The organism is bacterium, from assembly GCA_024742285.1.
Taxonomy (GTDB): Bacteria; Myxococcota_A; UBA9160; order UBA9160; family UBA4427; genus UBA4427.
The window spans coordinates 572,997-688,339 of record JANSYR010000001.1; the positions used below are offsets into that span (position 1 = coordinate 572,997).

Genomic DNA, 115,343 nt, shown 5'->3' on the forward strand with positions numbered 1-115,343 from the left:
TCCGAGCACTGCCGCGGCAATACCCAGACCTCTCTCGGCCGCCTGACGGATGACTTCGTCTTCGAGCTCAGGCCAGACCTGCCTCTGGCTCATGGGACGCTTCCGCGTCGCCCAAGCTAGCCCTTCAGGTGTTCCCAGTTTCGGGGCAAGTCCTGGCGTCGCGGACAACCCGGATTCCCCGAAGGGCTCCCGATACGAGTCGGCAGGTCATTTTGACTGAATTTATCGAGTTTATCCGAATTCGATAAACTCCCTAATTTCGCTATAAACATCCCTGTCATGGACCCTGTCTCGAATCCGTTCGCCCCTGGCGCAGGCACGCCGCCGCCCGAACTCGCGGGTCGGGACGACGTTCGCGAGGCGGTTCGAATCGCGCTGGAGCGGGTCCGTCGCGGACGCTCGACGAAGAGCGTCTTGATGGTTGGACTCCGAGGAGTCGGGAAGACCGTCCTGCTCGACCGGATGCGCGACGACGCCGAGGCGGACGGCATCCACACGGTCCGGCTCGAAGCGCCGGAATCCCGCTCGCTCCCCGCCCTCCTCGCCCCGGAGCTCCGGCAAGCCCTCCTGCGACTCTCCAGGCTGGAACGTGCCAAGACTCTCGCAGAGCGGGCGCTTCGCGCGCTCGCCGGCTTCGCCAAGGCGCTCAAGGTCAAGTACGACGACATCGAGGTGGGCCTCGACTTCGAGCCCGAGCCGGGCCTCGCCGACAACGGCGACCTCGAACGCGACCTTCAGGTCCTGATCGAGGCCGCCGGCGAGGCCGCGAAATCCGGCGACACGGCGCTGGCCATCTTCATCGACGAGCTCCAGTACGTCGAGGAGGAGCAGCTCGCCGCCCTGATCACGGCACTCCATCGCGCCGCCCAGCGACGACTCCCCATCGTGCTCGTCGGCGCGGGCCTCCCACAGCTTCGGGGTCGCATGGGTCGGGCGAAGTCCTACGCGGAACGACTCTTCGACTTCCCCGAGATCGGACCGCTCGACGAAGAAGCCGCGAGCGCAGCACTCTCTAGGCCGGCCGAAGCCGAGGGCGCCGCGTTCGAGCCGGAAGCGCTCGACGCGGTTCTGGGGAAGACGCGGGGCTACCCGTACTTCCTCCAGGAGTGGGGGAAGCATTCCTGGGATGCCGCGGACGAGTCCCCCATCACCGCAACGGACGTGGAGCAGGCATCGACGACCACGATCGCGGCACTCGACGAGAGCTTCTTTCGCGTGCGCTTCGATCGCCTCACGCCGAGCGAGAAGAGGTACCTCCGTGCCATGGCGGAGCTCGGCCCCGGCCCGCACCGCTCGGGCGACATCGCAAACGAGCTCGGACGACAGGTCACGTCGCTCGGCCCTACTCGGGGCAAGCTGATCTCGAAGGGCATGATCTGGAGCCCGAGCCACGGAGATACGGCCTTCACCGTCCCCCTCTTCGACGAGTTCATGCGGCGCATCATGCCGGGCGACGATTGGCGGGAATGAGCGGCGGGCCGCGGCGCAACGATCCCTGCCCCTGCGGCAGCGGACGCAAGTACAAGCGGTGTCACCTCGCCGAGGACGAGGCCGGACGAGGCGCGCGCACCCGGGCCGAGCGGTTGGGCACGCTCGGAGCCGACCTCACCAACGCGATCTGCGCGTACGCGCACGAGCGATTCGGCGAGCGCTGGGACGACCCCGCGTTCGAGATCTTCTTCGAACCTGAAGATGCTTTCCAGCTCCTGGTGCCGTACTCCGCGCATCACGTTCCGATCGAGGGGCGCACGGCTGCCGAGTGGTTCCGCGAAGCGTTCGAGCCCGAGCTCTCGGCCGACGAGCGCGCCTGTCTCGACGCCGAGGCTGCGTCGTGGCTCTCGCTCTGGCAAGTCATCGACGGGCGGCCGGGCGACGGACTCACGTTGCGCGATCGACTGACCGGACAGGTTCGCGATGTCATCGAACGCACGGCGTCGCGGACCCTGAAGGAGGGCGAGAGCGTGCTCGCGCGGCTGGTCGAGCTCGGCGACTTCGTCTCGATCAACGGACTCTACCCCGTCGCCCTGCCCGAGACTGAGGCCGCGGAGATCGAGCGCCGCACCCGCGCGCACCTGCGGCGCAAGCGCGACGTCCGGGTCGAGCGCCTGCGCGAGCCCAAGACGATGCGCTACCTGATCCGCCGCGTCGACGAAGCGTGCGAGGCGCGGCTCGCGGGGCCAACGCTCGTCAACAACGATGGCGACCCGATCCTCTTCACTACGGACCACTTCGAGTTCGAGACGGGGGCAGACGGCGAGATCGCACGCCGGCTGGCGGCGCTCGGTGGCGCGCGCGACCACGAACCCGGCGACGATGAAGATGGCGCCGACGCCAGCGAAGTGTTCGACTTCGTCGGACGCGGCGAAGTACTCGTCGGACAGGCGCGCGTCGGCGACCGCCGTCTGCGCGTCGACACGAACTCCGTGGAGCGAGCTGACACTCTGCGCGGGCGGATCGAGCGTTCTTGTGGATCGCTGCTCCGCCACCTCGTCCGCGAGCACGGCGATCCACTCTCGGCGGCGGCGGTAGGAGGGGGCTCGGCGGAGGATCAGCGGGACGACGAGCCCAGCCCCGAAAGGCACGCGCTCGCGCGCGCCATCAAGGAGCAACACTACGCGGAATGGCTCGACGTGCCGGTTCCAGCGCTTCGGGGCGAGACGCCGCGAGGCGCGGTCTCGACGGAAGACGGCCGCGCGCGGGTCGAGGCCCTGCTCGCCGACGTCGAACGGGCCGAGATGTCGCTCCCTGCCAACGAGCGGTTCGACTTCGGGCGGCTGCGGCGCGAGTTGGGGCTTGGCGAATGAGGTGCTCCGACGGGCGATAGATTCGCGATCCAAAGGACACCCTGGTGCCGATCACGGGGGTCGAGAGGCACGCTCAAGAGAGCGGGCTCAGCGAAACGCGGGCAGAGGGCGCGAGCGCTCATCTCGGCTGGTCGAAATCAACGACCCGGCCATTCGAAACGTTTGACTGCGGCCATCTGAGAACGTCCGATTGGCCATGTGTGAGCCTCTCTGAGAAAGCGCGCAGGCAGCCGAGTCCGTCCCCTCGAGCGGAAGCCGCAGGCCCGAGATTCAGCATCAGTTTCGACTGACTGCTTTTCTTCGACGTAGTGTCTTTGACCAGGCGGGAAGCTCCGATCTGGCCGAAGCCGAGCACACGCACGAGTTCGGCGCCTGGCGGCAAGCACTCTCCGAAGTCGAGCAACAACGAGCATCAGGAAGAGAGCGCAGGCGAAGTAGACGACTGAACTGCCGCGGCTCAGAACGAGGCAACTCCGACATGGCAAAGTCCTTCAAGAAGCTACGCGACAAGATGAGCCCCGCGGCCCGCGAGCGCGTCGAACGACGCGTGCGTGGGACGCTTCTCGAAATGACGCTTCAGGAGCTTCGACAGAAAGTCTCGGGAAAGACGCAGGCCGAGCTCCTGGATGTGACCCAGGGCGCCATCTCCCAGCTCGAGGGTCGCCACGACATTCTTCTCAGTCGACTGGCGAAGTACGTACACGCCCTGGGCGGCGATCTCGACCTCGTCGCCCGCTATCCGGACGCCGACGTCCGGATCATCCAGTTCGACGAGAACGACGAGGAGACGGTGGCGACAGGGACCTGAGCGTCTCTACTGCCAGATCCCTCGGACGCCCGATCGAAGGCCCGGCCCAGGCTGATCGCGACGAGGCACAGAGGACACGCTCCGTCGGCGCGTTCCCCACGCAAGGCCCGCCGCCGAACTCCCTCAGGAGCAGGGCATGTTGGGATTTCGCATGCCGGTGAACCAGCCGCCGTCGGCGACGAACTCCGAGCCGGTCGAGTAGCTCGCTTCGTCGGTCGCGAGGAAGACGATGACCTGGGCCACCTCCTCGGGCTGGCCGACGCGAGGGATCGGGAAGTGGGCGTAGACCGACTCGTTCAGCTCTTCGACGGACCGGTCCTCCGAGCCTCCCATGGCCGTGTACATCCCGCCGGGATGGACGCTGTTCACGCGAATGCCGTACTGGCCGAGCTCGATCGCCGCGTTCTTCGTGAGTCCCCGCACGGCCCACTTCGTCGACGAGTATGCGGAGAGCCCGGCGGCCGAGTGCAGACCGTCGATCGACGAGACGTTGATGATCGACCCGGATCCGGCCGCCTTCATCGGCTCCACGACGGATCGGATGCCCAGGAAGGTCCCGAACTGGTTGATCTTGAACACACGGAGGTAGTCCTCGTCGGTCGTCTCCGTGATCGCCGCCATGTGGACGACCGCCGCGTTGTTGACGAGCACGTGCAAGGGACCGAGCGACTGCGCGCGTTCGATGGCCGCGTCCCAGTCGGCTTGCTCCGTCACGTCCATGCGAAGGAACACGGCGTCGTCCCCGAGCTCGTCGGCCAGAGCCTGGCCTTCGCCGTCGAGCACGTCGCCGAACACGACCTTCGCCCCCTCCGCGACCATCAGCCGAACGGTCGCCGCTCCGAGACCCCGGGCACCTCCCGTCACGAGGGCCACCTTGCCTTGCAGTCGATTCATCCCAGCCCCGAAGTTCGGACAGCGTGATCGCTGTGGGCTTTCAGGCTAGCAAGTCCACGCTCCGGGATTGAGCACGCGGATCGCGCGCGGACGGCCCTCGCGATCAGGACGCTTCGGGGACAGGCGATCGCAGGCTTCGCTCACGCGTAGGTTTCGTCTGGCCCGCACGAGTACCGTCGCGGCTCGCAGGGCGCTCAGCCACGCATGAGCGCGTATGCTCTCCCGAGGAGGGCTCTCCCATGCGGCTCGTCTCGCTCGTCCTGCTCGTCTGCGGCTCGTCCGCCCTGCTCGCCTGCGCACAGCACGGGCGCCCGGGGAGCGAGGTCCCCCAGACCGCCTGCCACCATCACGCTCACGGAGCTTCGTCGCGCGATTCGGACGCGCTGCTCGCCTTCTCGGCGGAGCGGCTTCCGCGCATCACCTCGGGGCTCGAGGGAGCCGTCGAGTCCGGTCGCGTCGCCGGCGCCGTGGCGCTCGTGTCCCGCCACGGCGAGATCGTGTCGCGGAGCGTCGTCGGGGAGCAGGACCTCGAGGCGGGGATCCCGATGCGGGAGGACACGATCTTTCGCATCTACTCCATGTCGAAGCCTGTGACGAGCGTGGCCGCGATGATCCTCGTCGAGGAAGGACGGCTCCGGCTGGCCGAGCCCGTCGATCGCTGGCTCCCCGAGCTCGCCAATCCCCGGGTGCTGCTCGATCCCGAGGGCCCCATCGACCGGACCCGAGCGGCGACGGGGCCGATCACCGTCCGCGATCTGCTGACCCATACGTCGGGCCTCGCCTACGACTTCACGAGTCGGGGCCCGATCTCCGAGGCGCTTCGCGCACGGGCTCTGCGCGGCAGTGGCTCGACGCTCGAACCCGACGAATTCATGAAACGACTCGGCGAGCTGCCATTGTTGATGGATCCTGGCACCCAGTGGCACTACGGGCTCTCGAGCGACGTGCTCGGCGTGCTGGTCGCCCGCGTGTCCGGACAGAGCCTGCCCGACTTCCTCGAGGAGCGGATCTTCGGCCCGCTCGAGATGGTCGACACGGGCTTCTTCGTGCCCGACGAGAAGCTCGAGCGCTTCGCCGTGAACTACGCCCTCGCGCCCGAGGGCGAGGTCCTCGTCGTCGCGGATCATCCGCGGGACAGTCGCTATCGGAAGCCGCCGAGCATGCCCTCCGGCGGAGGCGGATTGGTCTCGACGGCGGGCGACTACCTGCGCTTCGCGCGGATGATGACCGAGGGCGGCGCGCTCGACGGCGTCCGGATCCTCGCGCCGAAGAGCGTGGCCTTGATGACCGCGAACGCGCTTTGGCCTGAGGAACGACCCGCGTCACCGCCCTTCGGAAGCCGCTTCTTCTTCGCGGGATCGGGCTTCGGCCTGGGCGTCTCGGTCCTCGAGGATCCGGGGCAAGCCGCGCAGTACGGATCGGTCGGCATGCACGGCTGGGGCGGCGCGGCCGGGACCTGGTACTGGTCGGATCCAGCGGAGGACCTCTCCGCGGTCATGATGATCCAGGTCATGAATCAGGGCGCGAACTCACCCCTCAGCCGCGACTTCCAGAAGTCGGTCTACCAGGCGCTCGAAACTCAGAGCGCGGGGTGTCGCCGGGGGCGTGGGCACAGGCGGCGTTGATCGAAGGGGCGGACGCTCCGCGGGAAGGCGGGTCGCGGTGGGGGAGCGGAGAGAGAACTCGTCTCCGCCGTTCGTTCGCAGGTCCGTCGGGCGAGTGCAACGAATTGGCCGAGTCGAGCCGGACCGGCTCTCGGGCCGCAGAGCCCAGGTGACCGAGCTGATTGCCGCGACTCGTGGAGACAGAGCCGTGGGCCATCGATCGCCCACCCGAACTTGCCGTTTGACACCCGTATCGAGCGCCAACTAGCATGGGTTCTCCCTCGCTGAAAGGTTCGCCGTGTCTCGCACTCTGCTTCGCCTCGTGCTTCCCGCCGTCCTCGCTCTGGTCCTGCTCGAGGGCACCCCCGTGGCCGCCGCTCCGGACCGCGTCGCCGTCCAGGGCCAACTGCTCGACGACCTGGGAGAACCCATCGAAGGGGCCGTCGATCTCCAGGTCTTGATCTGGGACCAGCCGACGGGCGGCACACTCTACTACCAGGAGTCCTTCTCCGGACTGGTGACCGACGCGAGCGGCGTGTTCAACCTGGTGCTCGGGACCGGTGTCCTGCAGACGCCGGACGGGATCGGGACCGCCGTCGAGCTGGCCGGCGACACGGCCCACATCCAGCTCCAGATCGAAGGCGAGCTCCTGGAACCGCGCCAGCCGCTCGGCTCGGTGCCCTTCGCCTTCAACAGTCTCTCTGCGGAGAACGCGGAGAACCTGGGCGGTCTGAGCAGCACCGACATCCAGTCCCAGATCGACCTGGCCTCGAGCGACGTCAGCACGCTGAGCGACCGCGTCGACACCGACATCGCGACGCTGCAGGGCGTCGATCAGTCGCTGCAGAGTGGAGTCGACGCCAACTCCTCCTCCATCTCCTTTCTCGGATCCCAGATCCCTTTCAACCTTACGAACCGGTTGGCAGGCGCGGAAGCCCAGCTCTTCGGCGTCCAGACGGATCTCGGCACCGCTCAATCGGACATCGCCGGGTTGCAGTCCACCGTCGCCGGCCTGCCGCAGCTCTCGGCGGAGAACAATTGGACTGGAATTACCAACGGCTTCGACAACATCCAGGCCAGGTCGATCACGATCACGACGGGCCCGTCGACTTCGAGGATCGGCATCGCCTTCGGCAACATCACGAACGTCAACTACATCTTCTCGAACAGCATGGAAGCCGGCTCGATGACGGTCGCCAATCAGATGAGCGCCGCGTCGGTCCGCATTCGGGGCGGCGCCGACATCGCCGAGCCGTTCGACTTCGACGACGCGCAGGCGATCGTGCCCGGCATGGTCGTCGCCATCGACCCGGATTCGCCCGGTCGGCTCCGCCTCTCCACCGAGCCCTACGACTCGAAGGTCGCGGGGATCATCAGCGGCGCCGGCGGCGTGCAGCCGGGCCTCACGCTGAGTCAGGAGGGTTCGATCGCGGACGGAGACCACCCGGTCGCGCTCACGGGGCGTGTCTACACCTGGGTCGACGCCGACGAGAACGGACCGGTCCGCCCAGGCGACATGCTCACCACGTCGTCCCGCCCGGGCCACGCGATGCGCGCGAGCGAGCCGACGAAGAGCTTCGGCGCCGTGATCGGCAAGGCGATGGGTCGACTCGACGAGGGCCAGGGCCTCGTCCTCACGCTGGTCAACCTCCAGTGATCGGACACGCGCGCTCGAGCAACTGCCCGGGACACGCGATCGCGATCGCCGCGATGGCCCTGATTTTCTGTCTCGCGGCTGCGCCCGCGTCCAGTCAGGAGTGCGCCTGCGGCGACGGCAATACGCCCGTACTCGGTTGCTGCGGCGGCGACGGCCAGCGGCTGTGCTCGCTCAGCATCTTCTCGGATTGTCAGACCGCGTGCGTCGCGCCTGCGGAGATCTCGGACCTCGGCGTGAACTGCGCGATCCCGCGCAAGATCGGCGAGTCCTGCAGCGCTTTCCGCCCGTGCGATGGCGATACGGCCGCCTGCTACCCGACACCCGCGCAGGGCCTCGGATCCCAGACCTGTCTGCCGAACGAGGCGATCGGCAGCGAGCCGTGGAACGATGCGGTCTGCCTGTCGCTCTTCGACCCGTCTCGCCAGAACGCGGTGCTCGCGCAGCCCAATCTCGGAGCGCAGAGCTTCGGAACCGGGGTCGCCCTTGCCGCCGGAGTCGCCGGCTTCGTCGAGGTCGGCGTCGTCTACGGCACGGGGGGCGAATACGGCTGCTACCGAAGCGAATGCTTCGGCGGCCAGACGAACGTCTCGGTCGGCGTCTTCGGGTGCGAGGGGCGATTCGAGAGCTGGGAAGCCGTCGCCTCGACCACGCCGCCGGAAACGGGGAGTTCGTTCCTCGTCGTCGGCAGCGGGTCCGTCGGATTGGGGGCCTCCGTCGGGGTCGTCCTTGACAACGGCACACAGGTCGGGTCGGTGGGTTGTGCACTCCTCGAGATCGGCGTCCTCCCTGTCGATATCGGCACATACCAGTGCACGACCCAACGGATCACCTACCTCCCGGGCTTCGGCTCGCGCGACGAAGCCTACGTCGACTTCAGCTACGAGGGCGTCGAGCAGGGCTCCGAGTTCGCCCCGGCCAGTACGCTCATCCTGGGTTGGACGCTCGTCGAGGAGAACGGAGTCGTTCGGATCAGGCCGGGCACGTCGAGCGAAACGCTTCTGCTCACAGGCAAGAACGCGGTTCTGGCCGTCGAAGGACCGGGCGGCGACGTCGTGATCGGGGTGCCCGCGCCATGAAGCACGGAACGCCTCACGTCGCACGACCGAACGATCCGGGATCGCCGCGATGAGCGGACGTAACATCTCTCGGTGGGCACGAGGGCTGCTGGCGTCGATCATGCTCGCGACGGGTACGGCACAGGCAGCGGACGTCGAGAGTCCGAACTATCGGATTCCGAACCTCACGGTCACCGGGGCCGCTGGCGACGCGTCGGGCACCGGCGTGCGACTTCGATGGAGCGTGGGAGAGACGCTCAGCGCACAGAGTGACGGCGATCTCGGCGCTCGCCTCGGGTTCCTGCGGACCGTCATCGCCTACACGGATCGACCTCCGCTTCGGCCGCTGCCCGCCTTCGCTCGCGTCGAACGTTTCGAAGCGGATCGCTATCTGCCCGACCTCCCCCTCGACGGCCAGCAGGGATGGAGCGCCTTCGGACTCGGTTCGGCGGAGGTCGGGGACGGCTTCGCGGCGACGGGTGTGCAATCCGTCGAGATCGCGCAGGGCGATGCCGGCGAGGACGGCGTGCGATTCCCGATCGGGCTCGCCACCCGCAATCGCCAGCGCATCTCAGCACAGACCACCGTGTTCATTCCCAGCACGCCTCCCAGCGGCAATCTGGGCACCTGGACGGTCGGGCGGCTCGCCTTCGGTGTGGGCGGTTCGGAGGATCGAAACATCGAGCTCAACGTGATCGAAGAGCCGACGAGCGCCGTCGGAGAGCTCTCGGTGTTCGCCGGACTTGCGACGCGGAGCGCCGGCTTCGTCTCACTCGACCGATGGAACCGCTTCGAGCAGGTGCTCGACGTGCCCTCGCAGACCCTCGAAGTCTTCCTGAACGGACGCCTTGTCGAGGCGGGCCCCTACGAGCTCGACCCCACGCGGATCCTGGCGTCGTTCGAACTCCTGAAGGTCAAGGGCGACATGCCCGCAGTCTTCGACGACGTCGACGTACGAATCGACGAGACCACGCTCTTCGACACCTCGATGGAAGGTCCCGAGTACCAGCTCCTCGCGATCGCTGGCCAGAATGGTTGGGCCTCCTTTCTAGACGGCGGAAACGCGGACGTCGGCACCGCCGCGGCGGCGGGCGGCCAGGGGATCACGATCACCCGCGGAAGCGGCGAGGGCCCGGACGCCATCGCGCGGGTCTTCCGCGAGCCGACGCTCGGACGACGCGTCGAGATCGGCGTCAGCGCCTTTCTCGGCTTCGCGTCGACGTTCTCGGAATGGACCGTCCTGGACTCGGGATTCGATCGGGGCCGGATCGTAGTCCGCGTCTCGCCGTCCGGCAGGGTCCAGGTCGTCTACGACGGCGTCGTCCACGACCCGGGCTACTTCGTCGATCGCGAGCAGTGGAACCGCTTCGAGCAGATCATCTCCCCGATCGGCCCGTCCGCCGCGTGGATCGAAGTCCGCGTCAACGGCGAGCGTATCCATGCGGGCGAAGGACTGAACGTCGGCAACGTCGAACTCCGCGACGCCTTCTTCCGCGGAAGCCAGGTCGCGAACGACTTCCTCCACATCGACGATCTGCGCATCACGCTTCCCGAGCCGGGTCTGGTCATCCCGGTCGCTCTCGGCGGAACGTTGCTGGCAGGGGCAGCGCGGAGGAGAATCCGACGATCCCGCCCCTGACGCTTGGCACGTCGGCCATTCGTCCGAACGTGGCAGAACTGCTCTCTCGGAGACATGGGTCTGAAAAGCTGGCGGTGGGGGGAGTCGCGGGCGTACTGGTCTCAGCCGACGATTCCTTGCGATTCCTTGAAATGCACGGAAAGTACAGGGAATTCCTGTCGATTCGGGCCCTACGAATACGCTGGCGCGGGACTTTCCGGCGTCATTTCGGTTGGTTGGGGATCAATTCCCTAAGGCACGGAACAGGGAGTTTCCGAGCCCCGATCAGGGAATCGGCTCAGAAGCCAGGCTCGCGTCGATCGCGCGCGTGATCGAAGCCAGCTGACGAGCGACCGCGGCAGGCGCGTTGAGGCCCTCGCCGACACCCATCATCAGAACGACGAGTTCTTGCTCTCGGTACGTCGAAGACCGAGCCGACCGCCGACCCTGGACGAGGCCGCCCAAGAGCCGCTGATCTCCTTGCAGGACGCTTTCGATTCGTTCGAGGTAGGCATGAAATCGACGACGCGCGATGTCCTTCTCGTCGGCCTGTCCGTCGTGTCCCCAATATCGTCGGAGTGAAACGATCGGAACATCGTTCCTCGTATCGAAGCGCCAGAACAGCACCTCTGGTCGATCGGTTTTCGTATCGATGCCCAGACGCGTCTCGAAGAACTCGATCGTTCGCCAAGGACGGCCACGGCTCGTCCCGAAGTACTCGACCATGTGACGAGACGGCTGAGCACCGATCGCCGGGAACGAGGCCCTGGCGAACGCCTGCAGGCCCACGGGTGAAGAGAACGCACTTCCGACTCCTTCAGAGTCGAGCGCTTCTTCGCGCGCCTCCTCCTCGGCCACATCGATTTCTTCCAGCCACGCCAACCAGTCCGTCAGGTATGGATGAGAACCCCTGTGCGCGCGCATCGCGCTGAGGACGGCGTCACGTTCGACTAAGACGAACTCCTCCGGCCGACCTGTGTGATCACCCTCGTGGACCCATCCAGTCTTGAAGTAGATGCAGACTAGATCGGTCTCCTCGTCGGTCGCGAACTTCCTGCCTGCGTCGAGCGCCCGGTCCAGCTGATTCGAGTGGTGCGAAGTGTTTGTCTTGTCCTCGATCACGAGATGGACTGATTTACGACCTTCGAAATCGAAGTCGGCCAGGATATCCGCGTGTCCGGTCTGCCTCGAGAGGTCCCTGAGAACAGCCTGAACCGCCCCGGGAATCCCGGAGACTCGGTTAGTTGAGTCCGGCCTTCTCGGCCGGACTCAACTAACCGAGCCTCCGGCAAACCCGGGGCGGTTCACGTCTCTATGGGTTTGGCATTCCTGCCTCCGAAGAACTCGATCCCCGGCCCACCGATTGGCTTCCGAGTCGTTGACAGCAGTCAAGCCGACTCGATCGTCGTAGATGCGAAGTAGTGCGTCGGCTGCCTGCCGCGCATTCTCAGGCACGAAGTCAGCGCGAGGCTCCGCCCTCTGACGGTTAAGATTGAGTAGGACGAATTCGACACAAGCGACCTTCGCATCGATGCAGTCTATTAGGCGCTTGTCGTAGCGGGCACCCGGCAAACGCATTACCGAGACCCCTTTGCTCCGCTACTCCGAGTCAAAGGCTAGGGAGGTTTCCGCTGGCGCAGCTCGATTGAGACCTCTCCATACACGGTGATTTATTCCGACTTCGCTCAGGCGGAGTGGCCGGATCGAACGGACGAAACCGCGCGATTTTCCGCGAGTGGCCTCGCACCGTGGCGAGCAGTCTCTGCTCGAGCCACCTCAGTGGCGGTGGGGGGAGTCGGGAGCGAACTCGTCTCCAAGAGTGATTCCCTGATCGACAGGGAAAATACAGGGATTGTCGCCGATTCCGGCGGTCGCAGAGACCGAACCAGCAGAGATTCCACCGCGGATCCAGCCGGTTGGAAACGAATTCCCTATGGGCTCGAACAGGGAAGCCTTTCGTGCGAACAGGGAATCTCCACAGCGCAACAGGGAAAATCGCCTCCCTGTTCAGCACACCCATGGCTCCGATCGCTTCGGCTAGTCGCCAGTCGGATCGCGTCCGAAGAAGAACTCCACCTCGAGCAACTCGAGGTCCGGCGCGCCTTCATGGAAGCTTGCGGGGTAGACGAAACCCTTCGTGAGCTCCGTGATGGCGATCTCGTCCCACACGCCCTGCGGCTCCGATTTCTTGACCCAGATAGCGCTCGGCATTCCCTCCCGCGTGAGCGCGAAGCGAAGGAGGACGCGGCCGGCGGGCGCCCCACTCCGTTCGAGGGCGTTGCGCTCGAGGGAGAATGTCTCGGCGCGGATCGGCTGGGGATCCTCGGGGCGCGTGCGCGCGCGCTCGGGCTTCGCGGATGGCCGCTCCATCGCCGCGAGTTCCTCGAGACTCTCGACGCTGGCCTGCTCGAGCGCCTCTCTCGCCCGCGCGAGCCCCTCGTTGGCGGCGATCGCCAGGAAAGCGACTCGACCGGGGTCGACAACGCTTCGGCGCCGCAGATCGAAGGAATCGACGGCCAGGCCCCTGATACCAAAGGCGTACATCGCGTCGATCTGACCCTGTTCGGCGGCGGCGCGGATCCACCGTTGGCTCTCGGCCTCGAGCTCGTACTTCGGTCGCGTTCCGTGGCTGCTCATAGGCAGCATGAGGCCGTAGAGGTACTGGCCGGTCGCGAACCCGGCGTCGGCGGACCGAAATAGGTGGTTCATCGCCAGCTTCATCTGACGCAGCTTCTCCCCCGAGAGCGCGGAGCGCTCGGGGAACAGAATAGACTTCTGCAGGGCGTCGAAGCCGACGACCCCGTAGATGATCGCGTGACCGTACTGGGCGTGTCCGGCGGGCGTGGTGGGCCCCGCCTCGGCGCAAAGGGCCAGCACCTTCGAGTGACTTCCGGGCGCCAGGATCCGGTCGCAGTCGTTGGCGTGGGCGGCACACGGGAGGCCCAGAACCAAAGCGACCCATGCGGCAATGCCTCGTCGCGTCAACCTCGTCTCGCGTCTCTTCGTCATGCTCCGACCATTCCTCGCGCGCGGTGGCGCGTCGAGGTGTCAGCCTATCCGATCGTATCACAGCCCCGAGATACGGCGGGACCCAGCCGATCATTGCTGAGCTGAGTAGACAACAGAAAAGTTCCAGACACTTCGGACGCGTGAATCGAGTCGAGCGTCCGAAGGGGCTTCATCAATTCAACGAACCCCCACGCGCGAAGCGTCGCCCTCGAAAGGGATTCGAAACGTCGTTGCGTCTTCGCTCATCGGGCCGTCTCCGCGACCACCTGATCGACCGCCCGCGTGATCGCACGCTCGATGATTCCTGCCACGCGCTTGTCGCGAATGCCCTCGAAGCGTTCGAGCGGCTGTGCGTAGACTGCCCGGCTCACCAAGCGCTCTCCGTCGATGTTCATCTCGAGTGTCACCACCGCAGCCGGATCGTAGTTCGCGTTGTCGGACAAGCTGAACCCGCCGGGCATCGTCTCGTCCGCGACGCAGGAACTGCCGGAGAGCATCCCCGCGATCCAGTTCGGACCGTGCGTCGAATTCGCGCTGGTGACACCATGACGCATCACTGTCTGCAAATTGAGGAAGACATCGAAACGAACCAGCTCGACCCGATCGACTCCGATGGTCGCGTGATCGAGTCGGGATTCGAGGTAGCGCAAGCGGCTTGGAACCAGGTTGCCTTCTCCGATTCGATAGACGGCGTAGCCGCAGTTCATTCCACCAACGGAGAGCACCTCCGTCTCAGCGAGAACACCCTCCGAATTGCGGGAATCCGTAAGCGATGCTCCCGGCGTCGTGTCATCGATGGGATAGTTCATTTCGTACGCGACGTTGACGCACCCCAGAAGATCAACCGCCACGACGAAAGACGACACGATCACGAGCCATCGAGAGCCTCGCCGGACGCTTCCGCGCGGAACGCACCCTTCACGAATCACAACCGTTCTACCCGTACCAGTCCATCATTGCGTTGAGTCCCGGATTGAGCAGCTCCCTGTGGAGATTCGTCAGAATGGCTCCATGGCTGGCCGAGTGGAATACGATCTCGAATCCCACAGGGTCAACCATTTGCAGTTCGTATCCCCACCCGAAGCCGGACGAGTGTGCCAGGAATATCCGAAGCTCGAGGGCGTCATGGGCGCCACGAGGAGCGCGATGGCCGCGTAGAATTTGATCGAAGCAACCCAGGTCTGCCAGCACTTCGTCCATGTACGCGTCGACCCACGCTAGTACGCCTCGTGATGCATTGAAGACGAAGAGCCGCTCGCGCTTCGATAGAGCGACAGATTCCGCGCGCACGATGCGCACCTTCGCCCTCACGCCCGTCGGATAATGGAGCGTGTCCGGATGCCGTTCATACGGGATCACGCGCGGACCGCAGGCAATACCGACCGCGCCAACGACTAGCAGACAGGCGAATGCGCAAGCGGCGCGTTCCAGGCGCTGCGAAGTTCGCCGAGCTGCGAGCTCCGAAGACACATGCGACCTGTCGAATCCGCTCCCGAAGATCACGAGAAAACTCCGACGCGCAACGTGACTCTTCCCGCGAAGCGAGCCCCGCGTCACGCTTCATCCATAGGAAAGATAGTTCGCGGACTTGCGGCAGGCGGGCCTTGCCGCGACCAGAATAGTACCCATCCCGAGGAGCTGTTTGACGAATCGTCCCATCGACCGCCCCATCCAAGTCTTGGATCCGCCTGGGTTGAAGTGCCGACGCGTTCGCTCTGCATACGGCCGACCCACGGAGGTGCGGACTTTATGGAGCCTTCGCAAGTCTCCCTCCAAGACTAGATTGACGCGCGACATGTCGCCTATCTTCGAGGGGTTAGTTGCTCGGCGCATGATCTCGTGTCGCTCGATTCTCAGTGACCATGGTGCCGACCAAAGCATTCGAGGAGAACGTAATGAGCCAACGCTGGCAGCTCGCTCGGTCGGGCGTCGGTAGAGCTGCTCTGCTCGTAGTTGGATTCGTTGTCTTGTCTGGCTGCCCAGCGGCCCGCGGGCCGGCTTTCGCCGAGGTTCAGCCGAACGTTGGGGAGAACAAAGTACTTCTTTATGTATTCCGGACAGGCCCCTTCCTGTTCAACGTGGACCTCGAGATTGGAGACAAGAAGATTCTCCGATTCAAGAGGCGATCGTTTACATGGCTCGCGCTTGACCCGGGAGTTTATGAGATTCGAGTTCCTGGAGATCTGGGCGGTCGTGTGGGCTTCAAATGCGAACAGCGGCTGTCGCTGGAGTCGCGGGTCGTGTACCTCGAATTCGAGGTGCTCGGAAACGGGGCAGGGTGCGCACTCGTGTCTGCTTCAGTCGCGAGAGCGCTAATGTCGGATCATCGTTTCCTCGAGCCGCTGACACGAGATCATGCCCCGTCGATTCCGTTGCCCGCGGCAAGTGGGGGCCGATGATGGACAGCGTTCGCGTGCTCTTCGCTGTCGTCCTAGCGGCGGGGATGGCGGTGGGCTGTGCTGGCACTCCCGATTCCCTGACTCGAACCAGACGTTTCGAATGGCACGGTGCCGCCGGGCAGCCCCGTTCTGAGGTCGCAGTACTGCGAATTGAGGGAGGAGTGAAGCGAATCGAAAGCGTCGAGATTCCCGCCGATGTCGGCTACGTCGTTCTTCCTCCCGCCGTTTACGGGGTAAGGGTCGAAGAGAGTCTCGGTCAGGGCCACCTAAAGCACACGGTCTTTTTCGACGCGAGGCCAGGGCGGACGTACTCGATTCGTCGCAACTGGGACCGAGGCATTTTGGCTGGGCCCTCGGAGACGAAAGCCTACGACGATACGAGCGATCCGGAGCGACATATTACAGCAGAAGCACTCGTTGGAATTCCATTGTTCGTCCCCTTGGCGGCGACTGCGAACGATGCAGTGCTGGAGCCGATGTAACGCAAGGGCTTTTGGGCGGAGCTCTGGCCGTCCGGAGTGCAGGAGTAAAATGTGCGGCGTTTCCGTGCCCTCGTACAACCGAATCCGCTTGTCATTGTGGCCGCAGCTTTCTGCGCATTCGGATGTGCTGGAGCAACAATCGGACCCGCATCGTCGACGCTTTCCCCGATCGGCGAGGTGCCACAGGCGCGCCGGGATACGATTGGCGTTGCGATTCTGGGCCAACGTGAGTTTCGAACGAACGTCCTCGTGTTGATGTCGTCGGAAACTGATGCACGCGGCGCAGCTCTTCGTCTGCAGCGCTCGCTTACGGCATCGCACGCCACGCCGGTCGAATTTGACGAGGCAGGTGGCGGCAGAGTGTTCTTCTTCGATATCGATACGCCGCTGCAGACGTCGAGCGGCCTCCGCATCGTTCTCCAGTCGTTCTTCGTTGACGATTCGGCCCAGTCGCTGATCAGGCAAATCGCGCCCAGAATGCACGTTCTGCTTGCGGTCGGCGACGTCGAGCCCCTCGCCGCTCTCGAAGCGTCGAGCGCGCAACCCCACGCGTTCGCTGTGACACCCGACGCGCTCCGAGCAGCCATTCACGAAGTCGGGGCGTACGTCGCTGACGGTGCTGGATCCCTCTGACATTAGAGGGCTGCCGCCGAGCGTGCTGCGCGCATGCTGCTTCCCCCGTGGCAGGGCGAAACGGCATCCATCTGCTTCCAAGATTTTGTGGCTCGCGCTAGTAGTCGCTTCCGCGACTGGTTTGAGCAGACCATCGACGCGTTGAGCAGGTCGAGAACAGGGAACCGAGGCTCCCTGTACCTGACTTTGCGCGCGAACTCCGTCGAGATCGCCGTCGCGTGAAGGTTCAGGAATGGCCGCACCGTTGGAACAACCGCACGAGCCGCTCGCCTAGATTCTGAGCGCGGCAATCGTAGTCGCAAGGAGCGCCACGCGGGACCAGACGCGGAGCGTCGGTACTCCCGAGGCATGCCCTCGCCCGCGAGTCTCGTTGCGCCCAGGAACGCGGAGATTCTCCAACATGGCAATCATCGTCTTCTCGTCCGCGCGAGGCCGGCGAGGCCCAGCAGGACGAGCAGACCCGTTCCGGGCTCGGGAACGATCGTCGAGTGAATCTCAGTGATCTCACCGAGGTTCAAGAGGGTCAGGATGCCGGAATCCACCATTCGATACTCGAGCCTCGACCGATCGAACGCAATTTCGTCGAGGTCGGTGGGCATCGCACCAAGCTGGAGGAACGAAGCTGAGGTGTCGGCGAGGGAAACCGTCAACCCGTCCCAAACAAACTGAACTAGATCCTGGCGCGAGTACCCGCCCGTCTCCGGATCGAACTCGTAGAGCCCATCACCCGTCAGAAAGTCGGGTGTCCCATTGAGCAGAATCCGCCGACCGGCTGGACCCGGAATAGTCGGCGTCGCCGGTCGTTCGTAGCCATCGAACAGGGTTCCGTCGATCAGAATGCTGAAGTCGACGGGGGGCGTCACGAACTCGAACCCGAGTGTTGCGGGGTCTCGGGTGAAGGTCTCCAAGTACTGAGTTCGAATGGCATCCGGTCCGAGGATACCGCCAGGGGGAGGCAACGTACTTGCCCTCGGATCGAGGTCCGTCGAATGCTCGACGACAATCTCGAACTGTGAGCCAACGGCCGCGGCCAGAGGCGAGTCCGGCCCCGCATCGGCGACTGTGCCCAGGAACGAATGCCGCACGACTTGTGCAGTCGATGTCGCGGGGGCGAGTGCGGAGACGAGGAGCGGGATAAGCAGGAAGGTCAGTCGGGGCACTTGGGCTCAGCTCCCAATCAGGCAGGTGCTCTGTAGGCTTCCATCGGGATGGGCTTCTGCAAGACAAGTGGCTCTTCTCACCCGTATGTGGCGCAGCAAAGCGAACGATCGATCCACGCATCGAGATACTGCGCTATCGGGAGCCGCTGCTTGCTAGGCACGACTGACGTTCTGCCCGTTCATCCCTTCGGGTCGAGAACCGTCGAGCGGAAGTGGTCGATGCAGTACTCTGCCGCGACTGCGAGCTCTTGCTTGAGTCCTGCAGCACCGTTCTCTACGAGTTCCTCGTGAGTCGGCGCATCATCCGTGTACTCCGGAACTCGCGAACAGAACCCCTCGGCCAGTAGCTGCTGGGATCGGGTATCGACAAGACGAAGTTTCGCCGCGTATATCACGCGATAGCGTGCCCAGTTGGCGGGAAAGTAGATGTAGTTCCAGTTCGTCGTTTGAACATCGACGACGATATCGGCGGAAGAGTAGGTATCCGCAATCTCCTCGACACTTGCTCCGTCGACCCTGCGACCACCGTTCGGCGAGACGACCGCTCCGTACTCGCGTGACAATCGAACCGCAAGCGCGTCCGCGATCTCATGCGCTGGATCTTGAATATCGTTCTCCTCGACGAGTTGGTTTCCGGCTGCGATCATCGCGAACGCACCGACCATCGCGAAGGTTGCCTTGCCTGCAGTTTGCGCCGCGAAGTCAGGACGATCGCGAAGTGTCGTCGTCACCGTGCTGCCATTCACTCGGGCAGCGCTGTCCGGTTCGAGGGGAACCGTCCGTGTGCTCACGCATCCTGATAACAGCGACAGTCCCGCGACGAGTGCTACCGCTCTAGCGATCGTACTAGATACCCCTCCTCTGCTGGCAAGCCCGACACACTCCATCTCAGCCCCACAGACGCATTCAGCGCTTCCCCGCCTCCGAGACGGCTCACCTAGACATCGGCTCATTCGAACGCCCCACGTCTACTCGCGGCCAGCCCACACAATCCCGCTCCGAGGAGCAGGGCCGTGGTCGGCTCTGGAACTGTCGTCAGGTTGTAAGTGAATACGGTCGTCGTGTTGGGAATGACGGCCGATGCCTGAAAGGTCGTCTCCCCGCCCAGCGTGAGATCGAATACGATCGAAGAGGGAAGATCGGTCAGTGTCGTGAAGGGCGATGGGAATGTGCCGTTGGAGCTAACGAACGGACAGCCTTCGACGGCGCCACCATTCTCCACGCAGTCGATCGCCCGAAACTGACCGGCGGGTGCGCTCAACGTGCCGGCGCCGAAGCCTCCGGTGAAGATCGCTTCGGCGTTCTGTACGGTGTTCGTGAAAGACGTCACGGCATTGGCGCGGTATTGAATCGTGAGGATACCGGCGTCGTCTAGCGTGGCGGTTCCGCCGAGCCCGAAGCCACCCGGATCGTTGCCGGCGTCGGCATTCACTGTTCCAGGCGCGATGCCCGAGATATCGCCTGTGAGCACGACATCGAACTGGGCGATTGTTGCGCCCTGTGCAGCTCCGACGAAAACGAGCGCGAACGCGAAGGGCATGAGAGAATGAACACGAATGATCGAGAGCAGCATTGGACAGCATCCTTACAGCAATAGTCGTGGGCTATATCGCTCCGCTCCATCGTGGGCGATGAGCGAAATCGAGAATCCGTGCTTCGAGTTCCGAGCGAGGCTCGGCCCCGACGTTCCGGACTCACGACCAGAGCAGGCTACCGTCCGCGGCGGCTGAATGTTTTACCGATCATCCCATCGATGATCTCAGCGAAGCGCGAACTCCGACGAATCTGAAACGGGGCCGCAATCGCGACGCAACTCTCGTCCGCAGAGGTTCACCGATCGAGAGTCAGGTGGACCGGAGATCGATCCTCACTACTGTAGGCGTCTGGGCTCTGAATGACCGTCAGGGAGCCCAGCGAACGGGTCGTCGCTTTCGCTTGCGCCATGAAGCCTTCTCACCCTTCGAGACGACTGGCATCCAAAACTCGTCCGGCTCTCCGCGAGCCGCGCCCATTGACCTGAGCTGAACACCCTGCGCGTCGTACTCGAACTCCGAATACGGCAGCCAATCCTGGAACGCAAAGACGACCGTCTGGGTATACAGCGTTCGCGGTCCCGAATGCCGAAACACAGCGAACCGCGCCGGAGGAGTCCGTTTGACGGTCAGCCCATCGGGGACTTCTCGTGGCAGGGATTCGACGCGCACGCCGGCCAGAGTGAGCATCTCGTCACCCCGGCGCTGGTCCTCGCTTGCGGCCGGATAGGTCAGGCTAAACCTCGGTCCTCGGGCGAGCTCACCAGCGACAGAGTCGAATCGCTCCCACGCCGACGGAATCACTTCCTTCACGTTCGTGCCGTCGGACATCGCCCAGATGAAGGGGGCAACGACGCCAATGAACATCTCTTCGCCGCGGTGATCGAGGCGCGGCACTCGCGATTCCGGATTGAGGCGCATCTCGAGGCGCGCTCGCGTCAGCCGAGGCTCCATCAGATCCGAGAATCGATCTGCTTCTTCCCGGAAGGTCGCAGGGGCTACTCCAAAGTGTGCGCGAAAGGCGCGCGTGTAGGCCGCCTGCGACTTGAATCCGACGTCGATCGCGATCTCGAGCATCTTCTGATCGGTCGACAGCAGCCTGTCCATCGACAGGCAGAGCCGCCGTCGCTGGCAGTAGCTACCAACCGATTGGCCCACCAGGTTGGAGAAGAGTCGCTGAAGGTGGGTTCTTGACACGTCGCACGCATTGGCGATGTCGACGACGCGCGGTGAATCAAGGAGGTGATCTTCGATGTAGTCGAGCGCGCGCTCGATCAAGTCCAGCTGGTGTGAATTCGTTTCGTCACTCATCGTAACCTGGTTGGCCGAGTCTTCGCGGAAGCTCGGACCGACTCTCAACGGGGCGAAGATTCGCCCGATTGTCGACAGACGTTGCGAGCTCGTGGCAGTCAGCGGTCACCGCGGCCTCTGACCACCGCGGCGCGTCAATCATGACGTCAAGGACTCGCAATGCAACCCGCCTCGCCCAACCACCAGCCAAGGCTTGGTCACTCTCGGACCGCTAGATCCGTTGCGGGCGTGCGCCGAAACGCCAGGCGGCGAGGATGAAGACTGCAATCGGGGCCTGAAACATCTGGAACGCGATGCTCGGCATCATCGCTTCGAATCCGATCGAGGATCGAGCGATCGCGATTGCCAAGAGTCCATTCTTGGCTACCAGCTCGACTGCGATCGTCGCCGTGTCGATCCCGGAGACGCCGCTGGCTCGACAGACCACGACTCCCAGAAGACCAGCCACCGTGGCCAGCCAGAACGCCGGGACCACGCTGGCAGAGAAGCTACCGATCGGGAGTGGTCGACCCTGAAAGTCCATCATCATCGCGACGATGATGGCGACGAGACTCCATTTCGAGAGTCTCCGCGAGACTGCTTCGGGATCGCCTGCTCGTTCTCTCCATGCGATTCCGCAGCACATCGGTAAGATGGTGAGGAGTCCGAGCTCGAGCGCGGTCGATACGATGGGCAGATTGACTGCGGCCCCTTCGCCACCGTGTAGCCACGAGTAGGCCGAAACCCAGACGGGAACAGTGCCCAGCGTGAACAGGGTCGCAATGCCGGTCAGCGAGACCGACAGCGCGGTCGATCCACCCGCGAAGAAGACCAGCAGGTTCGAGATGAGCCCCCCTGGACAAGCCGCCAGAACGACCAGCCCCGCGCCGACGTCTGAAGTCAGCCCGAAGGCGAGCGCGAGTCCGATTCCCACCAACGGGGTGACCAAGAGCTGCATTGCGGTGCCAAGTACAATGGAGCGCCGCTCCGAGGCAATCCGTCGAAAGTCATCGATGGACAGCGTCAATCCGATCGCGAACATCATCACGAAGATGGAAACCGGGAGAAGAATCTCGCTCATCAGAGACAGCATCTCGGTGCCACTCCTAGCTGGCGGAGGCGCGGGCCGTGACCTGGCCGTCGCTTGTCTCCTCTAGAACCCCGTTGGGATGGACGGCCAGCGGATCGCCAACGCGAAATCTCTCACGCACCACATTAAGCGGAACGGGGAGCAGCTCTTCGTAGGGGGCGAGGATGAGGCTCGCCGCCCGACGACCTCGACGATACGCCGTCCAGAGGAACCGGCGGACGGGCCAGTTCCGGTGGAACAACATCAGGACCGTGAGAAGTCGAAGTCCAGGTCCCGCGACCCCCTGCCCCCGCGTGAACAGCAGGACCGCGTTCTCACCGATCGGATCGGTCCCGTACCCGGTGATGACGTGCCAGAGGTCGTGAGAGACCGATTGGCGTTTGGCGAACCAACTACGCAGCGGATCGAGAGAGCCCTGAATCTCCTGCCGCCTCTCCGCCATCTCCATCAAAGACTTCGCCGTGATTCCGTTCCGGTCGGCGTACGCCTGGAACTCGCGGCCGAGGCTGCCGGCGGGGAGCGATTCGAGGAGATCGCGATCGTCGAGCAGCCGTGGTAGGTCGGGACGCTCCCGCAGCAGGCGCATCCCTTCGGCGCTGGCAGAGAATTCCTGGAAGGGTCGGTCCCCATCGAAGTAGCCGCCGAGGGCCTCGACCATCTCCATCCCGAGCTCGGTCTTCGTGGGATCCTCTCGCATCTGCTTGAGCAGATCGAAGGCGTGACGCCAGTCGCGGGTGGCTTGGGGCGGAGGCACGGTCCCGACGATTTCGGCGATTTCGGTGCTAGAGAGTGATGATGCCTGGGGTGTCGTCGCGCTCATGGCTGCTCCTGTCTACCGATAGGTGACAGCAGGATTCGCCAGCTGGCGTCGAAAGTCTCTATGGTTTCCTTACGCTTTTATGGAGATTTGGAATCGCCGAAACCCATTGATTTATCGAGAGGTTTCGCGTGCCCACGGGAGTGCCGCCGAAACGACCGGCAGGCACTCGAGCGTCTCAGCCAGCCTCCAGGCAGAGTTCGCGGCGTCTACGGCTCTGCCCTCGTCTGACGTGGCGTGCCACACGTTTGCCAGTCTGATCCTCGACCTGAGCGCTGCGGGCCGCGCTCCGATCGCGTCCTCCCAAGCGACGGCCGCTTCGAGTCGATCCGCGGCTTCTCGGGACCGTCCGAGCACACCCACGAGTGCGCCGATCGCGGAGCCGACCGTGCCGTTGGTGGCCGGAATGAGGTCGTGGGTGAAGACGAGTGCCTCGTACGGCCGCAGCTGATCGATCAGGAGCTGCGCGACATCCACGTCGCGTAGCTCGACTGCAACTTCAGCGAGAAGCGAGAGTGTGATCAGCCAGTGCTCGTCGTGCTCGAGTTCCTCGATCCTCGAGGTGATCGCGCTCAGTCCCGCTCGCGCCTCGTCGACGCGTCCCGACCGAGCCAGGATCGATAGTGATCCGGCCTTGATGATCTGGGCACTCCCGTGAAGCGGCGTCTGCTCGATTAGCTCGCGAAACGATCGCTCGTATTCACCCGGCTCGCTCGGCTCACCCACGGCGGCACGTAGCCAGTAGCGCGCACCGTCAATCAGCGATTCGGCTCGTTGATTGCCAAGACGGCAGCGCTCTGCGCTCTTGTCGAGATACTCTCGCGCGAGCTTGAAGCGGCCGCAGTTCATCGCGAACGTGCTTTGCTGGAGGAAAGCGAGGAACTGAAAGACCGGCTGTCGCAGCTCATCGGCCAGACGCTCGAACGCCGATACATGAGATGCCATCTCTCCGAGCTGACCGATCATGAGATTGGCCCCGATCAGGACTTCGTGCCCGAGCAGAACGAGCTCTGAGCTTCCCAACCGTCTACCGCTCCGAATCGCTTCCTGCCCGAGATCGATTCGCTCCCTTGGCTGATCGGGTCCGAGTAGCGCCCAGTACCGCGCCGTGAGCACGTCGAAGAGCACGGTCGCGTCATCCTGGTCAAACGGCTCCGAGGTTGCGGCGTCGACCAATCGACGCCGTTCGCGCAGCGAGAAGCAGTGAGGTTCAGTGAAGACCAGTCGCGAGCACACACGGGCTTTCCACGACGGGAATCGGTCGCCAAGGCGATCGAGCGACTCCTCGAGCAGGTCTCCTAGGTCGGACTCGATTGCGAGCCCCAGATAGCGGTACCCGCGAATTCCGATCGCTGCGCGAGCGAAGAGATCATTTCGCTCGCACCGCCGCGCGATCTCGCATGCGGTCCGAAACCGCGCTCGCGCCGACTCGTGCTGACCCGAGACCCAGCGCGCCTCCGCCTCCCCAAGGAGCAACTCACAATGCCGGGCTTCGTCATCACGACCGAACAGCTCGAAGGCGCGAACAGCGCGAGCGTGATGGTCAACCGCTTCAGCATACGCGCATTGGTCGAGCGCCTGATGGGCTGCACGCAGGCTCACTTCAACGGATCGCTCGGCGCCCGCCTCAACGGCACACTCGAAGAGGTGGTAGGACAGTTCGCCCAGCTGGCGGGATGCGTTTTCGCCATATAGCCGCTCAATAGCTTCGGCGGCCGATCGGTGCGCCCGAACCTTCTCGGCGGCCGTGAGCTCTTCATAGAGTGTCTGCTGCACGAGCGCGTGAGAGAACCGGAATCGCTCCCGCTCGTCGAGCCCCTCGATGACGCCGAACTCGAGCCCCTCCTGGAGCCACTCGAGGTACGACCCGTGGCTCTCGGACCGGATCTCAGCAAGGAGGCGGGCGTCGAACTCACGGCCCAGAACGGAGGCATCCCGGAGAATCGCGACACTTTGCTCGGACATCGTCTCGAGTCGCCGACCGACGGCGTCCCGTACGCCTTGCGGCAGGATCAGACCGGCCTGCTCCGCGTCCTGCAGCGCCTCCGTGTCGTGCGCGAGGATGCGCGCGATCTCCTGCACGAAGAACGGGTTGCCTCGCGTCACATCCGCCACGGTCAGGGCGACGCCATCAGAGATGGGTCGATCCACGACTCGCTCGACGATCTGTCTAACCTCAGACTCCGCGAGGCCGCGCAAGGAGACACGATCGCAATGCGCGAGACGGGCCAGATCTCCCAGTACCGACCGAAGGGGATGGCCGCGCCGCACGTCCGTGTCCCTGTACGTCCCGACCAGACAGATTGCATGGTCTCGGATCTGTCGAGCGAGGAACCCGAAGAGCTCCACTGAATCTCGGTCCGCCCAGTGAAGATCATCAACGACGACAAGAAGCGGCGTCCGGCGTGAGATTCGTGCGAGAAGTCGCGACAGCGCATCGAAGAGCCGAAATCTCGACTGCTCTCCTGGAGCACGTTCCGTACGATCGGCAGGTCCCGATCGCGCTGCCATTTCGGGCATGAGCGACGCGAGATCCTCAACCTCGCTGGGCGACAACGTCGCGCCGTCCTCATTCGCGCGGTCGCCGGACACCGAACGGAGGATCTGCACGAAGGGCCAATACGGAGGCGAGCCTTCCCACTCGAAGCAGCGGCCGATATGGACGTCGGCGCGATTGGAGGAGCGTGCGATCTGATATTCGACCGTCGCCGTCTTTCCGATACCCGGCTCGCCGAGAAGCAAGACGACTCGCCCACGATTTGCGATCGCCTCCGACAAGGACTTGTCGAGCTGAGCAAGTGCGTCGTCGCGGCCCACGAGCGGCTCGGGCGCGGAATCAGCAGGCTGCGGGGCCACCGTGTCTTCGCGGTCGACCTCGACAACGTCCGCGACGAATCGGTAGCCGCGACCGTGGACCGTCTTGATGATTCGCTGTGCCGAGCGGTCATCGCCCAATGCCTGGCGAGCGAGAGTCACACATCGGGGCACGACTGACTCGTTGACGACCTCGCCCGACCAGACGGAATCGAGTAGCTCGACCTTCGACACGACGCGGTCCCGATGCTCGACGAGCACGCGCAGGACATCGAAGACCTTGGGTTCGACGGGACACCGCTCCCCATCTCTACGAAGCTCGAAGACGTCTGTGTCGATCGCGTATTCGCCGAAGGTCCAGATCACGGTCAGATCATAGCTGCAGAGGTTTTCTGCCCGCGGGGCGCGACAGACGGCGCTTACGCCGGTGGTGGCGCCAATACGGCCGACGCCACCCGACAAGGCAATCGTTGACGAGAGCTGCACGATGCCCGATGGTCCGCCGCTTTGTTGACTCCGACGGAGGGGCATCGATGCACTGTGAACCGAAGCGACTCTACGACTACCTGTTCTCGGGCAATGGATACAAGATCCGTCTCGCGCTCGCTCAGCTCGGGATCCCCTCCGAATACGAGTTTCTGGATATCCTCGCGGGTGACACGCGCACGGAGGAGTTCCTCGCCAAGAATCCGAGCGGTGAGATCCCCGTCCTCGAACTCAGCGACGGCACGACGTTGGTCGAGTCCAACTCGATCCTCTGCTGGCTGACCGAGTCCACTTTTCTGATGCCCGAAGATCGATTGGAGCGAGCCCATGTGCTTCGGTGGATGTTCTTCGAGCAGAGCAACATCGACCGCGTGATCGGCCGAGCCCGGTTCTGCCGCACGTTTCCGGATGCGGTGAAGGGCTTCGCGACGGAGCGCGATTTCGGGTTGTGGCTGGGCTTTGGTAGCCGGGCGCTCGGCGTGCTCGACCAGCATCTCGCGACCCGCGATTTTCTAGTGGGCGACAGCTACACTGCAGCGGACATCTGCCTATTCGGTTACGTCCATTGTGCGAACGAAGGCGGCTTCGACCTCAGCCGATTCGAGGCGGTATCGCACTGGATCGAGCGGGTACGCAGTCAGCCTGCGCACATCGCGATTACTGCCCGACCATCCTAGGGTCTAAGCGAGTGATGGCGCCGCCGCCCATTGGCTTCGTGCGTCCGCTTTTGACTGCCTGCGTCGCGTTGCTTCATCCCTCGATTGGATCCAAAACGGCAGAGACCATTGGTCCAATCGGCACGGCGCGCTGACGTTTCGAGCCATCGCGGGTCGCATAGATCGCTGCATGCCTTCGCCTGCCGGTCTTCGATTGCTTCATCCACGTCGCATCCCCTCAACCCTTCCATTCGTCGATCGTGATCGACGGGTCGAATCGAAAAAGGATCAGCTCGCGGCAGCGATCGACAAAGCCACGATCGCGGAACATCACTGTGAAAAAGTCGCCCTCGAAATCGAGCATGAGGAGGCGGCTGTCTGACCCAGCCTGCCGGAAGTTTGCATTGATTGAACGGACCGTGCTTAGGAGGTCCGAAAGCGCTCCGGGCTCTGGCGGGATGCCACTCAGTGTGGCGAGCGCCTGCTGTGCGATCTCCACATTCGCGCGCCAGTCGGACAACCAAATCCCGTCGCGCTCTCCCCTCCGCGACAGACCCTCTCCGTAGTATCCCAGTAGCAGATCCCCTAGATCACCTCGGAGCATCCTCCGCGGCACGGACCCATGCGTGTCCTTCTGATGTCGTCTCGCATCCGCGAGTGTCCATTCTGGTAGCAGTCCTTCGGACTGAACCTGCTTGAACCCGTCCGCGAAAGAGGGCGCACGGTCCTCCTCTAGCTCAAAGAGGACGAGGGTTGCTCGCGGCTTCCCGGTGACTCGACTCGTGCCCACTGTCACGCTGGCACGATCGCCAGGTCGAGGCTCACGCTTGTTGGAAGATGAGATGTCGAACGGCACCTCACGACCGTCATCCAGTTCGAGGACGCCAAATCCATTGACCGTATCGAAAGACTTCAGCGTCGCGTCAGACATGTTTCCCGCCATCTTAGATCGATCACATGAATATCAGCACGCCGCAGGCCCGGGCGGCGAGAAGCACTTCGCAGATCGTGCATGCGAACGCACATCAGCGAAGACGCGGTACTTGTGACACGCGACACGACTGTACAGCGACCTACAGCGTCGTCGAACAGAGAAGACTTTCCCGCTGAGGCGTCGTTGCGGTAGCAACGGGGATGACTCCATCCTTCGGCGTGCCTGCAGCACCAGACCGCGACTGAATGCGACGATCGACCAGCCAGACCCGCCCTTTCTCAGCCGGTCAAGTCCTCGAATCCCAACACGGCTGCTGAATCTTCATGGAACCCTAAGAAGTCCATCAAGACTGGCCTCACTGGAGCTGAGACGCTCAGCGATATCCACCAAGGAATCGCTATGCCGCTCCACATCGTCCACCGAACAGGTCGGTCCCGCCGCACGAGACATGCCTCTCACACCTTTTTCCAGGTCTCGCACGTATGACCGCGTCGTCGGCACACACGCGCGTCCAGAGATCATTCGAGTGGTATGGCGCTCTCGTCGTCCGCAGGCGGTGGAGCACACTCGTGCTCTCCATTTCGAGCGCGATCGCGCTCTCTTCCGGCCTGGGCAACCTGACGGCGGACTTTGACGACGACGGCTTCCTGCGAGCGGGTGACGACACCCTAGCCGTCTACGACGCGTTCCGCGCTCGCTACGGCCGCGACGACCGGATTCTTGTCGGAATCGAAGCGCCAGACATCTTCGACCTTCAGGCGCTAGTACGACTGCGCGATCTCCACGAAGCGATCGAGCAGGACGTTCCGCACGTCGCTGAGGTGATGAGCCTCGTCAATGCGCGGGACACACGAGGTGACGGAGACGAGCTCATCGTTGATGAGCTTCTCGACCCATGGCCGAACGACGCCCTGGAGCTGGCGATCGTCGAACGTAGAGCGATGCTGAATCCACTCTACCTCAATACGTACTTCTCCCATGACGGTCGCTTCGCAGCCATTGTTGTCGAGCTCGATACGTACACGTCCCTCGACAACTTCGATTCCGACGACGTCGAGCACTGGTTTCCAGACGACTCGGCGGCGAACAAGACCGAGGCCGAGTACCTCAGCGCAACGGAGACGCGCCAGACGATCCGCGGCCTACGCAAGCTCATCAAGAAGCATCAGTCGCCGGAATTTCGACTTGATCTGGTCGGAGGCGCGGTCCTTTCGCAATACATGCAGGAGATCTCGACGGAGGATGTACGCCTTCGAACGATGCTATCTGTGCTGCTGATCGCCGTTGTCCTCCTAGCGCTATTTCGGCGCATCAGCGGGGCTCTTCTTCCCCTGCTGGTGGTGTCTCTTTCCACGATTTCGACATTCGGGGCCATGGGATGGATCGGAGTTCCCTTCACGATAGTCACGCAGATCCTCCCTTCGTTCCTGATCGTGGTCGGAATCTGCGACGCGGTACACGTACTCGCGCTTGTCTACCAGCGGCTCTCAGCCGGCGACTCCCGCGACACGGCGGTCTCATCCGCCCTCGGGCGTGCCGGGCTGCCCATCGTCCTCACGAGCTTGACGACGGCCGCAGGCCTGTTTTCGTTCGTTGCCGCAGACATCACTCCGGTCGCCGAGTTCGGCGTGGCCGCGCCCGTTGGCGTTCTGCTGGCTCTCTTCTACAGCGTGACTCTTCTCCCGGCTTTGCTTGTGATCTCACCCTGGACGCGGGCATCGCATGGTCAACGCGTCTCTACCCCGAATGGAGTCTCCGGAATCCTCCTCCACGCCGGAAACATTGCCACTACGCATCCACGAGGGACGATCGCGGTTGTCGCGCTGCTTGTGGTAGCCGCCGTCCCCGGTGTTTCGGCGCTCCGTCTGAGCAATGACAACCTCGCATGGCTCTTCGAAGACGATCCGATGCGAATGAGCATCGAGCGAATCGATCGTGCGTTCGAAGGTACGGAACGACTGGAGATTCTCGTCAATACGAGAAGGGAGAATGGGCTGCACGAGCCCGATCACCTGCGACGGATCGACAGTGTCGTCGAGCACGTGATGGGAACGACTGTCGAGCGCGTCGAGATCGGGAGCGGACTATCAATCGTCGATATCGTGGAGGAGATCAATCAAGCCCTCCACGAGAACCAGATCGAGTCTCGCACGCTGCCGAACGACCGTCGATTGATCGCACAGGAGCTCCTGCTCTTTGAGAACAGCGGCACTGACGACCTCGAAGACGTCACTGACAGCCGGTTCCAGGAGGCTCGCCTCACGTTTCAGGCGCGCATCGTAGACAGCATGTATTACGTGCCGTTCATCCACTCGCTGGAGTCGGCTCTGCCAAAGATCCTCGGCCCGGACATCGCCGTCGAAATCACTGGAAAGATGGCGCTTCGCAGCCGCGCGTTTGCTGTTCTGCTCGGGAGCCTGCTTCGGTCCTATGGATTGGCTCTCTTGATCATCTCCCCGCTCATGATCCTAATGGTCGGAAGCGTTCGCCGCGGCGTCATCAGCATGATCCCCAATCTACTGCCGGTGTATTTCGTGCTCGCGCTGATGGGGTGGCTCGACATCCCGCTGAACATTTCGACCATGCTCGTCGGCAGCATCGTGATTGGGTTAGCGGTGGATGACACGATTCATTTCGTACACGGCTTCGACCGCCATCTCGCCGAGTGCGGCCATCCTGCGACCGCAGTTCGGCGCACGCTCGAGACCACCGGACGAGCGATGCTCGTAACGACGATTGTTCTCTGCGTCGGATTCTTCGTGCTCCTGTTCGGCAGCTTCAAGGGGACGATCCACCTCGGGATCCTGGCTGGAAGCGCGAGCCTTGTCGCGTTTCTCGCTGACGTGATCGTCGCGCCCGCGCTCATGATGCTTGCGCATCCGACGCGACAGGAAGCCTAGGAACGAGACGCACCGCGCGAGTCGGCCACCGCCGGCGGCGTGGGATGGGATGTCCGCTGACATCGCCTCGGAAGTTTGATCTTTTGGTAGAAGCCGCTTGAGGAGTGTGTGCGTATGTCCAGCGCCTCTTGGATATCGAAGCAAAGCGTGATCAGGTCAAGCAATTCCCAAGCCCGATCGGGCCGAACACATCGATCTCGATCGTCGCTTCTTCCGATGGTCTGGATGCTGTTCGCGAGCTTCATTTTGTGGCCGACAGCGACCGTTGCTGAGGGGTCAGTCGACGACTCCGATGCCCGGCGGATCATGGAACGTGTCGACGCGCGCGATGATGGAGATCGATCGATCCTCGACCTCGAGATGATATTGATCGACAGCCGTGATTCGCGCCGAGTGCGCAGGCTCCGCTCGTACGGCCGCGATGAGGGCCGGGACGAGTACTCAATCATGTTCTTCGTAAGTCCCGCGGACGTCGCCAGCACCGGATTCCTTACGTATGACTATGCCGATCCGGAACGTGACGACGACCAGTGGCTCTACCTCCCGGCGCTCGACCGAATCAAGCGCCTCGCGGCTTCGGATAAGAGCGGCAGCTTCATGGGCTCTGACTTCAGCTATTCGGACATGTCGCGGCGCCCGCTCGATCACAATGCCTATCGACTCATGCAGGAGACGGAGCTGCGTGGTCATCGTGTCTGGCAGATCGAAGCGGTCCCAACGACTGATCGGGAGCGTGACGAGACCGGCTACGAGCGGTCCATACTCTTCGTTCGTCAGGACAACCATGTCGTGGTGCGAAGCGTGCATTGGCTCGCAAAGGGAAGTCGAGCGAAGTACTTCGACGTGAAGTCGCTCGAGCTGATCGATGGCATCTGGGTTCCCACGGAAATGAGCATGACCACCCGCGAGGGCCGAGCAACGATTCACCGTACGATCCTTCTCGTTCGAGAGGCACGATTCGACCAGGACCTCGACGACGATCTCTTCTCATTGCGACGACTCGAGAAGGGTCTCTGAGCCGAGCATCACGGTGATGCTGGGTCGGAAGTTCGGGCGCGCACTCTCAGCGGCCATGGTGGCCCTCTCCGGGTCCGTGGCGATCGCTACGGAGCGAGAGGACTTCAACGAAGACTTCGAGGACTTCGATTGGGACGAGCCCGTCCCCATCAGCGAAGCCGGTGATCCCGAGACTGTCGGTCGCGCTTGGGGTCTGTCGGGGAGCGTCGAGATCTCGGGGTCGATCAACCCGATCCGCCACGAGTCGGCCGCAGGCAACGACTACACGGGCCTTCAGCGGTTGCGAAGCCGGCTCAATCTGGCGTTGGAGCTTGATCTTCCAGCCGATTGGGATCTTCGCGTCGAGGGCTGGGGGTTCTGGGATGCTGCCTATCTCGCCAATGGGCGCAGCAACTACACCGAGCAGGTGAGAAATCGCTACGAGCTCGACGCGGACGTGGGGGAAGCCTGGATTCGAGGTGAGATCGCTTCCGACGTCGAGCTGAAGCTTGGACGCCAAATCGTAATCTGGGGTCGATCTGACACGCTCCGCGTACTCGATGTTCTCAACCCAATCGACAGTCGTGAACCAGCGCGAGCCGATCTCGAAGACCTGCGGCTGCCCGTCGCGATGGCACGCGTGGATGTTTTCGCTTCCAGCTGGCGCCTCCAGGCGCTCTGGATACCGGAGATTCGATTCGATCGTAGCCCCGTCGCGGGTAGCGACTTCTTTCCCAGCTCCACTGGACTTGGTGAGGAGCGGCCGGACTCGGTGGCGGAGAGCGAGGTCGCGGCGAGCCTGGTCGGGACCTTCAGCGGTTGGGACCTTTCCCTGAATGGCGCGTGGTTCTGGAACGATCGACCTCGACTCCGACGAGACCAATCTCCGACGACCCTCGTTCACGATCGCCTCTGGCTTGTCGGCGGCAGCGGAAACCTGGTGCGTGGAGGGTGGCTCTTCAAGATGGAGGTGGCCCTCCTGGGGGGCCTTGAGTTCTTCAACGACAGGAGAGAGCGATTACGATTCGATGGGCTCGCTGGTGTCGAATATTTCGGATTGGAGAACACGACGCTCTCGCTCGACTTCGCCAATCGGCACATCTTTCGACACAGATCGGCCATCCGAGAGGCACCCGATTTCGCTCGGCAGGATTCCCAGGAAGTCGCGCTGCGGATTTCGCGAAGTTTCTTCGACGATCGACTTCACTGCTCGATCCTCGGTTTGCTGTTCGGGATCGACGCTCGGGATGGATCGATCATTCGAGTCGATCTCGACTACGACCTTCTCGACGGACTGGTTGTTGGAGCGGGCGTGCTGCTGTTTCAAGAGGGAGATCTGCCGCCGCTCGACCGCTGGGAGAAGAACGACCGCATCTTGTTTCGTGGGAAGTGGAGCTTCTAGGTCGACCCGGCGAAGCACGAATATTCGTGCGAACCGCTTGATCGCGTCGAGTTTGGTCGACGAGTCTCGTTTTCTGGAGTCCGACGACGTGCTCATTGTGGCCCACGCGCGCGACGCGTTCTACGCGTAGGGTCTTGTGTGCGGTCATGGGAAATGCGGTCTGCACATCGAGGTGGGCTGATCGAGGTATCCGCGAGCCCCGGCAAGAAATCGAGACATTCGGAGCGAGGCTTGTGGCGATGCTCCTTCAACGATGTTGGCACGCCTCCGTCCGTGCACGTGAACCCACTGCGAATCAATCCGACTATGGTTGCTTCTAGAATGGGTCGGTGCCCACCTCAAGAGCGGGCAAGGGCATTCGGCGACGTGCGAGAACGGGAGGAGTGTTATGCCACGCACGACTAGGTTGGCTTTGGGACAGAGTTGTTGACGTTTTCGGTCGACCATGTCATTCTGCTCGGATGGTCAGGGCATCACCCGATTCCGATACGCGCTCCCGACAGCGAGACCTGAGGCGAAATTCCCTTCTCGACGCCGCGGAGGGCGTGTTCGGTGCGAACGGCTTCAAGAAGGCGACGATCGGTGACATTGCAGAGGCCGCCGGCGCGTCCCGACCGCTGGTCTATCGGTACTTCTCCGACAAAGAGAAGCTCTTCGAAGCCGTCGTGGATCGCATCCTGCACGAGTGGAATGAGGTGCTCACTGCCGAGGCTTCGCGGACGACACCCGGGACCGCGCACACCCTTCGACTGGTGCTTACCGCGTCCCTCGACTTTGCGCGCGAGCGACACGTCCTCCGAGGTCTCTTGGCGCGCGACTCCCGGCGCGCCCTTGCCGACTACAGCGACGTGATCGAACAGGGGAGCGAGATGCTTCGGACGCTGCTCGCGAACGTCCTCCGTGCCGGGGTCCAACGCGGCGACGTTCGCGGCGACCTGAACGTCGAGGACGTTGCACACGTCGTGAGCGAGGTCTTCCTGGCCTATGCCGACCACATCGTTTCGGGCGACGACGCAGGGTTGGGCGAGCGACGCGTCGAGGCGATCCTCGAGACGCTGCTGCACGGCCTAATCGTCACGCCTATCCAGAGCCACTCGGGCGCCTGATCGACGCCGGCCCCGCACGCCCCCTCGGCTCTCCGAGATCGGGGCGCGCCTCGTCGAGGGCTCCGGCCCGGAGCGCGCAGATTCCCGTACACGGACACTGCGGCGCCCACCCAATCCTTCTGACATCGGCCGAGGGACGGTCGGCACCGGCAGCGCAGTCGTCCCACGATTCGACAGAGATGCCCTTCGCCTGCAGGTTGACATTCTTTGACAATTTCGTAACGTTATTGATCAAACAGGATCTGGTCCCGTTTTTGTCATTACGAAATTTGATCGCGAGTAATCAGAACGAATGGGTGTGGGGTGGGGTGGCGGAATGCCTTGCTCCAAAGGGCTGCGCATGCCAGCTGTCGCCGGGCCGGTCGAGAAGGAGTCCAATCCAATGCTCAAGGACAAGACGATCGTCATCGCTGGTGTGGGGCAGGGCTTGGGAAGCCAGATCGCACGGCTTGCGTTGCGTGAGGGCGCGAACGTCGTGCTCGCCGCTCGCAATCGGGTGAACCTCGAGTTGATAGCGGCCGAGCTATCTCCTGAGGGAGAGCGCGTCCTCACTGTCCCGACGGACATCACCGACCAGTCGCAGTGTCGGTCACTCGTGGAGGCGGCTGCGAAGCACTTCGGGCGCATCGATGGGGTCGTGCAGGTCGCCGCGCTCGACCGCGTCTTTGGCGGGCTTGCAGAGGTGACGCGAAACGATTGGATGGACGCCTATGAGCTCGCGGTCGTCGGATCCGCACAGATCGTCCTCGCCGCGGCACCTTACATGAAGGACGCCGGCGGTGGCTCTGTCGTCTTGATCGGCTCCCAGTCGAGCTTCGTTCCGATGATTCCGCAGGTCGCGTACGCATCGGCGAAGGGTGCGCTGATGACCACGATGTATTTCATGGCGAAGGAACTCGCACCCGACAATATTCGGGCGAACACAGTCGTCGCGACTTACATGTGGGGCCCAGCGCTCGAGGGCTACGTCTCGGAGACGGCCGAGGCCAGGGGGATCGCGCCGGAGGACGTCATCGCCGAGATCTCGAGCACGATGCCCTTGGGTCGGATTCCGACCGACGAGGACGTCGCCGAGGCCGTGATCTTCCTGGCCTCGGATCGCGCCTCGACGATCACCGGGCAGCACCTCATGGTCAATTCCGGGCTAGTAATGCGCTGACGCGATCGAGACAGATCTTCTCGAACGCGTCGCGGAACGAGATCTTGCAGGGCGCCGCAATCGAGTTCAGTAGCGTCGTGTCGAGTACGCCGCCGAGCGCGACGTTCGGCGTGGGAATCGCCGCAAACTTCGGTTCCACACCAAAGATCTCGCCCGCGCGCTTGGCCATCTCCTGCACCGTGACGACCTCGTCGGAGCCCCAATTGACGATCGTGGCGGGGACTGCCGCGGCGAACAGTAGGTCGCCGACTTGGCGGCACATGTCATCGATGTGGATCACCGAGTAGGGCTGTGGGTCGCTCGTCACGTAGACCGGCTGGCCCGCGGCGACCGAATCGACGACCGTCGTGACGACATCGAGGGACGTGCCGTAGGGACACGCAGGTCTCGCGATCGTCACCGGAAAATCGAAGGCCTCGGCGCTGAAGCGCACCACGGCCTCGAGCGTCACTTTCGAGGCGGGACTCGACGCTGCCCAGGGCGCAGCAACCAGACCAATGTCGTCGGTCTCGACGTATCGATGGTGCGGGTCCTCGTTCCGTGAATAGAGTGTCGCCGCGGACAGGACGAGCGCGGCCCGCGCGTTCTGGCAATGCTGCAGGACACGTCCCGCGGCGATCGCGTTGAGTTCGATTGCCTCGTGGAACTCGCCCGACCCCTTGCGCGTGTAGGCGTAGTGGAGGACGAGCGAGACGTCGTCGGGCAGAGCGCCGAGATCGCCCGAGGCCAGGTCGAGCGGAACCGTCCGCACGCCCGCCTCCTCGAGTTCCCGGCGGGCTGCTTCGTTCGTGAAGCGGGCAGTCCCCCAGACCTCATTGTCCTTCGCCAGGAAACGAGCGACGGGCAACGCGATCGCGCCCGTGACGCCGGTAATGAGGATCTTCTCGTTCTTAATCATTCAGGCCATCCTTCATCCAGGAACGCGCAGGCAACTCGACCCGCTCCTGGGTTCATGGGAGATCCGAAGACGCGGCGGGACGCACTCGACCGCCGTCTCAGAAGTCGTCGGGCAGCGCCTTCTTGAATTCCTCCAACGCCCGCAAGCGCGTTTCGATTCCGGCATAGAGATCCCGCTTCTCCGGCAGCCGCTGGCCCGTTTCGTCGGGTCCGAGGTCGGCCCACGGCGCGGTTACCCAGTACCGCGTCGCGCCGAGATCTTTCCACCATTTCGCGTACTCGACGCAGTCGTCGAGCTCAACCGGCGGCTTCCGCGCGCCCGGCGGGACCTCGAATCGTGGATCAGCGAAGTAGATCATCCCCTCGAGATCGATGTCCTCCGGTCGGCGACCCGCCTGTCGCGCAGCATCGTGAATCACGCCGAGATCCTCATGAATCTGATCTTCGCTGAAGTACGGATAGGTCGGGAACCACCCGTCCGCGAGTCGCCCGGTCCGGCGCAGAACGGGCTTCGATTGCCCGCCGATCCAAAGGGGGATCGGCTGCTGGACCGGAAGCGGATTGATCCCGGCGGCGGTGATCGTGTGGTGCTTTCCCTTGTAGGTCACCACCTCGTTCGTCCAGAGCTGTCGCAAGACTTCCATCTGTTCTTCGATGATCTCGCCTCGCTTCGAGAAATTGATACCGAGTGCTTCGTACTCGACGTCGTTCCAGCCGACCGCAATCACGAAGCGCACGCGACCACCCGTCAGGTTGTCGACCGTCGCCGCCTGCTTGGCGAGAAGCGCCGTCTGGCGTTGGGCGCTGATGAGGATCCCTGTGCATAGCTCGAGCGTTCGGGTCAGACCGGCGAGGTAGCCGAACATGACAAGAGGCTCGTTCCACTTGTGATGCCGTGTGTAGAGCGGCGGCTTACCGAAGTAGGGACGCCAGTCTGGCCGCGCATCCGTGTCGGCACCGAGCACATGGTCGCCGAGCGTGATGTAGGAGTAGCCAAGACTCTCCACACCCTTCAGATATTCGGCGATCGCGCCGTGGTCGGATCCGACAAGGTTCTCAGGAAGATTCGTTCCAAGCTCAACCATCCGATGTTCTCCGAATCACTGTGGATCGGACTTGGCCGGCCTCAGTGCCGCATCTCCAAGCTCGAACCCCGATCTTGATACATTGAGTTCATATTTTGTCATTCTATTTCGTAATTCTCCAGGGTTTTGGTGATTTTCGTTGACATTTTAGTCATTGATTGTAATAACAACGACTCGGGCGTGGTCTCCGGGTGAGCTCCACGCTGGAACCTGCAAGCCCGGACGGCGCGACAGGAGAAGCGGCAAATCCGTGCTCCGCCGGCCTGGAACGAGGGACACACGGCGTCGCTTCGTTTCCAGGTCACGTCGGCCGTCTTCCATACGGAGTGATCACTGCCATGCTCGATTTCGATCCCTATTCGCCCGAAGCACTCGACGACCCGCTCCCGCTCTACAAGCGGCTGCGAGACGAAGCGCCCTGCTACTTCATCGAAAAGCGGAACTGCTGGGCCCTGTCGCGATTCCAGGACGTATGGGACGGCTTCAGCGAGAACGAGCATTTCACCTCGAAGTTCGGAGACATCCCGAATCTCGTCATGAAGGAGCCGCGCGAACCGGCCGTCGTCATGATCTCCCATCTCGACCACATCGAGCACAAGCAGATCATGAAAACGCTGGGCCGATCCCTCGGACCAAAGGCGATTGCGCGAATCAAGCCGCGAATGGAAGAGATCGGCCGCGAGTTGATCGATGCGGCTGCAGAACGCGACGAGTTCGACATGGTGCACGACGTCGCCTGGCCGTTCATCTCGCGCTTCACCGCGCTGATCTGCGGACTCCCGGACGAGCTGGGCGCGGAGATCCACCGACTCGCTCACATCGGCATTGATGAGATCGCTGAGCGGGCGGTCGGCGTCTACGAGCAGTCCGCGGGGATCGCGATGGAGCACATCGCGAAGAGCCGGGCGAACGGATTCGAGGGCGACGGTTTGATCGCCGTCTTTGGGCGTCTCGAACAGGCTGGCGAGCTGCACGACACGGGCGACGAGGTCATCGCGAACCATCTCCTCAACTTCCTGCTCGGCGCTCCCGCGCAGTTCCCGAAGGGGTTCCCGTCGATGGTCTATCGCCTCTATCAGAACCCAGATCAGCGTGCCGAGGTGGCGGCGAATCCCGAGCTGGCGCGCCAGGCGTTTCTCGAAGCGATCCGAATCGACACGACCACGCAGTCGATGGGGCGCATCGTCACCAAGCCCATCGAGTTCCACGGAAAGACGATGCAGCCCGGCCAGGGGGTGCTCTTCATCCTCGCGTCGGCTTCGCGCGACGAGCGGGAGTTCCCGAATCCCGACACGTTCGATATCCACCGGAACCCGAAGCGCAACATTTCGTTCGGTGTGGGCGAGCACACCTGCGCCGGTAGAAACTTTGGCCCGTTCTTGGGCGAGATGCTCACGCGCCAGCTCCTCGAGCGGATGCCCGAGTATGTCGTGGACGATTCGAACCTGAAGAAGCACCAGACGGAGTTCATGAAGGGCTGGGTTCACCTTCCGACGCGGCCCTCATAGGACGAATGCCGCGCCGCCCAAGTCGGACATCCGACTTCATGTTCAGTCCGACGGCTGGTCGAACCGAGACCCGAGCGACGCGACCGCAGCTGTCGGATCGATCATTCCGCCGATTCGACGTTGCGGCGCGATACGAGACCCCTGCCGAGGACCAGGAGCTCGCTACGGAGGGGCGTATGCCTTCGAACTCCCGAGGGTTCACAGCGAACAAGCGGGCCGGAGCTGCTGCATCTCGCACCGCCGTTCACAGCGCGACTCGCGCTGCGACTCGCAGACCGGGTTCCGTCAGGCGTCCCTGAGCTCCCGGCCGCATCCTCGCGCTACGTACCGTACGGAGCCCCTACCTTCGGTTGGCGAATGAGAGCATCGAGAATCCGAGAAGCAGCAACGTCGATGTCGTCGGCTCGGGGACGACGACGAATCCGGTGAGCACGGTCTCGACTATCGGACGAATCTCTCCGTCAGCATTGACGGCAACCAAGGAAGCACTTCGAATTTCGAACGCGTCGTAGGACGTTGGAACGAAGAGCCCACCGCCGTCGACGGTCGAGAGGGTCGAGTAGCAAGGACAATCGACGTACTGACGGTCTCATCCGCTGCTGCGAAAGTGGCGCAGGTATTCAAGACGGAGCAACTACAGGTTGGATGAGATCCAGCCGGGGATTCCAGCAGATCGATTCGCCGATATCAGGGCGACCTAGCGACGCGACCGTGCAGGTTGCAGATCGATCCTCGCGCCTCTGCTGGCTCGCGTCACCTCGTCGATACGCTTGGACGATGGACTGCTCCGCAATACTTGGTATTACGAATCGTCCCACTGCCGCGATTTGCTGTCCGGCGCCTGCGCGAATACCACCACGTCACCACTATGCAAGTCGGGTGCTCCTCACAGAAAACTGGAGCCCAATGGGACGATCGATCAAATCCCCCTACGCGCTGGTGTCTACTCTTCCCAGAGCCTACGTCCGCATGTGACAATCCTTTCCTCGGGACGCGAGTGGGGCTCGTCCTCCGTCGAAGTTGATCAAGCAGAGAACGAGAGAACGAGTATGACACTGAGATTCAACCGCCAACGAACGGCGGCGAAGCGCCCGTTCGGCTCCCTTGAACTCTTTGCATCCGCGCTGACCGTGCTCTTGCACCTGGGATGCCCCGGCGGTGGCGGCGGCGCCAGCGCGCCGACGGTCTCCGTCGCGGCAAGCCTCGAATCGTCGGCGTTTCTCCCCACCGACTCGGGACTCGAATGGACCTATACGCACCCGTCAGGCGTCGTTCGCTTTGACGGGATCCGGGTCGTCGATGGCGAGCAGGTCAACGTCCTCGATTACCCGAACGATTCACGACTCTACTTCGTGACCTCACGAGACTCGATCGGCCTGCGCGGCTTCTACTCACCGCGAGTCTCGGTCAGCGGCGTCGGCAGCTTCACCGCGGATGTCATCTTCGACCAGGATCTCCTCCTTTGGCAGGACGGAATGCGCGCGGACATCGAGCGATCGTTCTTGGCTGGGGGATCCGTGAACATTGTTCCTACCTACGGCGAACAATCCATCTCCGTGACCGGAACTGTGGAGTACCGGGGATACGTGCCGATCAGCGTTCCCCTAGGAGACTTCGACGGGCATTCGGTCCACGTCGATCTCGTCGTCACGACGACGGTTTCGGGTCTCACGGCCTCGGTTCCGTTTCGCATCTCGTTCGTCTTCGTCGAAGGCGTCGGCATCGCCTACCAATGGCAGCCGGGGGCAACGAGCCAGCTCTCGTCCTTCAGCGGGAGCGATCGGGATTCGGACGGCATCGCGGATGTCGTCGACGACTTCCCCGATGATCCCCTCGAGTGGCGAGATACAGACAAAGACGGCATTGGGGACAAGGCCGATCCTGATGATGACGGCGACGGCATCCTCGACGCGGATGACCTGTTCCCGCGACATGTCTCGACGCCCGAGGATGCGGATGGCGACGGAGTGGTTGACGGCGAGGACGCAGACGATGACAACGACGGGATCTTGGACGACGACGACGACTACCCCACGGATCCGCGCTTCTACGATCGACTCTCGTTTCGCACTAACCCGGTCATTCAGGACATCGCTCTGGGAGCCCGTTCCGATATCACGTTCACGAACGGGTTCACGGTCCGCGGCGAAGGCTTCGAATGGACAGTGGATTCGGATGCTCCCTGGGTGACGTTGGAGACGACGTCTGGCTATGGCGAGGGCGGGTTTCTCTTCAGAGTCGAGCCCGACGGGCTGGGTCTCGGTAGCTATGACGCGCAGTTCCGTGTGGAGAATCAGGTCACGAGAGAGGAGCTGATCGGTTTCTACACGCTCAACATCGTCCCGCCGGAGCTCACGATCGAGCCCAACCCCGTCACATTCGATGGGACTTTCACTTGGCGGAGGGCGCGTTCGGGTTCTGCGCCCTGGGATGGGCTTGAGGAGTGGGTCCGACTGAGCCTGCCGAGTTCCAGCGAGAACCTGACGCTCGCGACGCACGACGTCCTCCCGGGACCTGGAGTGTTTGAGTACTCCGCACCACCCTTCGTGAAGAACCAGTCAGATCTCTCGATCGAGAACCGCTACCTAATCCTCGATCTGGTCGACCCAGCGCCGCTCGGCATTGCGGCCGGGGTACGGCGCGGACGCATTGATCTCGATCTCTTCGCCGCGGGTGAGACGTTCACGCATGCGCTCGGGGTCGAGGCGATCGTGCCCGAACCCGAGTTCCACGTTCCGACAAGCGTCGTCGCTCTGACGGATTTTCCGACGCGTGGGACGCGAAGCCACGTGATCTACGCGGTAGACCGCTACGGCGAACCGCTTTCCGAATGGTCTGGGACTACGGATGAAGTCTGGCTCTCGATCGCCCGGGACCCGGCCACCGATGCAATCGTCGTTACCGCCGATCCGGCGAGCCTCGGACTGGACGAAACCCACGAAGGCTTCGTCCAGATTTCAAGTACTCATCCGGACATCGCGCCGACCACAAGGACGGTCCGCGTTTCTCTTCGTCGCGGGAGTACTGATCCGGCGGAGCTCGCGCGGGTGAGCTACGGGGACGGTGGGGTCCAGATGATCGCGGATCCGGCGCGTCCCTACGTCTACCTTGCGAGAGTCGATGTCGGCGACATCGATGTGTATAACGTGGACACTGGATCCTTGGTTGGCACGATCCTCGATGTCGCGAGCACGTCGATCTCGGAGATCGAGATCGCTGAGGACGGGAGCGAACTCTACGTCGAGAGCGCCGAGGACGGCCTGATCTATACGGTCGACCTCGACGACTGGACGCGCCGCGACGCCTGGAATCCGAGCGCCGATGTCAGCGTTCCTGTGAACCTTGGCAATGGCTTTGCGCGGCTGACGACACAAAGCACGCGGTTTCTCAAGCCCACCTACTGGTTCTTCCGCGAGTCGACACGCGGCCTCTCGGAGAGAATCGGCGTTGGATACGCAGTCGAGAACCAAGTGTCTCGCAGCGAGGACGGACACCGCTACTGCGACATCCGGAGATCGATTCCAGCGCCGCAGTGCTACTACTTCGCGTTCGACGAGCCGACAGATCGCGTCTACAACGAGCGGATAGAGTTGCCTGACGGATTCCCCGCGCGCGACACGTTGGATCTCGCGATAGGACGATACGGCAAGCAGCTGGCCGTTGCCGAGGAGCGTACGCAGGGGTTGCAGGTGGGTTTGCTTGCGAATCCGAGCGATGGAACTGCGCTATGGCCAGTCACAGGCTACGTGCAGGGCGTCGAGCGCGCGCCGGACGGTAGCTATCACGTTCTCTCGTCCAATCGCGTCCCGACCGGACCGGACGACGGGACAAGTCGGTTAGTGATCTTCGAACGAGACGGCTCGATTCGGCTGGAACGACGAATCACGACCACGGACGAGTGGGTCAGCGGTCCGAGTATGGTCGTCTCAGGGGACGGCGGCGTGACGATCTTTGCGCTTCCTCAGAGCGGCGAACTGCTGTTCGTGCGGAGTGACTGAGGGGACGTCTCTGATCAGTTTCAGCAGCGGTATTGCGCTCGCGGCGGCTGGGCGCCCGGCCGATCTCGTCGCGCGAATTGAGACTCCCATCTGAAGGGGCTCTCGGCGTGGCTTGCGATCGAATAGAACTACACCTGCCTTGCAACAGATCTCAAGCGTGAGCGTCGCGCTCCGTATCGTCGTGGAATGACCGAATCCGAGCCAGCAGACGAGCGCCGATTTCCTCGATTTCGCGCCCCCTCAAGTCGAGACTGGGTCCACCGAGTGCAATCGCGATTCCGGGATGAGGGGCGGCGCCATGAATCGGTGCGGTTATGCAGCTGACCGAATAGGTTGCGTCGCGATCGATTTCGTCGAGGAGGTAGGTCTCCTTTCGAAACAGGGGAACGATTCGGGCGGAAACGTCGCCGACGTCGGGACGGTTCACCCGCAGTCGCAGCTCCCTCAGCTCTTCAAAGAGCCTCGCCTCCGCGGTGGTTCGCAGCGTTACCTCGAAGCCCCTCTCGCGGATCGCTGCGATCGACTTTTCGATACCGCGGCGCGCGACGATGCCGCCGAGTCCGCTCGCCCAGGCGTCGAAGTCCTTGCGACTCGACCAGGCCATCAGCGAAGCCCCGAGCGGTGCCTGGAGTGGGAGTCGGAAACCCACGTGGATCGTTTCCGCGAGCGGGTCGGGCAGGGCATGGCGATCGACGAACACGAAAGCATTGCCGCCGCGAACGAGCAGTGAGCTCGGCAGTCCGAGCTCGTCACCGAGGGCACGCATCGCTTCTCGCGCACGATCGACGAGCGGGATGCGACTCGCCGCTGCCGCCCCGGCGGCAATCATCGAAGGCCCCAAACGGTAGGCGCGGGTCGCCGGATCCTGCGCCAAGTATCCGGCAGAAGCGAGCGTATTCAGGATGGCGTGGCACGTTCGCTTGTTCAGCTGCAGGCGACGGCAGAGTTCTGTCAACCCAAAGCTCTCTGCCGGGTGCGCCGTCAGGAGATCGACGATCGCGAGTACTCTTCGGGTCGGATTCGAGGGCGCGCTCGCTGCGGCGGCGGCTCGCGCATTTTTCGGCGGAGGCATGCGTGCTATGGTAACCTATTCCATACCCGTGGTATAAATATTTATACTGATCAATCATATAGGTCGAGTGAGGCGATCATGGACGCAAGCCCCGTACTGCCCGATATGGATTTCGCCTATGCAGACGCGCCCAATCTCCACGAGGTGCTTGACGACCTCCGGGCGCAAGGGCCAGTCGTCCCTGTCCGCTACCACGGCAAACTCGCGTATCTCATCACGCGCTACGACGCGGTCAAGCAGGCTTTCGCCGATGAGGAGCATTTCGCGTCGTCTGCCTTTTACAAGGTGTTCGCCGAGCCAAGTCAAGGCCGAACGATCCAGGCCATGGACGGCGAGGAGCATCGCATCAATCGCCAGCTCGTCTCGCGCCCCTTCCTTCCCCGCCAGGTCAAGAGCTACATCGAGGGCTGCATCACGGAGGAGGCAGTACGGCGCCTCGGGGCGCTCGAGGGGAGACGCGAAGTCGACCTGATTGAGCGATTCGCACGGCCCTTTCCGTTCTCGGTGATCACGCGCCTCCTCGGACTGCCAATCCACGACGAAGCGCAGTTTCTCGAGTGGGCACTCAAAGTGATCGACTACCCGTGGGATCCCGACGGCGCCTTGCGCGCACGCAGGCAGTTCGAGGACTATCTCCGGCCGATCCTCAACGATCGCCGTGACGAGCCTGCAGACGACGTCCTTGCTTTGCTGACCACCGCGGAGATCGACGGCAAACGGCTCAGCGACGCCGAGATCTTCGCGTTCTGCCTCCAGCTTTTTCCCGCTGGTTCCGACACGGCCTACAAGAATCTGGGCAGCCTTCTCTACGCCATCCTGTCGACGCCGGGCATGCGGGAACGAGTACGCGGGACGGATCAGGACCGCGACGACCTCGTGCTCGAGGGTCTGCGCTGGCAGGCACCGGTTGCTCTCCAGCCGCGCTGTTGCAGCGCGGACGTCGAGTTTGGCGGCGTCAAGATTGCGGCCGGCACGCCAATGCTCTTCGGGATCACCGCGGCGAACCACGACCCCGACGTGTTCCCCGATCCTCGACGTTTCGACCCCGATCGGACGAACAAGAACCTGAATCTCGCCTTCGGCCACGGCGAGCACTTCTGTCTGGGATCGCACCTCGCGCGCCGAGAGCTCGAGATCGCCATCAAGCTCGCCTTCGAGCACTTCCCGGATATGGAGCTGATACCCGAGCGGCCCGCGGTGTTCTCAGGGTGTGTGTTCCGCGGCGTGCGCGATCTATGGGCCCGGCTGGAGCCCTGAATCCCCTCGGTTTGCGGCGTCGCTCGCGTGCAGCGGAGAAGAACGCTTAGCCCTCATTAAAGCCCCACCGGTTCGTCACCGGGTTCCCCGTAACCCGGCTCGACGACCTACGAAGGCCGCCATCGCACGCCAAATGACCGCACGACTGGGCCCAAAAGGGCGGCAGAATCTTCGGCGTACCCGCGCGCAATCTATGGACTTGCGCGCGGAGGCGAAATGACTGGTGACTCGGGAAACATTCACGGCGAGACAGGGTGGCCTCGAACAGGCAAGACACCTGGTTGGGATCCAGCTCATGAATGTCTTCGTCGCCTCAGTCTTCGGCGGACAACTAGGATTCAAGACCACCGCGCGGATACGGCGGCGGGCCGACGAACGGACGTGGGAAGTGGCCGGTATGCCATTGTTTGGCGGTCTCGCGTCGAATGATCTTCCAATCTTCGCCATCGCGTACGAGATCGTCCTGGTACCGGAGCCCCAGCACGAGATGTTCCAGCGGGCTGTCGTCCGCCTCTATGTGGTACCCGACGACCAAGCTCCCGACGCATCCCTCGTCGCCGTCGATCTCGACGTACTGGTTGCCGACGAAGTGCATCGAGGCGTCCCACGCGTGCAGGGCCTCCTCCATCCCGTCCAGGTACGCGTCGAGCTGGCCTGACTCGGCAGGCCCGACGCACACGCAGTCCGGATGGAAGACGGTGCGCACCAGGTCGAAGTCGATCGAATCGACGCCATATGCGTAGCCACGGTAGAGGTTCTTTATCACCTCACGATCCTGCAGCCAGCGGACCGTCGCCTCCAGGTCGCGGGCCGGGGGCGACGGCGATTCGCGAAACGTCATCAACCGTCGCTTCTCGTTTCGTCCGTCCTTGGCGCTCATCTACTCGCCCCCTGCTCGGCACGCGCCGATCGCAACGCGACTTCGCGGATACGGTTGGGTCGCGCCCTCCTACCAGTCGTCACGATCCGAACTTCAGCTCGTCAAGATTTGGCTCCCGCTGCATCGCGTAGAGTTCGGCGGTCTCATACGGCGAGCTCACGAGCAGTCTGCCCGCAGCATCGACGTAGTAGTTTCGATCGACGGAGCGAGTGTCCTTGATAAAGGCGAGTCTCGACGCCACCGTATCGAGGTGTGTGTTGTGCGCCTCGAACGCCGTCTCCGTCACCTCGACGTTTGCATGTCCTTCCTCGAACATCGTCTGGAGACATTGCGCGATATAGGCCGCCCAGATCTGGAACCAGGAAGGCAAGGAGATGCCGCCCGAGACGGGCTGGGAGTTGGGTCCGTAGAGCATGAAGAAGTTCGGGAATCGCGGAACCATCATGCCGAGATAGGCGCGTGGGCTCTCAGGCGCCCAGTAGTCCCGCAGATTCACACCCTCTCGCCCGTGATACTCGGCGGGCCAGAGGAACTTTTCGACTTCGAAGCCTGTCGCGAAGACGACAAGGTCCACCTCGAAGTGCTTCCCGTCGGTAGTCTCGATCCCCCTCTTCGTGAGTCGTTCGATTCCTGAAGTGACGAGATCGACATTCTCCCGAGTGAGCGCCTTGTACCAACCATTGTCGACCACCGGCCGGCGGACCATCGGCGCGTAGTCGGGAACCAGATTCTCGAGCAGGTCCGGCCTATCGCCGATCTGCTCCTTGATGTAGGCGATCAGCGAGTCGCGCAACTCTTCGCTCTTTTGCGAGATATGCCCGCCCTGCTCTTCCCACTCGGGATCCGGCGTTAGGTAGTCCTCGTGCCAGGTCATGAGCCCGATAATCGAAGTGAAGCGACTCCAGTTCCAGTAGCCCGGAAGGTTGTCGAGCAACCACCGGACTTCGGGCTCGACCGCTCGTCCGTAGTTGGGCCGCGGGGCGATCCACTGAGGCGTGCGTTGGAAGACGCGGACGTGATCGGCGTGCTCGGCCACGGGTGAGACGAGCTGGACGCCCGTCGATCCGTTCCCCACGACGGCGACGCGCATTCCTCGAACGTCGTGCTCGCGCGTCCACTGTGTGGGATGGAGAATCGTGCCCTCGAACTCGTCGATTCCCTCGATGTCCGGCAGCTTGGGCGTAGAGAAGATTCCGGCCGCGCTGATCACGACGTTCGCGGCGTGCTCGACGCGTCGCCCGTCGGGTCCCTGGAACGCGAGATGCCATTTCGACTCGTCGTCATCGAAGCGTGCGTCTTCGAGGTCGTGGCCGAAGCGGATGTGTTCGCGAACGCCGTATTTCTCGGCGATGAACTCGAGGTAGGCTCTGACCTCCTCCCCGCGCGCGAAGTACTCAGTCCACGGGTACTCATCGTCGAAGCTGAACTCGTAGGTGATGCTGAGCGTGTCGACGCGGATGTCGGGGTACTTGTGAATGCTCCAGGTCCCGCCGATCTCACCGCGTCGGTCGTAGAGGACGTAGGGGATGCCGAGTCGTTGGAGCTGAACAGCCATTGCGATTCCGGCCGGACCGGCGCCGATGATCGCGACCTCGAATTGCTCGGGAGCTGCCGCGCTGCCCGACGATCGCTCAAACTGGAACGGGTACGGTTCGAAGGCCAGAAACTTCCGCCGGACCTCGAAATGCTCGTCTCGCGTGGGGACGCCGAGCACGAGATCCATCAGCTTGCGGAGCTCCTCGTCTGTGGGGACGCGCCGCTCGAGGGTGCCGATCCGGGTTTCCAGCAGATACGCGGCGCGGTCGGCCAGCCGCGCGCGACTCGCGTCGTCGAGGATCTCCACGGGGCCGAGTTCGGCGAGCTCGGGATCGCCCGTCGCCTGGTACAGAGCTATGCGAAGCGCGGCAAGGTCGGAGGCTTCGACGGCCCGGCGGATGAAAGCTGCATCGATCTGTTGGTCCATGATCTCGCTCCTCGGGGCGGGGAAGTCGCCCGATTCCGCGAATTTGCCTGGTGTCCCAGACCTTCGTCGGTTGCAATGGCGAGATTCTTATCGCAATGGTAACCTTCGACTCTGTGTCTCGACGCGCCCTCTCTGCGACTCGTGCTGCCGACCTTCTCAATTTTCTTGCGGCTCACCCCGACGAGACACTCACGTACTCGGAGCTATCCAGCCGGCTCGACATCAACAAGGCGTCGGCGCACAACCTCCTGATGGCGCTGACGGAATGCGGCTACCTCCGGCGCGACCCGAAGGACCGCACGTTCTCGCTGGGCGCCGCGCTGGTCGCGATCGGCGATGCGGCGCTCCGCAAGAATCCGCTCGTCGACGAGACCCGTATCGAGATGTCGAGACTCGCGAAGGCGCTGGGTATCGGGGCGGTCGCGCTCGTCCGTGCCGGCTCGGACGCGCTGTGTATTGCCCGCACAGGAGCCCGCCGCGCGAAGATCGATCCACCCGAAGTCGGCCAGCGAATTCCCATCATGGCGCCGCTTGTCTCCGCATTCGTCGCGTGGGCGCCCGAGGACGAGATCGACCGTTGGCTGCTACGGGGAAGCACCAACGACGACGAGCAGCGAAGAGCTCGAGAAGGACTCGAAAGGGTTCGGAATCGCGGCTACAGCGTCGCCCTCGAGTTCTCGGGTCGTCGTCGGCTGGGTGATCTGATCGTGGAGCTGGCGGATGATCCGCATTCTGAAAATCTGCGACAGAAGCTGCACGAGACCATCGGAGAGCTGGGGCGAGCTTCGTACCAATTCCGCGAAGCGGACGGACGACAGCAGAGCATCAGCACGATCACCGCGCCGGTCTTCGATCGCCACGGCGACGTGTCTGTCGCCGTTTCGCTCCAGGTCTTCGAGAGCGGACTCGACTCGAGCGATGTTGCTGCGATGGGCGATCGCTTGTTGGAGATGACCCGGTCGATCTCTCTCAGCTAGGCAGCCTGAGCCGAAGAGATCTGCTCTCCCAACCGACCAGTGCGCTACTGGCCGTTGCCCCCGGAGTCATGCCGGTGGACAGGCCAGCTGGAAGATGTCTGTGGAATAGAATCGTGCCGATGAAGCGGCGGCAGCGAGGCTCGGCAGACCTCGATGTCCTCGTCTCTGGGCAGATCGCGTTCCTCCACGCGGATCAGCGGAGCCGGCAGCGAACGTGCTGCGACGCATCGTGGGCCGAGCCGATCGCGATGCGCGCACGTCCCACAGTTTCTGCGGGTGGCGAGCACGACGCGATCTCCGGTCGCGAGGTGATTCACACGTGGCCCGATTCGTTCGACCGTGCCCGCTCCCTCGTGCCCGAGGACGGCGGGGGTTTCGAACGGAACCGTTCCGTTGGCGACGCTGAGGTCGCTACGACAAGCCCTCGACTCCACGATCCGGGTGGAGACCCCGCCGCCGCCGGGCTCGGGCACCCCGAGTCTCTTGCGCACCCGTAACTCATTGCCACCGCTGGAGATTCTCTTCACACGGGCTCCCCTTGCCTCCGGTCCGGAGGTGCCCGCGGTCCCTGAGGGTCTCGTCGGGCGGAGATCTTTGTTTACTTATTTGTCTGTAATCGTATACTTTGGCAATGCCGTCGAGTCACGATAGATCTCCGCATCGAGACACAGCCGCCTACCGCCGTATTCTCGCCTCCGCCGAGAGCTGCTTCGGAACGCTCGGGTTCCGCAAGACGTCGGTCGTCGACATCGCGGCGGGCGCGCAGGTCTCGAAGCCCCTCGTCTACCGCTACTTCGAGTCCAAAGAGCAGCTCTACGAAGTCGTGATCAGCCGACTCGTGAAGACCTGGAACGACGAACTCTTGCGCGAGCTTTCAGCGGCGATTGAGGCCCCCGCCGCCGAGGACAGCGCGGGCGTCGCAGAGGCGCTTCGCCGGATGCACCGCGCCTCGCTCGACTACGCCCGCCGCAGTCCACTTCTCAGAGGCCTGCTCGCAAAGGAGAGCCGACTCCTGCTGGCGTCGTACAGCGACATCGTCGAGCGGACCAACGCGACGCTGAAGGCGCAGATCAAGCAATGCCTCGAGTCCGGAATCACCACGGGCGAGGTGCGACTGGACCTCTCGGTCGACGCAATGGCCGACGCGGTGACGGAGATCCACCTGGCCTATGCCGAGCGCGTCGTGTCCGGAACAGAGAAGCCGAACGCAGAGCGCCTCTCGCTGGATGCATTCGAATGTCTCCTCTTCGGAATCTGTCTGAGGGTCAACGATTCCGATACGAATCCCGACAAAGGACGGAAGTGATAGCGATGAAGCCTTCTCGACTTACCGCCAAGAACCTTCTCGAACTGGACGCGGACTTAGCAGCCGCGCGCGAAAAGTACCGTCGAGAGCGGGACAAACGACTGCGAGCAGACGGCCCTTCGCAGTTTCGCAAGATGGCAACCAAGGGAACACACAACGCGATCGACCCGTACGTTGAACCGGGCTTCACAAGAGAGCCGATCGAAGATGAACCCGAGGTCGTGATCATCGGCGGCGGATTCGGTGGCCTCCTCATGGGCGCTCGGCTCCGCGAGGCGAAAATCGACGACTTCCGGATCGTCGAGGCAGCGGGAGACTTCGGCGGCACCTGGTACTGGAACCGCTATCCGGGCGTCCAATGCGACGTGGAGTCGTACGTATACATGCCACTGCTCGAGGAGCTCGGGTATGTCCCTACGGAGAAGTACGCACATGGACCCGAGATATTCGCGCACGCGCAGGCGATCGGCCGCCACTACGGCCTCTACGAACGTGCCGTCTTCCAGACCCAGGTGCGCGCGCTCGATTGGGACGAAGAAGCGAGGCGTTGGATCGTCCGCACCGACCGAGACGATCGCATCCGCGCGAGATTCGTCTGCATGGCAAACGGACCCTATTCGACCCCGAAGCTGCCAGGGATTCCCGGACTCGACGACTTCGCCGGACACGCCTTCCATACGAGCCGCTGGGACTATGATTACACCGGGGGCGACACGACGGGGGGCCTCACAAACCTCGCAGACAAGCGGGTAGGTGTGATCGGTACCGGAGCGACGGCCATCCAGTGTGTTCCCCACCTTGGCCGCGATGCTGGCCACGTCTACGTGTTTCAGAGGACGCCGTCCTCCGTTGACGTGCGCGACAACGCTCCGACGGATCCCGACTTCGCAAGGACGCTCGAGCCCGGGTGGCAGAGACGGCGAATGGACAACTTCAACATTCTGATGGACGGCGGAGCGCAGGACGAAGATCTGGTCGGCGATCGATGGACCGAGCTTACTCGAGGCCTGTACGACGTCCTCGCGACCCTCCCCAACGCGGCTGACCTCACGCAAGACGAGATCGCACTCATCGCAGAGCGAGTAGACCTCGAGAAGATGGAGCGTGTCCGGGCACGGGTCGACGAGGTCGTCGAAGATCCTGCAACAGCGGAAGGCCTCAAGCCTTGGTATCGGTACCTGTGCAAACGCCCCTGCTTCCACGACGAGTATCTGCCGACATTCAATCGACCCAACGTCACACTGGTCGATACAGAGGGAAGGGGCGTGGAGCGGATCACCACTCGCGGCGTCGTGGCGAACGGACGCGAATACGAAGTCGACTGCCTGATCTTCGCGACCGGGTTCGATGTCAGCACGAACTACACGCGGCGAGCTGGGTACGAGGTAGTGGGACGCGGCGGGCAGAAACTGAGCGACAAGTGGGCTGAGCGCACGTCAACATTCCAGAGTTTCTTCACGCGCGGCTTCCCCAACTGCTTCTTTATGATGGGATTCCAGAGCGGGCTCACTCCGAACATCCCGCATACCATCAATGAACAGACGCAGCACCTCGCCTACGTCATCCGCGAAGCGCTGAATCGAGGGGCCACGACGGTCGAGACGACACAGCAGGCGGAGAACGCATGGTGCGCAGAGATCGGAAAGGGAAACAGCTTCCTGGAAATTCAGGCGAACTGTACTCCCGGATACTTCAACGACGAAGGGAAGGTCGGCGAGAGCGAGGGCTGGCTGGCTGGCTTCTACCCGGAAGGCTTCGAGGCGTTCTTTGCGCTTCTCCGAGATTGGCGGGCGAAGGGCCAACTCGAGGGACTCGAACTTTCCTAGGTCACGGCCGTTCGTTTGGGGGGATGGCCGCCAAGACATGGGCCCGTTCGTACTGACGTGCGGCATCGCCGATGGCAAGCCCGCAGCACATCGCCTTCTCGCCGAATCGCCATCGCCTGCAGGTCCGAACTGCGCAGGCAGGTAACAGCGCTACCGGTCTGATCGAACCATCTCGCGGTTGCGCTCTCGCCTCTCTCGTCGGCGGCTCCGGTCCGGAAAGTCCTCGACCCGATCATCGCTGTTGACCGAGACGCGATTCGCGTCCCGGGCCTTTGCATGCGATTACAACGCGCAGCGTGAACGCTCCTCGGGCCAATCAGATGTGGATGTGCTGGGAATCGCGAGGAGCGGCTCCTACGCCTGGGCTCATCGACATCGCTCGGACCGGGCGATGGAAGACAAGCGCCTCCTAGACCTGATCCCCGAGTCGTACACTTCGAGTGACAGTATCTATAGAGGCCCTCGCGTCTTCCTCGATCTTCGAGAAGCCGAAGAGCGTGTCGGGCGAAAGCGGGTCGCTCGGAGAAGCGAAGCAGCAGGACCTACCCCACCAAATCGGCGACAACGACCCGCCGATTCGAGAGTACGCGAACGAATTCGTCTCATTCCGATCCTAGTCCCACGACAGACACGAGGAGCGAGAGGACTTCCAAGCTCGTGCTTGCCGAGACAGCCATCTCGATCTCTCCCGGCCCGTGCTCAAAGGCTCTCGAATTCGACGTTCAGGTGCTCCGGACCGCGGATGTTGAACCCGACAATCCGAGGAGTCTTGCCGGATTGAATGCGCAGGCCGCCCAGCCTATCGAGCAACGCGTTGAGCCCGATCTCCGCCTCGAGCAAGGCCAGCCGCGAACCAGCGCAGTAGTGTCGCCCAATTCCGAAAGCCAGGTGGTCGACGGCGTTTCGATCGATGTCGAAGGAGCCCGGATTCGAGTATTTGCGTTCGTCACGGTTCGCCGACCCTATGTGACAAAGGACGGTGGTGCCCCGCTCGATTCGGACACCCCGCAGCTCCACGTCCTCGACGGCCTCGCGACCGGTGGTCGCCAACGGTGATTCCCAGCGGAGCGTCTCCATGAGTAGCAACGGGACGAGAGAGCGGTCTTGAACCACCCGCGCGGATAAACTCGGAGAGGACAGGAGCGCACAGAGCGCCGAACCAATGAGGTGATACGTCGTTTCCGCTCCAGCGAGCACCAATAGGCGAACTATCGACGCTACGTCAAGCTCGCTCAATCGGTGCCCATCGACCTCTGCTGTAAGAAGACTTCCAATCAGACCTTCGCCTGGGTGGCCCATCTTCTCCTCGAACACCGGCACAAGCGCTGCGCGAATCTGCTCCGACGCTTTCATCCCCCGCACAGGGTCGCTCGTGACGAGCATGAGGTCGATCGAGAGCCTGTGAAACTCCTGCACCCTTTCCGGCGACAACCCTAGAATCTCAACCATGACGGTCAGTGGAAAGGTGAACGCGAAATCGGCGCACAGTTCCGCGTGCCCCGCACCCGCGAACGCATCGATATGCTCGTGCGCGACTCGCTCCACGAGCCGAGGGAATTCTCCGCGGAGCGACCGGGGAGCCAAGGCGGGCGTCACGAGCGCCCGATGGCGCAGATGCGCCTCGCCGTCCATTCCAAGGAGAGTCGGACCCACCGCAAGCCCGAGTGATTTCTGAATCGCAGCGTTCGAGAATCGCTCGTGGTCTGCAAGAACCTCCCGAACGTCGTCGTAGCGCATCACGAACACCTTCGAGCCGCCGTCAAGAGCCACGATGGGCGATTCATCGCGAAGATTTCGGTACAGGTCGTACGGATTCTCGACCGGCGCGAACGGCCCGAGCGCCGAAAGTCTCTCGAGCTCGGTCGCTGCAGAGTTCACGGCGACGTCTCCGCGGCGAACGTCTTAGCGACGAAGCCACGTTCAACGACCGGCTCGAAAGCTGTCAGGCATCGGAGCTTGGGCGTCCGCTGCAGCTCCGCAAGCGGGTCTCGTAGCCCGTCCTCCCAATCTTGAGCCGGGAGCCAGGCAGCCGAATGTGCCTTCCTCCGCGCCTCTCGGATCGCGCGAGCACCCTGAGGACTGAAAGAGTGGACGTTGGAGGACAGAAAGCTCGGGAGTACAAGAATGGGGTTCGTGATCTGGATGAACATCATGTGAAGCAACGCTGCTTCGCCAGGTAGGTCTCGCGCCGAGACTCTCCTCGCATGCAATCGGGTGTGTGCAAACTTCTCGCGCACCATGAACACTTCCTGGTCATCCGTGAGATGCTCCGCACCAAGAGGCGCATCCGCGGTGATGTCCAAGAGACCTTCGGCGCAGAGTTCCTCGTCCCTCGTCCATGCAAAGTTGGCATGGCCGAGACGTTCAGGCTTGAGTGGCCCTAGCGCGCCCCGGTCTTTCAACGTGCCTTCGGGCCGTCTCGTTCCGAGGAGAATTGGCGCCCCGCTTGGGTCACGAGCGAATCTCGAGAACAGTCTGTTCTGCGAGGTCCCGGTCAAGGAGCCGACCATCTTCGCGCCCGCCGCGGTGTCGCACGGGTCTACGAATACGCGAGCTAGAGTTCGCATCGCCCGACTCGAGCGATTTCTCCAATGCTCCATCTCTAGCCTCCATCCGTCGCCAAGCGAATCTACCTGCACGCCACAGCCGTAGACTACGGCTTGCAGAAGTATTCCTCGTGTCCACTGAGGCCTCTTTTCATGTCGGCCTGGGCCAGGCGTGCTGGGGGCGAATTGGAGTGATTGGCACCTGGGCTCCGGAGTCGTACGCTTCTTCAATGAGGCGACAACTCACGCCCCAGGGGCCAAGCAGCTCGTTTCAGCGATACAGCGTCTTGCTGCAGCACCTGCAAGACCTCGAGCTGGACGTTGAGCAGATCCTCGCGGAGAGCGGGTTTCCTCCGACCTTCCTTGAGGACGCGACCAGACGCGTGCGGCAATCCCAAATCGATTCGCTTTGGGAGAAGGCAATCGAAGCCTCTGGAGATACGCTGCTCGCGCTTCGGGTGGGAATGCGGTCTGAGTTGACCACCCTCGGAATCGCCAGCTACCTGGTCGCGGCAAGCGATTCCGGGTGTGACGCGGTGGAACGGATCTCTAGCATCAGCGACCTCTACCGAACGGCTGCGCGAATCGAAGTCTCGTTCGAGACCGGCCTTGCGGCTCTGCAGCTTCTACACGACTCCGAGTATCCCCCCGGCCGTGCGGATAGTGAGTTCGGCATCGCTCAGACCGTTCGTCTCAGCTCGCTACTCGACGTAGCAGGGGGTCCTCCAGTCGGGGCTCGCTTTCAGTATTCGGCCGCCGCGAGCGTCGCTGACTATGAAGCGATACTCGGTCTGCCCGTCCGGTTCGACCAACCACAGAATTCGGTCGTGTTCCCGCTATCGACCTTTGAGTCGCCGTTTCCGAAAGCGGACGCGGGGCTTCGCACGATTCTCGAGCAGCATGCTGACGCACTAATGCGCGAGATCCCTAGAGAGAATTCGTTCGCCGACCGTGTTCAATCCGCAGTCGCAAGAGTGTTGGCGAACGGGAGCCCCGGAGTCGAGGATGTCGCGACTGCGCTTGGCATGAGTTCTCGTTCTCTAAAACGAAATCTACAAGCGGAGGGCCTGACGTTCAGCCAGATCCTCGACGACCTACGCCTGGGCTTGGCTCTTCATCTGCTCGAACACGACGACCGACGCATAGATGAAATCGCCTATCGATTGGGCTTCTCCGACGCGAGTGCATTTCACAAGGCTTTTCGGCGGTGGACCGGAAAGAGCCCATCTGAATACAACAAGACCTAGTGGCTAGTGGGAGCCGTCACATCTCCGGATCATGCATTGCTCGTTCAGTGCATCTCTTAGGGAGGAAATGTTCTCGAGCGCTCTTCTTCGGATGTTCCCCCGAACGAGCCAACCAGGAACAGCGGGGCCTGGCTTGACCCGCTGGTGGTATTCCACGCGGGACCGACCCTTTGGAAGCGGACTCATCTTCAATTCGGTGTCCGACTTCGTGAGGCGCACAACTCCTGGTTTCGGCGGGGGGCCCTCGTTCTCGAGAGCCGTAGAAGCGACCAGATAGGCACCGTCTGGAAGCGCAGATCGGATGACCTCCACGACGAAGTCCCTGTTCGCCAAGAGCGGAACGTGAATCTCGACGTGTTTCAGGACGCGTTGGTCTCCCGATTCGAGAACCACTTCTACCTTTCCTGATTTCGCCTTCGACGCGCTCCCAGCCCGCAAGAAGGCCGTTTCGGCGACAACTATGGGTGGGAACGGGAAGATCGCTTCGACCCGATGCCGGTAGAGCCCGGCTTCTGCATCAATAGACTCGTAGAGCTGGGATTGCTCCTCGACGAGCACCCAGTGGGTTTCCGCCGCGGCGATAGTCGGCGCGGCGCGAAGGCAGACCGCCGTCAGCGCGAGTGCCACCGCGGCCGCGAGCAGGGGGCGCCACGAAATGTCGTCCATAGGAAGTCTACTCACTTGGGCAACCATAGGGTCGGCGCGAGCGCCAGTGCATGTCTCGAGAAGCCCAATGGATTGTCCACTCAGGCCATGTCGCCTCGTGCAGAAGCGCGGTCGTCGACCCCGTATCCTAGGTCGACGTTGGCGAGAAATATCGTGATCGATGGGCAGTCTATGGAATCCAGGTTTGCGCCCGCGCCGCGACAACCTTCCGTAGACGAGCAGATTTCTGGTCCTGCACGCAACCCGCACGAAGAGTTGGCTCGAGTACGCGTCATCACGCAGCGAATCCGCAACTCGGCCGCAGACCGCAGGGACTCGAATGGACCCGATTCGCGAGAAGGGCTATCACGGCCACATGCCGTTCCTCCCGCTCGATCAACCTGATCCGCTGATGGCCACGATGGCCATCATGCACTATCCGGGACAGGATGATCTCGAACGGGCGCGCGCCCGCGCGCTTGCATCGCGGCTCCTCGCGGAGCCACTCAAGGCATTCCACGCCGACGGCCAACGACTCGGCTATGACCAGCTCGCCGAGATCGCCACCGGCGCGGGCGAGTCGATCGACGACCTCGAAGATCGACACTTCGGCGGAACGGCGATCGGCGAAGTGTTCAAGGTGCTCTTCGCGCTCCACAACACCGAACCCGTCCTGGCGTCGTGGGAGAACGCGATCAAGATCACGCGCGCGCATGCCAGGAGGCACGAAGTCGCCGCGTCTCGCTCGCTGATCTTGAAGCACCGACAACGCTTCCATTCGGTCGCGCACCTCTGGGCCGCCCTGAGCCTTCGCGAGAATCGCTGGACGACCGACGAGAGCTGCGGCTATGAGGGCGCCCACGACTTCGCGTACTTCCTCGAAGAGGCCGAGACGCTGAGAAGATGGGGACAGCATTGGCGCCACCCGCGCGAGGGATCCGAGCCGCCGCTGCCGAAAGATGTCTGGCGGGTCCCGCAGGACTGGTCACCGCCGGAGCGCCAGCCGGGATGGCCGACACGACCCGGGCGCATCCCGATGGTCTTCATCGACGAAGACGTTTTGCGGGACGCCAAGATTCGCCGACCCGGTCGTCCCAAAAACTCGAGCTAAAACCCTGTCCAGTTTCCACTGGACAATTTTTCGCACAGTTCTGGGTACTTACGCTCCCTCGCTCGAACCCTCAGCGAAGGAGATCGGCCATGCCCGACCGCATTCATTCCGTTTCAGCTCGACCCGACACCACCAATCTGAAGGCCTCGACCAGCGACCAGAATCTTCGGATCGATCCCCGCCACCCCGACACCCTCACGCTTCGCTCGACCAACCCCCGCACCCACTCGCAGCACCAGATCCGTCAGATCGCCGGATCAATCCTCGAGTTCGGCTTCCTGAACCCGATCCTGATCGATGCGAGCGGGACGGTCGTCGCTGGTCACGGGCGTGTCCGCGCCGCGCGCTATCTCGGCCTCATCGAGATCCCGACGATCCGAATCGAACACCTCACAGAGGCTCAGATTCGCGCCTACGTGATCGCGGACAACAAGCTCGCCGAGAACGCGGGCTGGGACCGCGACCTGCTGGCGCTCGAACTCCAAGGGCTTGCCGAGATCGACATCGACTTCGATCTCGAGGTGACGGGTTTCGAGACAGCGGAGATCGATCTCTTGATCGGCGGGGACGCGCTGGACAGCGAGACGGATCCAGCCGATGCCCCAGTGGATCCCGACGCCGCCGGGCCGATCGTCTCCCGCCCGGCCGACCTCTGGCAGATCGGTCCGCACCGCCTCCTCTGTGCCGACGCCCTCGACGGGGCCGCCTACGCGCACCTCCTCGGCGAGGGTCGCGCCCAGGCCGTCTTCGTCGACCCGCCCTACAACGTCCCGATTCAGGGCCACGTCTCGGGACTCGGCCGGATCCAGCACGACGAGTTCGCAATGGCAAGCGGGGAGATGACGCCGGCCGAGTTCGAGACCTTCCTTGAGACGGCGCTCGCGCATCACGCCGCGTTCAGCCTCCCCGGCGCGCTGCACTACGTCTGTATGGACTGGCGGCACGCCGGCGAGCTGATCGTGGCCGGCGATGCCGTCTACTCCGAGTGCAAGAACATCTGCGTCTGGGCGAAGACGAACGCCGGGATGGGATCGCTCTATCGATCGCAGCACGAGTTCGTCTTCGTCTTCAAGCACGGGACGGGACCGCATATCAACAACGTCGAGCTCGGCCGCCACGGTCGGACCCGAAGCAACGTTTGGAACTACGCCGGCGTCAATAGCTTCGGCCCCGAGCGCGAGGGCGGGCTCGGCATCCACCCCACTGTGAAGCCCGTCCGCCTCGTCGCCGACGCGATCCTCGACTGCACTCGCCGCGGTGACCTCGTGCTCGACGGGTTCGCGGGATCGGGCACCACGCTCCTCGCGGCCGAGCGAACCGGACGCGTCGGCGTCGGCCTCGAGATCGAGCCGAAGTACGTGGACGCCGCCCTGCGTCGCCTCGAGGAGCACGCCCTGCTTGAGGCGATCCACGTCGAGTCGGGGCGGAGCTTTTCGGAGATTGCCGCAGAGCGCGCCGCGGAGCCCGATCCGCCGATCGAGCCTGACGACGAGTCGGAGGCCAGCGCTGCCGATCTTCAGGTCGTCCGATGAGCGAGTCAAAGACGCCGCCCGAGGCCGACTACGAGGTCGGATACGGCAAGCCCCCGAAGCACACCCAGTTCAAGCCGGGCAAGTCCGGCAATCCTCGCGGCCGCCCGAAGGGCACGAAGAACCTCAAGACCGACCTGATGGAGGAGCTCGGCGAGAAGATCGTCGTCCGCGAGGGCGAGGAGACGCGCCGAGTCAGCAAGCAGCGCGCGGTCGTGAAGACGCTCGTCGCCAAGACTTTGAAAGGCGATGCCCGATCCGGGCGCCTCCTCACGGGTCTGATGATGCGGCTGCTCGATACCGGCGAGGACGCGCCCGGCGAGATCGAGCCGCTGCACGACGACGAGCTGGAGATCCTCGCGGCCTTCGAGGCGCGGCGGGCGGGCCGTGACCACGCGTCGGCGCGGCCGACTCTCGGCGAGATAGCGGACGACCCGGAGGACCCGGAATGAGTCTCAACGATCGCGCTCTACTCCACGCCCTCCTCCGCCACGACCTCGTCGCGTTCACGCAAAGGGTCTTTCAGACGGTCGTCCCGGGCCAGACCTTCGTGCCCAACTGGCACATCGAGGCGATCGCCTACGAGCTCGGCCGAGCCATGCGCGGCGAGATCCGGCGCCTGATCATCACCCTGCCCCCGCGGAACCTGAAGTCGATCTGCGCCTCGGTCGCCTTCCCGGCCTACGCCCTAGGACACGACCCCTCGAAGCGGATCGTCTGCGCGAGCTACTCGCAGGACCTGACGGCGAAGCACGCCCGCGACACACGGGCCGTGATCACCTCGGACTGGTATCGGCAGCTGTTTCCGCGGACCCGGATCGACCCCAAGAAAAACGCCGAGACCGAGTTCGAGACGACGGCCAAGGGTTACCGGCTCGGGACCTCGGTCGGGGGCACCCTCACGGGTCGCGGCGGCAGCCTGATCATCATCGACGACCCGATGAAGCCCGCCGAGGCGCTCTCCGAGACCAAGCGTGCGGCGGTCTCGGAGTGGTACGACTCGACGCTCACCTCACGGCTGGACGACAAGAAGAAGGACGTGATCATCCTGATCATGCAGCGGCTCCACGTCGACGACCTCGTGGGCCACGTCCTCGAGAAGGATGGGCAGCACTGGGTCCACCTGAACCTGCCGGCGATCGCCGACCGGGCAATGGACGTGCCCCTCGGCGACGGCCGCTTCTATCACCGAGCGGAGGGCGAGATCCTGCACGCCGAGCGCGAGCCCCTCTCGGCCCTCGAGGAGCTGCGGTCGGCGATGGGCAGCCAGTCCTTCTCGGCGCAGTACCAGCAGGCCCCGGTACCGCCGGGCGGCGCTCTAATCCAGCGTGATTGGCTCGCGACCTACGACCGCCTCCCGGAGCCGAAGCGAGGCGATCGGATCGTCCAGAGCTGGGACACGGCGTCCAAGGCCAACGCATCGAATGACTACTCGGTCTGCACGACCTGGCTGATGTCGGGCAAGGACTACTACCTGCTCCACGTCGATCGGCGGCGACTCGAGTTCCCCGACCTGAAACGGCGTATCGTTGCACTCGCCGAGGCGAGGGAGGCAAAGACCGTCCTCATCGAGGACGCCGGATCGGGCATCTCGCTGATCCAGGAGCTGCGCGACGAGGGCAAGGTGCGACCCATCGCGATCAAGCCCGACCGAGACAAGATCTCGCGACTCGAAGGCCAGAGTGCGGTGATCGAGGCGGGGCGCGTGTTCCTGCCGGCGAAGGCGCCCTGGCTCGACGAGTTTCTCTCGGAGGTCCTCGCCTTTCCCTACGGGCGCTACGACGATCAGGTCGACAGTCTGTCGCAATTCTTGACCTGGGCGGCCAAGGAGCAACGGCGGCGGAAATCGATCCCCGTCGCGCCGATTCTATTCACGATCGATCGGCAGCTCGGGGGGCCTGACTTCGGGTTCAGCTAGCTGAGGCCGGCTATTCGATCCCTTCGACGAGGTCGGCTAGGGAGACGCCCAGGGCGTTCGCGAGATCGACGGCCGTCATGAGCGTCGGGTCGACCTGACCACGCTCGATCAGCGAGACGTGAGTGCGGTGAACCGAGGCTTCGGCTCCGAGCGCCTCCTGGCTGATCTCCATCTTCTCGCGGAGACGTCGGAGGTTCGCCCCGAAGACGGCGGCGCGCTCGCGGCGACGCCTTGCCTTGGCCGGATCCCGCGGCCGAGATCCGCTTCCTCGAGTCTTCCGCCGCGCTGCCGCCATGGGCGTAAAGCATCGATTTTGCAGCAAATTTGACTACAGCAAAGTTGCTGAGAGTCCGACATCGGGAGCCATGCGGACGGGGAGTCCACCCCTCCGACGAGACCAGGAGAACGACCCATGGCCTCTCGAATCGCTCTCACGGCCCTCGCGGCCCTCTTCCTCGCCGGCTGCGCGGCGACCCCCTATCAGCCCAATGGCCTGCGCGGCGGCTACTCCGAGGTCCGCCTCGGGACCGACACCTACGCCGTCACCTTTAGCGGCAACGGCTACGCAACCGAGACGCAGACTCGATCAATGGCCTTCCTCCGCGGCGCCGAGCTCTGCCGCGAGGCGGGCTACCCCTGGATGGCCGCGGTGAAGGACAACTCGAAGGTGAACCGCGACGTCCGCGTGACGCCCGCGCGGACCCGGGTCAGCACCTACGCCCACACGAACAAGAATGGCCGCTACACGGGCTCCTCGGGCTACGTGACGAGGACGCCCGAGAAGACTCGGGTGACCGAGCGACCGGTGGCGCAGCTCGAGATCCGATGCCTCCGAGACAACCCGAAGAAGGACCGGCGGATCCTGCACGTCGAGCAGTACATCCGGACGGTCGGGCCGCAGTTCGGGGTCGCGCTCAACGACTAGGGCACCCGGCCCGCACGGCCTGGAGGGCCTCCGCGACACGCGCTGTGGCCTGCCGCGCTCGCGCCAAGGACCCGGCGGGCCATCGAGCGACAGCTAGCCTCGCCGCCAGGCGTGACCGGATCTGTCACGGGGATCATCTCCCATCGACGTTGACTACCGAAAGGGAGAATCACATGAGCTTCTTCAGAATTCGCGTCGCCGCGCTCCTACAGCGACGCCCCGGCGCCGAGTGTTGCGACTGCGCCGAGCAGGCCGAGTTTCGACCGGACGATCAGCTCTGGACGATCCACAACGGGTCGATCGTCTACTGCCCGCGGTGCGCGGAGTACGAGGGCCTCTACTAGGAGCGTCCGGGAGGTCTGAACCCAGGCCTCGATGGCGGCTCGCCGTCCCTCTGATTCGCGGCGTCGTCCGCCCTTTCGGCTCCGATTGCCGAGGCATCCAAACGCCGCGAATGGAAGGCGAATACCGTCCCGGAGACACGCGTCTCTCCCGGATTCGCCTTGACTCCCCTCCCTCGGGAAGCGTGCATGGGGAGCCTTCTCTGGGCTCCCCGAGACAGCACGACCGACCGATGGACGGCCCGGATCGAACTCTCGGCGCATGCCCGGAGACCGATCAAGGAGTCGATCCATGGGGAACCCCTACCCCCGAAACGAAGCCCTCGAAGCCGAGCTCGAGGCCCTCCCCGACCTCCCTCGTGACGAGCTGAAGCAGCGCTGGACTGAGCACTACGGGACGCCCGCCCCGCACAAGATGAGCCGCAAGCTCCTTTGCTACGCGATCGCCTACAAGATGCAGGAGAAGGTCTACGGCGGGCTCGACAAGAAGACGCGCCGAAAGCTCGAGAAGGCAGCCGCCGACCTAAAAGCGGGGAAACCGCTTGGACCGACGGGGCCGAAGATCAAGCCCGGCACCCGTCTCCTCCGCGAGTGGCAGGGCACCGTCCACGAGGTGATCGTCCTCGAGAAGGGGGTCCAGTACCGGGACAAGACCTGGCCCTCGCTCTCGGCCGTCGCCCGCGAGATCACGGGCGCCCGCTGGTCGGGGCCTCGGTTCTTCGGCCTGAAGGACAAGTCCTAGGATGGGCGGCGAGAAGACGGGACGACGACGCTGCGCGACCTACACCCGAAAGTCGTCCGAGGAGGGTCTGGAGCAGGACTTCAACTCGCTCGATGCCCAACGAGAGGCCTGCGAGGCGTACATCAAGAGCCAAGCGGGGGAGGGCTGGAAGCCGGTCAAGACCCGCTACGACGACGGAGGATTCTCGGGCGGAAACGTCGATCGGCCGGGGCTGCAACAGCTCCTCGCGGACATCGATAATGGGAAGATCGACATCGTGGTCGTCTACAAGGTGGATCGGCTCACTCGATCGCTCGCCGACTTCGCGAAGATCGTCGAGGTGCTCGACGTGCACAAAGTCTCGTTCGTCTCCGTCACGCAGCAGTTCAATACGACGACTTCGATGGGGCGGCTGACGCTCAACATGCTGCTCTCGTTCGCACAGTTCGAGCGCGAGGTCACGGGGGAGCGAATCCGAGACAAGATCGCGGCGTCGAAGCGGAAGGGGCTCTGGATGGGTGGTCTCGTGCCGCTTGGGTACGAGGCGGATGGGCGGACGCTCAAGATCGTCGAGGCCGAGGCGATGATCGTGCGGCGACTCTTTCAGCTCTACCTCGAACTTGGGACCGTGAAGCGAGTGAAGGAGGAGGCGGATCGACTGGGGTTCAGGAGCAAGGTCCGGGAGCTCAAGGATGGATCACACCGAGGAGGGCTTCCGCTCGGGCGTGGGCATATCCACCGCATCCTCAACAACCCGATCTATGTCGGCCAGATCGGCCACAAGGGGACCGTCCACGAGGGGCAGCATCAGCCGATCATCGACAGGAAGACGTGGGATGGCGTTCAGAAGCAGCTCGCGAACCAGACGCCCAATCGACCGGCGCAGAACATCGCGGAGAGCCACAGTCCGCTCCGAGGCAAGCTGTTCGACGAGGACGGCGGCATGCTCACGCCGAGTCACACCGTAAAATCTGGGCGGCGATATCGGTACTACGTGTCGCGGGAATCGACTGCGATCGAAAAGGACGGAGCGAATCGCAAGGCCGGAGCCCGATGGAGACTGCCTGCTCGGGATCTCGAGCGGTGCGTCGAGCGAGGTGTGATCGAGTTTCTCTCGGATCCGGCCGAGCTGGTCGATGCTGCTCGACAAGTCGGGGTCAACCGCGCGGAAGCAGCTAGCCTCGTAAGGCAAGTTCCGGAGCGACCGACACACTCTCTAGAGCTTGTCCGATGCGTCGTGCTTGGCGCGGACGGCTTGATACTGGACATCGATCTCTCGAGCATTCTCTCGAGGGATGTCGACGTGATTCGACGGTCGATCGCGGCGCGTTTCAGAAAGCGTGGCGTCGAGCAGCGGCTCGTGCTCGAAAGACCCGAACGACGCTCGGTTGCGACCGACGTTGATCCCGCGCTTCTCAGGGCGATTGCGCGAGCCCACAGGTGGTTCCAAGAATTGTCGGATGGCCGCGTCAGGTCGCTGGAAGAGGTCGGTGAGAAGGAGGGCATCTCCGCTCGGTTCGTCGGAGCACTCATGCCGCTGGCCTTCCTCTGCCCGGACGCGGTTTCGAGCGTTTCGGCAGGTGAACAGCCCGTCGATCTCACTACAGAGTCCCTTATACGACGCACAGAGATTTCTCTCAGCTGGAGCGAGCAGCGGCGAAGCCTCGCGCTCCGACACCAGGATCGCGACGCTAGAGGTTGACAGATGAGCGAATTTGCTACTTTTCTCTCCACCTCCCCCCAGGCAGAAAGTACGAGATCGATCGATGGGTCCGAAGAAGCCCTGGGAGCGACACTTCAGTCTTACCGAGGAACGGCTCAGAATAGTCGCGGAGATCCTTCGCGACGTGCGAAATGACGCACTCGAGGATTTCAGCGCCGAGCGTGGAGATCGCGCTTGGGGGCACGGCTGCCGCGTCTACGAGAGGTCGTGCGAGCAGCTCAATAGAGCCAGCGAGAAGTTCGATTGGCTAGACATCCACGACTCGTCGCTACATTTCATATTCAAGATCGGCGGCGTGCCCGTGCGCTTCTATCGAGGCGATCCGGACAATCCAAATCGCAATTTGCTGAGGATCTGTCCCGGCGAGCTGGAGCAGCAGCAGCAAGCGTTCGCGTTCCTCGACGACAACGAATCGGGATGGTTCTGGCGAATCGCCGTCGCAACGGACGCAGACGAGCGCGTTCTCGAGATCTTCATGCTTGAGGTTCGCGATAGCGGCGAGACTCGGAATGCTTGGAGTATCCCCCTCAATGGCGATGTACGAGTGCTCCACGACGTGTCCGCCACGCCGCAACCGGTGAAGCTTGCACCCCCCGTAGTCGAGGTCCGGACAGCGGACCGAAAGGAAGAGGACGGCGATGGACCTTCGGGCGGCCGTTGAGGAGGAGTTCTCAACACGTCTACGTCTGGCGCGACAGCTTCGAGGAATGACTCAAGCGGAGCTTGGAGGCGAGCTCGGGGTAAGCCGCCAGTTCGTGCATCAGCTTGAAACGGGATCAAAGCTTCCATCAGCCGAACTTCACGACTCCTGCGCACGCGCTCTCGGATTCCACTCTCGATTCTTCGCTTCGCCGATCGCGAATGAAGTGCGAGACGACGAGTGCCACTTTCGAAAGCGCCGAGCGACGCCGCAACACATGCGTAGTCGGGCCGTCGCCCAGGGCACCCTCTTCGCGGAACTTGTCGCGTGGCTTGACCGAAATCTTCACTTGCCGGAAGTCTCGTTGCCGACGGTCGATTTGTCGTCTACCGAGAGTATCGAACGGGGTGCCGAAGCCTGCCGAAACGCATGGGGTCTTGGTCTAGACGCTCCCATAGACAACGTGACCCGCGTGCTTGAGCGAGCTGGCGTTGTTGTTTCGACGTTCGACGGAGTATCAAACCAGGTCGACGCATTCTCCTGGTATGGCCCTCGCCCAATTGTGATTCGCAATCTCGCGAAAGGCTGCCCAGCGCGCTCGAGATTCGATTCGTCCCACGAGTGTGCCCACCTCGTAGGACACGTCGGGATCTCCACGGAAGATGCGGATCGCGAGGCTGAGGCCGATAGGTTTGCGAGCGCATTTCTCCTTCCGCGGTCAAGCTTCCCCCGGGAGTTTCCGCGCGGAGCACGAATGGATTGGCAGGCCCTCGTTAGGATGAAGGAGCGGTGGGGCGTGAGCCTTCAGGCTCTAATTAGGAGAGCGTTCGACCTCAAGCTGATCTCGTCGCGTCAGTATCGTGGAGCATACATCTACATCAGCAAACGAGGTTGGCGAACGAACGAGCCCGGCGTCGTGAGCGACGAGCCCGCGGAGCTCGTAGCTAACTCGATCGCGGTAGCCGAGGAGCGACTAGGTATCTCGCCGGCAAGTATCAGCTCAGAACTCGGGTGGGATATCTCAGTGATGCGCGCTGTATCAGGGCTGACGAACATCAGTGGCGAAGTCAGCAACGTGGTTAGCATTCACGGACGGACTACCCCGCGACGGCCAGGAGCGTAGGAGTCTCTGACGTGCCCCCTCGCTTCGTGCTCGACACCGAGTGACGTCCCGAGCGTGCGAGCTAGAGCCGTCGTCCACAGGCATGGTGCGACGTTGCGGTCCACTCGATCGGGCTATTTCAGCTCCGAGGGCTCGCCTTCGGGCCGAAACCACAACTCACTAATGCGTGCGTCATCGGACTTTGGCTTCGGATCAACATCGCGCACGCGAAAGGTTGTGGGAATGTTGACAGAGTTTCCGAACACCAGCGCATGCTGCTTCGGAAGAGATGGAAGGCGTTTCAGCACGTTCTCGGAGATGAATGGTGTCATCTGACGAATGTGCGCGAGATCGTCGGGATTCTGAATCCTGTGCACAACAAAGTTGGCGCACTGCGACAGAACTGTTTTTGATAGCTCACTTGGCCGCTGCGAAGCGACGATCAGAAACAGACCATACTTTCTACCCTCCTTCGCTATGCGCTCGAACGTTCTTCCCGCGTCGATCGCGTACCGCGAAGGTCGCTCTGCAATGTATCGGTGCGCCTCCTCTAACACGAAGTTCACAGGCAACCGATTTCGCGGATCGGCCCGCCGAAGTCTCTCGAAGACGAGCCGGGCGACCACTGCGGCAGCCACCTCGACGACCTCGTCGTCTGCCTCGTTGAGATCGATTACGGAAACTTGCGCCACCTTGCAGAGGTCAGAATCGCGTCGTTCGAGGCCTAGCAGCTGCTCCACGAAGGTTCCAGGGTCCCTTTCGTAGTCACGTAGATCATCGAGTGGACTCCTCAGGAATCTGAACTCATCCCTCTCGTTGATCCACTTGAATCGCGTCAATAGCTGGGCGCAGTAGTCTCTGATCTGGCGGTTCCCGTGAGCCTCTTCGTAGAGCAGAGCCAGTTCCAGTGCGTCCTCCAAACGCCGGAACTCGAAGGGGATGTGGCGATAGCCTGGCAAATCGATGTCATCGCGAATATGTGCTTGAAGCAGGTCCACGAGAGCGTCGGCACCGACCATCTCACCGTAGCTGATTGCAATCAATGGGCTGATCGTACCCAGATTGAGATCAGGAGTATTGAAAGCCGACAGGATTCCCGTGATTCGATCCTTCTTGGTGGGACTGCCTGCTTCGCTCGTCAGGATCCCGTGGAAGCAGAGCGCCAGTACATGATTCTGGATCTTTAGAAGATCCCCTTCTGCGCCAGCACCGAAGAGACTCGTGAGCCCGAGTGCTGCTCGGAGAACAGGTTGTTGAGTTCGCTCGCTCGCCCGAAGTAGAAGCTCCCATTCCTCGACCGACATGAACCAATGGGGAATACGGAAGGATCGAATCTCGGAGGAGCAACCGATCGAGTCGCCGTCTGCACCGAGGACATACGAGCGAATCCCGATCGCCGAAGGCAGCTTCGACAGGGCCTGCCGATACTCTCCGTTGACATCAACAAGAAGGAAGGTGGCACCACGCGCCGGGTGCTCAGTCGTCTTCTCGAATAACGACTGGACGAGAGTTGCAACCGTGCACGACTTTCCACTCCCGGTATTCCCGAGAACGGCAACGTGACCGCCAAACAACTCGTCGATCTTCGCTTTCACTGCGAAACCCTCGAATACGACGGAGGTACCAATAGTTAGCGTGCGTAGACGGGTTGGGATCGAGTGGTCGATAGCGGCTGAATGGTCCGACTTGGAACTACCAACAGCTGGCTCCTCTCGAAGAGCAACGTCAAAGATTCGATCCAGTTCGTGGTCTCTGCAGTACAAGACCTCCGAGTAGAGCGACGGGAACGTGGACACGCCGAATCGAAAGCCGCCCTCTCGTTGCTGGGGAAGCGTGCCGACTGGAACAACATCAAGAAACTTGACGGAAGAAGTCTTATCCAGCACCTCTTCGGCACTGCGCGTAGCGTTTGTTGACGCATCTCTTTCGCGAAGGCCAACTACCTCGCAAACAGCATAGTCGGGGCCGGTTGGAATCATCACGAATGCACCGATGCGGGCGACGTAGTGGATGTCGTCGAAGCCCACTACCGTAAAGGTGTCACTCTGACCGTGGAGTTCGACGACTAACCGGTCGGCAGCAACCTGCACAACGTTTCCGATCGCACGACGGCGATCATCCGCGATCATCGGACTCCTCGTGGACTTCGGCTCCGAAGGGCGGAGAAATCAGCTCATGCACGACGGCCTCGACAGCATGCTCAATTTCGTCGCTGGGTGGCTCCGGCATGAAGTCGTCAACGAAAACGTCGAAGTGATGCGCGCACCGTCCGCCTGGACCTCGTCCTCCGATTAGCCAGATCCGCGGGTCGTCCAGTTCACGAAGCTTCTCGACAATCCCAGAAGAGTCAGGGGATACGAATGACACCAATCTAAACGTAGGAATCGTGAGCGCCTGAAAAATCAAGTTGTTCACGTGCTCATCGCCGAACCCGTATCCGAGTGTCACGAGAACGCTCTGATCACGGACGACGCGAGAGTGAAATTCTCTAAAGAGATCTGAGTAGGGAGCGCCAAGGCTCTGATTCTGCTTTGCGGGCGTCGGAAAAATCATCACCTCAGCACCCTCCGCGGTCGAAGGTGCCTGTAGTTCTCGGATTGGGAAGAGCCCTTCGCCTTCCTGCACCCAGTTGATGGACCCATGGAGCTTGCAAAGGTAGACGAAGCTATCGACTGCAGTCCATTTGCGACTGGAGACGTCAATCTGCTCGGCGAGCGAGTAGCGGAAGAGCGCCGGATTGAATCGACGCTCGATACTTCCCGCGAATCCGTTGCAGTATGGAATCGCCTGACGATCCATCGCGCGCTCGTTGAATAGATCGTAGTTGGTAGTGAAGATCCACGGACGCGGGAGCGCACGATCGCGGTAGATAAGCTTCCTATAGAACGACTCGTACGTGCTGAGTACAGTTTCGTCCTCAGCGAACGCGCCTGTCGAACAGAGTTCTACTATCTGCCCGACGATCTTTGCGATCAGTCCTTCGGCAGAACAAGCTGCCGCTCGGAGGTCAGCCTGTTGACTTCGATTTAATGCGAATCGATAGCTGTACAGGACCTCAAGTAGGCGCTCGAGATTGCAAGTGAAGTCGCTTTCGGTGAGATCGAGACCCACAGATTCCCGCAAGCGCGATCGCTCGGGCTCAAGCGATGGACCATCGGCCTCCGCTAGCACCTGGCGGGCCATCGGCGCCATTGTTGGTATGCCGAGCTCGTGCCCGTCCACGAGCCTTGATGAGCAACCGGAACCGAGGAGGAATGCGACGTTCCGAGCGCTCATCACGTCGTTCATGTGCTTGCGAACGGTCTCCGCCTGGTGAAGCCAATGTTCGTCGCCCTCGGAGCCAGATGGAATCTGATCGAACAGATTCGAACCGCCTTTTTGAAAGACGACATCGTTCGCCATGGTCGAGGCGTCCGTCTCGTTCTGTTGAGTCAATACGTGCTCCCGGCTGGATGACATTGGAATCGCCGTCTAGCTGCGTCCTGTTCGGCCACGGCAGTCCCGAGATCCGTGCATGGTATCTTGCCATTGTGGCGGCCATCAACGCGAAAGCAGCGTCCAGTTTCCGTGCGCTAGATGATCTCAGCCCGCACGTTTGCGGATCGGATCTGTGCATCTACCTGACCCACGGAGGCATCTGAACAGCCGAGTGGTTGTTGGGTACGGTTTCGAGGCACCCGTTCGAGTTCACAGTCTGCTTATCCAATGTCAACTGACGACGGCAACCGACGAGTTTGGATCCCGATTTATCCGGTGGACGTCGAGGCTCTCGAGAACCTCCTCGTGGAGGCGGATCCCTTCGTAACGGAGATGATCGAGATTGATTCTCCATACTCCCTCATCGAGTACGTAAATCACGAACATGTAGGCGGAGTCCCGATTACGGCAATACTTGATCGCAATCTGATATCGAGAGCGGTTCGCCTGGCACTAGGCGGCGTCGTCGATCACTCTACAGCCGCATCACACACCGATCGAGCCGCGGCAGCATGCATGGCGTTCTTGATCACGGCGAAGATCGAGATCGAACCGAACATCTCTCTGTATGAGCTCGCCGAAACGAAATCCGTGAACGACGCGAATGCACAGCTCACCGATTTTCGAGTTGCCGACCATATCCACCCCCAAGCATATCTCGATGTTGCTCTTGGCCGTGCCGAGAGGATCGAAAACTGGGTACGGGATGAGGCAATCGATGTCGTGAACAGGCGAGTCGGAGGACGTGATCATGTAGATCTCGGCTCACCATTGCTCCACTGGAAGAGGCATCGGACCGCATTGACGCGCCTCGCGATTCTTGACCGTCAAGAGACGTCTGGGTTCAAGAATCTTCAGAAGTTCATCGATTGGTCGCTCGAGCCCGGATTTTTCGATGCTCTTGCGATCACGTTTGCGGTCGCGCTCTTTGGTCGGCATCGAAGCAGAAGAATGCTCCGGGGAATCCGATCTCGCGATCACGAACGCTGCGAAGCGGCCATCCGAAACACAGCGTGGGACCTCACGTATATCTCCTATTGGGAGGCTCGCGCGAAGAGCACGGAGGGCAGCCGGCTTTGGATGTTCATTACGAACGATCGAGTCTGCCGACAGATTGCGAGGGCAGCCGTCGGAGATGATCGAAACGTTCATTTGATCTTCGCCGAGCATTGGCCGCCACCAGAAGCGAGCGCACTCTATGAGCACTACGCGAAAGCGGTAGAGGAGATGCAGGCAATGGGAACGCAACGATTTCGAGATTTCGAGGCGATCCAGATGTCGCTCGATCTCGAGCTCTCTCGCTGCTTCGAAGGCCCCTAGGCCCAGGTCTCGAACCGAACCTGCGGATACCCGAATGGTGTCCCTGCCGCCGGCGTCCGATTGCTGAAGTCGATGAATAGGCTGGGGAGATGCTCGCGTTGGAAACAAGCGCCTCACGCATGCTTGCGCCGCGGAAGGCGCGCCTGATTCCGGTTAACGGTCCGAACCACCGACAACCATTCTTGGCGGGATCGGTCCAGAGGCTGCACAGGCGGCGAATCCGAACCGCCGGAATTGCCAGCAGAGATAGAGGGGGCACGTCGTGCCTACCGACCCGGATACGCTCCGTCTCCGGTTCGGATTCGCTAGCCCCAAGACCCTAAAACCCCGCGAAACCGCGGGATTTTCTCGATCGCCCTCGGGTTCTCTGGCGAGAGTCTCTGCTTCCGCAGACTCAGTGGCGGAGAGGGAGGGATTCGAACCCTCGATAGGGGTTACCTATACACCCTTAGCAGGGGCGCGCCTTCAGCCACTCGGCCACCTCTCCGCGGCCGCACAGAGTACCGAAAGCCTCGCCGATCGCGAGTCCGAATCGCGCCAACTGCCCGGGATGGCGTGTTTTTTCGGCGACCCGAGGCCCGCGTTGGCCATCCGGCGTAGGCTTGTCCGGCCCCCGTGACCGCCGACCAGGAGTCCGAATCGATGCCGCCCGAAGCCGACGCCGCGACCGGCCTCTTCGTCGTGTTCAGCCGATGCAACGACGCCCGGCGGATCCCGGATTGGAACCGTTGGATGGTGGAGACCCACGTCCCCGCGATGGCGGAGACCCCGGGCGTTCGCGCCGGATCCCACTGGGCGCTCAGCGTCCAGCCCACGCCCGGCATGCCGTCGGTCGGGTTCTCGCACGTCACGCTCTACGAGCTCGACGCCGCCGACCTCCGCGCGACGGCTTCGTCGCTCGAAGAGCGAGAACGCGCGCTCCGGGGAAGCGGCGGCTTCGATCCGAACCACTGCGTGATCGAGACCGATCTCTTCGAGACCCATGGACGCTGGAACGCGAAGCCCCTGCCCTCGTCCGAACTCACGGGACACATCTTCGCGACCGTCGGATGCAACGATCCGGACGTCGAAGACGAGTGGGATCGCTGGAACGACGACGAGCACATGCCGGACATGCTCGCGTCCGACGCGTTCACCGGCGTGTCCCGGTGGCGTCGGGTCGATCAGGGCGGACGACGCGCGAGGTGGCTGACGCTCTACGACGTCGGGCCGATCGGGGTCGAGGCCGCGGTCGAACGATCCGCCGCCGTCATGCCCGGGATCGTCGCGGCCGGTCGCAAGCATCCGGCGCACGTGGGCGCTCTGACCGTCACGCTCGTCCGCGCGGACACCTGACACTGGCTCCGCTCAGGCGCCGCCGTCTCTCCGAACCCGCTCGAGCCCCGGCCGCTTCGCCTCGCGTCCGTCTCCCGACGACACGCCCCGGATCATCCGGCCGATCTTCGGCACGACGTAGCTCGCGATCCACGCCGCCTCGCTCGCCGCCGCCCCGAGCCGACCGCGCGCCGGAGCATCCGGCAGCTCCTTCTGCCAGGACGTGTCCCCGTCCTGCGCGAACGCCGAGAACATCGCCGCCGCCAGCCGCGCATGCCCGTCCGGATTCAGGTGGATCCGGTCGCCGGCCCACAACCGCAGATCCGCCGCCATCGGAAACGGCTCGAGCTCCGCGACGAGGACCCCGTGCCGCGACGCGGCCTCGCGGATCCGCGCGTTCAACGCCTGCAACCGCGGGGCGACCCGCGCGGTCAGCCCGGTCGACGGCAAGGGGAACGTGCACACGATCACCCGACAGCCGATTCCCACCAGCGCCGCGTACATCGCCTCGAGATCCGCTGCGACCGCATCGACGTCCGCGCCGGGGCGGATCACATCGTTGACCCCCGACATGACGGACGCGAGGTCCGGCTCGAGCGCGAGCGCGGGTTCGAGCTGCGTCCGCCGGATCTCCGCGGTCCGCTTTCCCCGCACGGCGAGGTTCGCGTAGTGCACGTCCGGATGGTGCTTGGCGACCGTTTCCGCGAAGCGATCCGCCCATCCGCGCGGGCCCCCGTCCGGATGGTAGTCGTGCAGACCTTCCGTCTGACTGTCTCCGAGCGCAACGAAACGATCGACGCGGGGGATGTCTTGCACGCCTCGACCTCGGATGCGACGAGGCACCCGACGCGCCTCGCCTGCCCCCATCCGTAGCAGCTTTCCGCTGCCAGCGGCCGAGACGTGCGGTCCGGAGGGCGGCTAGCCTCCGCTTTCGACGCCGACGGCCGGGGGCGCCGCCTGTCGGGCGCGCGCTTCCGCCGCCTCGGCGGCCTCGGTCGTCTCAACGTGTGCTTCGAGCACGCGCCGCAACCGATCGAGCGTCGCGACCGGCAGGCCGCCGATTTCCGCTTCCATCGCCCGCGCCTGCGCGGCGAGCGCGGCCGACTCCACCGCGAGCTGCCCGAGCCGACCGTCGACGACCTGCGCGAGCTCGAGGCTCGTCTCTGCGTTCGTGTCGACGCGGGTCGAGAGCGAGGTGAGCTCGACGCCGAAGTTCTCCAGGCGCTCGGCGAACGCCGCGAGCTGCTCCCGGTCTTCCTCTCTCGCCTCGCGAACCGCGGTCTCGACCTGCGAGACGACCGTCTCTTCGAAGGAGCGGCGGATCTCGCGCTCGCGCTCTTCGATGGTCTCGAGCGTGACGAGGGTGAGCGCTGCACCGGGTCCCGACTCGGGCGCGAAGGGGAGGCTCGTACAGCCGGTCAAGGCCGGAGCCAGAATCGCCGCGAGAAGCCATGATCGCATGGGGACACCTCCTTCTCTGGAAGCAAGTTCAGAAGCGAATCGCGAAGCCGGCGCTGAAGAGGCCGAAGTCTAGGCCGTCGAGGTCGCCGCCGGGGGCCACGTAGGCGGCGTCGAGGTTCACCACGAAGTTCTCCGACAGGTAGAAGTCGAGACCGATCGACGGCCGGACGACGGCCTCGGTCGTGCGGTCGGAGACCTCCGAGCCGTCGGCGAGGGTTCCCTCGACCTCCGCGCGGATCGCGCCGAGCCCCAGGCCCGCGTAGGGCTGAAACGCACCGGTCAACGCGTAGACCTTCGGCCCGACGGTCACGAGGAAGCCGTCGAGGGAAGCCTCCTGAAACGTCGTCGCCGCATCCTTGGCGGTGGCGTCGAAGCCCTGCAGGATCTCGCCGCGCGCCTCGACGCCCACGTGTGGGTGGAAGCGGTAGCCGGCGAAGGCGGCCACGCCGCGGCTGTCGTCGACCGTGAAGCTCGGGGCATCGAAGCTCTCGACGGCGTAGATCCCGGACGCGCCCGCGTAGAAGCCCGCACGTGAGAATCGCTCGCGGTGGACACGGAGCGCTTCCTTGACCTCGAAGGCCTTCTCCCGCGCAACCCGGGCAGCCTCTTCCGCGCGCTCGGCGGACGCTTCGGCGCGGTCGATTGCCTCCTCGAGCGTCGGGTCCGTGGCCGCAGCATCTTCCGGCGGAGCTTCTTCGGCGCTAGGCGCCGTCTGCGGGGTCGCCTCCTGGGTTGCCTCCTCCGCGGCGGCGCCTTCCCGACGAAGTCGTTCGAGAATCACCGAGATCTCTTCGACCGCCGCGTCCGCCGTCGCCGCCGCGCCCTCGGCCGCGTCCGCATCCTGTGCCGCCGCGGGTCCGGCCGCGCAGACGCAGAAGAGGACGACGAGCGCCGCCGCGCGCGAGGGGCGCGCGGCCGACTGCCGAACGCCATCCAGGAAGAAGAAGACTCGCTCCCAACCGTTGTCCCGCACCATCGGGTCCTTTCCGAGGCGTCCGGCAACGACGCCTTCTAGAGGACCATACGAATCGTGTGGCGAGGGTTACGAAGAATCGATCTCGGATTGGAACGGTTGCGAACCCGAATGAATCGATCATTGAATCAAGCCCCCCCGCACAAACGCAAAGCGCCGCCGTACCGAACCGGTACGACGGCGCCTCGAATCAACAGCCGCGATCGTCTACGAACCGCCTTCACCGAACGCCCGCGGAGCCAACGGCCCCCCGTCGTGGCTCCAGACTCGCCGAGCGCCCGCAGGCGAAGGTTCAGTCGAACATGATCACCTGGCGCGCCGCTTCGCCCTTGCGCATCGCGTCGAACGCTTCGTTGACCTCTTCGAGCGGGATGCGCGAGGAGATCATCTCGTCGATGCGGAGACGGCCGTCCAGGTAGAAATCGACGTAGCGCGGCATGTCGAACTGGAAGCGGTTCGAGCCCATCATCGAGCCGGTGATCTTCTTCTCCTGGAGCGTGAGGTCCGAGGCCGAGATCTGGACGGTCTGACCGACCGGGAGTACGCCGACCAGCACGGTCGTGCCGCCGCGGGTCGTCATCTGGACCGCCTGCTCGATCGTCGGCACGAGGCCGATGCACTCGAAGACGTAGTCCGCACCGCCGCCGGTCAGGTCCATCACGGCCTCGAGCGCCTTCCCGTCGGATGCATCGACGCAGTCGGTCGCGCCGCAGTCGCGGGCGAGGTCGAACTTCCAGGGCTGAGCGTCGACCGCGATGATCCTGCCGGCGCCCGTGATGCGCGCGCCCTGGATCGCGGAGAGGCCGACGCCGCCGCAGCCGATCACGACGACGGTGTCGCCCGCGCGGATGTCGACCGTGTGCAGCGCCGCGCCGACGCCCGTCGTCACGCCGCAGCCGATCAGGCACGCGCGGTCGAGGGGCATGTCGTCGCGGATCTTCACCACGCTCATGTCGGTCGTGAGCATCTTCTCCGCGAACGAAGAAAGGCTCGTGAACTGCATGACCGGGTTGCCGTCCTTGTCGGTCAGCGCCGGGGTCAGGTTGCCGCCCGGACGACCGGTGAAGCCGGCCGTACAGAGATAGGGACGGCCGCCCGTGCAGAACTGGCAGGTTCCGCAGTAGCGCGAGAGGCAGGCGATCACGTGATCGCCTTCGGCGACGCTCGTCACGCCCGGGCCGACCTTCTCGACGATGCCGGCGGGCTCGTGGCCGAGCACGCACGGGGGCGGCAGCGGAAGACCGCCTTCGATCACGTGGAGATCGCTGTGGCAGATGCCACTCGCGACGGTCTTGACGAGGACTTCGCCGGGACCGGGATCGTCGATGTTGAGCTCCTCGATCTCGAGGGGGGCGTTGTTCGCGCGCATCACGGCGGCCTTCATGGCGTTCTCCTGCGTAGATTGCGTGTATGTAGATGTAGGTATAGAAGGAAGAGCTGCCCGGGCAGCGCCGAAAGCCTCGCAAACCGCGACCGGCCGGGCCAGCGTCCGGGCTATCTTCGCAGTCACGCGTGCGCTCGCCGCGCCCAGGAGATCGCCTTGTCCCCGTCCTCTCGCCTCCTCGTCTACGGCGCCACCGGCTACACGGGCCGACTCGTCGCCGCCGAGGCCGCAGCGACGGGCGTCGACGTCGTGCTCGGCGGGCGCGACGCGGACAAGCTTACGGCGGTCGCCGAGCCGCTCGGCTTCGAGACGAGATCGGTCGCCTTGAACGACGGCCCCCGTCTGCGCGCCGCCCTCGAAGACGTCGCGGCGGTCCTGCACATCGCCGGCCCCTTCTCCGCGACCGCCGCGCCCATGGTCGCCGCCTGTCTGGCGACGGGGACCCACTACCTCGACGTGACCGGCGAGCTCGACGTGTTCGAGACCCTCGCGCGGCGCGACGACGAAGCGCGGGACGCCGGGATCGCGCTCGTTCCCGGCGTCGGCTTCGACGTGGTCCCGACCGATTGTCTGGCGGCGTACGTCGCGGGCCAGGTCCCCGAGCCGCTGCGCCTCCATCTGGCGATCGCCGGGATGGGGAGCGGCGTGTCGCGAGGCACGGCCAAGACCCTGATCGAGTTCGTCGGTCGCGGCCTCGCGATCCGACGCGACGGCGTGATCGCGTACCTCCCGATCGGCAGCCTGCAGCGCGACTTCGACTTCGGGGCCGGGCCGGTCCGCGCGATCGGCATGCCGCTCGGCGACGTCGCGACCGCCTTCCACTCGACGGGCGCGCCGAACATCGAGACCTACATGGTCGCCAGCGGCGGCATCCCGCGCGCGCTCCGCGTGGCGCGGCTCGTCGCCCCCCTCCTTCGGCTCGACGTCGTGCAGTCCTTCCTCAAGGCGCGCGTCGATCGGGGCGCACCGGAAGGCCCGAGCGAGCAGGACCGGGCCGGCACGCGAACGACGATCGTGGCCGAGGTCGAAGGGGTCGAGGGGCAGCGCACCCGCGCGATGCTCGAGACGCCGAGCCCGTACGACTTCACGGCGACGGCGGCCCTCGCAGCCCTCCAGCAGGTCGCGCAGGGGGGGACGTCCCCCGGCTATCACACGCCCGCGACCGCGCTCGGCGTCGATTTCGTTCTCGGGCTCGAAGGATGCGTGCGGCGGGATCTCGCCGCGACCTGACGACGCGCTCGGCGCGCTCCCCCGAGAACGCGTCGTCGTGGCGACGCCGAACCAGAGAACTTAACTTCGGCGGCGTGAACTCGGCCCCAATCCTCGAGAGGGAGATCCCCGGATGAAGGCGACCCGCGGAAGCCTTCCCGCGAAGCACGCCTGGCTCGCCCTCTTCGCCGTCGGCCTCGGCTGTTCCGGATGGGCCGGCTGCGCGGACCCGAACCACCTGCTCGACCGCGATCCGGTCAATCCGGACCTCACGATCCACGTCGTCGTCGAAAATCCGGCCGGCTCTAGCGAGAAGTGGGAGGTCCGCCCGGACGGACGACTCGAGCGCGACTACGACGCCGGCGTCCCGATCGAGATCCAGTACCTGCCCTGGCCCGTCAACGGCGGGATGATGCCGCGCACGCTCCACGCCGCGGAGCTCGGCGGCGACGGCGAGCCCCTGGACGTGCTCCTCCTCGGACCTGCCGTCGCGCGCGGGACCACCCTGCGCGCCCGACCGATCGGGCTGCTTCGGGTGCTCGACTCCCTCGAACGCGACGACAAGATCCTCGCCGTTCCCGAGACGGGCGTCTTCGCGGGGATCGAAACCTGCGACGAGCTCGAGCGCCGCCATCCGGGCGTGCGCGAGATTCTGGCGCGATGGTTCGAGTACTCGCGCCCCGGCGGCGTGGTCGAGGTCCAGGGCTATGCGACGCGGGAGGCCGCGGCCCTCCTGATCGAAGACGCGGTCCGCGCCTTCGACGAGGCGCTCGCGAACGGCGCGCTGCCGAGCTGGAAGAACCCGTGACGCGATCCCCTGCGCACGCGCTCCTTCTCGTCACGCTCGCGATCGTCGTCGCGGGATGCGCGAGCGATCCGCGCTGGGCGACGACCCGGCGTCCCGACGTCCTCGACGCGGCCTCGCTCCTCGCTTCGAACGTAACCGGCCTCGAGCGGATCCTTCGCCCCGACGAAGTCCCCCCGGTTCCGGTTCGAAGGCGCCTCCGGCCGTGCTGCGGCTTCGGGTCCGGGCTGCAGGTGAAGGTCGGTCGGATGAACGTGCCCGGCGTGGCGATCGGAAACATCCGGGGCCCGAACGACGTCGGTCGCCACGTCTACGACGCCGGCCAGAACGCACAGGACGTCCTCATCGGCAGCGAGCGAAACGGCCTCGTCTACTCGTGCCGCGGCGGCTTCCTCGACATCGCCCACGTCCGCGACTACGCCGACTGGACCCTCTATCTCGCGACCGCGATCGGCCGTCGCCTCGAGACCGGCGGCCGGATCGAGCTCCCGGACTCCGAAGGCGGGCTCCGCACGATCGTCCTCCAGCCGGTCGACGCGCATCACATCGCGGCCCTCGGCCGGAGCGAACTCGCGACCGCCCTCGCCGTCTCGGTCGCCTTCCGGATGTCGGTCTGGCACGAGATCGCGACCTGGTACGGCTGGTCGAGCTTCAGCCTCTTCCCCGAGCGCGTCTCGGCCTTCTCACCCGAAGACCTCTACTCGAATCTGCTCGGTGCGAAGATCGCGAGCGCGATCATCAACTCCGGTGACGCCCTGTCCGAGACGCTCTTCAACGAAGCCATGGACGCGTGGCTCGACCAGTCCATGCGCTTCCTCGGCGCGGTCCCCGCGAGCCTCGGGGAAGAGATGATGGGCGCCGTCGACGGGCTCTGGTGGGACTCGAAGGCACGACTGCCGGACCCCGCCCTCGTCCTCCGCCGGAACTTCACGGTCGGGCTCCGTCAGGATCCCTGGACCGTCCCGCCGGATCGGATACCCGACGATCTCTCGGAACGCCTCGACGCGGCGTGCGGGACGGAGCGCGACCCGCTTCCCCTCCGCAACCCCGTTCGTCTCTTCGAGCTCGTCTTCTCCGAGATCGCCCATCTCGAGCTCGCGCTCGAGCCCGAGCTCGCGAACCACCCCGCCTTCGAGTCGTACGACGGGACCGTGACCGACGCCGCCTTCCCCGAGCTCCTCGAAGCGATTCGCCTCGAGGCCCGGGAGGAGTTCGGCACCCTCGCCGACCGCCCCACGGAGAATCCATGACGGCGCCGCCCTCCGCCGACACGCACGACGCCCCACTCGGTCCCCTCGACCGACTCCTCGCCCCCTTCGCGGAGGTGCGCGGCGGCGAGGGTCTGAGCGTCCTCGTCCTCTTCGCGAACGTCTTCCTGATCCTGACCGCCTACTACGTTCTCAAGGTCGTCCGCGAGGCGCTCACGATCGGCGGGATCGAGCTCTTCGGATTGGCCGGCGACGAGATCAAGGCGTACCTGCCGGCGGTCATGATGGTCCTGCTGATCGGGATCGTGCCGGCCTACGGAAGGCTCGTGAGCGCCGTATCGCGCAAGCGACTGCTGAACCTGACGATGGCCTTCACGATGACCACCCTCGTCGGCTTCTGGTTCTGGGGCAAGGCCACCGGCGTCGGCACCGCGATCGGCCTTTCCTTCTACGTCTACCTCGGGATCGTGAACGTCTTCCTCATCGCCCAGTTCTGGTCCTTCGCGAACGACGTCTACACCGAAGCCCAGGGAGAACGCCTCTTCGCGATCATCGCGCTCGGCCAGTCGATGGGCGCGGTCCTCGGCCCGCGGATCGCCGCGTTCGGCACCGGCCGGATCTTCGACCTCCTCCTGATCAGCGCCGGCCTCCTGGGCGTCTGCCTCGCGCTCTACCACGTCTCCGATCGACTCTCGCCAAGCCCGGAAGAGGCGCCGTCGGAGGGATCCGAGGCGACCGTCGACGACGGGCCCGAAACGCAGGACGAGGGTCAGCGCGAGCAGAGTGGCTTCGGCCTCGTGCTGCGCAAGCCCTATCTCCTGTTGATCGCGCTGATGATCCTCGTCTCGAACATCGTCAACACGACCGGCGAGTACATCCTCGCGAACGCCGCGAAGCGCCACGCCGAGACGACCGTGGCGGAGCTCCCGGTGGAGCGTGAGGAGGAGGTCGTGGCGCTGGCGACGATGCGACTCGCGGACGACCCGGGTCTCGATCCCGACACGGCGCGTGAACAGGTTCGGGCGTCGCTGCTCAAGCTCGAACGATCTTCCGCGATCGGCGCCTTCTACGGCGAGTTCTTCTTCTGGGTGAACCTGATCGGCGTGCTCGCGCAGATGTTCCTCGTGTCGCGGATCCTCAAGTACGCGGGCATCCGCGCAGCGCTCTTCGTGCTCCCGCTCGTGGCCTTCGGCGGCTATCTCGCGATCGCGCTGACCAGCTCCCTCGTGGTCCTGCGTGTCGCCAAGACCGCCGAGAACAGCATCGACTACTCCCTCCAGAACACGGTCAAGCAGGCGCTCTTCCTTCCGACGACCCGGGACGAGAAGTACAAGGCGAAGGCCGCGATCGACACCTTCTTCGTCCGGCTCGGCGACACGGTCTCTGCGGGGCTCGTCTTCGTCGGCCTCAACGTGATCGGCTTCGGCGTCGCCGCGTTCGCCTGGCTGAACGTCGCGATGATCGGCCTCTGGATCGGACTGAGCGCCGGAATCGCACGGCAGCACCGCGCCCTGACCGAGACGTCGGAGTCCGAAGACGCGAGCGAAGGCAGCGCCTCGACCGCCTGACGTGCGACCCGCGCCGCGGGCGCGCGCCTAGAAGACGAAGGCGGCGCGGATCCCGGGACCGCCCTCGACGATCGAAGGCAGCACGAAGCCGAAGGCCTCGGGCTCGCCGTCCGGGCCCGGCGCCGACTCGTATCGCAACAGGTCGAAGGGGCCCCAGGTGTCGAACCAGCCGACCGTGCCCCCGATCGCCAGGCCGGCAAGCACGTCGGTCAGCCAGTGGCGATCCGCATTCACGCGAAGCGAGGCGGTCGCCAGAGCCAACGTCGAACCCACCGCACAGGGCATCGCCCGCGCCAGCCGGGTCGAGCCCCATGCGCGCCGCTTGACCGACCAGGCGCAGGTCAAGCCCGCTCCCGTGGCCGCGAGCGTCGCGTGTCCCGAGACGAAGCTCCGAAAGCGATCGCCGCCCGGACAGGTCTCGTCGGAGCCTCCGTCCGGTCCGCACTCACGATTGAAGGGCCGCAGACGCCCCGAAGCGAGCTTGATCGACTCGGAAATCATGAGCGACAGACCGAAGGCCTCGACGAGATCCGTCGCCATGTCCCAGCTCTCCTCACAGTCGCCGGTCCGCCATTGTTGGACACCGATCGACAGGACCGGGAGGACGGCCAGGCTCGAGGCCAGGGTCACGTCGCTCGCGACGTCCGCGCGCCGCCGGTCCCCGGGCTTCTCGAGTCGGAAGTCGCTTCGGGCGTTCTCGTCGAGGGAGTTCACCGCCGACCAGCGTTGGCCCGCGTCGCCTCCGAGGCTGACGGCGCCGCCGATCAGCGCGAAGGCGACCCCGTTGTAGAGGTCCCGATTCGCGTCGGAGCGGACCCATCCGTCGAAACCGCCGTAGAACGAGTCGCAGAAGGGTTCCGCGAGCGCCGCCGAGGAGGCGAGCACGGCGACCAGGAGCGCCGCGAGCGCGAGAAGGCGAGTCACCCCACGACGAGGCAGCCCGCGCATCGACCTTCTATCTTCTCGACGGGTTCGGGCGCTCGACACGCCCGAAGACTCGGCGTCTCCGAGCGGGGCGTCAACGGGTCGAACCTTCCATGACCGGAAGATTGCCTTTTCTGCTGCGCGCCCGCCCAACCCGTTCGCCCGGATCGACGCCTCGAACCCGCGAACGAGGTAGCCTCTCCTTTCCCATGGCCAGCGATTCCCCCTCCCAGGCTCGGCTCCGTCGGGCGGCGGCCGCGACCCTCGGCACCGTGATGGCCGGGCACATGCTGCTCGAGACGGCGAACGACGCCCTCTTCCTGGCGAACGTCGCCGTCGAGCGCCTGCCCTTCATGACGATCGCCGTCGCCTTCCTCGCGCTCGGCGTCGCGCGGCTCGACGGCGGTCGGAGCCACCGCCCCGTGCTGGGCGTGCTCCAGATCACGGCCGTCATCGGCACACTGGTCCTCTGGTCCCTCGTCTCGACCGGCATCACGAGCGTCTTCTACGCCCTCTACGTGTGGTCGGGGATCATCACGAGCCTGATCGTCGTTCGCTTCTGGCTGCTCCTCGGCGACGTCTTCACGATCAGCGAGGGCAAGCGCCACTTCGCGTCGATCGCGATGGGTGGCTCCGCGGGCGCGGTCGTCGGGTCGCTGATCGCGGTGAGCGCCGCACCCAGCTTCGGCGGCGAAGGGCTGCTCGTGCTCTCCGCGGCCTGCTTCGCGCTGAGCGGAGCGGGCTGGTTCCGACTGGACGTGTCGGAAGAGGCCGCGGTCGCGAGCATGCCCGAGGCCGAAGCGCGCGTCTCGTGGTTGGAGAGTGCGAAGGGCCTCGCGCAGGACCCCTACGCGGTCCGCGTCTCGCTCCTCGTGATGACCGGCGGCATGACTCTGTCCGTCGCCGACTATCTCTTCAAGAGCGTGATCGCCGCCGAGATCTCGCCGGACCAGCTCGCCGCCTGGCTCTCGCGGGTCTATCTCGGCCTGAACCTGCTCTCGATCCTGCTCCTCGGGCTGGGCGTCACGCCGCTCCTGCGTCGCCTCGGGATCGACCGCTCGCTCGCGGTGATGCCCGCGCTCTTCGCGATCGCCGCGGCGGGGGTCCTCGCCGGCGCGACCCTCGTCTCGACGATCGGCATGAAGCTGGCGGATGGCGCCCTTCGCTACTCGCTGCACAAGACGGCGACGGAGCTCCTCTTCCTGCCGATGAGCTCCGCGGTCCGGCGAACGGTCAAGACGGCGATCGACCTCGTCGGGACGACCGGCGCCAAGGCCCTTGGCTCCCTTCTCATCCTGGCGATCGTCATGCGGCCGGATCCGCAGCCCCTCGTCGCCGGCGCGCTGCTGATCCTGGCCGGCGCCTGGATCGCCCAGGCCCTCGCTCTCCGGCAGACCTACCTGAACGTGTTCCGCCGGACCCTCGACGAGGGGTCGATCGAGACGCGGCTCGAGCACCCGGAGCTCGACCTGCAGTCGGCCGGCGCGCTGCTCCGCGCGTTGAGCGATCCCGACCCGGCGCGCTCCCTCGCGGCGCTGCAGCTGCTGTCGGAGCGCGGCCAGAGTGATCTGATCCCGAACCTCGTCCTCTATCACCCGGCGCCGGAGGTCGTGGCCGCGGCGCTCGACGTGCTGACGCGGGACGGTCGCGACGATCTCGGCCATCTGCTCCCCGTCCTGACCGATCACGACGATTCGAAGGTCAGGGCGGCGGCGGTCCGCGCGCGCTGGGCCCTCGACCGGGACGTCGAGGCGATGCGCGCCTTCGAAGCGAGCGACTGTCTCGTCGTTCGACTGAGCGCGATCGCGGGGCTCTTCTCGGTCGGCGAGGTCGGTCACGGTCGCTTCGAATCGATCCTCTCGGAGGCCCTCGCCTATCCGGAAGCGGACGCGCGGCTGGCGGCGGCCCACGCCGCGCGACTCTACTACGACCCGGTCTATCGCGAGACGCTGGTGCTGCTCGCCCGCGACGCGGATCTCGAGGTCGCGCACGCGGCGGTCCACGCGATGCGCGGGAGTCGCGACGAGTGGTTCATCCCCGAGCTCGTCGACCTGCTCGTCGTGCGCGGCATCCGCGGGGACGTCCGTCGCGCGCTCGTCGCCGCCGGGCCGCCCGCGATCGACGAGCTCGCCAGGCGACTCGGCTGCGACAAGACCGGGATCGCGGTCCAGGCGCAGATTCCGCGGACCCTCGCGCGCTTCCACTCCCGTGAAGCTGCCGAGCAGCTGATCACTTCGCTCACCCGGGTCGAGAGTGGTCTCGTCCGCTTCCGGATCCTGGCCGCGCTCGAGACGCTCCTCGACCGGCGCCGGACCGGCGACGAAGCCTCCCGCGACCTCCGCAAGGCCCTCGACCTGTCGCCCCTCCAGAGCGAGTTCGATCGCACCCTCGCCCGAGCCCAGGAGATGTGGGCGACGGAGCAGGGCCTCGCGATCGCGCAGGCGAGCCACCCGACCCATCGCACCGTCGGCGGCGAGCTCCTCGTCGACGTGCTGCGCGACAAGCGCGCCCTCGCGGTCGGTCGGCTCTTCCGGATGCTCGCGCTGCTCCATCCGAACGAGGACTTCCATTCGATCGAGGACGGGCTGCGCACGGGGGACGTCTCGGAGCGCGCCGCCGCCGAGGAGATCGTCGAGACGGTCCTGCGTGCGGACGTCGCAGCTACGCTCCTCGCGGTCACCCGGGGCGAGGGCGCCGTTCCGTCCGGACTCGCGAGCGTCGCCGGCTTCGACGAGCACTATGCGAACCTGCTGGGTCACGTCCTCGAAGACGCGAGCGCGACCCTCCGAGCCGTGGCGCTCTATCACGCGGACGAGATCGGGCACATCCCCGCGGCGGCCGCAGCGCCGGAAGCGACGCGACCGGCGACCGCGGGCGCGACCGGCGCGACCGGCGTGGTCGCGCGCGGTCGCGAACGCGGGCTCGCGGCGATCCGAGATCTCTTCGACCGGGACGCGGGCGAAGCGCAGAAGGCGATGGGGTGAGATGGCCCGACTGCCCCTCGTCTCGCCCCTCGACCGGATCCTCTTCCTGAAGGCCCAGCCCTATCTGGTGGGCCAGACACCCGGGGTCCTGACCGCGCTCGCGTCCTACACCGAAGACCGATTCCATGCCGCGGGCACCGTGGTGCGTCCGGCGAGCAAGCGCTTCGACGAGATCCTCTTTCTCGCCGAGGGCGCCGTCGAGATCCTCGAAGCCAGCGCGCGACGGATCGAGGCACCTGGCGTGATCGGCATCCCACACGCGGCGACCGGAGCGACCGAAGCGCCGGAGATCCATGCCGCCGAGGACACGTTGCTCCTCGCGATCGCGACGGCGGACATGGATCAGATCCTCGATGATCATTCTGCGCTCCTGATGAACTTCTCCCTTCGGACGGCCGAGCAGTTCCTCCACGTAGAGCGTTCTCTCGGCGATCAGCGACCGGAGATCCCGGCGTTCTCCGAAGAAGACGGCGCCGGTACTCCGATCGAGCTCGACCTCGTCCACCGCCTCGCCCGCGCGCGACGCGCCCCCTTCTTCGCCGAAACGAACCTGTCCGTCCTCGGCCAGCTCATCCGCTACGAAGAGGTCCGCCGCATCCAACCCCAGGAAGCGCTCTGGGAGATCGGTGATCCCATCCAGGAGATGACGCTCGTGCTCGACGGGAGCTTCGAGAGTCGCGGTCCGTTTCCGGTCACCAACGCCCGGGCGGGGGCGGTGATAGGCGCATACGATATTCTCTCGGAGGGCGATCGCGAGGAATCGTGGGTCGCTCGGAAGCCCAGCCGGGTCCTCGACATCTCACGCAACCATTTCATCGACGTCTTCGAAGACTACCCCGAGTTCGCACGCGCCTATCATGCCTACTGCGCGAGAGCGACCCTCGACGCCTGGGATCGCGCGGCGCGCCTCGAGAGACTCGACGTCCAGACCGCAGATCACACGACCTGAGGAGGGACCCTTGATCGCGACCGCCCTTCCCCGACGTCTTGCTGCCGGCGGGATTCTTCCGCTTCTCGCGTCCGGACTGGTCTGTCTCGTCTTCGCGGCTCCCGCCTTCGGACAAGCGGAGGCGGACGAAGCGCCGAACGACACGGTCCGGGTCGCAGCCAGCGACCGGTACAAGGCGGGCCGCGTCTATCGCTGGGCGCTCGGCGGCGGCTACCGCGATCTCTGGGAAGCGCCGATCCTGCTTCCGCTCCTCGACCTCGAGAACGAAGGCGGCGGCCTCGAGCCGGTCGGACGCTTCGGCGGACTCCAGACCGCGGTCCTCGGGCTGAAGGGAGAGGACGGCGGGAGCTACACCTTCCGCGGCACGGACAAGGACCCCTCCGCCGTCCTCGACGATCTGCTCCGGGACACCCTCGTGCAGGTGATCGTCCAGGACCAGATGGCAGCACAGCATCCGGGCGGCCCCGTCGTCGCCGGCGCGCTCACCCGGGCGGCGAACGTGCTCACGATCGACGAACGCATGGTCGTCGTCCCCGACGATCCGCGCCTCGGCGAGTACCGCGAAGAGTTCGCGGGGATGGTCGGGACCTATTTCGTCTATCCGCAGGCGGCGGACGGAACGCGGCCCGGCTTCGAGGGCGCCGTCGAGATCCTCGATCACGAAGCGCTCTACGAACGACTGCGCGCCGATTCGCGATTCGCGGTCGACGAGCGGGCCTTCCTCCGTGCGCGCCTCATGGACCTCCTCCTCGGCGACTTCGACCGCCATCGCAAGCAGTGGCGCTGGGCGAAGGTCCCGGGTGAAGAGGCCGTCCAGCCGATCCCCGAAGATCGCGACCAGGCCTTCGTCCGCTACGACGGCATCGCCCAGCGGATCATGAAGGTCTACATCCCGATCCTGCAGAACTACGGTCCGGACTATCCGGGAGTGAAGGGCCTGACCCTGCACGGTTGGGAGCAGGACCGTTGGTTGCTGCCCGCGCTCTCGTGGAGCGACTGGACGGAGGTCGCCGCCGAAATCCAGGCGAGCCTGACCGATGCGGTGATCGACGCGGCGGTCGACCGACTCCCGCCCGAGTACGAAGCCCTCGACGGCGAACGCCTGCGCACCGACATCAAGGGTCGCCGGGACCACCTTCCCGAGATCGCGCGCAGCTTCTACGAGCACCTGGCGCGCGAGGTCGACGTCCGGCTCTCGTTCGCCGCAGAGCGCGTCGAGGTGGTCCACGGGAGCGACGACCGCATGCGCGTGACGGTCCGCGCCCTCGCCGGCGATCCGGCGGCGCCGATCTTCGACCGGACCTTCGATCCCGACGAGACGAAGGAGGTCCGGCTCTATCTCGGCGGCGGCGCCGACCACGTCGTCGTCGAGGGCGGCCCGGGATGGATCCGGCTGCGGGCGATCGTCGAGGCCGACTCGAAGACGATCGACGTCCGCGGCTCGACCCACACCCGGATCTACGACCCCGAGAACCGCGCCGCGATCAAGCTCGGCGCCAACACCCGCGTCGACCGACGCCCCTATGTTCCGCCGCCGCCGGACTCCGGTTTCGTCGACGTCGAAGACGTTCCGCCGCGGGACTGGGGCAGCGACACGATCCCGCTCCCGGAGTTCGGTTTCCAGCCCGACGTCGGGGTGTTCCTCGGCGGCGCGGTCGCCCATACCCGCTACGGCTTCCGCAAGGATCCCTGGTCCAGCAAGCACAGCCTGGGCTTCGGCTGGGCCTTCGAAGCGAGTGCGCCCCGCGTCCGGTACCGCGGCCAGTTCCGTCCCGAGAACCGCGACGTCGTCGCCCAGCTCGACCTCCAGTACTCGGGGATCGAGGTCGTCCGCTTCTACGGCTTCGGCAACGAGACCCGCGACCGCGGCAACGACCGTTTCTTCCGCGTCCGCAACGAGCGCTACGACGTCGCCCTCCAGGCCGTCCAGCCCTTCTTCGACGATCGACTGAAGATCCGGGGCGGCGCCGACTTCCGCATCTCCCGAACGCGCAACGGCACGCGCCGGATCGACCAGGACCTGCCCTACGGCAACAACGACTTCCTCGCGCCCGGGGTCGTGGCCGGGCTCCAGTGGGATACTCGAAAATCGGTCGAGACGACGAAGACCAACCTCCAGCTCCCGTTCCTCGACAACCCCGCCGCGGGCTACCCGACGAGCGGCTTCCTGATCGATCTCGCCGCCCGCTTCGCGCCACCCCTCGCCGACGTCCGTCAGAGCTACGGCTCGATCCGCGGCTCGATCGCCGGCTTCTTCTCTCTCGGCGAGACCGATCGCGTGACCCTCGCCCTCCGCGCCGGCGGGACCGAGACCTTCGGCCAGACCCCCTACTTCGACCTCGCGACGATCGGCGGCGGTCGCTTCTTCAGCGGCGACGCCACCAACCGCGGCCTACGCTCCCAGCGCCTGACCGGCGACTCCGCCGTCTTCGGCAACGCGGACCTGCGGATCGTGCTGGGTCGCGCCAAGCTGATCGTGCCCGGCGACTACGGGATCCACGGCTTCTTCGACGTCGGTCGCGTGTTCTTCCACGACGAGGGCTCCGACGAGTGGCATCCGACCGGCGGCGGGGGCGTCTTCTTCTCGCCGCTCCTGCGGACCAACACGCTCAGCCTGTCGGCGTCGGGCGGACCGGAAGAGACGCTCATCTACTTCCGGATCGGCTTCCACTACTGACGCGCGACGCGTTTCCGATCGCCTGCCACGACGGAAGGGCGTCGCGCTCGATCCCCGCGTAGGCGATCGCGCGCGCTTCCTCGAAGTCGAGATCCGTCTCGAGGAGCTCGTCGATCGTCCAGCCCTCGTCCTCGAGCAACCAGGCGACGGCCAGACGATACGGCGCGTAGACGCCGTGGGCCTTCATCATGGGGAGATCCGCGTCCTCGCGTCCGATCTTCGCGTAGAGCGCGCTCGCCGACTCCGGGCGCATGCCGACGTAGTCCGCGAGCCCTTCGATGACCCACTCCGGTCGGAGATGGAAGCCGAGTCCGCCGACCCGGCGGATCGTCATCACGTGGGTCAGCTCGTGGGCTCCGTAGTAGGCGAGGGTTCGCGGCGGCTTCGTCCGGTAGCCGGTCGGTCCGATCAGCGAGTCGGCCTCGAAGTCGGCGCCGGAGAAGAAGGCGTGGCCCCGGGTGACCGGAGGCGCGACGAAGCCGCCTGCGGTCCCGGGCGGCACGATCCAGAGCCATGAACGGACCCAGTCGCGTTCGACCACATAGATGGGCAGCGAAGCGTCCGGCGGACCGAGGGGCGATCGCGCGAGTCTGCGTTCGATCTCCTCGAGGACGGCCATCGCGGGCGCCACCGGGATCGGCGCATCCGAACGGAACGAGAGGTTCCCACGCTCGATGCGGTGTGCGAAGAGCGGACTGGGATGGAGGAGCGGTGCGGCGACGAAGAGCGCGAAGACGAGACACGCGCCCAGACCGACGAGAAGCGCCCGCGCTTTGCGCGAGATCGTCGCCTTCGCCATCGACGCGCCCCTGCTACTCCCCCGTGAAGACCGGCGGACGCTTCGCGATGAACGCCTTGGGTCCCTCGACGGCGTCCTTCGAGGACATGACCTTCATCCCGTGCTGCATCTCGATCTTGAACGCTTCCTCTTCGGGCATCGACTCGGTCGCGCGGAGCGTGGCGAGGATCCCCGCGACGGCGAGCGGGCCGTTGCTCGAGATCCGGTCGGCGATCTCCCGTGCCTTCGCGAGCGCCTGCCCGTCCGGGACGACGTGGTTCACCAGGCCGAGCTCGTAGGCGCGCTTCGCCGGGAGGTCTTCTCCCGCGAGCAGCATCTCCGCCGCGATCGCGTAGGGGATCTGTCGCCGCAGCCGGACCGCCGAGCCCGCCATCGGAAAGAGCCCGCGCTGGACCTCGGTCACGCCGAACATGGCGCTCTCGCCGGCGACCCGGATGTCGGTGCCCTGGAGGATCTCGGTTCCGCCCGCGCGCGCGAAGCCTTCGGCCGCCAGGATCACGGGCTTGGTCGGGCGGTAGGTCTTGAGCCAGCAGCCCATCGTGATGTCCGGGTTGTCGAAGACCCGCTGCATCCAGTCGTTCTCGGCCTTGCCGGTCCGGAGCTTCGGGATCTCGGACAGGTCCATGCCGGCACAGAACGTGTCGCCCTTCCCGGTCAGGATCGCGACCCGGATCTCCGGATCCTCGTCGAGCTGGACCCACGCGTCGTAGACCCGACACATCACCTCGCAGTTGAAGCAGTTGCGCTTCTCGGGCCGGTTGAGGGTCACGGTGAGGACGTGGCCGTCCTTTTCGACGAGTACGGCGGGTTCGGACATGGGGCGGGCTCCTGACGGGTGGGCGTTCGTGGGGTGGCGAGTCTACGAGAGCACCCGGATCCTCACACCCTCGAATTCGGAAGGCAGAGCGCCGCTCCCGACCGATTCCGGAGCCGGTGAGCATCCGGGAGTTCTACCACCCCCGGGGAATTCAACCTGCCGGTGACCTGCGCCGATGGCTAGTGTCCGGGCCGTCTTCGGAAGCGGCGCCTTCTCCTCGACGAGAGGCCCCCCATCCGGTACAAAACGGCTCCACGCCCGGGCGGGTCCCCGCCCGGATGCCGATCCCCGATCGTCTAACGGCAGGACAACAGACTCTGAATCTGTGAATCATGGTTCGAATCCATGTCGGGGATCCACCTTCTCTCTCAGGCTCAGGCGGCTACGAGCGCTTCCGCTGGCCGCTGAGTCCGCCGAGACGGCCGGGTCAGGCTAGGGCAAAGCGGACGGAAGCTTCGCCCGTTCGGCCGCAATCCCGGCCCCGGCGCCCTGGTCACCCGTCCGCTTCCTTCCGCGCCCATGGCGCTGGAAGGCGAGATCACCGCCGCGGTCGAGGCCTGAGTCACGGGGGGCCCTCGGCGACGTGGCCGACCGGGTCGTGGAAGCCGCGGCCCCCGCACACCTTCAGCTGCTGACGACCGACGAGCTCGCGGCGCAGCTCGGGGTGACCGCGGTGACCGTCCGGATCCGGCGTACCCAGCGGGAGATGGGCCCGCCGTGGGTCATGATCGGCCGACTCATTCGGTACCGGGCGACTGCCGTCGAGCAGGGGCTGAACGGCCAATAGGTTCGTCTTGGCTGACGGCGCCTCATGCGGTCGCGACCTTCCATCTCGAATGGACGGGTCCAGGCCATCGATCGCGCCCGCGCCATCTCGACGTCCACCGTCACCGCCGCGCAGATCGTCGTCTCGACGCCTCTCGCCCCTGGGAAGCGCGTTCCAGCCCGCGAAACGGGAGGTCGCCATCGCGCGCATGGTGTCCAGGTCCGATCGCGCGTAGCGAACATGCGGTTCCGACTTGGGGGCCCACCCAGTCTGCGCCGCTACGCCACCCCCTGCATCCGCGAATAGGGCAGCTCCGCCGCACGGCTCGGCGGCAGGCCGTAGTACCGCTTGAACTCGCGACTGAACTGACTCGCGCTCTCATAGCCCACCCGGTGAGCGGCAACGTAGGCGGGCTCGCCCTTGAAGGTGATGAGGTTGCGCGCGGTGCTCAGGCGGAGCTGCTTCAGGTACTGGAGTGGCGACTCTCCTGAGACGTCCTTGAAGGTTCGCTGGAAGGCCGACCTGCTCATCCTGGCGATCGAGGCGAGCTGATCCACGCCGATCCGTTCGTCCAGGTGCTGCTCCATGTAGCTCATGGTCGCGGAGATTCGCGCCAGCTTGCTGTCGGTGCGCGCGAGAGAAGCCAGGACGCGGCCGTCCTCGGAGCGCAGCACAGCGAAGTAGAGTCGCGAGAGAGCGCCGGAGCCGAGCGCCTCGCAGGCGACGGGGTCGTGAAGCAGGTCGACGAGCGCGCCGACGGCGCTCCGGACATCGCCGGTCATTCGCGCCGAGACGATCGAACGCTCGACGAGCGGAATGTCCGCTTCCTTGCCGCCGTCGCCTGATTCCTCCCGGAGGAGGTGGACGAGCCGCTGGAGCTCGCGGTGGTCGATCGCGACGTGGACGCCGAGCACGGGCTCTTCACTCGTGGCAAGGGTCTCGCATCGCATCGTCGCGTGATTACTCAGGATCAGATACCGATCACCACCCGTGCGAATCTTCATGTCGGCGGCGACACCGAGCTTGTAGCCCTGCAGCACGAAGCCGAGCCCGTTCTCGTAGAGGAGCGGGCAGGCGGCTTCGTGGTCCGCGGCGCGGAAGATCTTGACGCTCGGAAGGGGCGTGTCGCGATAGCCGTGCCCGTCTGCGAAGCCGAGTCGCTCGCAGAGCGATCCGATCGTTCTCTCCGGCATGGGCGGCACCTCCTCGACGACTCGTCTCCGAATTGGCGCGTTCCGGCAAGTATAGGAACAAAATCGAGGCCGGAAAGCGTCGATTCTGGCGCGATCAGGCAACATCGGGATCTCGGTCGGCGTGCGTGGCCTGCTCGTTCGCTTTCGCCTCGCCGCCCGGCCGCAGCAGCCGCCGCGGGTCGCGGCACAGGACGTAGAAGAGCGGCGTGAAGACGAGGCCCATGATCGTGACGCCCAACATGCCTGAGAAGACGGTGATACCGAGGGACCGGCGCATCTCGGCCCCGGGGCCGGACGCGATCACGAGGGGCACGACGCCGAGGATGAAGGAGAACGCGGTCATCAGGATGGGTCGCAGACGCAGTCGGGCGGCGTCGAGCGCCGCTTGCTCGGCGGTCTCGCCTTCGTCCTCTCGCTGTTTGGCGAACTCGACGATCAGGATCGCGTTCTTCGCCGCGAGGGCGACCAGCACGATCAGACCGACGCGAACCAGGATGTTGTTGTCCCAACCGGTGATCCAGACGCCGAACATCGCGAAGAGCAGACACATTGGAACGATCAGGATCACGGAGAGCGGGAGGCTCAAGCTCTCGTACTGCGCGGCCAGCAGGAGGAACACGAAAAGCGCGGCAAGGGCGAAGACGGCCAGCCCGCTGTCGCCGGCCAGCTTCTCCTGCAGCGCGAGCTCCGTCCACTCGTAGCCGAATCCGTCTGGAAGGGACGCGTCCGCGATCGATTCGAGCCGCGCGATCGATTCGCCCGTACTCGTCCCCTCGGTCGGATTCGCGTAGACGGACGCCGCCGGGAAGAGATTGTAGTGGCTCACCCGGTACGGCGCGGTGCGGAACTCCGCGCGCGCGACGCTGCCGAGAGGGACGGCCTCGCCCTGCGCGTTGCGCGTGCGGAGATGCAGGAGGTCGCGGGCCGACTGTCGGTAGGGCGCGTCGGCCTGCGCGGTCACACGGAACGTTCTTCCCAGGTAGTTGAAATCGTTGACGAAGGCGGAGCCGAAGTACACCTCGACCGCCTCGAACACGCCCGAGATCGGGACGTTCAGCCGCCGCGCGCGTTCCCGGTCGACGTCGAGATAGAGCTGTGGTGTCTGGTTGTCAAAGAGCGTGAAGACGCCGGTCAGCTCGCTCGACTCGCTGGCGGCGTCGACGATCTCGTTCGTCGAGTCTTCGAGGAGCCGAAGACCCCGTCCGCGCCGATCCTGAACCATCATCCGAACGCCGCCCGCGTTCCCGATCCCACGCACCGGCGGTGGCTCGATCACGAGGACGAAGGCCTCGTCCGTCGTCTCCGCGACTTCCCACATCCGATCGATCAGGTCGCGGTAGTCGATTCCGGCGGCATCACGCTCGTCAAAGGGCGCGAAGGTCGGGAAGATCGTCGCCGAGTTGGGCGCGTTCGTGAAGGTCGCGCCCGAGAATCCGGCGAAGCCGACGGCGTTCTCGACACCGTCGATCGATAGCAGGCGTCGCGTGACCTCCTGCGTGACGCGGTCCGTCCGCGCGAGCTCGGCGCCCGAAGGCAGCTCGATCGAGATGATCGCGTAGCCCTGGTCCTGGGCGGGGATGAAGCCGCCGGGGACGACGCCGAACTGGAGCGCAGCGAGAGCGAGCAGAACGACGTAGACGATGCAGGCGAGCATCGCCTTGCCGAGTAGACGCCCGACGAACGCGCCGTAGCGTTCCGAGAACCGCTCGAGGCCGCGATTGAATGGAAGGAAGAGCCGTCCGAAGGGCGTCGGGTCCTTCGCTTCCTGCGGCGCTTCGAGGAGCAGCGCCGCGAGCGCCGGGCTGAGCGTGAGCGAGACGAACACGGAGATCATCGTCGCGGAGGCGATCGTGAGGGCGAACTGTCGAAAGAACTGGCCGGTGATTCCCGTGACGAACGCGGCGGGAACGAAGACCGCGACGAGCACGAGTCCAAGCGCGATCAGGGCACTTCCGACCTCGTCCATCGTTCGGTGCGCTGCCTCGCGCGCGCCGAGCCCTCCCCGCATGTTCCTCTCGACGTTCTCGACGACGACGATCGCGTCGTCGACAACGATCCCGATCGCGAGGACCAGACCGAAGAGCGAGAGGTTGTTGAGGCTGAATCCGAATGCAGAGATCACCGCGAAGGTCCCGACGAGCGAGACCGGAATCGCGACCACGGGGATCAGCGCAGCGCGCCAGCTCTGGAGGAAGATGACGATCACGAGCACCACGAGCGCAATCGCCTCGAAAATGGTCTGGATCACGGCGTCCACCGACTCCGCGATGAACGCCGTCGGGTCGTAGGCGATCGCGTACGCGAGCCCGGGCGGGAACTCCTCCGAGAGGCTCTGCATCGTCGCACGCAACGCGGCGGCCGTCTCGAGTGCGTTCGTTCCGGGCGTCTGGGAGATCGGGAGAGCGATGGCGGGCTGGTTTTCGAGGTAGCCCCGCGTGAGATAGCTCTGGGCGCCGAGCTCGATTCGGGCGACGTCTCCGAGGCGCACGATTCGTCCGTCGTCCTCCGCCTTGACGACGACCCGCTCGAACTCGTCCGGCGTGATCAATCGCCCCCGAGTCTGCACGCCGATCTCGAACGCTGCCGGCGATTTCGACGGTGTCTGGTTCATCACGCCGGCGGAGACCCGGACGTTCTCGCTGCGCAGCGCCGCGACGACCTCACCCGCCGTGAGTCCCACCGAGTCGATGCGCTGCGGATCGAGCCACACGCGCATCGCGTACTCGCTTGCGCCGAAGAGCCGCACCTGCCCCACGCCGTTGATCCGAGCCAGTCGATCGCGGATCTGTAGCGTCGCATAGTTCGCGATGTAGAGCTGGTCGTAGGTCTCGTCCGGGGAAAAGAGGTTGATCACCATCAGGAGATCAGGCGAGCTCTTCTGGGTCACGACGCCGAGGCGCCGCACGGACTCCGGGAGACGCGGCTCCGCGATCGCAACCCGATTCTGGACGAGGACCTGGGCCGCCTCGAGGTTCGTGCCGAGCTCGAAGGTCACTGCGATCGTGAGGTTGCCGTCACCCGTCGACTGCGAGGACATGTAGAGCATGTTCTCGACGCCGTTGATTTCCTGCTCGAGGGGCGTCGCGACGGTGTCCGCGACGACTTCTGCGCTCGCGCCCGGGTAGGAGGCCCTGACTTCGATCGTGGGAGGCGCGATCTCCGGGTACTGCGTCGTCGGAAGACCGACGTATGTAAGCCCACCGATGAAGGTGATCAGGACCGAGAGGACGGCCGCGAAGATCGGTCGATCGACGAAGAAGTGCGCGAATCCCATGTCTATCGACTCGCCTGCAGTGCCGTGGCCGCGGACTCGACTTCGGCCCCGACGCGAACGCGATGAAACGCGCCCGCAATGATGGTCTCGTGCCCGCTGAGACCGCTCCGAACGATTCGCTTGTCGCCATGAATCGGACCCGGCTCGATCCAGCGCCGGTCGACGCGCCCCGATTCGTCGATCACGAAGACGAAGAGTCGCGATTGGTCGAACTGAATGACCTCGTCGGGCACGAGCACCGCCTCGTAGAGCCCGCTGCCCTGGAGCCGCAGGCGGCCGAAGACGCCTGGCTGGATGAATCCGCCCGGGTTGGCGAGGACCGCGCGCCCCTGGAGTGTTCCGGAAGACGCGTCGAGTTCGTTGTCGACGAAGTCCATCACGCCGTGATGCACAAAGTCCTGCTCGTCGAGCAGCTTGACGCTCACGGCGTTGGGCGTCGTGCGCGACGTCGGCCGTGCCCCGCTCAGATCGAGCCGGGAGTACCGCAGGTAGTCGGTCTCGCTCACGTCGAACACGAAGTAGATCGGGTCCTCTTGCACGATCGTCGTGAGCAGGGTCGCCGCGGCCGTTCCGCCGCTGATCAGGTTGCCCTCATCGACTCGACGCTTGCCGATGCGTCCGCTGATCGGTGCCGCGACCTCGGTGTACTCGAGCTCGAGCTCCGCGTGGGCGAGCGCGGCCTTCCGGTTGGAAACGCGCGCGGTCGCGGCGACGTACTCGGCGTGGACCTCGTCGTACTGCTCCCGAGGGATCGTGCGTCCAGCGAGGAGGCGCTCGGCCCGCTCCTTCTCGAGCTTCGCGAGATCCCGACGCGCGACCGCCCCTTCGTAGTCGGCTCGGGCGGCGTCGACAGCGATCCGGAAGGGCCGCTGGTCGATCACGAAGAGCAGATCGCCCGCCTGGACGATCTGGCCCTCCTGGAAGGCCACCCGATCGAGAAACCCGCTCACGCGAGCGCGGACCTCGACCCGGTTGATCGCCTCGAAGCGCCCCGTGTACTCGTCGTACTCGACGAGGCTCCTCCGTTCCGGCACGATCGTGGGGACGGCCGGGGTCTCCTGTCCCCGGGCACCGTTGGCTCCGACCGAGAACGCAGCGACGACCAGCGCGAGTGCCGCGAGTCGCCGCCCCAAGACTCGCGGTCGGACGACCCGATCCGGAGCGAGGAGCAACCCGATGTTTCGACTGTGTGCCGGCTTGAATCGATCGATCGTCTTCCTGGGCATGTCGCTATCAATCCTTCTCGCCGACGGGGCGGTCGACGCACTCGAGGTGGGTGACAAGGCGCCGCCGTTCGAGCTGGCGGGGTCCGACGGGCGTATCCACCGCCTGGCGGAGTATCTGAGCAATGGCGGGCTCGTGATCGCCTGGTATCCGCGCGCCTTCACGGCGGGTTGCACGCTTGAATGTAAATCGCTGGCCGAGGACGGGGATCTGATCCGCGCCTATGGCGTTCCCGTGGTCATGGCCAGCGTCGATCCTCTCAGCGAGAACGAGCGATTCGCAAGGGAAACGGGCGCAGACTTTCCTATCCTCTCGGATTCCTCCAAAGCGATTGCTCGCGCCTACGGTGTGCTGCACCAGGAACGCTTCGCCCTTCGAACGAACTTCTTCCTCGCGTCGGACGGATCGATCGTCGCCATCGATCGAAATGTCAACCCGGCGACCGCCGCGGCGGACATCGCTCGCAAGCTCGGCGAGCTCGGATTCGAGCGCGCCGCCACGGGGAATGAAGCGACGCCGCAGGGGAATTGAACGCTCGTTCGATCGCCACCGTACGGTTCGAATGCGCTGCCCGCATGGCCCGAGGCGCGTAGCGGGCACCGTCGATCCCCACGGATAGCAACCGGTCCCCCGCCGGGAAATGCCTCTTCCCGCCGATGTCTTGCTCGATCGTGCTTCACCGCGACGAGGCGACGAGACCACGCCGCCGTAGCCTGACAGCCGCTCGTCCCGGCGGCAGGAACAGGCAAGGCACGAGTCCGATCGGGTATTCCGGCGTGAGCCGACCCCGCCTAATCATCTATCTCGTCGCGAGGCGCACGGCCCCAGAGACGGGACGCGTGTCGATCGATACGGCGCCGTCGAGACGGGACGGGCCGATTTGGGAGGCATTCAGATGGTTCGATTCGAGCTGAACGGGAAGTACGTCGAGTCCTCGGCCGAGAGCGATACGCCGCTCCTCTGGGTGATCCGCGATGAGCTCGGGCTCAAGGGCACCAAGTTCGGCTGCGGGATCGCCATGTGCGGGGCGTGCACCGTGCACATCGACGGGAACCCGGTGCGGTCCTGCTCGTTCCCGGTCGCCGGAGCGGCCGGCACGAAGGTGACCACGATCGAGGGGTTGAACGACGAACACCCGCTTCAGCACGCCTGGGTCGAAGAGCAGGTGCCACAGTGCGGCTACTGCCAGTCCGGCCAGATCATGCAGGCGGCCACTCTGCTGGAACGCAATGCCGATCCCAGCGAGAAGGAGATCGTCGATCACATGTCGGCGAACCTGTGTCGCTGCATGGCCTACCCGAGGATCAAGAAGGCGATCCAGCGTGCGGCAACGGTTACGGCAACGGCGCGGAAGGAGAGCTGAGATGAAGAATCAGGAGCGCAACGCGCTCGACCTGTCCCGGCGCGACTTCCTCGTGGGCAGTGTCGGTACCGCCGTCGTCATGGGTTTCGGTGCGATTGGCGCCACCGCCTCCGCTCGGGCCGCCGTCGCGAGCAAGGCCTTCGCACCGACGATCTGGTTCGAGATCGACCGCGAAGGCGCTGTCGTGGTCCACGTCGCGAAGTCCGAGATGGGCCAGCACATCGGAACCGCGCTGGCGCGGATCGTGGCCGACGAGCTCGGCGCCGACTGGAATCGTGTGAGGATCCACCACGTCGCCACGGATCCGAAGTGGGGCTTCATGGTCACGGGCGGATCCTGGTCCGTATTCCACAGCTTCGAGCACCTCTCGCGTGCCGGGGCGGCCGGCCGCATCGCCCTGCTCGAGGCTGGCGCGCGCCTGCTGGGCGAAGATCCGAAGACCTGTGAGATCGCGGACGGGGTCGTCTCGAGAGGCGGCCGTTCGGTTGCGTTCGGTGAAATCGTCCAGCGCGGCCAGCTCGACCGACGCTTCTCGGCCGAAGAGCTCGAGCAGCTCCCCATCAAGGCCCCGGCGGAGAGACGTCTGGTCGGCAGAGACACCCGCGCCCTCGATATCCCCGCCAAGACGAACGGCACCGCGGTCTACGGGATCGATGTCGAGATCGACGGCATGGTCTACGCCCGCCCGGTGGTCCCTCCAACCCGCTATGGCAATCGGGTCCAACGCGTCGACGATTCCGCCTCCAAGAAGGTGAAGGGTTACCTCGGCTACGAGGTCCTGGTCGACCCGAGCGAGACCTGCCAGGGCTGGGTCGCCGTCCTTGCCGACTCCTACTACGCGGCGATCAAGGCGACCGATGCCATCGATGTGACCTACGAAATGAGCCCCGCCACGAAGGTGAGCGAGGCGATGATCCAGGAGCACGGGAAGAAGCTGGTCGCCGATCGCTCGAAGGGTGCACTGTGGGTCGAGGAAGGAGACATCGAAGCTACGCGCGAATCCGCCGCGACGATCTTGAAGGCGAACTACCGCACGGCGACTGCCCTGCACGTCCAGCTCGAGCCGGTGAACGCCACCGTCGAGTTCAAGGACGGCGCCTGGCACGTGCACACCGGAAACCAATGGCAGTCGCTGACGCTGCCCACGGTGGCCAAGGCACTCGGCGTTCCCCAGGAGAAGGTCATCATCCACCACTACTTCCTGGGCGGCGGCTTCGGGCGCCGGCTCTACGGGGACTACATCGTCCCCGCGGCGCTCACCGCGAAGGCAGTCGGCAAGCCGGTGAAGATGGTGTTCACCCGTCCGGACGACGCGCTCTTCGACCAGCCGCGCTCGCCGTCGGTGCAGCAGTTCGAGGCGTTCTTCGACCAGTCGGGGAAGCTCGCGGGCCTCGAGCACGCGCTCACGTCGGGCTGGCCGACATCGGCCATGGCGCCCGGCTTCATGGCCGACGCCGCCGCGGGCGATGGCAAGGTCGACATCTTCGCCGCCAGTGGTTCGGACCACTGGTACACGCTCCCGAGCCATCGCGTGCGCGCGATCGAGAACGACCTCGCCCAGAAGACCTTTCTCTCCGGTTGGCTGCGGTCGGTCGGCCCTGGCTGGATCGGTTGGGGGGTCGAGTCGTTCATCGACGAGATCGCTCACAGGATGGGCAAGGACCCGCTCGCGCTGCGCCTCGAGCTCCTCGACGGCCAGGGCAAGAATGCCGGGAAGGCGCCCGAAAGCGTCGGGGGAGCGAAGCGCTTCGCGAAGGTGCTCCGTCAAGTCGCGAAGCAGGCCGATTGGGGCCGTTCGCTTCCGAAGAACGAGGGTCTGGGTCTCGCCGTCAGTGCCGGTCAGGAGCGCACGATGCCGACCTGGGTCGCCTGCGCGGCACACGTCGCCGTGAACCCCGACTCCGGTGCGGTCACGGTGAAGAAGGTGCACCTGGCAGTGGACGCGGGGACCATCGTACATCCCGATGGCGCGTTGGCGCAGCTCGAAGGGTCGGTGCTCTGGGGCGTGAGCCTCGCGCTCCACGAGAGCACGGAGCTTGCAGGAGGTCGCGTCGCGGCGACCAACCTGCACCAGTACCAGCCCGTGCGGATGCGTGACGTCCCGGAGCTCGACATCCAGCTCGTTCCGAGCGATGAGTTTCCCGTGGGCCTCGGGGAGCCGGGCGTGATCGCCGTCGCACCCGCCATCGGCAACGCGATCTACGATGCAGTCGGCGTTCGTCTGCGTGACCTCCCGATCCGACCGGAAGCGGTCCTCGCCCAGTTGCGATCGGAGGCGGCGTGATGCGGGTGGCGCTTCGCTCCGTTCTCGTGCTGTTCCTCTTGACGGGCGCCGTCGGCGCCGAGGAGGAGGCGCACGCGCGCTTCGTCGCAGCTCCCTCGCCGGAGACCGCATTCGGATACCTGCATGCGGTTGCCACCCACCCCCGGTGCTCGAACTGTCACGGCGTGATCGGCGAAACCAGCCATCATCCGACGGTCGGCGATCAACGCGAGCCCCACCCGATGGGCATCGACCTGCGGCACAACATCGTGCTGCTGCCCTCCGACCACGGCTTCAACCAGCTTCCGACGTCGGGCATGAACTGCCGCAGCTGCCACCGCAACACCAACGGTCGCGAGGGCGGCATGCCACCCGGAGCCGCGAACGACGAGATGCCCGGCTTCGTCTGGCACATGCCGCCGCCGTCGATGTCGATCCCGCGCGATCTCTCGGCCGGCGAGCTGTGTCGCCGCTGGCTCGACCCGAAACGGAACAGCAGCCGTCTGGCCCAGCGCGGGGGGCGCCACGACCTGGACACCTTCCGGGCCGAGTTTCTCGACCATCACGCGAAGATCGACCCGCTGGTGCAGTGGGCCTGGGAGCCGGGACCCGGCAGGACCCCAGCACCCGGCAGCCATGCCGATTTCATCGAGGCGATGGGGGTCTGGATCTCGGCCGGGGCCCTCTGCCCGGGGGATCAGAGCTCCGATCCCGCGAAGAAGTAGGAGGGCCGAACATGCGAGAGCTGCGGGACATCCTCGACGCCTTCGACCGTCTCTCCCGCTCCGGCGAGTCCGCGGTACTGGCGAGTGTCGTGGGCACGACGGGCTCGACCTATCGTCGTCCCGGCGCGCGCACTCTGATCCTTTCCGACGAGCGAACGATCGGCCTCGTCAGTGGAGGTTGCCTCGAGGGAGATCTGCTCTTGCGCTCTCGGCTGGTCCGAGCGAGCGGTACGCCTGAGCTCGTCGAGTACGACGCAACGCGGGAAGACGACGTCCTCCTGGGCCTGGGCCTGGGCTGCGGCGGCGTCGTGCGGGTCTGGCTCGAACGGGTCGATGCCTCAGCGCCGGGCCCGCTCACGTTCCTGCGTAGCTGCCTGGAAGAGCGCCTCGCAGGAGCTGTCGCTGTCGAGCTGGCCGGCCCCCAGCGCGGTCGTTGGTCCGGGCTTCGCGGCGATGGCTGGCGCTGGAACCTCTCCGCGTCGGAGACGCTCGAGCGAGGACTGCGCGAAGCACTGCGGACGGGCCGCCACGCAGTCCTCGAAAGTCCACGGCGAGAGACGGCCATCGAATCGGTTGCAATTCCCAAGCGTCTGGTCGTCTTCGGGGCCGGCCCGGATGCCGCCCCGCTTTCCCGCACCGCGACCCGACTGGGCTGGGACGTCACGATCGTCGATACCCGTTCCGCCGGACTGACCGCTTCCCGCTTTCCCGGAGCTCGACTGCGCGAATGTTCATTCGCGCGGGCCGCGAAGGAGACGGGCGTCGACGCGGACACCTTCACAGTCGTGATGACGCATCACTATCTGCACGACCTGACCGTTCTCCGAAGTCTTCTATCCCACAACCCGCGCTACATCGGGATGCTTGGTCCAAGGCATCGGTTCGAGGACCTGATCCGCGAGCTTCGTGAGGAGGGCGTGTTCCTGGACGGCGATCAATTCGATCGGATCTACGCTCCCGCCGGACTCGACCTCGGCGCAGATGCACCGGACGAGATCGCGATCGCAGTCGTTGCCGAGATGCAAGCGGTGGCTGCCGAGCGAACAGCTGGATTCCTCAGGGATCGCAAGGGTCCGATCCACGCGGCGCCTTGACGCGCGGCGCCGGCGCATGCTGCTTCAGGCTGCGGCGATCTCCGCGGAGTCATCCCCGAGGAAGCGCTCCTGCTCGCGTTCCATCCACTCGCGCACGCGATCATCCGAGACTCCCTCGGATCGAAGCACCTCCGCCGCCAGCTCGAGGCCCCGGGGAACGCTCTGCGCCACGACGGGCGACAGGCCCAACGCCTCGAAGCGCGTCCGATCGACGGCGTCGTCCACGGACACGAAACGACGAAGCCCCGGAAAGTGCATGTCGATGACCGGGGTCAAGTCGCGCGACACCTCGTACCGGGCGATGGTGATCACGACGGAACTGCGCTCGTCGATGGACAACGCCTGCATGAGCCGCACGTCTCCGAGATCCCCGAACGCCACCGCGTAGCCATCAGCGCTCGCCCGAAGAAAGCGGTCGTAGTCCATCTCGACGGCGTCGTAGCGAAGTCCGTGCGATTCGAGGGCATCCGCGACGCGACGCCCCACCTCGTCCAGCCCGAACACGACCACCGGAGCCACCGTGCTGGTCGACGGCGCAGGTCCTGAAGCGTCGGCGGGCTCCCTCCATCGCCGGATGCGGCGGGCGGCGGCGTTGCCCAGCGCTGCCACCGAGGGCGTCAGCGCCAAGCTGACGGCGACCCCGGCGACGACGATTCCCACCGCCTGCTCGCCGAGGCCCGCCCGAACGGCCGGCATCGCGACGATGACGAAGGCGAACTCGCTCCCCTGGGCCAGCAGCGCGCCGAGCTGGATCGCACCCGCGTTCGACCATCCGAAGACGCGGGCCGACGCCGCGACGAGCAACGTCTTCAGAGCGAGGAGCAGGAACAGAAACGCGACGATGGCACCGGCATCCGCGAGGATCGCCCGCCAGTCGAGCGACATGCCGATCGTGATGAAGAAGAAGCCGAGCAGCAGGGCACGGAACGGCTTCGTCTCACTCTGGATGATGCTCCGGTACGGCGTCTCTCCGATGATCATCCCACCGAGGAAGGCGCCCAGGGTGAGGGACAACTCGGCGCTCGCCGTGGCGACGGCCGTAGCCAACACGACCAGCAGAGCCGTTGGCGTGAAGATGTCCTCGTTCATCGATCGCGCGAGGAAGCGGAAGAGCGGGTCGACGAGATAGCGGCCGATCGCGACGGCTGCGACGAAAGCGACCGCCCCCTTGCCGAGCGCCGTCCCGAGTGCGCTCAGCACATCGGCCCCGGCCGCGCCGGTGCTGCCGCTGGCCAATACGAGCAGGAAGATCGCGAAGATGTCCTGGAAGATGAGGACTGCGGTCGCCGTCCGACCGACGGGGCAACCTTGCTGCTGCCGTTCCCGGAGCGTCTGAACGACGACGGCGGTCGAGGAGAGCGCGAGCCCTCCGCCGAGCAGCGCGGCCTGGTCGATGGGGATGCCCGCGATCGTGGCGCCCCACGTGAAGACGATCGCGCACAGCAGGATCTGCAGCGGACCCAGGCCGAAAATGTCCCGTCGCGCTTCCCAGATCGTCCCGATCGAGAAGTGCATCCCGATCTCGAAGAGCAGGAAAACCACGCCGAGCTCGGCCAGGAGGTGCGTCGTGGAGGTCTCCGCTGCCCAGTCCAGGCCGTGGGGGCCGATGAGCAGCCCCGCCATGAGATAGCCGACGATCGGGCTCAGCCCGAGACGGCGCGACATCGCAATGGCAAGGACACCCACGAGCAGGAGCAGGATCAAGGGCTGGAGTACATGCAACGCTTCCATCAGCTGCTCCACAAGGTCTGTGCCACAGGCTCTTCGGCGAGGGCGTCGATGAACGCCCGCGCCTTGGACGTCACATAGCGCCCCGAAGGCTGCACAGCCATGACATCGAGCTCCGCGTCGAGCTGCTCGCTCGAGATGGGCAGGGCACGCGATGCGGTCACATCAGCAAGGCATTCTCAGACCGCTGGACGGCGTTCGCCGGCGTCGTCTAGGGCGAGCTCGACGAAGGCGCGCTCGCGGAACTTCGCCGGATGGTGGAGGAGCCCCCGGAGCGCCGCGCGCGGCGGCTTGCTGGAAGCGACTCCGATGGCGCCCCCCCTCTCGCCCTCTTGTTGGCCATCTGTACTCCGAGCGCGCACTTGGAGCTGCCGCCAGCGATCTTCGGTTCGGGGCAGGAGTCTGTTCGAATCCATGTCGGGGATCCACTCATTCCTTGCGCGCGCGGAGCGCGCTCAGGCCATGGATGAGCTTGCTGCGCGCTCGCCGTCGCCATCCTCGTCTGACCTGAACATCCGGCGATAGTCGGTCGGGTTCTTGCCGACGATCCGCTGGAACTGCGCCCGGAAGGTGGGCGTCGAGCGGAATCCGACCGCCGACGCGATGCCGTCGACGTTGAGTCGGCTCGTCTCGAGCAGTTCCTGCGCGCGACGAATCCGCGCCTGTCGGATCCAGGAGGCCGGCGTCGCGCCCGTTTGTTCCCGGAATTTCCGGCTCAGCGAGCGCGTGCTCATCCCGGATTGTCGAGCGATGGCTTCGATCGAGAGGCGCTTCCCGAGATTCGATTCGATCCAGTCCAGCAGGTTCGCCACCGAGTCGTCGTCACTCGCCGGCATCGGACGAGCGATGAACTGCGCCTGCCCCCCGTCCCGTTCGAGCGGCGCGACCGTCAACCGGGCGATCTCCGAGGCGACGGCGGCGCCATGGTCGCGGCGAACCATGTGAAGGCAGAGGTCGATCCCGGCGGCCGCGCCAGCGGAGGTCAGGAACTGACCGTTGTCGACGAACAAGACGGACGGGTCGACGTCGATCGCCGGAAACCGTTCCGCGAGCTCGTCGGTCGCGCGCCAGTGCGTCGTCGCCCGAAAGCCGGACAGCAATCCGGCCGTCGCGAGAACGAAGGCGCCCGTGCAGATGGAAGCGATCCGCGCGCCGCGCTCGGCGGCCGCTCGAAGTGCAGAGACGGTCTTGCGCGGGATCGGGCGGTCGAGATCGGCAAGCCCCGGTACGACGATCGTCTCCGCGTCCTCGAGGGCCGAGAGGTCGTGGGGCACGCGCAACTCGAAGCCCACGGATTCCACCCGCTTCGTCCCTCCGCAGACCGCCACGGAATACGCGGCCGCGCCGTCGGGCAGTCGGACCCGAGCGAAGACGTCGCAAGGCACGCCGAGATCGAAGGGAACGACGCTGTGTAGGGCGAGAACGGCCACGCGGTGCATTGGCCGGATTCTAGCGATCGTCGGCCGAGGAGTGGCCGTCGCGCGCTTCCTATGACTGCAGGACGACATGGCGCCGCGTCGTTTGGCAGGAAAGCGACCTTAATTGGCGATCGCGCCACGAGGGGATCTTCTAGCCTCGCACGATCCAACCGATCAGGAGGTCCGCTCCATGGAACCGATCGTGCGCGAAGCACCGCTCATCGCCTACATCGCTCCGGCCCTTCAGGGACTCGTCTTCATCACGCTGATGTCGCTCGTCAAGGAGCCCCTGCGACGTCAGATCAACGTCGTCATCGCCGGCGGGTTCGCGACGATCTACGTGAACGGCGGCTTCGGCCCCTGGGAGTTCGTCTACATGGCCACGGCGATCGTCCCCGCGGTCCTCGGACATCGTTCGTACCGCTACATCGGAATCGCCTGGCTGATGCACACCTTCTGGGATCTCGCGCATCACTTCTACGGCAATCCGCTCTGGGCATTCGACGAGCTCTCGTCGCTGGGATGTGCCGTGATGGACGCGGTCGTCGCGGTCTGGTTCTTCATGGACGCGCCTTCGGTGTTCTCCCTGCTCTCTCGCCGGAACGACGCAGCGCCGGTCGCGTAGGGCTTCAGGTCCCCCGTCGCGGCGCCCGATCGCTTTGGGGGCCTGCATCCTTCCCGTCGCAGCCGAGGACCGCTTCGGATTCGCTGCTGCCGACGCGTTGCCGGCGAGATTCCGGCACGGCTCATGACGAGGGGAGAAAACGCCGAAGCGAGAGGCATGCGCCGATCACTCGTCGTCTTCCGGGTTGGAGTCCTCCTTCTTCTCGTGTCTCTCGCCGCGCCCTCGCCGGCCGTCGCGGCGGCACCGATCCCGGTCGCGCCGACGATCGAGGTCCGGAACGAGGACTGGGTCCCGCTTCCGGTCGAGGAAATGAAGCGGGCTGCGGGCGACGCGGCGTTCGACCGACTGACCGACGCCGGGCGGCTGCGGCTCGAGCCCGGCGCGACGGAGGGACGACTCACGGTCGTGATCGCGCTGGTCGGTCCGGCGGAGACGGCGGGGGTGACGATGACCCTCGACGCGGGCGGTCGGCCCACCCTCGTGTCCAACGCGACGATCAGCGTTCGCGGACTCGACCACGCGGGCATCCATCGCGCGTTCCAGCACGTGGGCAGCGAAGCCGCGGATCGCCTGGTCGCCAAGCTGGACCTCTTCGAAGCGTCGCCGGCCGCGCCCGGCCGTCCCGGCGCGCGCCCCACGCTCGGAGATCCGGAGCGGCGCGCTCGCTTCGATCGCGCCCAGGAGGCCAAGCGGGCCGAGCGATATGCGGAGTCCCATGCCGCGTTCGAGGGCGTCGTCGACTCCGGCCCGAAGGGCGGCGACACGCTCGCCGAGATGGCTGCCGACGAGCTTCGCTACGGCCTGCCCGTCTACGAAGCCCGCCAGGCGCTGAACGCCCTCGGCCAGGTCGGCGGCCGGGGCGGACGCGCCGGCGAGACCGCTGCCCGACTCGAACGGGCGGAGCATCTCTACCGTCAGATCCGCGCGGAGAACGCTGACGATGCCGTGCGCCTCACGGAAGCGGACCGCGCGATCGACGAGATCCAGATCGTGCGGAAGGCGTTCGCCAACGCGCTGCGCGCCCAGGCGATGAACCGGGTGTCGGTCGCGCGCATGATGCTCACGCAGCACGTGATGATGGAAGGCGTCTGCCCGGATCTCGAGACGACCCGGGACCTCCTTCCCGCCGAGGACGGCCTCTCGCGCCTCTCGCTCGAAGACGCTGGCGCGTCTTCGGGTTCGCCCGGCGCGCGGTCCTACCGATTCGACCTGTCCGCGGGCGGCGAGCCCGTCATCCTCGACTGCGACCGGGACGGCGTGCGCGTTCGTTAGGCGCGAGCGAAGGCGATCGGGTCGAGCGCGGGGAAGGGACGGCGCGAGCCGGTGCTGCGCGTCAGCGGGGCGCGAACTCGATCGGCATCCGGTGGAAGCCGTGGAGGAACTCGCTGTAGGCGCGTTCGGCCCCCGACGTGACCTCGTAGTCCGGGGCCACCGCCAGGATCTCCTCGAGCAGGACCCTTCCCTCGAGATTGCCGAGGTGCTCTCCGATGCACTTGTGGTAGCCGTGGCCGAAGGAGAGGGATCGCTTCGGGCGACGTGAGAGGTCGAAGCGATCCGCCTCGTCGAACTCCTCCTCGTCCCGGTTGCCGGAGGCCCAGAGGAACATCACGCCCTGGCCGGGCTGGAGTTTCTGACCGCGCATCTCGACCTCGCCCTTCACGAAGCGGCCGAGCAGGTTCGTCGGCTGGTCGTAGCGAAGCGACTCGGCGAAGGCGTGCGGCACCTGGGCGCGATCCGCGACGACCTGGCTTCGCTGGTCCGGATTCTGCCAGAGGTAGTAGATGGTATTCGCGACCGCGAGGGTCACGACCTCGACCCCCGTCACGAGGAGCGTGTGGGTCGCGCCGATGATCGAAGCCACGCTCAGCGGCTTGCCTTCCGCCTCGGTGCGCATCATGACGGAGATGTGGTCCTCGCGGCCCTGGTCGCCCTCTTCCATTCGCTGCTGGACCGCCGCCGCGATCCCGCCGATCAGCGCTTCGCCGGCCTTCTCGTTCTCGGGCCGGCCTCCGATCTGTCCCGGCTCGCGTTCGAAGAACTTCGCCACGAGCGCGCGCAGCCGGAACGTCTCGTCCTCGGGGATCCCGAGGAGGCTCCCGGTGATCCGGGTCGCCAGGGGATCGGCGAGGTCGCGATAGACGTCGAAGCGCCCCTTCGCCGCCAGCGGCTCGAGGATCTCCCGCGTCATCGCCCGAACGTCGGCCTCCATCTCGTTCGCGGCGCGGCGCGTGTAGCGCGGCACGAACATGCGTCGGTAGTCGCGCTGGCGCGGCATGTCGAGCGTCGAGAAGACGGGATCCGGCGGCGGCGGGCGCTTGAGCAGGACCATCTCCGGCGCGACGCCCTGTTCGGCCGTGAAGAGATCCATCGACGTGCTCGTCCAGATGTCCTCGAACTTCGAGAGGAACCAGGTGTCGTACTTCTCGTGATAGAAGACCGGCGCCTCGCGACGGAGCTCCGCATAGACGGGGAACGGGTCGCGCATGACGGCGTCGGAGTAGGGGTCGTAGTCGACCATCAGGTCACCCCTGTCCGATCTCGAGCATGTTGCCGTCGGGATCCGTCGCCTGGGACACGAAGCGACCGGGCCGGAGCTCGAAGGGCGGGAGCACGACCTGGCCGCCCTTCGCCTCGAGCGCCGCAACGGTCGCCGCGACGTCCTCGACCTCGAGGGTCAGGTACCGGATCCCGGTCCGCCCGGACCACGACTCGGCCTCGTCCGGCTCCGGCAGCGTCTCGGGGACCATCACGCGAAGGATGCTCTCACCGGCGGCGAGCTTGTGGATCGTCCCGATGTTCGGGAGCACGAGCGGGTCGAGGCGCTCGAGACCGAAGACCTCGACGTAGAAGGCGAGCAGCGGCTCGGCCTCCCGGGTGATGAGCCCCGCGTCGAGCGCGGGCTTGGAAAGGCCGATTCCCATGCGTCTTCCTCCTCGAATCCGGTCGCTGGCGATATACGATACTCCTGGTAGCTTATTTCGCTACCGGGACCAGGAGCGCGCGTCATGCCCACGGCGAAGGCCGGAAAGAAGAGACCGACCGCCGCGCCGCCCCGGCCGCGACGCTCTGGACGCCCTCGCGACCCCGACGCCGACCGCTCGATCATCGACGCCACCCTCGACCTGATCGCCGAGCAGGGATTCGACGGCGTTCGCGTCGCGGACGTCGCCGACCGGGCCGGCGTCGCCAAGACCACGATGTACCGGCGCTGGCCGAGCAAGACCCACCTCGTCGTCGCCGCACTCCGCGCCGCGCCGCCCCTCGACCCGATCGATACGGGCAGCGTCGACGAAGACCTCCGGACGCTGCTGACCCAGTTCATCGGCATCACCGAGACGGTCCCCCTCGTCGGTCTCCTCGCCTCCCTCGCCGCCGAGCGCCAGAAGGAGCCGCGACTCGCCCAGGAGATGGACGACTACGTCCTCGAGCGGATGCGCCCGGTCGCGGAAGCACTCGAGCGCGGCGTCGAGCGCGGCGAGCTCCCCGCGGAGGCGGACCTCGACCTGATGGCGGGCATGCTGGGTGGCGCGGTCGTGCTGCGCCTCTTCTTCGGCGGCGCGACGGATGCGGGAACCGTGGACCGGCTCGTCGACATGGTCCTCCGCTCGGCGCAACCGCCCGGGACGAACGCGCGTGAATCGAGCGAGCGCGCATGAATCCCGGCCTCGAGTCTTCTCATCCTGGCCGCTTCGAAACGAAGTCGCCCCACTGCAACGGAGCCCCCCACCCATGAACACGAATCGAATCGAATACGCGGGCCTCGGCTACGTCGGCGTCGCGGCGAACGACGCCAAGGCCTGGCTCGAGTTTGCGACCGAAGTCTGCGGTTTGATGCCGTCGACCATTCCGCCCGGTGATCGCGGCCCGATCCTCGCGCCGGCCCCCGAGCGGGGCGGGACGGGACCCGACGGATCCGTCTACCTCAAGATGGACGACCGACAATGGCGGATCGCCGTGCACCCGGCTGAAGAGCCCGGTCTCCGCTATCTCGGCTTCGAAGTGAAGTCGCAGGGGAGCTTCGATCTCGTCGTCGAGCATCTCCAGAAGCGGGGCGGCGACGTACGCCCGGGCACGCCGGAGGAGCTCGATGCGCGTAGCGTGGCCTCGCTCGCCGTGCTCGAAGATCCGGCCGGCCACCGGATCGAGCTCTTCGCCGGCCCGGTGCGCGACCGCGACTTCCGCTCGCCGACCGGGACGCGCTTCCTGACCGGCGATCTCGGCATGGGTCACGTCGTGCTCTACGTGCCGGACATCGAGGCGGCCCTCGCCTTCTACCGGAACGTGCTGGGCTTCGAGCGGTCCGACTACATGACCTTCGGTCCGAACGGGATGGGGATCCACTTCCTGCGGTGCACCCGCCGACACCACAGCATCGCCCTCCTCCAGATCGGCGAGCTCACGGGACTGCAGCACCTCATGCTCGAGACCGAATCCCTCGACGAGCTCGGCGGCGCCCTCGATCGCGCGATGGCGAAGGGCGTTCCGATCACTTCGACCCTCGGCCGTCACCGCAACGACGAGACCGTGTCCTTCTACATGCAGGGGCCGTCGGGCTTCGACGTCGAGATCGGTTGGGACGGACTGCTGATCGGCGACGACTGGGTCGAGAACGAGTTCGCGGGCGGGGGCGATCTGTGGGGACATCACGGCCTCGACGCGGAATCCCTCGAGCCGCGGGAAACGAGCTGAGGCGCGCCCCGTTCACGAATCGAGCCGCTTCTCCATGTCGACCTCGACCGGCTCGAAGCCCTCGTCCTCGTAGAGCGCGATTGCCCCGCGGTTGCCCGCGAGAACCGAGAGTCGGAGCGTCGTGACCCCGGCCTCCCGGACGGCGGCTTCCGCCCGCCGAAGGAGCGCGCGCCCGACGCCCTGGCCACGCGCGGCGGGGCTCACCACGAGATCGCTCACGTAGCCCATCTCGCCCGGCGGGTCGTCGAGCTCGTCGGAGACGTAGCGCCGCCAGACGCTGACGTAGCCGACGACCGTCCCCTCGCGCTCCGCGACGAGGAGGACGCCATCGTAGACCCGCGCCCGCTCGAAGAGCTTCGCCAGATAGTCGTCCGCGATCTCCTCGCTCGGCCGCATCCGCGGATCGATCGCGCGCTCCGTCTCGTGGAGCTCGACGAAGAGCGAGCGTACGACGGCCGCATCGCGCTCGGCCGCGTAGTCGCGGATCGTCGTCATGCGATGCGTCGGCGTTCGAGAATCGTCGCCATCAGAAGCGCCCCGATTCCCACGAGGTCGACGTAGAGCACCCGGAGCAGGGCCGCGTTCGCGTCTCCGACGAGCGCGACGAAAGCGACGAAGGTCGACATGCTCGTCAGGCCGAGCACGCTGGCGACGCGACGAAGCGTCGGTCGAACGACGGCGGCCGCGAGCAACGCGCCCACCAGCGCGATCGTGACCGCGCGATGCCGCAGTACGATCTCCAGGTTCGCGTGCTCGACGGGAAAGCCGTAGAGCGCCTCGAGGCGCCCCGCCGAGAAAGCGCCGACGATCGGGATCAGGTTGATCGCCGCAGCCGTCGCGAAGAGAAGGGGGACGAGGCGCGCCATCCCCCGAGGCTACCGTGACTGAATCGGCGGACCAGAGCCAATTCCGCTCGCAGCTTCTGGACCATCGGGATTCTCTCGACGACCGCCCTCTAGCGGCAGCCCGGACGCCGGCCCGAGGCGCGCGCCGCTTCGTAGAGCTGAAGGGCTTCGGGCATCGCCTCGCGAAGGCGCGCGATGCGCGTCGTGCCGCTCGGATGCGTCGACAGGATCTCCGGAGGACGTTGGCCGGACGCGGCGCGGCCCATGTTCTGCCAGAGCGTGACGGATTCGCGGGGATCGAATCCGGCGCGGGCCATCAGGCGGAGGCCGATGTGATCCGCCTCGCTCTCGTGATCGCGACTGAACTTCATCAGCCCGACCTGCGCCCCGACACCGAGCACCCCCAGCAGCTGCTGGCTCTCGGGTGTCTCCGTGCCGGTGAAGATCGAAGCGCCGACGAGCAGCCCCTGGGCCGCGTAGGTCTGCGAGACGCGCTCGTTCCCGTGTCGCGCCAGCACGTGTCCGACCTCGTGCCCCATCACCGCCGCCAGCTGGTCGGGCGTCGTCGCGACGTTCAGGAGTCCGGTATGCACGCCCATCCGGCCGCCGGGAAGCGCGAAGGCGTTCGCCGAGTCGTCGGCGAAGAGCTCCGTCTCCCATCCCTGGACGACCACGACGCCCATGTCGTCGGGCGTCAGCACCCCGGTGATCGCGTCGGCGACACACTGCACGAGGCGACGCTGCGCCGCGTTCGTCGAGCGCGGCGTCGTCGACTTCATCTCCTCGAAGGCCGCGATCCCCATCGAGGCCATCTCCGTCGGCGACTGCATGAGCAGCTGCCGCCGTCCGAGGGGCGAGGTGGCACACGCGGTCATCACGAGCGTCGCGACGAGACAGGACCAGAAGAACTTTCGGTTTCGCACGATGACTTTCCTCACATCGATCTCCGAGAGATGAATGCGGCGACCGTCGAGGTCGACACGCGAAGTTTCCGCTCGACGATGCGACGTCTCGTCGAATCGACGCACCGTCGCCCGGGACCGGCGGACGGAATGGCGGAGAGGGTGGGATTCGAACCCACGAGAGCTTTCACTCTGCCGGTTTTCAAGACCGGTGCCTTCAACCGCTCGGCCACCTCTCCGGATCAGGGTCGGACAGAGGCTATCGCTGACCGCGCGCGGGCACCAAGGTAGGCTTCCTCCGTCCTCTCGGACGGGAGTTCCACCATGTCGCCCCAGACCGGATCCGCCCTGGCGGAGGTGCTCGAACGCCACGCTTCGGCGGAAGGCGCGCTCGTCCTCTCCGCGGCGGTCGATCGCTCGGCGCCGGTCACGCGCTGGACGGGTGCGGAGGGCCGGAACGGTCGGGAGCCGATCGTCCTGGCCTACAGCATCACCAAGACGATGATCGCGGCGCTGGTCTTCCGCCGCGTCGAGGCCGGACGACTCTCTCTCGACGACCCGATCGGGCAGTGGTTCCCGGACGTGCCCGACGGAGACGCGATCCCGCTCTGGCGCGTACTCCAGCACTCCGCGGGTCTTCCGGACTACGGCGCCGACGCGGCCTATCACGATACGCTCCGCGATCACCCGGGCGAGCCCTGGACCTTCGAGGACTACGCGGACCGGACCTACCGCCGCGGCCTCGCCTACCCGCCCGGAGCCGGCTGGGCCTATTCGAACCCGGGCTACATGCTCCTGCGCGAACTGGTCGTTCGAATCGAGGGGCGGCCCTTCGCGCAGCTCGTCGAGGACGAGATCGCGCGACCCCTCGCCCTCGAAGAGACACGCGTGGTCGAGACGATCGAAGACCTCGCGGGTCTCACGCCGGCGCGCAGCGAACGGCTGAGCGATTCCTCGATCCCGGTCCACGAATCCATGCACCCCGGCTGGGTCTCTCATGGCGTCGTGCGTTCCCGCGCCTCCGAGATCGTCCGGTTCTACGAAGCCTTCTCGCTCCGACGCATCGTCGCCCCGGGTTCCCTCGCGCGCATGACCGACCTCCAGTGGATCGGTCGCGAGGCCGCGCCGGACGTCCGACCGAGCTCGGGCTGCGGTGTCCTCGGCGATCCGAGGCATCGCGCCGGCTTCTGGTACGGCCACGGGGCCGGCGGACCCGGTTACAATGGGCTCGCCATGCACTTCCCCGACCTCGCGGGATCGGGGCGACCGGTCACGATCTGCGCGTTCCGCGCGAGCGAGCGCGACCCGCTCGCGGAGACGCTCGCCCACGAAGTCGTCGAAGCGCTCGTGGGTCGCCTCTGAGAGAAGGAAGACAGAATGGAACTCCAGCTACACGGCAAGCGCGCCCTGATCACCGGCAGCTATCGCGGAACCGGCGCCGGACTCGCGCGCGTCCTGGCGCGAGAGGGCGCGCAGGTCTGGGTCCACGGCTTCGAGATCGAGCCGGCGGAAGCCGTCGCCCAGTCGATTCGCCAGGAGGGATTCGAAGCCCACGCCGTCGCCGGTGACATCCGGAACGACGATGGCGCGCGAGACGTCGCGGCGAGCGTCGGAGAGATCGACGTCCTCGTGAACAACTACGGCGTCGCCGAAGGCGGCTCCTGGGAGAGCCCGACCGAGGACTGGATCGACATCTACCACAAGAACGTGCTCTCGGGCGTCCGGCTCGTCCACGCGCTGACGCCCGGCATGAAGGAGCGCGGCTGGGGTCGCGTGATCTTCCTCTCGACGGTCGGCTACGTCCGGCCGAATTCGCGCATGCCCCACTACTACGCGTCGAAGACCGCGCTGGTCAACATGACCGTCTCCCTCGCCAAGGAGCTCGCCAACACCGGGATCACCGTCAACTGCGTGAGCCCCGGCATCATCGCCACCGAAGAGATCCGCGAGATGTTCCGCCAGCGCGCCGAGAAGAACGGCGAGCCGACGGACTGGCCGAGCCTCGAGAAGGAGGCCGCCCTGAACGGTCCGATGGCGAACCCCGCCGGAATCATCGGGGACCCCGAGGACATCGGCCACCTCGTCGCGTTCCTCGCGAGCGACCGCGCCCGCTACATCAACGCCGCGAACCTCCGGATCGACGGCGGGACCGCGGATTCCATCCACTAATCGAAGTCGGAGTCGCAGTCGCAGTCGCAGTCGGCGCGACGCTCAGCCGACCGCGCGTTCGCCGCGCTGGCCTTCGAGGGTCCGGAGGATCGTCTCGTGCTCGGCGTGCCCGAGCGTGTACTTCATGGCGATCGCGAGGCTCGCCAGGATGAAGAGGATCGGGACGCCCGCGGTGAGACCGCGGATCGTGTACAGGACGACGTCGCCGTTCTCGACGTTCGGCTGGAAGCCGACCACGTCGAGCACGAAGAGCCCGATGAAGACGCCGGTCGCGCCGGAGATCTTCCGCACGAAGGTGAAGATCCCCATGAACACGCCCTCGCGCCGTTCTCCACACGCGAGTTCGTCCTCGTCCGCGACGTCCGCGACCATCGACCAGGGCATCATGTCCGCCGCCGCGTAGCCGAATCCCGAGAGCAGGCTCACCAGGATCATCGCCGCGTACGGCCACTCCGGTTGAAAGGTCAGCAGGCCGAGGAACGTCGTCGTCCAACCGACGCAGGCCCAGCGATAGACCTCCGCTTTGTCGCGCCCCCGCGCGAAGCGGAGCCAGACGGGCATCGCCATCACCGTCCCCATGATGAACGAGAACATCATCGACTCGAAGTAGTCGGGCCGGCCGATCACGTACGTGAAATAGTGGAGGAAGAGCGCCAGCGGCAGATCGATCGCGA

General features: G+C 65.0%; 94 protein-coding genes, 3 tRNA genes and 1 pseudogene (2 of these 98 cut by a window edge). 53 read left to right on the forward strand and 45 right to left on the reverse strand.

Translation table 11 applies throughout. The features are described from left to right. Positions 1-93 carry the 5' end (the start) of a hypothetical protein gene (locus NXI30_02530; protein MCR9093071.1) on the reverse strand. Its footprint begins 249 nt before the window's first position, so only the first 93 of its 342 coding nucleotides appear in the window; its start codon is at positions 91-93; its stop codon lies beyond the left edge, outside the window. Between the two features lie 186 nt (positions 94-279). Here NXI30_02530 and NXI30_02535 point away from each other — a divergent pair, with 186 nt between their 5' ends. From NXI30_02535 to NXI30_02545, 3 genes are all read left to right on the forward strand, one after another. Then, positions 280-1,470, forward strand: coding sequence for an ATP-binding protein (locus NXI30_02535; GenBank protein ID MCR9093072.1), 1,191 nt, complete (start codon positions 280-282; stop codon positions 1,468-1,470). Continuing rightward, positions 1,467-2,804 carry an SEC-C metal-binding domain-containing protein gene (locus NXI30_02540; protein ID MCR9093073.1) on the forward strand — a complete coding sequence of 446 codons (1,338 nt, stop codon included), beginning with the start codon at positions 1,467-1,469 and terminating at the stop codon, positions 2,802-2,804. Before NXI30_02535 ends, NXI30_02540 begins: the two co-directional genes overlap by 4 nt. Before the next feature lie 478 nt (positions 2,805-3,282). Further along, on the forward strand, positions 3,283-3,612 hold the full coding sequence (locus tag NXI30_02545; GenBank protein MCR9093074.1) for a helix-turn-helix domain-containing protein: 330 nt from the start codon (positions 3,283-3,285) through the stop codon (positions 3,610-3,612). A 123-nt stretch (positions 3,613-3,735) separates the two neighbouring features. Here NXI30_02545 and NXI30_02550 read toward each other — a convergent pair whose 3' ends face one another. Then, a complete protein-coding gene (locus tag NXI30_02550) occupies positions 3,736-4,506 on the reverse strand; it encodes a glucose 1-dehydrogenase (GenBank protein MCR9093075.1) in 771 nt (256 codons plus the stop codon). A 239-nt stretch (positions 4,507-4,745) separates the two neighbouring features. Between NXI30_02550 and NXI30_02555 the strand changes: the two genes are divergently transcribed. The 4 genes from NXI30_02555 to NXI30_02570 all read left to right on the forward strand — a co-directional run bounded on the left by NXI30_02555 (position 4,746) and on the right by NXI30_02570 (position 10,461). Continuing rightward, positions 4,746-6,131 (forward strand): beta-lactamase family protein, encoded by a 1,386-nt coding sequence (locus NXI30_02555; protein ID MCR9093076.1) that lies wholly within the window; start codon positions 4,746-4,748, stop codon positions 6,129-6,131. Positions 6,132-6,432: 301 nt separating this feature from the next. Then, positions 6,433-7,767, forward strand: a complete 1,335-nt coding sequence (locus NXI30_02560) for a hypothetical protein (GenBank protein ID MCR9093077.1) — start codon at positions 6,433-6,435, stop codon at positions 7,765-7,767. Between the two features lie 53 nt (positions 7,768-7,820). Then, positions 7,821-8,843 carry a hypothetical protein gene (locus NXI30_02565; protein MCR9093078.1) on the forward strand — a complete coding sequence of 341 codons (1,023 nt, stop codon included), beginning with the start codon at positions 7,821-7,823 and terminating at the stop codon, positions 8,841-8,843. Between the two features lie 49 nt (positions 8,844-8,892). Further along, positions 8,893-10,461 carry a hypothetical protein gene (locus NXI30_02570; GenBank protein MCR9093079.1) on the forward strand — a complete coding sequence of 523 codons (1,569 nt, stop codon included), beginning with the start codon at positions 8,893-8,895 and terminating at the stop codon, positions 10,459-10,461. 264 nt (positions 10,462-10,725) lie between these two features. Here NXI30_02570 and NXI30_02575 read toward each other — a convergent pair whose 3' ends face one another. The 4 genes from NXI30_02575 to NXI30_02590 form a co-directional block, all read right to left on the reverse strand. Next, on the reverse strand, positions 10,726-11,562 hold the full coding sequence (locus NXI30_02575; GenBank protein ID MCR9093080.1) for a hypothetical protein: 837 nt from the start codon (positions 11,560-11,562) through the stop codon (positions 10,726-10,728). 915 nt (positions 11,563-12,477) lie between these two features. Then, a complete protein-coding gene (locus NXI30_02580; GenBank protein MCR9093081.1) occupies positions 12,478-13,449 on the reverse strand; it encodes a hypothetical protein in 972 nt (323 codons plus the stop codon). Between the two features lie 242 nt (positions 13,450-13,691). Further along, positions 13,692-14,321, reverse strand: coding sequence for a hypothetical protein (locus NXI30_02585; protein MCR9093082.1), 630 nt, complete (start codon positions 14,319-14,321; stop codon positions 13,692-13,694). Between the two features lie 64 nt (positions 14,322-14,385). Further along, positions 14,386-14,952, reverse strand: a complete 567-nt coding sequence (locus NXI30_02590) for a hypothetical protein (protein ID MCR9093083.1) — start codon at positions 14,950-14,952, stop codon at positions 14,386-14,388. Between the two features lie 392 nt (positions 14,953-15,344). On the opposite strand from NXI30_02590, the gene NXI30_02595 reads away from it, so the two are divergent. Together NXI30_02595 and NXI30_02600 are read left to right on the forward strand one after the other, a co-directional pair. Then, positions 15,345-15,848, forward strand: coding sequence for a hypothetical protein (locus tag NXI30_02595; protein MCR9093084.1), 504 nt, complete (start codon positions 15,345-15,347; stop codon positions 15,846-15,848). A gap of 578 nt (positions 15,849-16,426) precedes the next feature. Then, the gene (locus tag NXI30_02600; GenBank protein ID MCR9093085.1) at positions 16,427-16,963 is read left to right on the forward strand and encodes a hypothetical protein; all 537 of its coding nucleotides are present in this window, start codon (positions 16,427-16,429) and stop codon (positions 16,961-16,963) included. A 407-nt stretch (positions 16,964-17,370) separates the two neighbouring features. On the opposite strand, the gene NXI30_02605 is transcribed toward NXI30_02600, so the two are convergent. The 7 genes from NXI30_02605 to NXI30_02635 all read right to left on the reverse strand — a co-directional run bounded on the left by NXI30_02605 (position 17,371) and on the right by NXI30_02635 (position 26,152). Further along, a complete protein-coding gene (locus tag NXI30_02605) occupies positions 17,371-18,123 on the reverse strand; it encodes a PEP-CTERM sorting domain-containing protein (GenBank protein MCR9093086.1) in 753 nt (250 codons plus the stop codon). Between the two features lie 179 nt (positions 18,124-18,302). After that, positions 18,303-18,914 carry a hypothetical protein gene (locus tag NXI30_02610; GenBank protein ID MCR9093087.1) on the reverse strand — a complete coding sequence of 204 codons (612 nt, stop codon included), beginning with the start codon at positions 18,912-18,914 and terminating at the stop codon, positions 18,303-18,305. 158 nt (positions 18,915-19,072) lie between these two features. Next, a complete protein-coding gene (locus NXI30_02615) occupies positions 19,073-19,696 on the reverse strand; it encodes a PEP-CTERM sorting domain-containing protein (protein MCR9093088.1) in 624 nt (207 codons plus the stop codon). Positions 19,697-20,024: 328 nt separating this feature from the next. Continuing rightward, the gene (locus NXI30_02620; protein MCR9093089.1) at positions 20,025-20,966 is read right to left on the reverse strand and encodes an AraC family transcriptional regulator; all 942 of its coding nucleotides are present in this window, start codon (positions 20,964-20,966) and stop codon (positions 20,025-20,027) included. A 211-nt stretch (positions 20,967-21,177) separates the two neighbouring features. Continuing rightward, complete coding sequence (locus NXI30_02625) at positions 21,178-22,038, reverse strand: hypothetical protein (GenBank protein MCR9093090.1); 861 nt, start codon at positions 22,036-22,038, stop codon at positions 21,178-21,180. A gap of 13 nt (positions 22,039-22,051) precedes the next feature. Further along, a complete protein-coding gene (locus NXI30_02630) occupies positions 22,052-22,855 on the reverse strand; it encodes a ubiquinone biosynthesis protein COQ4 (GenBank protein ID MCR9093091.1) in 804 nt (267 codons plus the stop codon). Positions 22,856-22,966: 111 nt separating this feature from the next. Further along, positions 22,967-26,152, reverse strand: coding sequence for an AAA family ATPase (locus NXI30_02635; protein ID MCR9093092.1), 3,186 nt, complete (start codon positions 26,150-26,152; stop codon positions 22,967-22,969). A gap of 47 nt (positions 26,153-26,199) precedes the next feature. Between NXI30_02635 and NXI30_02640 the strand changes: the two genes are divergently transcribed. After that, positions 26,200-26,829 carry a glutathione S-transferase family protein gene (locus NXI30_02640; protein ID MCR9093093.1) on the forward strand — a complete coding sequence of 210 codons (630 nt, stop codon included), beginning with the start codon at positions 26,200-26,202 and terminating at the stop codon, positions 26,827-26,829. 217 nt (positions 26,830-27,046) lie between these two features. Here the strand turns inward: NXI30_02640 and NXI30_02645 are convergent, their stop codons facing one another. Further along, entirely contained in the window at positions 27,047-27,739 is a 693-nt protein-coding gene (locus tag NXI30_02645; protein ID MCR9093094.1) for a hypothetical protein, read from the reverse strand. A 572-nt stretch (positions 27,740-28,311) separates the two neighbouring features. Here NXI30_02645 and NXI30_02650 point away from each other — a divergent pair. The 5 genes from NXI30_02650 to NXI30_02670 all read left to right on the forward strand — a co-directional run bounded on the left by NXI30_02650 (position 28,312) and on the right by NXI30_02670 (position 35,305). Continuing rightward, entirely contained in the window at positions 28,312-30,642 is a 2,331-nt protein-coding gene (locus NXI30_02650) for an MMPL family transporter (GenBank protein ID MCR9093095.1), read from the forward strand. A 216-nt stretch (positions 30,643-30,858) separates the two neighbouring features. Further along, positions 30,859-31,659: an outer membrane lipoprotein-sorting protein gene (locus NXI30_02655; GenBank protein MCR9093096.1), complete on the forward strand. Its 801-nt coding sequence runs from the start codon at positions 30,859-30,861 to the stop codon at positions 31,657-31,659. Positions 31,660-31,675: 16 nt separating this feature from the next. Continuing rightward, on the forward strand, positions 31,676-33,040 hold the full coding sequence (locus NXI30_02660) for a hypothetical protein (GenBank protein ID MCR9093097.1): 1,365 nt from the start codon (positions 31,676-31,678) through the stop codon (positions 33,038-33,040). A gap of 461 nt (positions 33,041-33,501) precedes the next feature. After that, the gene (locus NXI30_02665) at positions 33,502-34,146 is read left to right on the forward strand and encodes a TetR/AcrR family transcriptional regulator (GenBank protein MCR9093098.1); all 645 of its coding nucleotides are present in this window, start codon (positions 33,502-33,504) and stop codon (positions 34,144-34,146) included. A 382-nt stretch (positions 34,147-34,528) separates the two neighbouring features. Then, entirely contained in the window at positions 34,529-35,305 is a 777-nt protein-coding gene (locus NXI30_02670; GenBank protein MCR9093099.1) for an SDR family oxidoreductase, read from the forward strand. On the opposite strand, the gene NXI30_02675 is transcribed toward NXI30_02670, so the two are convergent. Further along, complete coding sequence (locus tag NXI30_02675; protein MCR9093100.1) at positions 35,280-36,203, reverse strand: NAD(P)-dependent oxidoreductase; 924 nt, start codon at positions 36,201-36,203, stop codon at positions 35,280-35,282. The two genes, NXI30_02670 and NXI30_02675, sit on opposite strands and share 26 nt — an antisense overlap. Positions 36,204-36,300: 97 nt before the next feature. Beyond that, on the reverse strand, positions 36,301-37,287 hold the full coding sequence (locus NXI30_02680) for an LLM class F420-dependent oxidoreductase (GenBank protein ID MCR9093101.1): 987 nt from the start codon (positions 37,285-37,287) through the stop codon (positions 36,301-36,303). Positions 37,288-37,625: 338 nt separating this feature from the next. Between NXI30_02680 and NXI30_02685 the strand changes: the two genes are divergently transcribed. Both NXI30_02685 and NXI30_02690 read left to right on the forward strand, forming a co-directional pair. After that, a complete protein-coding gene (locus tag NXI30_02685; protein ID MCR9093102.1) occupies positions 37,626-38,795 on the forward strand; it encodes a cytochrome P450 in 1,170 nt (389 codons plus the stop codon). A gap of 1,049 nt (positions 38,796-39,844) precedes the next feature. Next, the gene (locus tag NXI30_02690) at positions 39,845-42,793 is read left to right on the forward strand and encodes a hypothetical protein (protein ID MCR9093103.1); all 2,949 of its coding nucleotides are present in this window, start codon (positions 39,845-39,847) and stop codon (positions 42,791-42,793) included. 151 nt (positions 42,794-42,944) lie between these two features. On the opposite strand, the gene NXI30_02695 is transcribed toward NXI30_02690, so the two are convergent. Beyond that, complete coding sequence (locus NXI30_02695; GenBank protein ID MCR9093104.1) at positions 42,945-43,622, reverse strand: hypothetical protein; 678 nt, start codon at positions 43,620-43,622, stop codon at positions 42,945-42,947. A gap of 321 nt (positions 43,623-43,943) precedes the next feature. Here NXI30_02695 and NXI30_02700 point away from each other — a divergent pair, with 321 nt between their 5' ends. After that, positions 43,944-45,122 carry a cytochrome P450 gene (locus NXI30_02700; GenBank protein ID MCR9093105.1) on the forward strand — a complete coding sequence of 393 codons (1,179 nt, stop codon included), beginning with the start codon at positions 43,944-43,946 and terminating at the stop codon, positions 45,120-45,122. Between the two features lie 331 nt (positions 45,123-45,453). Here the strand turns inward: NXI30_02700 and NXI30_02705 are convergent, their stop codons facing one another. Together NXI30_02705 and NXI30_02710 are read right to left on the reverse strand one after the other, a co-directional pair. Next, positions 45,454-46,002, reverse strand: coding sequence for a nuclear transport factor 2 family protein (locus NXI30_02705; protein ID MCR9093106.1), 549 nt, complete (start codon positions 46,000-46,002; stop codon positions 45,454-45,456). A 79-nt stretch (positions 46,003-46,081) separates the two neighbouring features. Beyond that, positions 46,082-47,596 (reverse strand): annotated as a pseudogene (locus tag NXI30_02710) (NAD(P)/FAD-dependent oxidoreductase). Between the two features lie 419 nt (positions 47,597-48,015). Here NXI30_02710 and NXI30_02715 point away from each other — a divergent pair. Further along, positions 48,016-48,942, forward strand: coding sequence for a helix-turn-helix domain-containing protein (locus tag NXI30_02715; GenBank protein ID MCR9093107.1), 927 nt, complete (start codon positions 48,016-48,018; stop codon positions 48,940-48,942). Positions 48,943-48,986: 44 nt separating this feature from the next. On the opposite strand, the gene NXI30_02720 is transcribed toward NXI30_02715, so the two are convergent. After that, positions 48,987-49,376, reverse strand: a complete 390-nt coding sequence (locus tag NXI30_02720; protein MCR9093108.1) for an alcohol dehydrogenase catalytic domain-containing protein — start codon at positions 49,374-49,376, stop codon at positions 48,987-48,989. A 197-nt stretch (positions 49,377-49,573) separates the two neighbouring features. Between NXI30_02720 and NXI30_02725 the strand changes: the two genes are divergently transcribed. Together NXI30_02725 and NXI30_02730 are read left to right on the forward strand one after the other, a co-directional pair. Next, positions 49,574-50,248 carry a TetR/AcrR family transcriptional regulator gene (locus NXI30_02725; protein ID MCR9093109.1) on the forward strand — a complete coding sequence of 225 codons (675 nt, stop codon included), beginning with the start codon at positions 49,574-49,576 and terminating at the stop codon, positions 50,246-50,248. A gap of 5 nt (positions 50,249-50,253) precedes the next feature. Then, positions 50,254-52,074 (forward strand): NAD(P)/FAD-dependent oxidoreductase, encoded by a 1,821-nt coding sequence (locus NXI30_02730; protein ID MCR9093110.1) that lies wholly within the window; start codon positions 50,254-50,256, stop codon positions 52,072-52,074. A 699-nt stretch (positions 52,075-52,773) separates the two neighbouring features. Here the strand turns inward: NXI30_02730 and NXI30_02735 are convergent. Next, complete coding sequence (locus tag NXI30_02735) at positions 52,774-53,952, reverse strand: cytochrome P450 (GenBank protein ID MCR9093111.1); 1,179 nt, start codon at positions 53,950-53,952, stop codon at positions 52,774-52,776. 955 nt (positions 53,953-54,907) lie between these two features. Here NXI30_02735 and NXI30_02740 point away from each other — a divergent pair. Then, on the forward strand, positions 54,908-55,867 hold the full coding sequence (locus NXI30_02740; GenBank protein ID MCR9093112.1) for an AraC family transcriptional regulator: 960 nt from the start codon (positions 54,908-54,910) through the stop codon (positions 55,865-55,867). A 3-nt stretch (positions 55,868-55,870) separates the two neighbouring features. Here NXI30_02740 and NXI30_02745 read toward each other — a convergent pair whose 3' ends face one another. Continuing rightward, complete coding sequence (locus NXI30_02745; protein MCR9093113.1) at positions 55,871-56,533, reverse strand: START domain-containing protein; 663 nt, start codon at positions 56,531-56,533, stop codon at positions 55,871-55,873. Between the two features lie 319 nt (positions 56,534-56,852). On the opposite strand from NXI30_02745, the gene NXI30_02750 reads away from it, so the two are divergent. From NXI30_02750 to terL, 4 genes are all read left to right on the forward strand, one after another. Continuing rightward, positions 56,853-57,623 (forward strand): hypothetical protein, encoded by a 771-nt coding sequence (locus NXI30_02750; GenBank protein MCR9093114.1) that lies wholly within the window; start codon positions 56,853-56,855, stop codon positions 57,621-57,623. 89 nt (positions 57,624-57,712) lie between these two features. Further along, positions 57,713-59,155 carry a site-specific DNA-methyltransferase gene (locus tag NXI30_02755; GenBank protein MCR9093115.1) on the forward strand — a complete coding sequence of 481 codons (1,443 nt, stop codon included), beginning with the start codon at positions 57,713-57,715 and terminating at the stop codon, positions 59,153-59,155. Beyond that, positions 59,152-59,604 (forward strand): DUF5681 domain-containing protein, encoded by a 453-nt coding sequence (locus NXI30_02760; protein MCR9093116.1) that lies wholly within the window; start codon positions 59,152-59,154, stop codon positions 59,602-59,604. The genes NXI30_02755 and NXI30_02760 overlap by 4 nt, the downstream gene beginning before the upstream one ends. After that, complete coding sequence (gene terL, locus NXI30_02765) at positions 59,601-61,070, forward strand: phage terminase large subunit (GenBank protein MCR9093117.1); 1,470 nt, start codon at positions 59,601-59,603, stop codon at positions 61,068-61,070. Before NXI30_02760 ends, terL begins: the two co-directional genes overlap by 4 nt. A gap of 10 nt (positions 61,071-61,080) precedes the next feature. On the opposite strand, the gene NXI30_02770 is transcribed toward terL, so the two are convergent. Further along, positions 61,081-61,365, reverse strand: coding sequence for a helix-turn-helix domain-containing protein (locus tag NXI30_02770; GenBank protein MCR9093118.1), 285 nt, complete (start codon positions 61,363-61,365; stop codon positions 61,081-61,083). Positions 61,366-61,482: 117 nt separating this feature from the next. Between NXI30_02770 and NXI30_02775 the strand changes: the two genes are divergently transcribed. From NXI30_02775 to NXI30_02795, 5 genes are all read left to right on the forward strand, one after another. Next, the gene (locus tag NXI30_02775; GenBank protein MCR9093119.1) at positions 61,483-61,995 is read left to right on the forward strand and encodes a hypothetical protein; all 513 of its coding nucleotides are present in this window, start codon (positions 61,483-61,485) and stop codon (positions 61,993-61,995) included. Positions 61,996-62,168: 173 nt separating this feature from the next. Continuing rightward, positions 62,169-62,339, forward strand: coding sequence for a hypothetical protein (locus NXI30_02780; protein MCR9093120.1), 171 nt, complete (start codon positions 62,169-62,171; stop codon positions 62,337-62,339). Positions 62,340-62,628: 289 nt separating this feature from the next. After that, complete coding sequence (locus NXI30_02785) at positions 62,629-63,078, forward strand: DUF2924 domain-containing protein (protein MCR9093121.1); 450 nt, start codon at positions 62,629-62,631, stop codon at positions 63,076-63,078. A gap of 1 nt (position 63,079) precedes the next feature. Next, positions 63,080-64,759: a recombinase family protein gene (locus NXI30_02790; protein MCR9093122.1), complete on the forward strand. Its 1,680-nt coding sequence runs from the start codon at positions 63,080-63,082 to the stop codon at positions 64,757-64,759. A 64-nt stretch (positions 64,760-64,823) separates the two neighbouring features. Next, positions 64,824-65,441, forward strand: a complete 618-nt coding sequence (locus NXI30_02795) for a hypothetical protein (GenBank protein ID MCR9093123.1) — start codon at positions 64,824-64,826, stop codon at positions 65,439-65,441. Between the two features lie 1,215 nt (positions 65,442-66,656). Here NXI30_02795 and NXI30_02800 read toward each other — a convergent pair. Then, on the reverse strand, positions 66,657-68,651 hold the full coding sequence (locus NXI30_02800; protein MCR9093124.1) for a DUF87 domain-containing protein: 1,995 nt from the start codon (positions 68,649-68,651) through the stop codon (positions 66,657-66,659). Next, positions 68,638-69,924, reverse strand: a complete 1,287-nt coding sequence (locus NXI30_02805) for an SIR2 family protein (GenBank protein MCR9093125.1) — start codon at positions 69,922-69,924, stop codon at positions 68,638-68,640. The genes NXI30_02800 and NXI30_02805 overlap by 14 nt, the downstream gene beginning before the upstream one ends. Before the next feature lie 303 nt (positions 69,925-70,227). Between NXI30_02805 and NXI30_02810 the strand changes: the two genes are divergently transcribed. Then, entirely contained in the window at positions 70,228-71,319 is a 1,092-nt protein-coding gene (locus tag NXI30_02810) for a hypothetical protein (GenBank protein MCR9093126.1), read from the forward strand. A gap of 398 nt (positions 71,320-71,717) precedes the next feature. Here NXI30_02810 and NXI30_02815 read toward each other — a convergent pair. Then, positions 71,718-71,806: transfer RNA gene (locus NXI30_02815), tRNA-Ser, on the reverse strand. A 155-nt stretch (positions 71,807-71,961) separates the two neighbouring features. Between NXI30_02815 and NXI30_02820 the strand changes: the two genes are divergently transcribed. Further along, positions 71,962-72,654: a DUF4286 family protein gene (locus NXI30_02820; GenBank protein MCR9093127.1), complete on the forward strand. Its 693-nt coding sequence runs from the start codon at positions 71,962-71,964 to the stop codon at positions 72,652-72,654. A 12-nt stretch (positions 72,655-72,666) separates the two neighbouring features. Here NXI30_02820 and NXI30_02825 read toward each other — a convergent pair whose 3' ends face one another. From NXI30_02825 to NXI30_02840, 4 genes are all read right to left on the reverse strand, one after another. Further along, positions 72,667-73,440 carry an SGNH/GDSL hydrolase family protein gene (locus NXI30_02825; GenBank protein ID MCR9093128.1) on the reverse strand — a complete coding sequence of 258 codons (774 nt, stop codon included), beginning with the start codon at positions 73,438-73,440 and terminating at the stop codon, positions 72,667-72,669. Between the two features lie 111 nt (positions 73,441-73,551). Next, complete coding sequence (locus NXI30_02830; GenBank protein MCR9093129.1) at positions 73,552-74,094, reverse strand: hypothetical protein; 543 nt, start codon at positions 74,092-74,094, stop codon at positions 73,552-73,554. A gap of 28 nt (positions 74,095-74,122) precedes the next feature. Next, positions 74,123-75,070 carry a porin family protein gene (locus NXI30_02835; GenBank protein MCR9093130.1) on the reverse strand — a complete coding sequence of 316 codons (948 nt, stop codon included), beginning with the start codon at positions 75,068-75,070 and terminating at the stop codon, positions 74,123-74,125. A 289-nt stretch (positions 75,071-75,359) separates the two neighbouring features. Then, positions 75,360-76,451 (reverse strand): Zn-dependent alcohol dehydrogenase, encoded by a 1,092-nt coding sequence (locus NXI30_02840; protein ID MCR9093131.1) that lies wholly within the window; start codon positions 76,449-76,451, stop codon positions 75,360-75,362. Positions 76,452-76,607: 156 nt separating this feature from the next. Here NXI30_02840 and NXI30_02845 point away from each other — a divergent pair, with 156 nt between their 5' ends. From NXI30_02845 to NXI30_02860, 4 genes are all read left to right on the forward strand, one after another. After that, positions 76,608-77,681, forward strand: a complete 1,074-nt coding sequence (locus NXI30_02845; protein MCR9093132.1) for a saccharopine dehydrogenase NADP-binding domain-containing protein — start codon at positions 76,608-76,610, stop codon at positions 77,679-77,681. A 112-nt stretch (positions 77,682-77,793) separates the two neighbouring features. Further along, the gene (locus tag NXI30_02850; GenBank protein MCR9093133.1) at positions 77,794-78,468 is read left to right on the forward strand and encodes an inorganic diphosphatase; all 675 of its coding nucleotides are present in this window, start codon (positions 77,794-77,796) and stop codon (positions 78,466-78,468) included. Further along, a complete protein-coding gene (locus tag NXI30_02855; protein ID MCR9093134.1) occupies positions 78,465-79,715 on the forward strand; it encodes a DUF4056 domain-containing protein in 1,251 nt (416 codons plus the stop codon). Before NXI30_02850 ends, NXI30_02855 begins: the two co-directional genes overlap by 4 nt. After that, positions 79,712-81,241, forward strand: coding sequence for a hypothetical protein (locus tag NXI30_02860; protein ID MCR9093135.1), 1,530 nt, complete (start codon positions 79,712-79,714; stop codon positions 81,239-81,241). Before NXI30_02855 ends, NXI30_02860 begins: the two co-directional genes overlap by 4 nt. A gap of 27 nt (positions 81,242-81,268) precedes the next feature. On the opposite strand, the gene NXI30_02865 is transcribed toward NXI30_02860, so the two are convergent. Next, complete coding sequence (locus tag NXI30_02865) at positions 81,269-82,165, reverse strand: phosphatase PAP2 family protein (GenBank protein ID MCR9093136.1); 897 nt, start codon at positions 82,163-82,165, stop codon at positions 81,269-81,271. 209 nt (positions 82,166-82,374) lie between these two features. Here NXI30_02865 and NXI30_02870 point away from each other — a divergent pair, with 209 nt between their 5' ends. From NXI30_02870 to NXI30_02880, 3 genes are read left to right on the forward strand one after another with little or no spacing between them, the layout of a single operon-like run. Beyond that, positions 82,375-85,149 carry a hypothetical protein gene (locus NXI30_02870; GenBank protein ID MCR9093137.1) on the forward strand — a complete coding sequence of 925 codons (2,775 nt, stop codon included), beginning with the start codon at positions 82,375-82,377 and terminating at the stop codon, positions 85,147-85,149. A 1-nt stretch (position 85,150) separates the two neighbouring features. Next, positions 85,151-86,098, forward strand: coding sequence for a cyclic nucleotide-binding domain-containing protein (locus NXI30_02875; GenBank protein ID MCR9093138.1), 948 nt, complete (start codon positions 85,151-85,153; stop codon positions 86,096-86,098). Between the two features lie 10 nt (positions 86,099-86,108). Further along, positions 86,109-88,775 (forward strand): hypothetical protein, encoded by a 2,667-nt coding sequence (locus tag NXI30_02880; protein ID MCR9093139.1) that lies wholly within the window; start codon positions 86,109-86,111, stop codon positions 88,773-88,775. On the opposite strand, the gene NXI30_02885 is transcribed toward NXI30_02880, so the two are convergent. After that, positions 88,744-89,574, reverse strand: coding sequence for a hypothetical protein (locus NXI30_02885; GenBank protein ID MCR9093140.1), 831 nt, complete (start codon positions 89,572-89,574; stop codon positions 88,744-88,746). The two genes, NXI30_02880 and NXI30_02885, sit on opposite strands and share 32 nt — an antisense overlap. A gap of 13 nt (positions 89,575-89,587) precedes the next feature. Next, complete coding sequence (locus NXI30_02890) at positions 89,588-90,391, reverse strand: crotonase/enoyl-CoA hydratase family protein (protein MCR9093141.1); 804 nt, start codon at positions 90,389-90,391, stop codon at positions 89,588-89,590. 285 nt (positions 90,392-90,676) lie between these two features. Between NXI30_02890 and NXI30_02895 the strand changes: the two genes are divergently transcribed. Together NXI30_02895 and NXI30_02900 are read left to right on the forward strand one after the other, a co-directional pair. Further along, positions 90,677-90,750, forward strand: a tRNA-Gln gene (locus tag NXI30_02895). Positions 90,751-90,974: 224 nt separating this feature from the next. Continuing rightward, a complete protein-coding gene (locus NXI30_02900; protein ID MCR9093142.1) occupies positions 90,975-91,178 on the forward strand; it encodes a helix-turn-helix domain-containing protein in 204 nt (67 codons plus the stop codon). A gap of 257 nt (positions 91,179-91,435) precedes the next feature. On the opposite strand, the gene NXI30_02905 is transcribed toward NXI30_02900, so the two are convergent. The 3 genes from NXI30_02905 to NXI30_02915 all read right to left on the reverse strand — a co-directional run bounded on the left by NXI30_02905 (position 91,436) and on the right by NXI30_02915 (position 96,850). After that, positions 91,436-92,350 (reverse strand): AraC family transcriptional regulator, encoded by a 915-nt coding sequence (locus NXI30_02905; GenBank protein ID MCR9093143.1) that lies wholly within the window; start codon positions 92,348-92,350, stop codon positions 91,436-91,438. Positions 92,351-92,444: 94 nt separating this feature from the next. Next, on the reverse strand, positions 92,445-95,624 hold the full coding sequence (locus NXI30_02910) for a multidrug efflux RND transporter permease subunit (protein MCR9093144.1): 3,180 nt from the start codon (positions 95,622-95,624) through the stop codon (positions 92,445-92,447). Positions 95,625-95,626: 2 nt separating this feature from the next. Further along, positions 95,627-96,850 (reverse strand): efflux RND transporter periplasmic adaptor subunit, encoded by a 1,224-nt coding sequence (locus NXI30_02915; GenBank protein ID MCR9093145.1) that lies wholly within the window; start codon positions 96,848-96,850, stop codon positions 95,627-95,629. Positions 96,851-96,896: 46 nt separating this feature from the next. Between NXI30_02915 and NXI30_02920 the strand changes: the two genes are divergently transcribed. The 5 genes from NXI30_02920 to NXI30_02940 all read left to right on the forward strand — a co-directional run bounded on the left by NXI30_02920 (position 96,897) and on the right by NXI30_02940 (position 102,293). Next, entirely contained in the window at positions 96,897-97,379 is a 483-nt protein-coding gene (locus NXI30_02920) for a peroxiredoxin family protein (GenBank protein ID MCR9093146.1), read from the forward strand. A gap of 364 nt (positions 97,380-97,743) precedes the next feature. Beyond that, positions 97,744-98,211, forward strand: a complete 468-nt coding sequence (locus tag NXI30_02925; protein ID MCR9093147.1) for a (2Fe-2S)-binding protein — start codon at positions 97,744-97,746, stop codon at positions 98,209-98,211. 1 nt (position 98,212) lies between these two features. Beyond that, positions 98,213-100,495, forward strand: a complete 2,283-nt coding sequence (locus tag NXI30_02930) for a molybdopterin-dependent oxidoreductase (GenBank protein MCR9093148.1) — start codon at positions 98,213-98,215, stop codon at positions 100,493-100,495. Next, positions 100,495-101,199 carry a hypothetical protein gene (locus NXI30_02935; GenBank protein MCR9093149.1) on the forward strand — a complete coding sequence of 235 codons (705 nt, stop codon included), beginning with the start codon at positions 100,495-100,497 and terminating at the stop codon, positions 101,197-101,199. The genes NXI30_02930 and NXI30_02935 overlap by 1 nt, the downstream gene beginning before the upstream one ends. A gap of 11 nt (positions 101,200-101,210) precedes the next feature. Then, positions 101,211-102,293: an XdhC family protein gene (locus NXI30_02940; GenBank protein MCR9093150.1), complete on the forward strand. Its 1,083-nt coding sequence runs from the start codon at positions 101,211-101,213 to the stop codon at positions 102,291-102,293. A gap of 24 nt (positions 102,294-102,317) precedes the next feature. Here NXI30_02940 and NXI30_02945 read toward each other — a convergent pair whose 3' ends face one another. Both NXI30_02945 and NXI30_02950 read right to left on the reverse strand, forming a co-directional pair. Next, on the reverse strand, positions 102,318-104,024 hold the full coding sequence (locus NXI30_02945) for a cation:proton antiporter (protein ID MCR9093151.1): 1,707 nt from the start codon (positions 104,022-104,024) through the stop codon (positions 102,318-102,320). Positions 104,025-104,476: 452 nt separating this feature from the next. Next, complete coding sequence (locus NXI30_02950) at positions 104,477-105,460, reverse strand: helix-turn-helix domain-containing protein (protein ID MCR9093152.1); 984 nt, start codon at positions 105,458-105,460, stop codon at positions 104,477-104,479. 169 nt (positions 105,461-105,629) lie between these two features. Between NXI30_02950 and NXI30_02955 the strand changes: the two genes are divergently transcribed. Continuing rightward, complete coding sequence (locus tag NXI30_02955; protein ID MCR9093153.1) at positions 105,630-106,064, forward strand: DUF6010 family protein; 435 nt, start codon at positions 105,630-105,632, stop codon at positions 106,062-106,064. Positions 106,065-106,220: 156 nt separating this feature from the next. Next, positions 106,221-107,336, forward strand: coding sequence for a hypothetical protein (locus NXI30_02960; GenBank protein ID MCR9093154.1), 1,116 nt, complete (start codon positions 106,221-106,223; stop codon positions 107,334-107,336). 61 nt (positions 107,337-107,397) lie between these two features. On the opposite strand, the gene NXI30_02965 is transcribed toward NXI30_02960, so the two are convergent. Continuing rightward, complete coding sequence (locus NXI30_02965; GenBank protein ID MCR9093155.1) at positions 107,398-108,582, reverse strand: cytochrome P450; 1,185 nt, start codon at positions 108,580-108,582, stop codon at positions 107,398-107,400. Positions 108,583-108,586: 4 nt separating this feature from the next. Continuing rightward, positions 108,587-108,985: a VOC family protein gene (locus NXI30_02970; GenBank protein ID MCR9093156.1), complete on the reverse strand. Its 399-nt coding sequence runs from the start codon at positions 108,983-108,985 to the stop codon at positions 108,587-108,589. Positions 108,986-109,069: 84 nt separating this feature from the next. Here NXI30_02970 and NXI30_02975 point away from each other — a divergent pair, with 84 nt between their 5' ends. Together NXI30_02975 and NXI30_02980 are read left to right on the forward strand one after the other, a co-directional pair. Next, positions 109,070-109,720 carry a TetR/AcrR family transcriptional regulator gene (locus NXI30_02975; GenBank protein ID MCR9093157.1) on the forward strand — a complete coding sequence of 217 codons (651 nt, stop codon included), beginning with the start codon at positions 109,070-109,072 and terminating at the stop codon, positions 109,718-109,720. A gap of 73 nt (positions 109,721-109,793) precedes the next feature. Further along, positions 109,794-110,753 carry a VOC family protein gene (locus NXI30_02980; GenBank protein ID MCR9093158.1) on the forward strand — a complete coding sequence of 320 codons (960 nt, stop codon included), beginning with the start codon at positions 109,794-109,796 and terminating at the stop codon, positions 110,751-110,753. Positions 110,754-110,765: 12 nt separating this feature from the next. Here NXI30_02980 and NXI30_02985 read toward each other — a convergent pair whose 3' ends face one another. The 4 genes from NXI30_02985 to NXI30_03000 form a co-directional block, all read right to left on the reverse strand. Continuing rightward, positions 110,766-111,248 carry a GNAT family N-acetyltransferase gene (locus NXI30_02985; protein MCR9093159.1) on the reverse strand — a complete coding sequence of 161 codons (483 nt, stop codon included), beginning with the start codon at positions 111,246-111,248 and terminating at the stop codon, positions 110,766-110,768. Next, the gene (locus tag NXI30_02990) at positions 111,245-111,619 is read right to left on the reverse strand and encodes a phosphopantetheine adenylyltransferase (protein ID MCR9093160.1); all 375 of its coding nucleotides are present in this window, start codon (positions 111,617-111,619) and stop codon (positions 111,245-111,247) included. Before NXI30_02990 ends, NXI30_02985 begins: the two co-directional genes overlap by 4 nt. An 89-nt stretch (positions 111,620-111,708) precedes the next feature. Beyond that, complete coding sequence (locus tag NXI30_02995; protein ID MCR9093161.1) at positions 111,709-112,521, reverse strand: M48 family metallopeptidase; 813 nt, start codon at positions 112,519-112,521, stop codon at positions 111,709-111,711. Between the two features lie 130 nt (positions 112,522-112,651). Further along, positions 112,652-112,739 (reverse strand) — tRNA-Ser (locus NXI30_03000). Positions 112,740-112,824: 85 nt separating this feature from the next. Between NXI30_03000 and NXI30_03005 the strand changes: the two genes are divergently transcribed. Beyond that, positions 112,825-113,862, forward strand: a complete 1,038-nt coding sequence (locus NXI30_03005) for a beta-lactamase family protein (protein MCR9093162.1) — start codon at positions 112,825-112,827, stop codon at positions 113,860-113,862. A gap of 15 nt (positions 113,863-113,877) precedes the next feature. Next, the gene (locus NXI30_03010; GenBank protein MCR9093163.1) at positions 113,878-114,669 is read left to right on the forward strand and encodes an SDR family oxidoreductase; all 792 of its coding nucleotides are present in this window, start codon (positions 113,878-113,880) and stop codon (positions 114,667-114,669) included. 42 nt (positions 114,670-114,711) lie between these two features. Here NXI30_03010 and NXI30_03015 read toward each other — a convergent pair whose 3' ends face one another. Continuing rightward, positions 114,712-115,343, reverse strand: partial view of a glycoside-pentoside-hexuronide (GPH):cation symporter gene (locus tag NXI30_03015; GenBank protein MCR9093164.1) — the end only. 724 nt of this gene lie beyond the right edge of the window; only the last 632 of its 1,356 coding nucleotides appear in the window; its start codon lies off the right edge, out of view; its stop codon occupies positions 114,712-114,714.

Bases quoted from the DNA above. Each gene is read 5' to 3' on its own strand.
- NXI30_02535 (MCR9093072.1), top strand. From the start codon at position 280: ATGGACCCTGTCTCGAATCCGTTCGCCCCTGGCGCAGGCACGCCGCCG.
- NXI30_02540 (MCR9093073.1), top strand. From the start codon at position 1,467: ATGAGCGGCGGGCCGCGGCGCAACGATCCCTGCCCCTGCGGCAGCGGA.
- NXI30_02545 (MCR9093074.1), top strand. From the start codon at position 3,283: ATGGCAAAGTCCTTCAAGAAGCTACGCGACAAGATGAGCCCCGCGGCC.
- NXI30_02550 (MCR9093075.1), bottom strand. From the start codon at position 4,506: ATGAATCGACTGCAAGGCAAGGTGGCCCTCGTGACGGGAGGTGCCCGG.
- NXI30_02555 (MCR9093076.1), top strand. From the start codon at position 4,746: ATGCGGCTCGTCTCGCTCGTCCTGCTCGTCTGCGGCTCGTCCGCCCTG.
- NXI30_02565 (MCR9093078.1), top strand. From the start codon at position 7,821: ATGGCCCTGATTTTCTGTCTCGCGGCTGCGCCCGCGTCCAGTCAGGAG.
- NXI30_02570 (MCR9093079.1), top strand. From the start codon at position 8,893: ATGAGCGGACGTAACATCTCTCGGTGGGCACGAGGGCTGCTGGCGTCG.
- NXI30_02580 (MCR9093081.1), bottom strand. From the start codon at position 13,449: ATGACGAAGAGACGCGAGACGAGGTTGACGCGACGAGGCATTGCCGCA.
- NXI30_02595 (MCR9093084.1), top strand. From the start codon at position 15,345: ATGAGCCAACGCTGGCAGCTCGCTCGGTCGGGCGTCGGTAGAGCTGCT.
- NXI30_02615 (MCR9093088.1), bottom strand. From the start codon at position 19,696: ATGCTGCTCTCGATCATTCGTGTTCATTCTCTCATGCCCTTCGCGTTC.
- NXI30_02620 (MCR9093089.1), bottom strand. From the start codon at position 20,966: ATGAGTGACGAAACGAATTCACACCAGCTGGACTTGATCGAGCGCGCG.
- NXI30_02625 (MCR9093090.1), bottom strand. From the start codon at position 22,038: ATGCTGTCTCTGATGAGCGAGATTCTTCTCCCGGTTTCCATCTTCGTG.
- NXI30_02630 (MCR9093091.1), bottom strand. From the start codon at position 22,855: ATGAGCGCGACGACACCCCAGGCATCATCACTCTCTAGCACCGAAATC.
- NXI30_02640 (MCR9093093.1), top strand. From the start codon at position 26,200: ATGCACTGTGAACCGAAGCGACTCTACGACTACCTGTTCTCGGGCAAT.
- NXI30_02645 (MCR9093094.1), bottom strand. From the start codon at position 27,739: ATGTCTGACGCGACGCTGAAGTCTTTCGATACGGTCAATGGATTTGGC.
- NXI30_02655 (MCR9093096.1), top strand. From the start codon at position 30,859: ATGGTCTGGATGCTGTTCGCGAGCTTCATTTTGTGGCCGACAGCGACC.
- NXI30_02660 (MCR9093097.1), top strand. From the start codon at position 31,676: ATGCTGGGTCGGAAGTTCGGGCGCGCACTCTCAGCGGCCATGGTGGCC.
- NXI30_02665 (MCR9093098.1), top strand. From the start codon at position 33,502: ATGGTCAGGGCATCACCCGATTCCGATACGCGCTCCCGACAGCGAGAC.
- NXI30_02670 (MCR9093099.1), top strand. From the start codon at position 34,529: ATGCTCAAGGACAAGACGATCGTCATCGCTGGTGTGGGGCAGGGCTTG.
- NXI30_02675 (MCR9093100.1), bottom strand. From the start codon at position 36,203: ATGATTAAGAACGAGAAGATCCTCATTACCGGCGTCACGGGCGCGATC.
- NXI30_02680 (MCR9093101.1), bottom strand. From the start codon at position 37,287: ATGGTTGAGCTTGGAACGAATCTTCCTGAGAACCTTGTCGGATCCGAC.
- NXI30_02685 (MCR9093102.1), top strand. From the start codon at position 37,626: ATGCTCGATTTCGATCCCTATTCGCCCGAAGCACTCGACGACCCGCTC.
- NXI30_02690 (MCR9093103.1), top strand. From the start codon at position 39,845: ATGACACTGAGATTCAACCGCCAACGAACGGCGGCGAAGCGCCCGTTC.
- NXI30_02695 (MCR9093104.1), bottom strand. From the start codon at position 43,622: ATGATTGCCGCCGGGGCGGCAGCGGCGAGTCGCATCCCGCTCGTCGAT.
- NXI30_02700 (MCR9093105.1), top strand. From the start codon at position 43,944: ATGGACGCAAGCCCCGTACTGCCCGATATGGATTTCGCCTATGCAGAC.
- NXI30_02705 (MCR9093106.1), bottom strand. From the start codon at position 46,002: ATGAGCGCCAAGGACGGACGAAACGAGAAGCGACGGTTGATGACGTTT.
- NXI30_02725 (MCR9093109.1), top strand. From the start codon at position 49,574: ATGCCGTCGAGTCACGATAGATCTCCGCATCGAGACACAGCCGCCTAC.
- NXI30_02730 (MCR9093110.1), top strand. From the start codon at position 50,254: ATGAAGCCTTCTCGACTTACCGCCAAGAACCTTCTCGAACTGGACGCG.
- NXI30_02745 (MCR9093113.1), bottom strand. From the start codon at position 56,533: ATGGACGACATTTCGTGGCGCCCCCTGCTCGCGGCCGCGGTGGCACTC.
- NXI30_02750 (MCR9093114.1), top strand. From the start codon at position 56,853: ATGGACCCGATTCGCGAGAAGGGCTATCACGGCCACATGCCGTTCCTC.
- NXI30_02755 (MCR9093115.1), top strand. From the start codon at position 57,713: ATGCCCGACCGCATTCATTCCGTTTCAGCTCGACCCGACACCACCAAT.
- NXI30_02760 (MCR9093116.1), top strand. From the start codon at position 59,152: ATGAGCGAGTCAAAGACGCCGCCCGAGGCCGACTACGAGGTCGGATAC.
- terL (MCR9093117.1), top strand. From the start codon at position 59,601: ATGAGTCTCAACGATCGCGCTCTACTCCACGCCCTCCTCCGCCACGAC.
- NXI30_02770 (MCR9093118.1), bottom strand. From the start codon at position 61,365: ATGGCGGCAGCGCGGCGGAAGACTCGAGGAAGCGGATCTCGGCCGCGG.
- NXI30_02775 (MCR9093119.1), top strand. From the start codon at position 61,483: ATGGCCTCTCGAATCGCTCTCACGGCCCTCGCGGCCCTCTTCCTCGCC.
- NXI30_02780 (MCR9093120.1), top strand. From the start codon at position 62,169: ATGAGCTTCTTCAGAATTCGCGTCGCCGCGCTCCTACAGCGACGCCCC.
- NXI30_02785 (MCR9093121.1), top strand. From the start codon at position 62,629: ATGGGGAACCCCTACCCCCGAAACGAAGCCCTCGAAGCCGAGCTCGAG.
- NXI30_02790 (MCR9093122.1), top strand. From the start codon at position 63,080: ATGGGCGGCGAGAAGACGGGACGACGACGCTGCGCGACCTACACCCGA.
- NXI30_02795 (MCR9093123.1), top strand. From the start codon at position 64,824: ATGGGTCCGAAGAAGCCCTGGGAGCGACACTTCAGTCTTACCGAGGAA.
- NXI30_02800 (MCR9093124.1), bottom strand. From the start codon at position 68,651: ATGATCGCGGATGATCGCCGTCGTGCGATCGGAAACGTTGTGCAGGTT.
- NXI30_02805 (MCR9093125.1), bottom strand. From the start codon at position 69,924: ATGGCGAACGATGTCGTCTTTCAAAAAGGCGGTTCGAATCTGTTCGAT.
- NXI30_02810 (MCR9093126.1), top strand. From the start codon at position 70,228: ATGTCAACTGACGACGGCAACCGACGAGTTTGGATCCCGATTTATCCG.
- NXI30_02820 (MCR9093127.1), top strand. From the start codon at position 71,962: ATGCCGCCCGAAGCCGACGCCGCGACCGGCCTCTTCGTCGTGTTCAGC.
- NXI30_02830 (MCR9093129.1), bottom strand. From the start codon at position 74,094: ATGCGATCATGGCTTCTCGCGGCGATTCTGGCTCCGGCCTTGACCGGC.
- NXI30_02835 (MCR9093130.1), bottom strand. From the start codon at position 75,070: ATGGTGCGGGACAACGGTTGGGAGCGAGTCTTCTTCTTCCTGGATGGC.
- NXI30_02840 (MCR9093131.1), bottom strand. From the start codon at position 76,451: ATGAAGGCCGCCGTGATGCGCGCGAACAACGCCCCCCTCGAGATCGAG.
- NXI30_02850 (MCR9093133.1), top strand. From the start codon at position 77,794: ATGAAGGCGACCCGCGGAAGCCTTCCCGCGAAGCACGCCTGGCTCGCC.
- NXI30_02860 (MCR9093135.1), top strand. From the start codon at position 79,712: ATGACGGCGCCGCCCTCCGCCGACACGCACGACGCCCCACTCGGTCCC.
- NXI30_02870 (MCR9093137.1), top strand. From the start codon at position 82,375: ATGGCCAGCGATTCCCCCTCCCAGGCTCGGCTCCGTCGGGCGGCGGCC.
- NXI30_02875 (MCR9093138.1), top strand. From the start codon at position 85,151: ATGGCCCGACTGCCCCTCGTCTCGCCCCTCGACCGGATCCTCTTCCTG.
- NXI30_02885 (MCR9093140.1), bottom strand. From the start codon at position 89,574: ATGGCGAAGGCGACGATCTCGCGCAAAGCGCGGGCGCTTCTCGTCGGT.
- NXI30_02890 (MCR9093141.1), bottom strand. From the start codon at position 90,391: ATGTCCGAACCCGCCGTACTCGTCGAAAAGGACGGCCACGTCCTCACC.
- NXI30_02905 (MCR9093143.1), bottom strand. From the start codon at position 92,350: ATGCCGGAGAGAACGATCGGATCGCTCTGCGAGCGACTCGGCTTCGCA.
- NXI30_02910 (MCR9093144.1), bottom strand. From the start codon at position 95,624: ATGGGATTCGCGCACTTCTTCGTCGATCGACCGATCTTCGCGGCCGTC.
- NXI30_02915 (MCR9093145.1), bottom strand. From the start codon at position 96,850: ATGCCCAGGAAGACGATCGATCGATTCAAGCCGGCACACAGTCGAAAC.
- NXI30_02925 (MCR9093147.1), top strand. From the start codon at position 97,744: ATGGTTCGATTCGAGCTGAACGGGAAGTACGTCGAGTCCTCGGCCGAG.
- NXI30_02930 (MCR9093148.1), top strand. From the start codon at position 98,213: ATGAAGAATCAGGAGCGCAACGCGCTCGACCTGTCCCGGCGCGACTTC.
- NXI30_02935 (MCR9093149.1), top strand. From the start codon at position 100,495: ATGCGGGTGGCGCTTCGCTCCGTTCTCGTGCTGTTCCTCTTGACGGGC.
- NXI30_02940 (MCR9093150.1), top strand. From the start codon at position 101,211: ATGCGAGAGCTGCGGGACATCCTCGACGCCTTCGACCGTCTCTCCCGC.
- NXI30_02945 (MCR9093151.1), bottom strand. From the start codon at position 104,024: ATGGAAGCGTTGCATGTACTCCAGCCCTTGATCCTGCTCCTGCTCGTG.
- NXI30_02950 (MCR9093152.1), bottom strand. From the start codon at position 105,460: ATGCACCGCGTGGCCGTTCTCGCCCTACACAGCGTCGTTCCCTTCGAT.
- NXI30_02955 (MCR9093153.1), top strand. From the start codon at position 105,630: ATGGAACCGATCGTGCGCGAAGCACCGCTCATCGCCTACATCGCTCCG.
- NXI30_02960 (MCR9093154.1), top strand. From the start codon at position 106,221: ATGCGCCGATCACTCGTCGTCTTCCGGGTTGGAGTCCTCCTTCTTCTC.
- NXI30_02965 (MCR9093155.1), bottom strand. From the start codon at position 108,582: ATGGTCGACTACGACCCCTACTCCGACGCCGTCATGCGCGACCCGTTC.
- NXI30_02970 (MCR9093156.1), bottom strand. From the start codon at position 108,985: ATGGGAATCGGCCTTTCCAAGCCCGCGCTCGACGCGGGGCTCATCACC.
- NXI30_02975 (MCR9093157.1), top strand. From the start codon at position 109,070: ATGCCCACGGCGAAGGCCGGAAAGAAGAGACCGACCGCCGCGCCGCCC.
- NXI30_02980 (MCR9093158.1), top strand. From the start codon at position 109,794: ATGAACACGAATCGAATCGAATACGCGGGCCTCGGCTACGTCGGCGTC.
- NXI30_02985 (MCR9093159.1), bottom strand. From the start codon at position 111,248: ATGACGACGATCCGCGACTACGCGGCCGAGCGCGATGCGGCCGTCGTA.
- NXI30_02990 (MCR9093160.1), bottom strand. From the start codon at position 111,619: ATGGCGCGCCTCGTCCCCCTTCTCTTCGCGACGGCTGCGGCGATCAAC.
- NXI30_03005 (MCR9093162.1), top strand. From the start codon at position 112,825: ATGTCGCCCCAGACCGGATCCGCCCTGGCGGAGGTGCTCGAACGCCAC.
- NXI30_03010 (MCR9093163.1), top strand. From the start codon at position 113,878: ATGGAACTCCAGCTACACGGCAAGCGCGCCCTGATCACCGGCAGCTAT.